At 62.1% G+C, this 115343-nt stretch carries 69 protein-coding genes (1 of these 69 running past the window's edge); 40 read left to right on the top strand and 29 right to left on the bottom strand.

Annotated elements, in window-relative coordinates; all coding sequences use genetic code 11:
- On the top strand, positions 1 to 322 hold the final stretch of the coding sequence (locus tag PRZ03_RS11295) for a GNAT family N-acetyltransferase (protein ID WP_273600387.1). Its footprint begins 455 nt before the window's first position; 322 of the gene's 777 nt are visible here — the last part of the coding sequence; the start codon falls outside the window, past its left edge; it ends in the stop codon at positions 320 to 322.
- A gap of 6 nt (positions 323 to 328) precedes the next feature.
- Here PRZ03_RS11295 and argC read toward each other — a convergent pair whose 3' ends face one another.
- The gene (gene argC / locus PRZ03_RS11290) at positions 329 to 1270 is read right to left on the bottom strand and encodes an N-acetyl-gamma-glutamyl-phosphate reductase (protein WP_273600386.1); all 942 of its coding nucleotides are present in this window, start codon (positions 1268 to 1270) and stop codon (positions 329 to 331) included.
- Positions 1271 to 1321: 51 nt separating this feature from the next.
- Here argC and PRZ03_RS11285 point away from each other — a divergent pair, with 51 nt between their 5' ends.
- The 5 genes from PRZ03_RS11285 to PRZ03_RS11265 all read left to right on the top strand — a co-directional run bounded on the left by PRZ03_RS11285 (position 1322) and on the right by PRZ03_RS11265 (position 8036).
- Positions 1322 to 1861, top strand: a complete 540-nt coding sequence (locus PRZ03_RS11285; protein ID WP_273600385.1) for an RBBP9/YdeN family alpha/beta hydrolase — start codon at positions 1322 to 1324, stop codon at positions 1859 to 1861.
- A 14-nt stretch (positions 1862 to 1875) separates the two neighbouring features.
- Positions 1876 to 2787 carry a ParB/RepB/Spo0J family partition protein gene (locus PRZ03_RS11280; protein WP_263532753.1) on the top strand — a complete coding sequence of 304 codons (912 nt, stop codon included), beginning with the start codon at positions 1876 to 1878 and terminating at the stop codon, positions 2785 to 2787.
- A 325-nt stretch (positions 2788 to 3112) separates the two neighbouring features.
- Positions 3113 to 5035: a PrkA family serine protein kinase gene (locus PRZ03_RS11275; protein ID WP_263532754.1), complete on the top strand. Its 1923-nt coding sequence runs from the start codon at positions 3113 to 3115 to the stop codon at positions 5033 to 5035.
- A gap of 79 nt (positions 5036 to 5114) precedes the next feature.
- Positions 5115 to 6395, top strand: coding sequence for a YeaH/YhbH family protein (locus tag PRZ03_RS11270; RefSeq protein WP_273600384.1), 1281 nt, complete (start codon positions 5115 to 5117; stop codon positions 6393 to 6395).
- A gap of 132 nt (positions 6396 to 6527) precedes the next feature.
- Entirely contained in the window at positions 6528 to 8036 is a 1509-nt protein-coding gene (locus tag PRZ03_RS11265) for a SpoVR family protein (RefSeq protein WP_273600545.1), read from the top strand.
- A gap of 11 nt (positions 8037 to 8047) precedes the next feature.
- On the opposite strand, the gene PRZ03_RS11260 is transcribed toward PRZ03_RS11265, so the two are convergent.
- Positions 8048 to 9460 (bottom strand): FAD-binding oxidoreductase, encoded by a 1413-nt coding sequence (locus PRZ03_RS11260; RefSeq protein WP_273600383.1) that lies wholly within the window; start codon positions 9458 to 9460, stop codon positions 8048 to 8050.
- 149 nt (positions 9461 to 9609) lie between these two features.
- On the opposite strand from PRZ03_RS11260, the gene PRZ03_RS11255 reads away from it, so the two are divergent.
- From PRZ03_RS11255 to PRZ03_RS11235, 5 genes are all read left to right on the top strand, one after another.
- Complete coding sequence (locus PRZ03_RS11255) at positions 9610 to 9867, top strand: hypothetical protein (protein WP_273600382.1); 258 nt, start codon at positions 9610 to 9612, stop codon at positions 9865 to 9867.
- A gap of 87 nt (positions 9868 to 9954) precedes the next feature.
- Complete coding sequence (locus PRZ03_RS11250) at positions 9955 to 10536, top strand: cob(I)yrinic acid a,c-diamide adenosyltransferase (protein WP_263532760.1); 582 nt, start codon at positions 9955 to 9957, stop codon at positions 10534 to 10536.
- A 91-nt stretch (positions 10537 to 10627) separates the two neighbouring features.
- Positions 10628 to 11029: a DUF3597 domain-containing protein gene (locus PRZ03_RS11245; RefSeq protein ID WP_273600381.1), complete on the top strand. Its 402-nt coding sequence runs from the start codon at positions 10628 to 10630 to the stop codon at positions 11027 to 11029.
- 125 nt (positions 11030 to 11154) lie between these two features.
- Entirely contained in the window at positions 11155 to 12294 is a 1140-nt protein-coding gene (locus PRZ03_RS11240; protein WP_273600380.1) for a hypothetical protein, read from the top strand.
- A 190-nt stretch (positions 12295 to 12484) separates the two neighbouring features.
- Complete coding sequence (locus PRZ03_RS11235) at positions 12485 to 12688, top strand: hypothetical protein (RefSeq protein ID WP_273600379.1); 204 nt, start codon at positions 12485 to 12487, stop codon at positions 12686 to 12688.
- Here the strand turns inward: PRZ03_RS11235 and PRZ03_RS11230 are convergent.
- The 6 genes from PRZ03_RS11230 to PRZ03_RS11205 form a co-directional block, all read right to left on the bottom strand.
- Positions 12685 to 12909 (bottom strand): hypothetical protein, encoded by a 225-nt coding sequence (locus PRZ03_RS11230; protein ID WP_263532764.1) that lies wholly within the window; start codon positions 12907 to 12909, stop codon positions 12685 to 12687. The two genes, PRZ03_RS11235 and PRZ03_RS11230, sit on opposite strands and share 4 nt — an antisense overlap.
- Before the next feature lie 50 nt (positions 12910 to 12959).
- Positions 12960 to 13406, bottom strand: coding sequence for a PIN domain-containing protein (locus tag PRZ03_RS11225; protein ID WP_273600378.1), 447 nt, complete (start codon positions 13404 to 13406; stop codon positions 12960 to 12962).
- The gene (locus PRZ03_RS11220; RefSeq protein WP_273600377.1) at positions 13406 to 13732 is read right to left on the bottom strand and encodes a hypothetical protein; all 327 of its coding nucleotides are present in this window, start codon (positions 13730 to 13732) and stop codon (positions 13406 to 13408) included. The genes PRZ03_RS11225 and PRZ03_RS11220 overlap by 1 nt, the downstream gene beginning before the upstream one ends.
- Before the next feature lie 282 nt (positions 13733 to 14014).
- Positions 14015 to 14533, bottom strand: coding sequence for a GNAT family N-acetyltransferase (locus tag PRZ03_RS11215; protein WP_263532767.1), 519 nt, complete (start codon positions 14531 to 14533; stop codon positions 14015 to 14017).
- A gap of 153 nt (positions 14534 to 14686) precedes the next feature.
- Entirely contained in the window at positions 14687 to 15361 is a 675-nt protein-coding gene (locus PRZ03_RS11210) for a 3'-5' exonuclease (protein ID WP_276595243.1), read from the bottom strand.
- Positions 15358 to 15681: a nucleotide pyrophosphohydrolase gene (locus tag PRZ03_RS11205; protein ID WP_263532768.1), complete on the bottom strand. Its 324-nt coding sequence runs from the start codon at positions 15679 to 15681 to the stop codon at positions 15358 to 15360. Before PRZ03_RS11205 ends, PRZ03_RS11210 begins: the two co-directional genes overlap by 4 nt.
- A 540-nt stretch (positions 15682 to 16221) precedes the next feature.
- Between PRZ03_RS11205 and PRZ03_RS11200 the strand changes: the two genes are divergently transcribed.
- Both PRZ03_RS11200 and PRZ03_RS11195 read left to right on the top strand, forming a co-directional pair.
- Entirely contained in the window at positions 16222 to 17367 is a 1146-nt protein-coding gene (locus PRZ03_RS11200) for an SGNH/GDSL hydrolase family protein (RefSeq protein WP_273600376.1), read from the top strand.
- 31 nt (positions 17368 to 17398) lie between these two features.
- Complete coding sequence (locus tag PRZ03_RS11195) at positions 17399 to 18067, top strand: OmpW/AlkL family protein (protein WP_263532770.1); 669 nt, start codon at positions 17399 to 17401, stop codon at positions 18065 to 18067.
- Positions 18068 to 18127: 60 nt separating this feature from the next.
- Here PRZ03_RS11195 and queE read toward each other — a convergent pair whose 3' ends face one another.
- From queE to PRZ03_RS11175, 4 genes are all read right to left on the bottom strand, one after another.
- Entirely contained in the window at positions 18128 to 18763 is a 636-nt protein-coding gene (gene queE, locus PRZ03_RS11190) for a 7-carboxy-7-deazaguanine synthase (RefSeq protein ID WP_273600375.1), read from the bottom strand.
- Positions 18764 to 18772: 9 nt separating this feature from the next.
- Positions 18773 to 19879 carry a 6-carboxytetrahydropterin synthase gene (locus tag PRZ03_RS11185; RefSeq protein ID WP_273600374.1) on the bottom strand — a complete coding sequence of 369 codons (1107 nt, stop codon included), beginning with the start codon at positions 19877 to 19879 and terminating at the stop codon, positions 18773 to 18775.
- A gap of 295 nt (positions 19880 to 20174) precedes the next feature.
- Positions 20175 to 20873 (bottom strand): class I SAM-dependent methyltransferase, encoded by a 699-nt coding sequence (locus PRZ03_RS11180; protein WP_273600373.1) that lies wholly within the window; start codon positions 20871 to 20873, stop codon positions 20175 to 20177.
- A 175-nt stretch (positions 20874 to 21048) separates the two neighbouring features.
- Positions 21049 to 23310 carry a helicase-related protein gene (locus PRZ03_RS11175; RefSeq protein ID WP_273600372.1) on the bottom strand — a complete coding sequence of 754 codons (2262 nt, stop codon included), beginning with the start codon at positions 23308 to 23310 and terminating at the stop codon, positions 21049 to 21051.
- A gap of 155 nt (positions 23311 to 23465) precedes the next feature.
- Here PRZ03_RS11175 and kefC point away from each other — a divergent pair, with 155 nt between their 5' ends.
- The 3 genes from kefC to PRZ03_RS11160 all read left to right on the top strand — a co-directional run bounded on the left by kefC (position 23466) and on the right by PRZ03_RS11160 (position 28235).
- Complete coding sequence (gene kefC / locus PRZ03_RS11170; protein ID WP_273600371.1) at positions 23466 to 25331, top strand: glutathione-regulated potassium-efflux system protein KefC; 1866 nt, start codon at positions 23466 to 23468, stop codon at positions 25329 to 25331.
- Between the two features lie 62 nt (positions 25332 to 25393).
- Positions 25394 to 26863: a DUF2868 domain-containing protein gene (locus PRZ03_RS11165; protein WP_273600370.1), complete on the top strand. Its 1470-nt coding sequence runs from the start codon at positions 25394 to 25396 to the stop codon at positions 26861 to 26863.
- Positions 26856 to 28235: a GTPase/DUF3482 domain-containing protein gene (locus PRZ03_RS11160; RefSeq protein ID WP_273600369.1), complete on the top strand. Its 1380-nt coding sequence runs from the start codon at positions 26856 to 26858 to the stop codon at positions 28233 to 28235. The genes PRZ03_RS11165 and PRZ03_RS11160 overlap by 8 nt, the downstream gene beginning before the upstream one ends.
- A gap of 4 nt (positions 28236 to 28239) precedes the next feature.
- Here PRZ03_RS11160 and PRZ03_RS11155 read toward each other — a convergent pair whose 3' ends face one another.
- Positions 28240 to 28827 (bottom strand): DUF2242 domain-containing protein, encoded by a 588-nt coding sequence (locus tag PRZ03_RS11155; protein WP_273600368.1) that lies wholly within the window; start codon positions 28825 to 28827, stop codon positions 28240 to 28242.
- Positions 28828 to 28941: 114 nt separating this feature from the next.
- On the opposite strand from PRZ03_RS11155, the gene PRZ03_RS11150 reads away from it, so the two are divergent.
- The 4 genes from PRZ03_RS11150 (at position 28942) to PRZ03_RS11135 (ending at position 32437) form a co-directional block, all read left to right on the top strand.
- Positions 28942 to 29700 (top strand): class II aldolase/adducin family protein, encoded by a 759-nt coding sequence (locus PRZ03_RS11150; protein ID WP_273600367.1) that lies wholly within the window; start codon positions 28942 to 28944, stop codon positions 29698 to 29700.
- Positions 29701 to 29776: 76 nt separating this feature from the next.
- Positions 29777 to 31615, top strand: a complete 1839-nt coding sequence (locus PRZ03_RS11145) for a DUF885 domain-containing protein (protein WP_273600366.1) — start codon at positions 29777 to 29779, stop codon at positions 31613 to 31615.
- Positions 31616 to 31683: 68 nt separating this feature from the next.
- Positions 31684 to 32070, top strand: coding sequence for a GNAT family N-acetyltransferase (locus tag PRZ03_RS11140; RefSeq protein ID WP_273600365.1), 387 nt, complete (start codon positions 31684 to 31686; stop codon positions 32068 to 32070).
- Between the two features lie 16 nt (positions 32071 to 32086).
- Positions 32087 to 32437, top strand: coding sequence for a DUF3147 family protein (locus tag PRZ03_RS11135; protein WP_263532782.1), 351 nt, complete (start codon positions 32087 to 32089; stop codon positions 32435 to 32437).
- On the opposite strand, the gene PRZ03_RS11130 is transcribed toward PRZ03_RS11135, so the two are convergent.
- Complete coding sequence (locus tag PRZ03_RS11130; RefSeq protein ID WP_273600364.1) at positions 32438 to 33763, bottom strand: M48 family metallopeptidase; 1326 nt, start codon at positions 33761 to 33763, stop codon at positions 32438 to 32440.
- Between the two features lie 287 nt (positions 33764 to 34050).
- On the opposite strand from PRZ03_RS11130, the gene PRZ03_RS11125 reads away from it, so the two are divergent.
- Positions 34051 to 34731, top strand: coding sequence for a DUF3313 family protein (locus PRZ03_RS11125; protein WP_273600363.1), 681 nt, complete (start codon positions 34051 to 34053; stop codon positions 34729 to 34731).
- Between the two features lie 32 nt (positions 34732 to 34763).
- Here PRZ03_RS11125 and gshA read toward each other — a convergent pair whose 3' ends face one another.
- The gene (gshA, locus tag PRZ03_RS11120; protein WP_273600362.1) at positions 34764 to 36338 is read right to left on the bottom strand and encodes a glutamate--cysteine ligase; all 1575 of its coding nucleotides are present in this window, start codon (positions 36336 to 36338) and stop codon (positions 34764 to 34766) included.
- 181 nt (positions 36339 to 36519) lie between these two features.
- On the opposite strand from gshA, the gene PRZ03_RS11115 reads away from it, so the two are divergent.
- From PRZ03_RS11115 to PRZ03_RS11065, 11 genes are all read left to right on the top strand, one after another.
- Entirely contained in the window at positions 36520 to 37779 is a 1260-nt protein-coding gene (locus PRZ03_RS11115; protein ID WP_263532965.1) for an acyl-CoA dehydrogenase family protein, read from the top strand.
- Between the two features lie 66 nt (positions 37780 to 37845).
- Positions 37846 to 39330: a sensor domain-containing diguanylate cyclase gene (locus tag PRZ03_RS11110; protein WP_273600361.1), complete on the top strand. Its 1485-nt coding sequence runs from the start codon at positions 37846 to 37848 to the stop codon at positions 39328 to 39330.
- 55 nt (positions 39331 to 39385) lie between these two features.
- On the top strand, positions 39386 to 39934 hold the full coding sequence (locus PRZ03_RS11105; protein WP_263532787.1) for an adenine phosphoribosyltransferase: 549 nt from the start codon (positions 39386 to 39388) through the stop codon (positions 39932 to 39934).
- Positions 39935 to 40012: 78 nt separating this feature from the next.
- Positions 40013 to 40201 (top strand): DUF2805 domain-containing protein, encoded by a 189-nt coding sequence (locus PRZ03_RS11100; protein WP_273600360.1) that lies wholly within the window; start codon positions 40013 to 40015, stop codon positions 40199 to 40201.
- A 332-nt stretch (positions 40202 to 40533) separates the two neighbouring features.
- Complete coding sequence (locus PRZ03_RS11095) at positions 40534 to 41871, top strand: TolC family outer membrane protein (protein WP_273600359.1); 1338 nt, start codon at positions 40534 to 40536, stop codon at positions 41869 to 41871.
- Entirely contained in the window at positions 41868 to 87383 is a 45516-nt protein-coding gene (locus PRZ03_RS11090) for a DUF4347 domain-containing protein (protein ID WP_273600358.1), read from the top strand. The genes PRZ03_RS11095 and PRZ03_RS11090 overlap by 4 nt, the downstream gene beginning before the upstream one ends.
- Before the next feature lie 120 nt (positions 87384 to 87503).
- Positions 87504 to 87830: a DUF3467 domain-containing protein gene (locus tag PRZ03_RS11085; protein WP_273600357.1), complete on the top strand. Its 327-nt coding sequence runs from the start codon at positions 87504 to 87506 to the stop codon at positions 87828 to 87830.
- An 81-nt stretch (positions 87831 to 87911) separates the two neighbouring features.
- Positions 87912 to 89765, top strand: a complete 1854-nt coding sequence (locus tag PRZ03_RS11080) for an HlyD family efflux transporter periplasmic adaptor subunit (protein ID WP_273600356.1) — start codon at positions 87912 to 87914, stop codon at positions 89763 to 89765.
- Between the two features lie 36 nt (positions 89766 to 89801).
- Positions 89802 to 91952, top strand: coding sequence for an HlyD family efflux transporter periplasmic adaptor subunit (locus PRZ03_RS11075; RefSeq protein ID WP_273600355.1), 2151 nt, complete (start codon positions 89802 to 89804; stop codon positions 91950 to 91952).
- Between the two features lie 49 nt (positions 91953 to 92001).
- The gene (locus tag PRZ03_RS11070) at positions 92002 to 93975 is read left to right on the top strand and encodes a preprotein translocase subunit SecA (protein ID WP_273600354.1); all 1974 of its coding nucleotides are present in this window, start codon (positions 92002 to 92004) and stop codon (positions 93973 to 93975) included.
- Between the two features lie 78 nt (positions 93976 to 94053).
- Positions 94054 to 94863 carry an efflux RND transporter periplasmic adaptor subunit gene (locus tag PRZ03_RS11065; RefSeq protein WP_273600353.1) on the top strand — a complete coding sequence of 270 codons (810 nt, stop codon included), beginning with the start codon at positions 94054 to 94056 and terminating at the stop codon, positions 94861 to 94863.
- 117 nt (positions 94864 to 94980) lie between these two features.
- Here the strand turns inward: PRZ03_RS11065 and mnmE are convergent, their stop codons facing one another.
- The 3 genes from mnmE to PRZ03_RS11050 all read right to left on the bottom strand — a co-directional run bounded on the left by mnmE (position 94981) and on the right by PRZ03_RS11050 (position 98900).
- Positions 94981 to 96357, bottom strand: coding sequence for a tRNA uridine-5-carboxymethylaminomethyl(34) synthesis GTPase MnmE (mnmE, locus tag PRZ03_RS11060; protein WP_273600352.1), 1377 nt, complete (start codon positions 96355 to 96357; stop codon positions 94981 to 94983).
- A gap of 316 nt (positions 96358 to 96673) precedes the next feature.
- Positions 96674 to 97312 carry a Crp/Fnr family transcriptional regulator gene (locus PRZ03_RS11055; RefSeq protein WP_263532793.1) on the bottom strand — a complete coding sequence of 213 codons (639 nt, stop codon included), beginning with the start codon at positions 97310 to 97312 and terminating at the stop codon, positions 96674 to 96676.
- 40 nt (positions 97313 to 97352) lie between these two features.
- A complete protein-coding gene (locus PRZ03_RS11050; RefSeq protein WP_263532794.1) occupies positions 97353 to 98900 on the bottom strand; it encodes a peptide MFS transporter in 1548 nt (515 codons plus the stop codon).
- A 273-nt stretch (positions 98901 to 99173) separates the two neighbouring features.
- Between PRZ03_RS11050 and PRZ03_RS11045 the strand changes: the two genes are divergently transcribed.
- The 5 genes from PRZ03_RS11045 (at position 99174) to PRZ03_RS11025 (ending at position 102683) form a co-directional block, all read left to right on the top strand.
- Positions 99174 to 99644 (top strand): MerR family transcriptional regulator, encoded by a 471-nt coding sequence (locus PRZ03_RS11045; protein WP_273600351.1) that lies wholly within the window; start codon positions 99174 to 99176, stop codon positions 99642 to 99644.
- Positions 99645 to 99690: 46 nt separating this feature from the next.
- Entirely contained in the window at positions 99691 to 100311 is a 621-nt protein-coding gene (locus tag PRZ03_RS11040) for a hypothetical protein (protein ID WP_273600350.1), read from the top strand.
- A gap of 76 nt (positions 100312 to 100387) precedes the next feature.
- On the top strand, positions 100388 to 101068 hold the full coding sequence (locus tag PRZ03_RS11035; protein WP_273600349.1) for a cation transporter: 681 nt from the start codon (positions 100388 to 100390) through the stop codon (positions 101066 to 101068).
- 46 nt (positions 101069 to 101114) lie between these two features.
- A complete protein-coding gene (locus tag PRZ03_RS11030; protein ID WP_263532798.1) occupies positions 101115 to 101858 on the top strand; it encodes a YoaK family protein in 744 nt (247 codons plus the stop codon).
- A gap of 66 nt (positions 101859 to 101924) precedes the next feature.
- Positions 101925 to 102683, top strand: coding sequence for a spermine/spermidine synthase domain-containing protein (locus PRZ03_RS11025; protein ID WP_273600348.1), 759 nt, complete (start codon positions 101925 to 101927; stop codon positions 102681 to 102683).
- Between the two features lie 118 nt (positions 102684 to 102801).
- On the opposite strand, the gene PRZ03_RS11020 is transcribed toward PRZ03_RS11025, so the two are convergent.
- From PRZ03_RS11020 to PRZ03_RS10970, 11 genes are all read right to left on the bottom strand, one after another.
- The gene (locus tag PRZ03_RS11020; protein ID WP_273600347.1) at positions 102802 to 103365 is read right to left on the bottom strand and encodes an NADPH-dependent FMN reductase; all 564 of its coding nucleotides are present in this window, start codon (positions 103363 to 103365) and stop codon (positions 102802 to 102804) included.
- Between the two features lie 75 nt (positions 103366 to 103440).
- Positions 103441 to 103755, bottom strand: coding sequence for a helix-hairpin-helix domain-containing protein (locus PRZ03_RS11015; RefSeq protein WP_273600346.1), 315 nt, complete (start codon positions 103753 to 103755; stop codon positions 103441 to 103443).
- A gap of 16 nt (positions 103756 to 103771) precedes the next feature.
- Positions 103772 to 104305 carry a GNAT family N-acetyltransferase gene (locus PRZ03_RS11010; RefSeq protein WP_273600345.1) on the bottom strand — a complete coding sequence of 178 codons (534 nt, stop codon included), beginning with the start codon at positions 104303 to 104305 and terminating at the stop codon, positions 103772 to 103774.
- Position 104306: 1 nt separating this feature from the next.
- Complete coding sequence (locus PRZ03_RS11005; protein WP_273600344.1) at positions 104307 to 104825, bottom strand: cupin domain-containing protein; 519 nt, start codon at positions 104823 to 104825, stop codon at positions 104307 to 104309.
- Between the two features lie 19 nt (positions 104826 to 104844).
- Positions 104845 to 105540, bottom strand: coding sequence for an orotidine-5'-phosphate decarboxylase (pyrF, locus tag PRZ03_RS11000; protein WP_273600343.1), 696 nt, complete (start codon positions 105538 to 105540; stop codon positions 104845 to 104847).
- A complete protein-coding gene (locus PRZ03_RS10995) occupies positions 105537 to 106013 on the bottom strand; it encodes a TIGR02594 family protein (RefSeq protein ID WP_273600342.1) in 477 nt (158 codons plus the stop codon). Before PRZ03_RS10995 ends, pyrF begins: the two co-directional genes overlap by 4 nt.
- Before the next feature lie 21 nt (positions 106014 to 106034).
- The gene (locus PRZ03_RS10990; RefSeq protein ID WP_273600341.1) at positions 106035 to 107453 is read right to left on the bottom strand and encodes a M16 family metallopeptidase; all 1419 of its coding nucleotides are present in this window, start codon (positions 107451 to 107453) and stop codon (positions 106035 to 106037) included.
- Positions 107454 to 107473: 20 nt separating this feature from the next.
- On the bottom strand, positions 107474 to 108853 hold the full coding sequence (locus PRZ03_RS10985; protein ID WP_273600340.1) for a M16 family metallopeptidase: 1380 nt from the start codon (positions 108851 to 108853) through the stop codon (positions 107474 to 107476).
- A 30-nt stretch (positions 108854 to 108883) separates the two neighbouring features.
- Positions 108884 to 111043 carry a prolyl oligopeptidase family serine peptidase gene (locus tag PRZ03_RS10980; RefSeq protein WP_273600339.1) on the bottom strand — a complete coding sequence of 720 codons (2160 nt, stop codon included), beginning with the start codon at positions 111041 to 111043 and terminating at the stop codon, positions 108884 to 108886.
- Positions 111044 to 111102: 59 nt separating this feature from the next.
- A complete protein-coding gene (locus PRZ03_RS10975) occupies positions 111103 to 111822 on the bottom strand; it encodes a class I SAM-dependent methyltransferase (protein ID WP_273600338.1) in 720 nt (239 codons plus the stop codon).
- Positions 111815 to 112249: a GFA family protein gene (locus tag PRZ03_RS10970; RefSeq protein ID WP_273600337.1), complete on the bottom strand. Its 435-nt coding sequence runs from the start codon at positions 112247 to 112249 to the stop codon at positions 111815 to 111817. The genes PRZ03_RS10975 and PRZ03_RS10970 overlap by 8 nt, the downstream gene beginning before the upstream one ends.
- A gap of 289 nt (positions 112250 to 112538) precedes the next feature.
- On the opposite strand from PRZ03_RS10970, the gene PRZ03_RS10965 reads away from it, so the two are divergent.
- The 3 genes from PRZ03_RS10965 to PRZ03_RS10955 all read left to right on the top strand — a co-directional run bounded on the left by PRZ03_RS10965 (position 112539) and on the right by PRZ03_RS10955 (position 114727).
- A complete protein-coding gene (locus tag PRZ03_RS10965; RefSeq protein ID WP_273600336.1) occupies positions 112539 to 113222 on the top strand; it encodes an EF-hand domain-containing protein in 684 nt (227 codons plus the stop codon).
- A 278-nt stretch (positions 113223 to 113500) separates the two neighbouring features.
- The gene (locus tag PRZ03_RS10960; protein ID WP_273600335.1) at positions 113501 to 113701 is read left to right on the top strand and encodes a hypothetical protein; all 201 of its coding nucleotides are present in this window, start codon (positions 113501 to 113503) and stop codon (positions 113699 to 113701) included.
- A gap of 153 nt (positions 113702 to 113854) precedes the next feature.
- Positions 113855 to 114727: a hypothetical protein gene (locus PRZ03_RS10955; RefSeq protein ID WP_273600334.1), complete on the top strand. Its 873-nt coding sequence runs from the start codon at positions 113855 to 113857 to the stop codon at positions 114725 to 114727.
- Positions 114728 to 115343: the final 616 nt, after the last annotated feature.

The raw sequence follows: 115343 nt of genomic DNA, 5'->3' as shown, positions 1-115343 counted from the left end.
GCAGGCGTCACCGGTGGCGTATCAAGGCTTTGCTTTGCGGTCCACAGAGGCCGGCGCCGAGTTGCTGGCCTGCGGCCAGTTCGCCCGCGAGGGCGGCATCGTCGGCTTGTTCGACATCTTCACGCCGCCGGCGCAGCGCGGCCGGGGCCATGCCCTGAATCTGTGCCGCCAGCTGCTGCAGATCGCCGCCGCCGAGGGGGCGCATGAAGCGTACCTGCAGGTCGGCTCAGATAACTTTGAAGCCCAGCGCGTCTATGCTCGGCTGGGCTTCAGCTTTGCCTACCGCTACCACTATCGCAGCGCGGCAGTTTCTAAGCCCTAGAAGGGCTTAAAGCCCCAGACCCTCATCGAGGCCCAGGTGCACATTCATAGACTGCACGGCGGCCCCGCTGGCGCCCTTGCCGAGGTTGTCCAGGCGGGCCATCACCAAGACCTGAGTGTCGGAGCCGAACACGAAGAGATCGACCCGGTTTGTGTCATTGCAAGCCTGCACATCAAAAAAGCCCGAGGCCAAGGTCGCAGCATCGCGCAGCGGCATCACGCGGATGAAGCGCTCGCCTTCGTAATGCGCGGCCAGTGCCTGCTGCACATCCTCAGCGCGCGCGCCCGCACGCAATTGGCTCAGATGCAGCGGCACGCTGACGCACAAGCCCTTGTAAAAGCTGCCGACAATAGGCATGAAGACAGGCGCGTTCTGCAGCCCGGTGTAGTTCATCATCTCGGGCAGATGCTTGTGCGCCAGGCCCAAGGCGTAAGGGCGCGGCGACTGCAGGGCCGCGTTGCCGCCCGCTTCGTACTCGGCGATCATGCTTTTGCCGCCGCCCGAGTAACCGGTTATGGATGTGGCAGAAACCAAGGCGGCCGGACTCAGCAGACCGGCATCCACCAGCGGACGCAGGGCCAGGATGAAGGCAGAGGCATGGCAGCCGGGGTTGGAGATCCGCTTGGCAGCGCGCAGCTTGTCGCGCTGGCCCTTGGCCAATTCAGGTAGGCCAAAAGCCCAGCCGGAGACCGTGCGGTGCGCGGTGCTGGCGTCGATCAAGCAGGTATTCGGGTTGCTGATCATCGCGGCTGCTTCACGTGAGGCGGCGTCGGGCAGGCATAGAAACGCCACATCGGCGGCATTGAGCAGGCGCGCTCGCTCGGCCGCATCCTTGCGCTTGTCCGCGTCGATGCGCAGCACTTCCACATCCTTGCGCGCCGCCAGATATTCATGAATACGCAGCCCCGTCGTACCCTCTTGTCCGTCCACAAAAACTGCGTAAGTCATGATCTCTCCAGCACAATCAAATTCAAAGAACCGAAATCTTAAGGCAAGCCGATGAAAGACCTGCAACGCGTCCTCCTACTCCCCGGATGGTTGAACTCCGACCCCGAACATTGGCAAAGCCTGTGGGAGCAAAAATTTGGCTACGAGCGAGTCGAGCAAGCCGATTGGGGCTGGCCGCGCCGTGGCGACTGGATGGCGCGCTTGGATGAGGTCTTGCTAGCCGATGCGCGGCCCGCCGTGCTGGTGGCCCACTCGCTAGGCTGCCAATTGGTAGCCAGTTGGGCGGAACACTCGCAGCTGACCGGGCGCGTGCACGGTGCACTTCTGGTCGCTCCGCCCGACACCGAAGCAGCCAACATGCCCTCGCAGCTTCACAACTGGAGACCGATTCGGCGCAGTCGCCTGCCCTTCCCCTCCATTGCCGTCATCAGCAGCGATGACCCTTTTTGTTCGCACGTGCGGGGCGCGCAGATGTCCGCTGATTGGGGTAGCCGCTTGGTCGAAGCAGGGGCTTGTGGTCACCTGAATACGGCATCAAAGCTTGGCGCCTGGCCCGTCGGCCAAGCCTTGCTGGCGGGCCTGCGCGAGTAAGGGACAATTGCCGCATGGCGACAAAAAAACTCAAAGGCCTCGGCCTCGGCTTGGAAGCACTCCTGGGCCCCACCGTCAGCGATTCAGACGCAGCAGCCGCCCGCGAAGGCGCCCCTAACGCCTTGCGGCTGGAGCAGATGCAGGCCGGCAAATACCAGCCGCGCACGCGCATGGATGAGGGCTCGCTGTACGAGCTGGCCGAGAGCATCAAGGCGCAAGGCATCATGCAGCCGATCTTGGTGCGGCCGATCAAGCCGCCCTCGGATTTGAGCGAAGTACGTTACGAAATCATTGCGGGCGAACGTCGCTTCCGGGCCGCCCAACTGGCTGGCTTGCGCGAAGTGCCGGTGCTGGTCAAAGCGGTGCCCGATGAAGCGGCCGCCGCGATGGCCTTGATCGAAAACATCCAGCGCGAAGACCTCAACCCGCTCGAAGAAGCGCAAGGCCTGCAGCGCCTGGTCAGCGAGTTCCATCTGACGCACGAACAGGCCGCCCAGGCAGTAGGCCGCTCGCGCAGCGCCGCCAGCAATCTTTTGCGCCTGCTGCAGCTGGTGGAACCGGTGCAGAACATGCTGATGGCCGGCGACATCGATATGGGCCATGCACGCGCGCTGCTGCCCTTGGACGGCGCCCACCAGATCACCTGTGCGACCGAGATCGCGGCCAAAAAGCTCAGCGTGCGCGAGGCCGAGAAAATGGTCGCACGCCAGGGTGTCGGCCGCCAAAGCACCTTGCTGCGCGCCAAAAACGACAAGAGCCGCGATCTGCTGCGGCTCGAAGAGGAACTGTCTGACCTGCTCACGGCAGTGGTTGAAGTGCGCGTCAAAAAGCGCACCAAGCGCGGCGAACAGGGTGAACTGTCGATTCAGTTTGCATCGCTCGACGAGCTGAACGGTCTGATCGACCGCTTGCGCGGCCCGCAGTAAAGCCTGCATTGGCAGCGACTTTTGGGGGTCAGGTCATGCCCCCCACGGCGGGCAAAATCAGCGTAGCATTGAGTCACGGTCTGGCCCTTGAAACGACTTGAAAGCACCCTAAGTACAAGCTTATTCTTGCTTAGCCAGCGGCACTCAAGTAGCAAGCTCTGATCAAGCTTGGCCAGCAAGAAATTTGCAGCAAAGAAATGCACGGAAAGCTCTGATGACGCCCCAGCACCCGCTGGCAGCAGCGGCCGGGACGCCATCAGAACTTCCCTGAAGTCCCCGAGCAAGCAGGTGCTCGGGGTTGGACGGGGCTTTACAGGAGCTCAGCATGGACGTGATCAGCAGTTTCACCGCTCGCTACGAGCGCACTCGCGTTGAAGAACTCTCGCTGGAGGACTACCTCGCCGAGTGCAAACGCAATCCCATCACCTACGCCACCGCGCCCGAGCGCATGCTCCAGGCCATCGGTGAGCCGCAGATGATTGACACCCGCAACGACACGCGGCTGTCGCGCCTGTTTGCCAACAAGACCATCAAGATCTACCCCGCATTTGCGGAGTTCTACGGGCTCGAAGAGGCGATTGAACAAGTCGTTAGCTACTTCCGCCATGCGGCCCAAGGTCTGGAGGAAAAGAAGCAAATTCTCTACCTGCTTGGGCCGGTCGGCGGCGGCAAAAGCTCGATCGCCGAGCGACTGAAACAGTTGATGGAGCAAGTGCCGTTTTATGCCTTGCAAGGCTCGCCGGTGAACGAATCGCCGCTGGGTCTGTTTGATGCGGCCGAGGACGGCCCGCTGCTGGAGCAGGAATACGGTATCCCGCGCCGCTATCTGAACCGCATCCTGAGCCCCTGGGCGGTCAAACGGCTGGAGGAATTCGGCGGCGATATCCGCCGCTTCAAGGTGGTCAAGCGCTACCCCAGCGTGCTCAAGCAGGTCGGCATCTCCAAGACCGAGCCGGGTGACGAGAACAACCAAGACATCTCCTCGCTGGTCGGCAAGGTCGATATCCGCAAGCTCGAGACCTTTTCGCAAGACGACCCGGATGCCTACAGCTACTCCGGTGGCCTGTGCTTGGCCAATCAAGGCTTGCTGGAATTTGTCGAAATGTTCAAGGCACCGATCAAGGTGCTGCACCCCTTGCTGACGGCCACGCAGGAAGGCAATTACAAAGGCACCGAAGGCTTCGGCGCCATCCCCTTTGACGGCATCGTGCTGGCCCACAGCAATGAGAGCGAGTGGAAGACCTTCCGCAATAACAAGAACAACGAAGCCTTCCTGGACCGCATCTATATCGTCAAGGTGCCGTACTGCTTACGCGTTAGCGAAGAGGTCAAGATCTACGAAAAGCTGATCCGCAGCTCCTCGCTGGTGTTCGCCAAATGCGCGCCGGGTACGCTGAAGATGATGAGCCAGTTCGCCATCCTGACCCGCCTGAAGGAGCCCGAAAACTCGTCCCTGTATTCGAAGATGCTGGTCTATGACGGCGAGAGCCTGAAGGACACCGACCCCAAGGCCAAGAGCTACCAGGAGTACCGCGACTACGCCGGCGTGGACGAAGGCATGAGCGGTATCTCGACCCGCTTCGCCTACAAGATTTTGTCCAAGGTCTTCAACTTCGATTCATCCGAGGTAGCGGCCAACCCGGTGCACCTGATGTATGTGCTGGAGCAGCAGATCGAGCGCGAGCAGTTCCCGACCGAGACCGAAACCAAGTACGTCGGTTTCATCAAAGAGAACCTGGCGCCGCGCTACGCCGAGTTCATCGGCAAGGAAATACAAACCGCTTATCTGGAAAGTTATAGCGAGTACGGGCAAAACATCTTCGACCGCTATGTCACCTACGCCGATTACTGGATTCAAGACCAGGAATACCGCGACACCGACACCGGCGAGGTGTTTGACCGCTCGGCACTGAACGCCGAGCTGGAGAAGATCGAGAAGCCCGCCGGCATCAGCAACCCGAAAGACTTCCGCAACGAGATCGTCAATTTCGTGCTGCGCGCACGGGCCAATAACGCAGGCAAGAACGCATCCTGGACCAGCTACGAGAAGTTGCGCACGGTGATCGAGAAGAAGATGTTCTCCAACACCGAGGAGTTGCTGCCCGTCATCAGCTTCAACGCCAAGGCCAGCGCCGACGAGGCCAAGAAGCATGAGAACTTCGTCCAGCGCATGGTCGACAAGGGCTACACGGCCAAACAGGTGCGGTTACTTTGCGAATGGTATTTGAGGGTTAGAAAGAGCTCCTGAAGGCTATTGAAGCTCCAGCGCCAGGTGAGTTGGACGCTATCCCTCACCTGGCCTTCGAATCACTGCCTGAGGACTACAGATGCTTCAACAAATCATCGACCGTCGCCTGTCGGGCAAGAACAAGTCGATAGGCAACCGGGAACGCTTTTTGCAGCGCCACAAGGAACAGGTGCGCGAAGCGGTGCGGCGGGCCGTTGATGGGCGCGGCATCCGCGATATGCAAAAAGGCGAGGACGTTCACATTCCGAAAAAGGACTTGAGCGAGCCAATCTTCGGCCACGGCGAAGGTGGCGTGCGCGAGGTGGTGCGGCCCGGCAATACCGAGCATGTCAAAGGTGACCGCGTCGCCAAGCCCAAGGGCGGCGGCCAAGGTCAAGGTGGCGGCCAGGCCAGCGACTCCGGCGAGGGCGACGACGACTTCGTCTTCCACCTCAGCCGCGAGGAGTTCATGCAGGTCTTTTTTGAAGACCTGGCTCTGCCCAATCTGGAGCGCACCCAGCTCGCCGATACGCCGGAATGGAAAACCCACCGGGCCGGCTACACCGGCGACGGCAACCCGACCAATCTGCACATCGTGCGCTCGATGCGCGGCGCTTTAGGGCGGCGCATCGCCTTGGGTACCGACAAGCGGCGCGAGCTGCTGGAGTTGGAAGAGCGCTTGGCCTTGCTCAAGCATGAAGACCCCGCTGACCGCGAAGTTCAGCGCATGCTGGCGGAGACCGAAGCGCGCATCCAACATCTGCGCCAGCGCCTCAAGGCCATCCCATTTCTTGACCCCATTGATCTGCGCTTTCGCAACCGGGTGCGCGTGCCGGTGCCAACCAGCCGTGCCGTGATGTTCTGCCTGATGGATGTATCAGGTTCGATGGACGAGGGCCGTAAGGACCTGTCCAAGCGCTTCTTCATCCTGCTTTATCTGTTCCTGACCCGGCATTACGAAAAGATCGACGTCGTTTTCATTCGCCACCACACGCAGGCGCAAGAAGTGGACGAGCAGAACTTCTTCCACGCCACCGAAACCGGCGGCACCGTGGTGTCCAGCGCCCTGGTGCTGATGGAAGAAATCATCCAAGCTCGCTACCCCCGCAGCGAATGGAATATCTACGGCGCGCAGGCCAGCGACGGCGACAACTGGCACCACGACAGCGGCCGCTGCCGCGAGCTTTTGGCCGACAAAATCTTGCCGATGTGCCGCTATTTCGCCTATGTGCAAGTGGCCGAACAGGAGCAAAACCTCTGGGACGAATACAGCAAACTCAGCCAGGAGGTGCGCCACTTCGCCATGCGCAAGGCCACCGAAGTGTCGCAAATCTACCCGGTCTTCCGCGATCTGTTCAAGAAGGAAAGCTCAGCTAAGTGAGTGCCTGCACTCACCCGCTACATCAAGGCATAAGGGGCTGACATGACCGACATCGAAAACCGCCGCCACCGCGCCATCGCCCCCAGCACCGATGACTACGGCGGGCGCCGCTGCAAGCCGGCCCTGAAGGAAATGAAGCCGGCCGGCCCACGCCCCGCCGGCCCGCTGCCCTCGCCCAGCGACTGGACCTTTGAGCTGATCGACGAGTACCACGATGTGATTCGCGCCACAGCCGAGCGCTACGGCTTGGACACCTACCCGAACCAGCTCGAGATCATCACCGCCGAGCAGATGATGGATGCCTACGCCTCGGTGGGCATGCCGGTCAATTACCGCCACTGGAGCTATGGCAAGGAGTTCATCGCCACCGAGCGCAACTACAAGCGCGGACAGATGGGCTTGGCCTATGAAATCGTCATCAACTCCGACCCCTGCATCGCCTACCTGATGGAAGAAAACACCATGGCCATGCAGGCCTTGGTGATTGCTCATGCCTGCTACGGGCACAACAGCTTCTTCAAGGGCAACTACCTGTTCCGCATGTGGACCGATGCCTCCAGCATCATCGACTACCTGGTCTATGCGAAAAACTTTGTGGCCGAATGCGAGCAGCGCCATGGCATCTCGCAGGTCGAGCAAATGCTGGACTCATGCCATGCGCTGATGTCTTACGGCGTCGACCGCTACCGCCGCCCCGCCAAGCTCTCATTGGCCCAAGAACGCACGCGCATGGCCGACCGCGAGGCCCATGCGCAGCAGCAGATCAACGACATCTGGCGCACCCTGCCCAAGCGCGCCGACGCGGCCGCCGAGGCCGCCACCGCCCTGCGCTTCCCCGACGAGCCGCAGGAAAACATCCTCTATTTCATCGAAAAGAGTGCGCCGCTGCTGGAGCCCTGGCAGCGCGAAATTGTGCGTATCGTGCGCAAGATCGCTCAGTATTTCTACCCCCAGCGCCAGACCCAGGTGATGAACGAGGGCTGGGCCACCTTCTGGCATCACCGCCTGCTCAACCAGATGTATGACGATGGCTACTTGAGCGACGGCATGATGATCGAATGGCTGAAGTCCCACACCAATGTGGTCGCGCAGCAGCCCATGGCCAATCTGAATCCCTATGCGCTGGGCTTTGCGATGTATACCGACATCAAGCGCATCTGCGAAAAGCCGACCGAAGAAGACCGGCGCTGGTTCCCCGACATCGCCGGCGGCGACTGGCTACCGACGATCGACCATGCGATGCGCAACTTCAAGGACGAGAGCTTTATAGGCCAATACCTGAGCCCGCACCTGATGCGTGAGTTCAGGCTGTTTTCCATCCTCGACGACGAGAAATTGTCCGAGTACGAAATCTCCGCCATTCATGACGAAGCCGGCTATCAGCATGTGCGCGAAGCCCTGTCCCGCCAATACGATCTGAGTACCCGCGAGCCCAATATCCAGGTCTGGAACGTCAATCTGCGCGGGGACCGCTCACTCACCCTGCGCCACACCCAGCATATGGGGCGCCCCCTGCACGACAGCGCGCAAGAAGTGCTCAAGCATGTGGCCCGGCTGTGGGGCTTTGGCGTTCAGCTGGAAAGCGTCGATGACAAGGGCGAGGTCAGCAAGCGCTGGAGCGTGGCGGCGCCGCCGGCATGAGGCTAGCCCCCTCAAACCGCAAAGATCTTGCCCGGATTCATGATGTTGCGCGGGTCCAGCGCCTGCTTGACGCTGCGCATCAAAGCGACAGCGCCCTCTCCCGCCTCGTCGACCAGAAAGCCCTGCTTGTGCAGGCCGACGCCGTGCTCACCACTGCAAGTGCCCTCTAGGCGTAGCGCTCGCGTCACCATTTGATGACTCAGCCGCTCGGCCGTTTCGCGCTCGGCGGGGATCAAAGGGTCAATCAGATAGGCCATATGGAAATTGCCGTCGCCAACATGGCCGACGATGAAATAAGCCAGGCCGGTCGCCTCGACCTCCGCCACCGAGGCATTGATGATCTCGGCCAGGCGCGAAATCGGCACGCAGATATCGGTCGTGACGCTGCGGCAACCGGGCTTGGTCTGCAGGCCCGACAGATAAGCGTGATGCCGGGCAGCCCAAAGCCGCGTGCGGGCCTCGGGCGTGGTTGCCCATTCAAAGTCCTCGCCGCCGAGATCACGCGCGATATCCTGCACCGTTTGCGCCTGCTCGGCCACACTGGCGGGGCTGCCGTGGAACTCCATCAAGAGCATGGGCAGTTCCTGCAGACCTAACTTGTCATGGGCATTGACCGCCCGGATCGCATGCGCATCAAGCAGTTCGCAACGCGCGATCGGCACGCCGAGCTGGATGATCTGTATGGCGGTCTGCACCGCCGCGTCAATGCTCGGGAAGAAGCATACGGCTGCCGACACCGCCTCGGGCAGCGGGTAGATACGCAGGGTCAACTCGGTGATCACGCCCAAGGTGCCTTCACTACCGACGAACAAGCGCGTCAAGTCATAGCCGGCGCTGCTCTTGCGAGCGCGCGTGCCGGTGCGGATTTGCTCGCCGCTAGCCGTCACCACGCTCAGCCCCAGTACGTTCTCGCGCATCGTGCCGTAGCGCACGGCGTTGGTTCCGCTGGCACGCGTTGCCGCCATGCCTCCCAGCGTCGCGTCAGCGCCGGGGTCAATCGGGAAGAACAGGCCGGCATGGCGCAGCTCGGCGTTGAGCTGGCTGCGGGTCACGCCGGCCTGCACGGTGACGGTCAGATCCTCGGCATGCACCTGCAAAATGCGCTGCATTCGCGACACATCCAGGCTGATGCCGCCTTGCACCGCCAGCAGATGGCCTTCCAAGGAACTGCCGGCGCCGTAGGGAATGACGGGCACAGCATGCTGATTCGCCAGCGCGACGACAAAAGCGACGTCCTCGGCCGACTCGGCGAACACCACCACATCGGGCGGCGGCACATCAAACGGTGATTCGTCCCGGCCATGCTGTTCGCGCATGGCCAGCGCGGTGTTGCAGCGTTCACCGAAGCGCTGCTGCAAGCCCAGCAACAAGGCTTGCGGGACTGGCCGTGGCTTCAAGAGATCAAGAGGCAAGGTTTCGAGCATGACAAGAGCTTTCAGCCGGCACGGTCGGCCGGCTCTAGAAACAAACAAACTGTCGACAGAGTAGCCCAGCTTTGACCCAAAGCGCTTGTCAATGAGTCGCCCGGGTGCGAGCATCAGGCATCACTGAAAAATCATTGGAGGTATTTGCTATGTTCGGAATTGATCTTGGCTGGTTGGCGTTGATCGTGGTCTTGCTGCTCGCCGTGGCCGGTGTGATGCGCTGGGATCTGCTGCGCGCCATCGGCCGCGACGCGCTCGACAAGTCGGCGCAGCCGCCGGCCAATCTGCCAGTCGGCAAGGCCGAAGCCGAATTCGGCAGCCCCCCGCGGGAGATGCACCATGCCGAGCAACATCAACACCCCAGCCACAACAAGCCCGAAATCCATCGTTCGGGCAAGCGCCACTGAACTGAATCTGCATAGCCCTGCGCTGCAGGAGGGCAGGCATTTCAGGCAAGATGCCGCCCATTCTTGAACTACATAGGCGCAGCAGCCATGGCCAACCGACTCTCACAAATAGCCACCCGCACCGGCGATGACGGCACAACCGGGCTTGGCGACGGCAGCCGCGTGCCCAAAGACCACTTGCGCGTGCAAGCGATGGGCGATGTGGATGAGCTGAACTCCAACCTCGGCGTGCTGCTGGCCGAGCCGCTGCCGGACGATGTGCGCGAGTTGCTGATCACCATCCAGCATGAGCTGTTCAACCTTGGCGGTGAGCTCTGCATGCCGGGTTACGAACTGCTGAAGATGGACGCGGTCTTGCGTCTGGATGAGGCCTTGGCCCATTACAACGCCGCCCTGCCGCGCCTGAAGGAGTTCATCCTGCCGGCCGGCACCCGCAGTGCGGCGATCTCGCATGTCTGCCGCACCGTAGCGCGCCGCGCCGAGCGCGCCGTGGTCACTCTGGCCGCGCAGGAAGCCATCAACGCCGCACCCCGCCAATACCTGAACCGCTTGTCTGACTTGTTATTCGTACTGGCCCGTGTGCTGAACCGCGCCAATCTGGACGGACTGGGTGGCGACGATGTCTACTGGCATAGCGAGCGGCTGCAGCGCCAGGACGCCGAGGCCTAAATCTTCAATTAGACTGACCCTGACAGTCATATTGCTGTCGCCGTGGAGGGCCAAACTGGCCCATCCACTCAAGCTCAGGGAGATGATTCAAATGGGAATGTTCAGCAATATCCTCAACAAACTCGGTTTTGGCGCCAAGCCGGCTGCAGCCGCCGAAGCACCGGCTGTCGCAGTGGAAGCAGCTGCAGCTGCTGCACCGACCGTGGTCGAAGCAGCACCGGTCGCCATTTCGGTGGTTGACGTGGTGGCGCAACTTGACGCTCTGGCGGCCGCGCATGCAGAAAAGCTCAACTGGAAGGTCTCGATCGTTGATCTGATGAAGTTGCTGGACCTGGACAGCAGCCTGGCCTCGCGCAAAGAGTTGGCCACCGAACTCGGCTGCCCGGCCGAAAAGATGAGCGACTCGGCTCAGATGAATATGTGGTTGCACAAGACCGTGCTGCAAAAGCTGGCCGACAACGGCGGCGATGTGCCGCTTGAGCTGCTGAGCTGATTTACTGTTGATCTGTTTTTTACTGGCTCAGCCTGTGAGCTAGTTGCCAGACAAACTCCGCTGCAAGGTCAGACGAAAGAGGTGTTCATCCCTTTCGCAGCTGGCCGGCAACCCCGGAGCACACCATGGCACAGATCACCGCAGCGGCAGTAGTTCTAGACAACACCAAGTTCGGATCGGCACAAAGCCCGGCCCAGTTAGAACTAGGCATCGAGCCAGCGGGACTTCAAGACGCCCGCGAACCCGGCGCCATGGTGCCGGCCACCCAAAGCGTGGGCTTTGCGCTCGGCTGGGACTTTGCCCATCATGGCCTGACCCCACCGGCGCTGCAGCTTTATGCCAGCTCGCCCTTGCGTCAGGGTTTTCAAGCCGGCAGCGCCACCTTCGGCCGCCGCACCTTGCGCGCCAATCGCCACACCCAGCAATGGCTGCTGCTGCGCACCCATGCTTGGTCGCGCGGACGCAGCTTCGAAGAAGTTCAGCTGACACCCAACTACCTGCAGCAGCTTGGGGTCAACTTCTGCCCCATCACCCGTCAGCCCTTGGATGCGCATCAAGGCAGCCGCCACCAGGCGCAGATCGACCGGGTGCGAGATGACGCAGGCTACGCCGCCGGCAATCTGGTGATGATGAGCCGGGCGGCCAATCTGGCCAAGGCTCAACATGGCTGGGCAGAGGCGGCCGAGGTAGCTCGCAGCGTCGAGGCAGGGCCTATCCACCGAATCGCAGGCTTAGGCGCTGCCGAATGGCAACGCGTGGCCTTGCTGTGCAGTTTTGTGACCGAGCTGCCACATGCGGAGGCGGCCGCCCTTCCCTTGCTGGTTTTGCCGCCCAACCGCCTGCGCTTATTCAACCCAATCCAGGCTTTGCAAGCGATGTTGACGCGCCAACTGGCCACGCCGGGCTGGAGCGCCCGCTTGGCACGCATCGAAGCGCTCTTACCCACCGAAGCTTGCAAGGCCGACTTCAATCGCTTTGTCTTGGCCCTGGCGCCGCGCGTGCTGGCGGTCAGCAATCTGCACCGCGAGCAAGACATCCGCTGGGCGCTTGAAGACGCCTGGCGGCAGCCCCTGCTGCTCAAGCGCTGGACCCGCTTTGCCCTGCAACTCAGCGCGGCTCAGGCCGAGGCCTTGCTGCAACGCGCTGCCGCCAAGCAGCTGGTCAATGCCGTCCATGTGCAGCACTTGACTCAACCCAACGCCATTGATGGTTGGGCCTTGGAGCGCGGTGGGTTTTGCGCTGCCAGCCAAAATCTTGAACATTGACTTGGTCTGCACGTCCCTCCACCTTGAATGCCGGAGGAGGACTACAGGGGTCAATTCACGACTGCATCATGCGCCACCAGCATAGTCCGCCTGCACCACCACGCTGACAGGGAGGAGGAACACCCGAAGTCTTGCAAAGGGGTGAATGAACAATGAACAAACACCTACTTTCTACTTTTTGGACTACCCCATGCAAAAGACTCTGCTCGCCCTGGCCCTCGCGGCTGCGGCCATCGCGCCGGCACAAGCGGCTTTGACAAGCGGCGACCTGGCTTTCACATCCTTCCATGCCGATGAAGACGGCTGGGCGATGGTGACCTTGTCGGCTTCGTGGCTCGCCGCCGCGCTGCCAAGTAAACAGGCCGTCAACGACAAGAAGCCTGCCGCGGCCTAGCCCGGCAGGCCCACGCTGAGTCGCTCCAGATCACCGAACTGATCTTGTAAAGCGACGTGATAGCCCAGCGCACCGAACCAATTGGCCCATTCTTGGGCCAATTTTTTTGTCGGCAGCCAAGGCCCGGTTTTATCGAGAATGACGCGGTTGGCGCGACGCTCGTAAAACACGACGCGCCACATACCGGTAGAGACCGAATGACTGAAACTGTTGTTGAGCATGGGGAGGCGGCAATGTAGCAGAGTAAGCCGTTACTTGCCTGCAAGTGCCGTCAAAGCAGGGCCAAAAACTCTTCCGTCCCCAGCACGCTGAAGGCCGGATGCTTCAACTGCTTCGCATAGCGCCCAAGACTGTTGCGCAACTTGGGGCAATCGCTGACGACATGCGCCAGGCTCGCTTCAGCGCTAAGGGCTGATCGAGCCAGCGTCAGCAAAGGCAGCGACCCCAACTCGGAGCTGGCGGGCATCTGGCCGTTCACCACCTCGGCATAGGGCAAAAAATCTGCCAACAATTCAAGCTGCTGCGCTTCGTCAAGCTTGAAAGCCGGAAAGGCCAGCGCCTGCATCAAAGCCTGTGCAGAGTCGGTCGCAACCAAAGCCTGACATTGCCCCGTTTGCCAAGCTCTGCGCAGCAGTTTGGCGTTCGCATCATTGAGCAGCAGCGCCCTCAAAACAACGGCGGTATCGAAAGCTACCCGCGGCGGCTGGGCAGGGCTCATTACTTGACCGCCTTGGCAAAGGCGCGACTCAGGCCCGCTTTCAAATCCGCTGTTGTAGCGGAAGTCTTGCGTCGTCCACCGCCTGCAACAGCTGGCAATGGTTTTGCAACCGATTTTTTGGAAGCTGCGGCTGCCTTGCCTGCTTTTTTGGCCGCCAGCGATATGGGCCGAGCCAGCGCCGACTCAATGGTTTTGGCGTCGATTTTGAGCTCCGCCAGCTTGGCCCTGAGCGCGTCGCCACGTTGAATCCGCACCGGTGTCAGGATGATTTGCCCGGCCTTGTTTTGGACCTCGAAGTACTGCACCGGCCCGAGTTCATCGGTCACGCTTTTGGGCAGGGTCAGCTGATTTTTTGAAGTGAGTTTGGCGAGCAATTTTCGTCTTTTCTCAAAGTAAGGATTCATTACTTTCGCAGTTCCTTGCGGTCTGCAAGTAAGAAAGCAATGAGTAAAAAAAGGCTTGGCAAGACCTGACCCTCAAGGAGAAATCGAGGGTTCAAGCGGGCTGGAAAGACACCGTAAAACAGGCCGAAAAAAAAGCCGCGGCACTCGGGCTCACGGCTTATTCGTGGCGGCCATCTTGCGATGGCTGCGCTGTTCAAGGTCGGTTCAGACCAGCGAACGCTGCAAGCGCAGCTCTTCCAGACGCGTACCGGCGACCTCGGTGGTCTTGGCGCTGCCCAACTCACGCTTGAAGCCGGCCAACTCAAAGAAGCGCAGCGCACGCTCGTTGCGCAGATAGGTCCACAAGGTGACCTTGGTGCAGCCCTCTTCTTGCAAGCCATCGCGTGCGGCGTCCCACAAGGCAAGGCCCACGCCTTTGTCCCAATGGATGGGGTTGGCATACATGGCCCAGATCTCGCCGGTGCTGGACGGTGTGCCCTTGTCGCGCGAACGGTCGAAGCCCACAAAGCCCATCAGCTCATTGTCGATATGGGCAACGATCACCTGGGGCTCGCACAGGTCGATCGCTTCACGCCAAAAAGCCTGGCGCTTTTGCACCGACAGTGCGTCCAGCGCGGCGTCGGGCAAAAGCCCTTTGTACGCGTCCTGCCAAGCGGCAACATGAATTTCTGCGATGCCTTTGGCATCACGCAGTGTGGCGGGGCGAACCTGAATACTCGACATACGGAAGCAACTTTGCTGGAACAAATACGAATCGGAAGGGCGGTATTTTGCTTGCCAAAACGGCTGACATCGGCGCTTGACAGCGCGATATTTTTGTAGCCCTGAGCCCCAAACCACGCCCAATCCACGCGTAAACAGCGCTCCAAGCGCCCGTCAATGCGTGGCCAAGGCTTGCACGCCTTGGCGTTTGACATAGTCTTGCACACTGCGTTTGAGCGCCGATTTATGCGCTCGTTGCAGCTGATTGAGCAGGCCATGCTCCACCGGCAACGAGCCCAATTCGCCTGCAAAGCGCTCGGCAATATCGTGCTGCATGCGCAGCAATAAATGAGCGGTTGTCATTGCATCGGCCAGGGCCCGGTGAGCTTGTCCTGAGTCCGGCAAGCCATGAAACTGCGCCAAAGTGCCCAGCCGACAGTTGGGCGCGTCGAGATAAAGCCTGCGCGCCAGCAAGACCGTGCAGGCAAAGCTCTCATGAGCGGGGTCGGGCATACAGCCTGCCCTGGCCATCTCCGCCTGCCAAAAGCCCCGGTCAAAGGCCGCGTTGTGCGCGACCAAGGGGCAGCCCTGGGTGAACAAGGCCAAGTCCTGCAAGACGCTTTCAGCGCTGGGTGCATCCGCCAGCATTTCATTGCTGATGCCAGTCAGCTCTTCAATGAAGGGCGGCACCCAAGCACCTGTTTGCATCAAGCTTTGATAGGCATCGACGATAAGTCCGCCGCGTACCAAGACCGCCGCGATCTCGGTTGCGCGGCCGCCTCCATTCGGTGACAAACCCGTGGTCTCAAAGTCGATCACCGCGATGGTTTGCACAGCGGCCTTGCTCATGAAGCACTGGCCACCGGATGTTTGATCGCATTGAGCAGCAACTTTCGTTCAAGCGCGGCGTTGATGTCGACTCCGGTGTGGTCGGCGATCTGCAGCAGGTAAAGCATCACATCGGCAATCTCTTCGCCCAGATGCTGATGCTTGGCCGGGTCGTTCTGAATCTCTTGAGACTGTTCAGGCGTCAGCCATTGAAAAATTTCCACCAGCTCGGCCGCCTCAACCACCATGGCCATGGCCAGATTTTTAGGCGTTTGGTAGGGCTGCCAATCGCGCTCGATGGCGAATTGGCGCAGCCGCTTTTGCAAGTCTTCGATATTCATGGGAGCTCAGTGTGGCATGAGCCCGAGTGAATTTGGGCCAACTGTGCAAGCGCAAAAAATGTTCACGCGTTTCTTATTCATAGCAATTCAATCTTTTAACTTAGTAGTCTTAGTAGAGCGGGCTTGTTTCTGTGGATAAGCCAAATTTATCTTGACGCCACAAGCACTTAGCTTGTTTCAAACCATGTGGGCGAAGCCCTCTTGCTGCTGTCGCTCAAACAGGAACAACTTTCAAAATTCAGCCCACCCTGTGGATAAGGTCTGGCTTGATCTTTTTTTATCCACAGCCTTGTTCATTGACAGCATCTGGTCGACCCGGTAGCTAGCCCCGCCAGGCCCAAACAAAGCCAACAGCTGCCCTGTCGCCGACGTGACAAGCTTTTCGAGCGGCTCCTCTAAATTGACGCAAATCCCGTGTATGAGAGCCACAGATGGGGATAAACCCCGGCGAGTAAGCGGGCACTAGTCGATAGAGTGAAGCAGCGCTGCAAGCCAGGATGGTTTGACAGCCAGGTGCAGAAATAAGCAGGAGACAACACCATGAAGAAGTTTCACATCACCCTTTTGTCACTCGCGAGCAGTTTGCTTGTCAGCGCTTGTGGCGGCGGCAGCAGTGCCGATACCACGCCTGCCGTGTCCATCACGGCGGTCAAGGTCTTCGGCGACAGCCTGGCTGACTCCGGCACCTTCGGGCTCAAGTTCACGGTGCAAAGCCCGGACAGCTTGATCTACCCCGAGCGCATTGCAGCGGCCTATGGCCAGACACTTTGCAATTTCTACACCTTTACCGGCGTGACCTTCGCCCCGAATCCCAAGGCCGGTTGCAGCAACTTCGCCATCGGCGGCGGTGTGATCAATTCAGCCAGCTTGGCCGCAGCCGACCCACGCCGCGTGCCGGTTCAATTGGCAACCGCAGCAGCCGTGGGCAGCTACAGCCCCACGGACCTGGTGGTGATCGACGGCGGCGGCAATGACGCTGCCGACCTGGTGGGCGCCTACCTCACGATCCCCAGAGACGGCGGCGCGGCCTATATGAAGCTGCTGGGTACCCTGCTGACGCCGGCACAGGTCGGCGCGATCATGAGCGGCGGTGCAAGCACCATTGCAGCGGGCGGCGCCACCTATATGCTGGCCCTGGCCGATCTCTTCCATGCATCGATCAAAGCCAATGTGTTGGACAAATCAGCGCAGCGCGTCGTGATTCTGAACATGCCCAGCATCACCAACACCCCACGCTTTCAGATGGTGTTAGACGGTATAGCGGCCGCTTCGGGCGGCGGCACAGCAGGTGCAACGGCACGCGCCCAGTCGGACGCTTTGTTCAGATCCTGGATGACGGCCTTCAACAAGCAGTTGGACAGCAAATATGCCGGTGAAAGCAAGGTGGCGATCGTTGACTTCTATTCCGGCTTCAATGATCAAGTGAACTTCCCCGCGCAGTTCAGCCTCAGCAATGTGAAGACGCCAGCTTGCCCAGCGACAGGCATGGGCGCTGATGGCTTGCCGACCTACACCTTCGAAACCTGCACGGCCAAGGCCTTGTCGGCTGCACCGCCTGCCGGCGTCAGCGGCGCCGATTGGTGGAAGAGTTATGCCTTCTCCGATGGTTTCCACCCCACGCCCTATGGCCATCAGTTGTTGGGTCAGCTGGTTTCCAAGGCCATCGCCATCAAGGGTTGGCTGTAAAGCGCGGCCGAGCATCAGGAGCATTCACACCATGAAAAAATATCTCTTCTCCCTGAGCGCGATCGCTGTCTTCGCAGCCGGCGCAGCACAAGCCCAAACAGTTGGCAGTTTCACAGTTCGACTCGGCGCCACGACGATCCGGCCGGCCGTCAGCAGCGGCGATCTGTCGGCACCCAGCCCCGCTGGCACCAAGGTTGATATCAACAATTCCAGCCAAGTCACCGGTGGCATTTTCTACATGTTGACCGAAAACATCGCCATCGATGTGCCCGTCGGCATTCCGTTCAAGCACGAAGTATTGGGCGCTGGTGCGATTGATGGCACGGGCAAGCTGTCTGATGTCAAGGCCTTGCCCATCACCGTCACGGCGCAATACCGATTCGGCGCCCCCACCAGCATGTTCCGGCCCTTTGTCGGCGCGGGTGTGACCTATGCGGTGTTCTCCGATACCAAGGCCACCTCTGTGCTCTCCGGCATTACCGGCGGCTTGCCGAGCAATCCGACCACCATGTCGATGAAGAACTCCTTCGGCCCGACCGTGCAACTGGGTCTGGACATGAAGCTCTTTGATCGCTGGTCGCTCAATGTTTCCGCCACCAAGGTGATGTTGAAAACGACCGGGTCCTTGTCCACCGGTCAGACCATCGAGGTTGAACTGAACCCGATGGCCTATTCATTTGGAGTTGGCTACACCTTCTAAGTGCTGCTCGTTCCAGGCTGAAGAAAGGGAGCCTTGGGCTCCCTTTTTCTATTCAGCTCATCAAGCAATGCCGATGACCTTGTGCATCTGCACCGAGAGACGCCACTGCGGGTGTGCCATGCAATAGGCGACCGCCTCGCGGGTGTGCTGGGCCTTCAGAATGCTGTCCATCGGTTGCAAGAAGAAATGCTGAAAGCCCATAGCTTCGAAGCGCTCGGGCCGCGCCAAGGGCTGTGGAAACACCAGTTTCAGCTCATGGCCATGCGTCAGGACCATCTCGGCATCGGCCTTGGGGCTGACGCAGATCCAGTCCAGGCCGGCCGGTGCGGGCTGGGTGCCATTGGTTTCCACCGCAATCTCGAAGCCGCGCGCATGCAGCGCGTCAATCAAGGCCGGGTCGATCTGCAACAAGGGCTCACCGCCGGTGCAGACGACATAGGGCTTGCCGGCTCCACCTGTCGGCCATTTGGAAGCAATTGAATCAGCCAGTTCTTCAGCAGTACTGAACTTGCCGCCGCCCTCGCCATCGGTACCGATGAAGTCGGTATCGCAAAACGTGCAGACCGCTGAAGTGCGATCTTCTTCCCTGCCGTTCCAAAGATTGCAACCGGCAAAGCGGCAGAACACCGAAGCACGACCGGCTTGAGCGCCCTCGCCTTGCAAGGTGTAGAACATTTCTTTCACTGCGTAAGTCATGCTGATCCTTCAGACCGGAATTACCGGCCCCTCAATATCCGCACTGACGATGGACCCGCAACCGCGCGTTTCATACATATCGACACGGTCCAATTGCGGCAGCACAGCCCGGCCCTTGGCCAGCACCCAGGCGGCCAGGCTGGCGGTGTCGCCATCGGGCAGATCGGCAATCTCGAACAGCGGCCGGTGATCAATCGCCTTGAAGATCGGATCGAACTGTGTCTTGACGTCACCAAAGTCAACCGTCCAACCCATCAGCTGATCTAACTCGGCACTCAGGTGCAAGCGCAGCGTGTAGGTGTGGCCGTGGATGCCGCGCAGCGGGTGCTCGGTGGGCGCGCGCTTGAGCTGGATGGCGCTGTCCAATGTCAGCTCCTTCCAGATGCGGTAATTCTTGCCGTCGAAGTTCGCGCCGCAGGAGCCCGTTTCATAGACCGTCAGCCATGAGAGCTCGGGCAGTTGGGGCTTCATACGTGCCCATAGCCAGGCCGAGATGACCTCGCTGGTCGGGTTGCCCAAGCCTTCGATCTCGTTCAGGCAGTGGTAGTTGAGCAGCATATGAAACGGCGCCCAGACTTCGTCTAAATGGTCGTAGTCAACGCTCAGATCTCGTTCGCCTAAATCCTGATTCGCATGGACGATGACTTCGAAGCCATGGCCGTGCATGCGACCGCACTTATGCCCCGGCGGCACATTGGGCAGTTGATGCGCCGCCTGGAAGCGATAGCGCCGCCAGACATGGGCCATGCCATCGGCGTCCAGATCGACGCCCGAATGTTGCGTGCTTTGAATACCGACCTGCTGAATACCGGGCACGCCGAACTCGGTCTCCAAGCGTTGCTTGATCCAGCGTGCGATGTTCTCGTCGGTTGGCTCGGCGATCGAATGGTTGAGCAGGGCGTGATCCAAGGGTGCAACGCAAGCTTCCAGGCGGCGGCGTAGCTCTTCCACCTCCGCACCTGGAAAAGGCGCCCAGTCGGGCGGCAGGTGGGCCCGGATGGTGGAGAAATAGCTGTGGCCGTGCAGGCCGCGACTGCGGTGGCCCTCGGGCAGCGCGGAGATCTGGCAAGCAGACTCGAAGCTGCAGGAGGCGGAGTAAATCGTTTGAGTGCGCATGAATATCGTGCCGGCCGGCGAGGCGGGCTGGTTTGAGCCTGAAAAGCAGCGCTCTGTATCTATCTCCTTATTGTAATTTTTATACTTGGTAGTCGTAGTGGTGCAGGCCTGTGTCTGTGGGTAAGTGCAGTTTTCTCAGTCGATTCAAGCACTTGGATGCGGCCAAACAATGTGGGCCAATGGGCCTGAACATTCGCATGGGCAGATAACAACTTTGCAAAACGAGATTGAGCTGTGGATAAGTCAGTAGTTGTTCAAATGCTATCCACAGCTTTGTGCACAGCGATTTTCAGGTCTAAAAGCCTTTGCGTCGATAGTGCAGCAGCCGGCCGCTATAGGCCGGCACGCCCAGGCCGGCAAGTGACTTGATGCTCTGCTCGGCCAGCGTGTAGCCCAGTGCTGCCATATGCTTGCTGAAGGCCGAGCGGTTGCCGCGGTTGGGGTCGACGATCATCACTTCGCTGGCGGGCAGCGCATGTTGGTTGATGAAGTCCGCCAGCGTGCCGGCCTCATCGCGCTCGTACAGCACATCGCTGCCCATGATCAGATCAAAACGGCCTTGCACCAGCGGCACGCGCAGCGTCAGCGCCTGGCCGGCGATCAGGGGCGCCCAGTTGCCATGGCAGTAGCGCAGCGGCGGCAGGTCGTTGAGGCGCAGGTTTTCCAGCATGAAGCTGGCGGCCATCGGATGGCAGTCGCTGGCGGTGACGAGGCTGCCGCGCCGGTGGCTGACCAGGCTGGCCAGCCCCAGGCCGCAGCCGATCTCCAGAATGCTTTCGTCCTTGACCATGGGCCGCTTGGCCATTGCCTCGGCCAGATGCAGGCCGGACGGCCATAGCAAGCCGAACAAGGGCCAGGCCGCCGAGGAAATGCCCAGCGCCTCGGCCTCGCCCAGCGGGTCGGCGAATTGCTGCTTGTCGAGCAGCGAGCGTATGGTCAGCGCGGCTGCGCCTTCAATGCTGATGCATTCCTGTTTGTACAGAAAACCGGGCATGACGATTCCCCTCACGGGTCACCAAGCGCGGTTTGAGCGCGCGCATGGTCTTTCAATCGGCGCAATGCAGCACGGGGATGGTCGGGTCAAACGCCTGAGTGGGCGATGACGGGAGGCAGGCACGGAGGCAAGACGGAGAGCCCTCAGTGTAGGGCCCGCCAGGCTTTGGCTTGCCTTATCTGCGCCCGCCGCGCGACTGCCACAGCGGCTTCTTGCCCTTCAAGTGCCGCTCAATCCCGTCGTTAAGCCGGCTGCGCAAATCGACTACATCCGCCACTTGGCCGAAAACACCAGGGAAGCGCAGATCCAGCCATAACCAAAGTGTGCAGGAACGCAAAGCTTGCTCCATGCGGTCGAGCCGGCTGTGTTCGTCCACTTCCTGCAGAAACCAAGGCGAGCCGGCCTTGCCGGTCATGGCATGGCGGTGCGTCCATTCGAGGAACTGCTGCACCTGTGCATCGGTGCGTGTGTCGACCGGCGCTTGGGCATAGATGAATCGCTGCTTCAGGCCAAGCGAGCCGGCGCTGCGGTCCAGCTCATCGGCCAGCTGCAGCATCTGTTCCAACTCGGCCACTTCGAAATGTGCATCGTCCAGGCGCAGCTGATCCATGAAGACGGTCAAGACCGCATGCAGCTTGTTGAGGCCCAGGCGGGTGGCGATGGTGTTGACATGCCACCAGTTCGGCGCCACGGCGGCCTTGAACTCGCGCGGGGCGCGCGGCGTCTTGGGCAGCAGCTCTTTGAGCGTACGCGCCGCTTTGACCTCGGCCTCGCGCAGCACGCCGACAAAGCCTTCGTCATGCATGCCATAACGCCCAGCCCGACCGGCAATCTGGTGCACCTCGGAGACGGTTAGATCACGGTCGCCCTGCCCGTCGAACTTGCTCATGGTGCTGAACAGCACGCGTCGAATCGGCAGATTCAAGCCCATTCCGATGGCATCGGTGGCGACCAAAACATGGCTGGCGCCTTGGGCAAAGCGTTCGGCCTCGCGGCGCCGCACCTCGGGCGGCAGCGCGCCATAGATGACCGAGACCGGATGGCCCTCGGCTGCGATCTGGTCGCGCAACATCAAGACCTCGCGGCGGCTGAAGGCCACCACCGCGTCGCCCTTCTTGAGTGCCGCGATGGACACCGGCGCGGGCAGCAGCTGCACCTCTTGCTTGCGCTCGAAATGGCGCACCGTGCAGCGCTCGCCGCACAGGCCCAAAAGGTTCTCGATCGCCGGCACCGCATAGGCCGAGCAAATGATGATCAGCTCATTGGCCGGCACCGCCACGATGGCCTGCGTCCAGGCCCAGCCGCGGTAGAGATCGAAGAGCATCTGTGCTTCGTCGATCACCGCCACGTCGATGGGCTTGGTGGTGTTGACCATTTCGATGGTGCTGGACACCACGCGGGCGGCTTCGGCCGGCACATTCTCTTCGCCGGTCAGCAGCGAGCAGGGCACGCCGCGGCCGACCAGGCGGTCGCGGCCTTCCAGCGCCAACAAGCGCAGCGGCGCCAGGTAGGCACCGTCGTGTGCTTGCGTTAGGCGTTCAAACGCCGCATGGGTCTTGCCGCTGTTCGGCGGGCCGACAAACAGGGTGACGGTGCGCTGCAGGCGGCGCGCGGCGTCAAAAGTGTCGGGATAGCCTTGAAAAGCCAGCTCGCTGTTCAGGCCGGCCAGGGTGTTGAGCTCGGCGACACGGTTCTCCCATCGGTCTTGGGCGCGCGTGCAGCCGGCTTTCAGCTCGGCAATGCCTTGCGGGGTCGCGCATTCGGCCTGCAGACGCGGCAGCAGCGAATCCATATGCTCGGCGTGGCCGGAGGCGCTGCGCGCGATCAAGCCCTCAATATGGGCCAGCAATTCGCTCGCATGCTCGAAGGCGGGCTGCGGGCCGATGGCGGCTTGCAGCGACGCCTGATCGCCGCTGCGGAAGAAATCCCAGATCGGGCCGGCATCGGCGCTGACCTTGAAGGCCACCGGCACCTGCCAGCCGGCATGCGAGAGCTTCAAGGCCTGTTTGCACAAGCGGCTCCAAGCCAGGCCACTGCGGCTCAAGCCGACGGCCTCCAGCTGGGCCGCGCGTTGCAACATCAGTGCGCGTACGCCCGGTGCGGTGCCGACGACATCGAGGTGCGCCAGGGCGACGCTCATCAAGTCGGGTGCGATCCAGCGGCTGGGCCGCGCGCCCGCGACGGCTTTTTGCAAGAGGATCAAACCTTGTTGATCGAGTTGTTCCTCGGCGCCTTCGGCATCGCTGAAATCGGCCGGCGTGCTGACTTGCGGCAGCTGGTAGGCGGCTTGGCGGATACGCAGCAATTCCTCGGGCCCGATCTCGGGCGGCAGGCGGCTCAGGTGGCGGGCAACCGGCAGGGCGGGGCCCTTGTTGGCGACGGGGGGCTTTGTTTGTTGTTTGTTTTCAATCACCCCGCGAGTTGAACACAGCTTCATGGCGACGGTGGGGCGGGCGCTGAACTCTGTTTTCCGCCACAAAATGGGGTCACAAAATGGGGTCAGGTTCATTTTTCCCCCTTTGTTCTGCGCCAAGGCGAGAAGAAAATGAACCTGACCCCATTTTCAAAAATCTCGCAAACTCAAGCCCCGTCATGGAACATCACTCTTGGTTGAACGCCCCCTTGGTCTATCTCGGCGCGGCCGTGGTGGCGGTGCCGCTGGCGCGGTTCTTGGGCCTGGGCTCCATTCTTGGCTATCTGGCGGCGGGCATCGTGATCGGGCCGGGCGTGTTGGGCTGGGTTAGCGACGCCGGGGCGATTCTCGAATTCGCCGAATTCGGTGTGGTGTTGATGATGTTCTTGGTCGGCTTGGAACTGGAGCCGCGCCGGCTGTGGGCGATGCGCAGGCCGATCTTTGTCTGGGGCAATGTGCAACTGCTGGGCTCGGCCGCCCTGATGTGTTTGGCGGCGGTCGCTTTGGGCGTGCCCTGGCGGGTCGCTCTGATGGCATCAATTGGCCTGGCAATGTCTTCGACCGCGGTGGCCATGGCGGTGCTGGGTGAACGCAATTTGGCGCCGACCAGCGCCGGCCAGGGCATCTTGAGCGTGGCCTTGCTGCAAGATATTGCGGCCATCCCGCTGCTGGCCTTGATCCCGCTACTAGCCATGGGCGGCGACAGCCACCCGCAGGGCAGCGCCTGGCTCAGCGCGGCCAAGGCGGTCGGCGTGATCGCCGCCATCGTGCTGGGCGGGCGCCTGCTCTTGCGCCCAGCGCTGCGCTGGATTGCCTGTAGCAAGACGCCTGAGATCTTCACCGCCGCAGCCCTGCTCTTGGTCGTGGCGACGGCGTCCTTGATGCAGGCGGTCGGCTTGTCGATGGCGCTCGGGGCCTTTCTGGCCGGCGTGCTCTTGGCCGAGAGCGAATACCGACATGAGCTGGAAACCGATATCGAGCCTTTCAAAGGGCTGTTGCTGGGTTTGTTCTTCATCGCCGTGGGCATGGGGCTGGACCTGAACGTGCTGCGCGAGCAGCCGCTGCTGATCGCGGCGTTGCTGACGGGCTTGTTGCTGATCAAGGCGGTGGTACTGCTCTTGATGGCCCGCTGGATGCCGCTGCCCTTGATGGAGCGGCCGGTGTTTGTGATCTTGCTGGCGCAGGGCGGCGAGTTCGGTTTTGTGGTGTTTCAAACCGCCACCCAGGCCGGCATTCTCAGCCCCGGCCAGTCTTCGACGCTGGTGGCTGCCGTGGCCTTGTCACTTTTGTGCACGCCTGCCCTGCTCTTGATCAGCCAGCGCTGGGTCGAGCCTTGGCTGGCCAAGCATTGCGCGCCCAAGCCGGCGCTCAAGGAGATCGATCAAGCGCAAGACGCGCCCATCATCATCGCGGGCTTTGGCCGCTACGGGCAGATCGTCGGCCGCCTGCTCTATGCCAAGGGCCTGCCCGCCACCGTGCTAGAGCATGACAGCGAGATGATAGAGACGGTGCGCAAGTTCGGCTGGCAGCCCTTTTATGGCGACGCGACCAGGCTGGACCTGCTGCGCACCGCCGGCGCGGCCAAGGCCCGCGTGCTGGTGCTGGCCATCGATGATGTGGCGCAGAGCCTGCAGCTGGCGGCGCTGGCGCGCGAACATTTCCCGCAGCTGCAAATCGTCGCACGTGCCCGCAATGTGCAGCATTACTACGGCCTGCGCGACCTGGGCGTTAGCTTGATCGAACGTGAAACGCTGGATGCAGCCTTGGCGAGTGCCAGCTCGGTGCTGGAGTTGATGGGTTTGTCGCCCGCCGATGCGCGAGATTCGGCGCAGCGCTTTCGTCGCCACAATGTGGCGCAGCTGGAGGAGCTTTACCCGCACCATCACGACCAGGCCCAGCTGATCGCCATGACCAAACAAGGCCGCCAGCAGTTGGAGGAGCAGTTTGCCCAGGAACGCGAAATGGCGCTGCAGCAAGGCGACAAGGGCTGGATCGCGCAGCCGCCGGTACAGGCGCAAGAGCCAGAACCTACACTGCCGCGCTGAGGCCCGGGCCAACAGGTTTGCTCGGTTCGCCCGGTTCAAGTGCTTCATATGGGGAGTGATGTTTGAGTTTGCCTAAAGACGCCGCAGCCGCAGCAAGTTTGACGCCGCCCGCTCAGCCCATGGGGCGGCTGGCGCGCTTGATCCAGTTCCAGGCCGTGCGCATCGCCGAGCAAACCCAGCAGCCGCTGGATGACGTGCAGGCGATGCGTGACGCCCACGCCGCCCATGCCGGCTATCCGGAGCGGCTCTTGGAGCGGGCCGCGCGCCTGGCCCCTCAGCTGGGCCTCGACAAGGAAATGGCCAGTGCGCGCGAGCGCCTGATCGTCGTGGGCCTGCTGGCGACACTTTTGGTCGGCCTGCTGTCTTATGGCCTGGTGCTCAGCGTCGTCGGGCATGACAGGCGCATCAACGCGATGGCGGCGCTGGTCGCCGTGCTTGGCCCGCATTTCTTCAGTCTCGCGCTGTGGCTGCTGGCCTTGTTGACTGGCGGCACAGGGGGCGGCTTGCTCAAGCGTTTATTGGCCTTGAGCACGCGCTTGCCGCTGCTGGGTCAGCCCAGCAGCCGCCTGCTTTTGCAAGCCACGCTGGACGTCTTGGCGCGTTCGCGCGGGCTGACGGTCTGGTTGTTCGGCTTGATGACGCATCTGATCTGGGCGCTGGCTTTTGTGCTGACCTTGCTGGGCCTGCTATTCGCCTTCTCGTTTTTGGCCTATCAGCTGACCTGGGAAACCACCATTCTTGACGGCGAGACCTTTGCCCGTTTTGCTCAGGCAACAGGCCGTTTACCGGCTTTGTTTGGCTTCGCTACCCCGGCGGTCGACCATTTGCTTGAGGGCAATGGGGACCACCGTGCCTGGGCGATCTGGTTGCTCGGCTGCACCTTGGTCTACGGCCTCGGCCTGCGTTTGCTGCTGGTGCTGCTCAGCGGCTTGCGCAGCGGGCAGCTTTTGGCCGGCCTGCAGTTGCAAGACGCGAGTGACCCTTATGTTCGGCGCTTGATCGAGCGCTTCGAGGCCATGCAAGCGGTGCAGCTGCTGGACGCCGAGTCACTTGCGGCTGGTGCAGGGTCAGCCGCAGCGGTGGCGGTGGCGGGCGCAGCGCACTCCGAGGGGGGGTTCCGACCTGGCCTGGCCATGATCGGCTTCGAGCTGCCCGACACGTTGGCCTGGCCACCACTGGCGAGCAGTGCGCCGACGCCGCTGCTGAGCGCCCGCAGTGACGGTAGCGTGGCCGATAAGCGCGCTTTGTTGGACAGCCTGCATCAGCTCGCTCCCGCGCGGCTGCTGCTGGTGTGCAACGCAGGCGCCAGCCCCGACCGCGCCACCGAGCGCTTTTTGCGTGCGGCCGCCGCGCAGGCCGGCGCCACGGCGGTGCTACTCGCCGGCGCGCTAGGGAATGAGGCCTCGGCACAGCGCTGGCGCGATTGGCTGGCACCGCTGCCCCTGCAGGCAGTCTTTGCCGACTGCGCGGCAGCCGCTGCCTGGGCAAACCTAGCCTCAGCTAACTCAGCAGGAGTGCAGACGCATGGCTAAGCCCATCAGCCTGGCCTTGGTAGGCCATACCAACGCCGGTAAGACGTCTTTGCTGCGGACCCTGACGCGCCGCGCCGACTTTGGCGAGGTCTCCAACCGGCCCGGCACCACCCGCCAGGTTGATGCATTGGCCTTGCGAGTGGATGGCCGCGATGCATTGCGCTTTCTGGACACGCCGGGGCTCGAAGACGCGCCCGCCCTGCTCGACTATGTGCAGCAGATGGACGCCGGCCTGAGCCATGAACAGCGTTTGCAGGCCTTTTTGCGCGGCCCGGCGGCCAAGGACGAGTTCGAGCAAGAGGCCAAGGTTTTGCGCTGCTTGCTTGAAGCCGATGCCGCACTGCTGGTGATAGACACCCGCGAGCTGCCGCTGCCCAAATTCGCCAGCGAGATCGAGCTCTTGATGTTGTGCGCCCGGCCGCTGATGCCGGTGCTGAACTTCGTTCGCCATGCCGAGGCGCAAGAGCCGGCCTGGCGCCGCCTGCTGGCCTCGCATGGCCTGCATGCCTGCCTGCACTTCGATGCGGTGGCGCCTTTTGTCGGCGCCGAACAGCATTTGTATGCCGATCTCGGCGCCTTGCTGCCCCAGCGGCGCGAGGCGCTGAACAAGGTCGCCGAGCACTTGCTGCGTGAGGCGAGTGCGCGCCGCGCGGCCAGCCTGCAGGTGCTGGCCGAGCTGCTGCTGAGCCTGGCCGCCTATCGCCAGCCTGTCTCTAAGGCCAGCCTGGCAGACGCGGGTCAAAAAGCAGCCTGCGTTGCGGCTTTTCAGGCGCAGATCCTGGCGCGCAGCCGCGCGGCCCAGAATCAGTTGCTGGGCCTCCATGGCTTCGGTCTGGGCAGCGCCGAGGCCGCCGAGCTGCCGGCCCTGAGCGGGCGCTGGGAGTCCGAGCTCTTCAACCCCGAGGTCTTGAAGACGGCGGGCAAGCAGCTGGGCGCGGGTGCAGCCATTGGCGGTGCGCTCGGCTTGGGGCTGGACGTGGCCCTGGCCGGTCTGTCCCTGGGTGCGGCTGCCACGGTGGGCGCTGCGCTGGGCGGTGTGGCCTCGCAAGGCTTTGGTGCGGTGGGCCGCAGCCTGAGCCAGAAACTACGCGGTATCGTCGAGCTGAGCTTGGAGGATCAGGCGCTGCTGCTGCTGGCTGCGCAAGGCCTGACCCTGTTGCAGGCCTTGGAGCGGCGCGGCCACGCGGCGCTGGAAGTCTTGCAAGTCAAGGTCGAGCTGTCCTTCAGCGCCGAGCAGGCAGCCGCGCTGCTGGCGGCCTTCGGCGTGGCCCGCGCCCACCCTGGCTGGGCGGCAGCTTCGCCATTGCCGCCCAGCGTTGCCGCTCGGTGGGCGCAGCAAGTGGCAGCCGTGGTCGATGGCTTGGGGCCTTGAGCCCCTATTTGTCCGCCGCTCGGTCGCCCAGCTGGCGCTGCATCAGCGCAAAGAAGCGGTCATAGAAAGCACCGGCAGGTATCGTCTCCGACGCCACCTTGACCAGCGAATCATCCGAGGACGACAGCGGCAGCGAGATCGAGCCGATCGCGCTGACGCCGATGCTGGATGAGTTGGGCGTCTTCTTCAGCGAGTAACGGTCTTGTTGGGCGGATACAAAGGCGGTGGTCAGCGCGTCGCCCTGGCCGTCCGGCACGCAGACCACATTGAAGCTGATCTCCACATGCACATCGCCCTCGGGCTGAAAGTGCTTGCGGCCGGTGATGCGGCCCTTCGGCGTGTCGGTGATCAGATAGCCTTGGCTGAGCAAAGCCCGGCGGGCGGCCTCGCAGGTTTCCTCGACGCGGCTATCAAACAGGCGCGAGAAGGTTTCATCCGCGTGGAAGTTCTCGTTTTGGTAGACCTGCGAATGGGCCGGCTTGTCGCCCTTGGTCGTGAACGGCGCACTGATGCCGCAGCCGGTCAGCAAACAGGCACAAGCAGCGCAGGTGAGAGCGCAGGCAGCTGCGGTGGAGGAAAAGGATCCAGTCATTGCAAAGAATCGGCCATGGAATCGGCATTATCCCGGCAAGGCGAAAACTCGGCCTCGAAGCGCTGCTGATCCGCGCACAATCGCCGAGGTACAAAAGCCTTGTGGAGACCACAGATGAACATCCCCTCGATCAGAGCCAAGGTCAGCGAACAAGAGTGGCAGCTGCGCTGTGACTTGGCGGCTTGCTACCGCTTGGTGGCGCATTACGGTTGGAGCGATTTGGTCTTCACCCACATCAGCGCGCGCCTGCCCGGCCCGGAGCATCACTTCTTGATCAATCCCTACGGCTTGATGTTCGACGAGATCACCGCCTCTAGCCTGGTCAAAGTGGATGAGGGCTGCAACAAGGTCATCGACAGCCCCTTCCCGGTCAACCCGGCGGGCTTTGTCATCCACAGCGCGGTGCATGAGGCGCGCGAGGATGTGCAATGCGTGTTGCACACGCATACCCGCGCCGGCGTGGCTGTCAGTGCGCAGGCGGCAGGCATCTTGCCCATCAGCCAGCAGTCGACCTTTGTGCTGGCCTCGCTGGCTTATCACGACTACCAGGGCGTGGCCTTTAGGCCGGAAGAGAAGCCTAGTCTGCAGGCCGATCTGGGGCGGGCCAACTTCCTGGTACTGCGCAACCACGGCTTGCTGACGGTAGGCCGCACGGTCGCCGATGCCTTCTTGGCTATGTATACCTTTGAGAGCGCCTGTCAGATCCAGATTGGCGCGCAGTCCGGCGGGACCGAGCTGACCCTGGTGGACCCGCAAATCGTCGCCGGAACGGCCCAGGCCTTCAAGGTGCAGACGGGTGGATTGGGCGGCAGCTTTGTCTGGCCGTCCTTGTTGCGCAAAGCCGAGCGGCTGGATCCGAGCTTTCGTACTTGAGGCGGGGAAGCGCGGCTGAGCTAGCATCGGCGCCTTTCGGAAGCTTTCCGCATCTTGGGCCTCAAGCCAGCATCATATGAAACGCCACCCTAGCTCACACTCGAAGGCCGCGGCCGCCGCACTTTTGATCCTGGCTCTCGGGAGCCCAGCGCAGTCGGCGCTCGCCTTGGAGGGCCAAGCCCAGCCGCCAGCCGCAGCGCAGGCCAAGGCTGCGGCCATGAATTTCGACGCCGAGGTCGATGCCTTTTTGGCGGCCTATTGGGCCATGTTTCCTGACGCGGCCGTCGCGGCCGGTCGCTATGCCGAGGCGGCCCGGCTGCCCGCGCCGACCGAGGCGCGCCGCCAGCAGCAGCTCAAGTTTGCCGAGCAATGGCTCACACGCCTGGCGCGCGTGGCTGCGGCCCCGGGTTTGACACCGGCCCAGGCCGGCGATCTGCTGCTGCTGGACAACCATCTGCGGGCTCTGCGCTGGAGTCTGACCGAGTTGCGCAGCGAGCGCTGGGATGCCAGCGAGTACAACGTCGCCGACCCCTTTGCCCAGCTGCTCAACAAGCCCGACTTTGCGCCGCTGCCCAAGCGCCTTCAATTGATAGACCAGCGCCTGCGCCAGGTGCCGGCCTATTACAAGGCGGCGCTGGCCAATCTGCATGAACCCAGCCCCGTGCATTTGCGACTGGCGATCGAGCAGAACAGCGGTGCGCTGAGTCTGTTTCGTGAGGACATCCCCAAGGCGATCAAGGAGGCGGCTCTCAAGCCCGCCGCGGCGGCGGAAATGGCTGGCCATAACGCCAAAGCGCAGCGGGCTGTAGAGGCCTATATCGCCGCCCTGGAGCAGATCGAGAAAAAACAGCAGGCCGATGGCAGCGGGCGCTCTTTCCGCCTGGGCAAAGCCTTGTTTGAACAGAAGTTCGACTATGAAATCCAGGCCAGCGTTGACGCGCCGACGCTGTTCCAGCGCGCCCTGGCCGAGAAGGAAACACTGCTGCAGCGCATGAGCGGCTATGCCGATGAGCTGTGGCCGCAGCTGTTTGCCAATGAGGCCGTGCCCGCCGACCGTCTGGACAAGATCGCTAGGGTCATCGACAAGCTGTCGAGCCGTCATGTCGCGCCGGAGCGCTTTGTCGAGGACATCAAGGCGCAAATTCCGGCGCTGGAGAAATGGGTGGTCGAGCATGATTTGCTGACGCTGGACCCGAGCCGGCCCCTGGTCGTGCGCGAGACGCCCAGCTATATGCGCGGCGTGGCCGGCGCTTCGATCAGCGCACCGGGCTTGATGGACCCCAAGGGCGTCACCTATTACAACGTTGACCCGCTGGACAAATACACGCCCGAGCAGGCCGAATCGTTTCTGCGCGAATACAACCATTGGGTGCTGCAGGTCTTGAACATCCATGAGGCGGTGCCGGGCCATTATGTGCAGCTGCTGTACTCCAACAAATCGCCTTCCAAGGTCAAGGCGCTGTTTGGCAACGGCGCCATGGTCGAGGGCTGGGCGGTCTATGCCGAGCGCATGATGATGGAAAGCGGCTGGGGCTCGGTGAACGGCAAGCCCAGCGCGGAGATGGGTCTGATGTATGCCAAGTGGAATTTACGCGTGGTCTCCAACGCCATCCTCGACTACAGCGTGCATGTGCTGGGCATGAGCGAGGCCGAGGCGATGAATCTCTTGCAGCGCGAGGCTTTCCAGTCCAATACCGAGGCGGCCGAAAAATGGCATCGTGCCCAGGTCAGCTCCACGCAGCTGAGCAGTTATTTCACCGGCTTTTCTGAAATCCTGGCCTTGCGCGAGCAGCTCAAGGCCAAGCAGGGCAAAGACTTCAAGCTCAAGGCCTTCCATGAGGAATTCCTGAGCCATGGCAGCGCCCCGGTGCGCATGGTGCAGCGCTTGATGTTGGAGAAGGCCCAAAAACAATGAGTAAAAATCCAGAGATGAATAACCACAAGTTGAATTTTCGTCCCGCCGTTCGGGCCGACATCCCCGCCATGTCAGCGATACGTCTGGCCGTGCGCGAAAACGTCTTGAACAACCCGGCGCGGGTGACGACGCAGATGTACGAGGACTATCTGGAGCGGCTCGGGCGCGGTTGGGTCTGCGAGCAGGACGGCGAAATCATCGGCTTTTCTTATGCCGAAATGGCCGATGGCTCAATCTGGGCCTTGTTCGTCCATCCCGAAAAGGAGGGCCTGGGAGCCGGAGCGCCCTTGCTGAAACTGGCGACCGAATGGTTGTTCAGCCAAGGGCATCAAACGGTGACGCTGGGCACGGCGGCCAATACCCGCGCCGACCGCTTTTATCTCGCTCAAGGCTGGACGCGCGGCGAAATGAAAGATGCTGTCGAGGTGTTTTACACCTTGCGCGCACCGAGCTAGGCAGGAGAGCAGCACGATGGGCTGGCTGATCATCAAATACCTGCTCAGCGCTGCGGCGGTGGTGGCGGTGTCGGAGTTCGCCAAACGCAGCGACAAGCTCGGCGGCTTGGTCGCCGCGCTGCCGCTGATCACGCTGCTGGCGCTGATCTGGCTGCAACTGGAGAAGCAGCCGATCGAGAAGATCGCCAACCATGCGCGCTACACCTTTTGGTATGTGATCCCGACGCTGCCGATGTTTCTGCTTTTCCCCTGCTTGCTGCCACGCCTGGGCTTTTGGCCCAGCTTGGGCCTCAGCATTGTCTTCACGGTGCTGTGTTTCGCTGCTTTTGCGTTGCTGATGCGTCGCTTCGGGATTGAATTGCTTTAATCAGGGCGTGCCCATCGCTTCCCGCCAGCGCATGGCGGCCAGGATGCGGGTGCGGGCGCTGGGGTGGTCGAAGAAGATGATTTCTTCCAGCGGGCCCGGATCGGGCTTGCGGTACTCCGCCAGCTTGAGCAGCACCTCGGACATGCCGTGCGGTTCGCGCGCCAGGTTGAGGCCGAAATAGTCGGCTTCCATCTCGGCGCTGCGGCTCATGCTGTTGATCAGCGGCGTGCCTAGAAACATGAATACCGACAGCAGCGCCACCAAGAGCGGCAAGCTGGCCACATCACTGACCCCGCCCAGGCCCCAGCGACCGCCGTGGCGCGCCAGGACCTTGTTCATCGCCCATTGAGTGAACAAAAAGCCGGCGAGCAGCAGCAGCGTTATTTCCGCCAAGGACTTGAGCACATGGTTGAGCACGTAATGCCCCAACTCATGGCCCATGACCGCGCGGATCTCGGCCTCCGAGCTGCGCCGCAACAGGTTGTCATTCAGGCGCACCGCCGCGCTGCCAAACAGGCCGGCCACGTTGGCGCTGACGCGGGTGGTCTGGCGTGAGGCATCGAACTCATAAATATTGTCGGCCGGCACGCTATTGGCGTGGGCCATGGTCAGCACGGCCGTCCTGATGGCGCCGTTTTCGACCGGCTTGTAGGTGTTGAATAGCGGCTCGATCAGGACAGGCCCGAGCAGTAGCATGAGGGCCAGCAGGCCGGTGGCAGTGAGCGTGCCCCACAGCCACCAGCGCTCGCCGGCGCGGCGAATCACCGCATAAAGCGTCGCGATGACCACGCCGCCCAGCAGCATGCTGACGGCCAAACCTATCAGTTGCTCGCCGAACCAGGGGCCTAAGGTCTGAGTGGCCATGCCGTAAGCATGTTCACGCACAAAGCTCTGGTAAATCGTCAGCGGCAGGGTCAGACCCCAGACCGCCAACATATAGACGGCGCCGTAAATGGCATCGCGCGCAAAAGCTTTGCGGCCGACTCGGTGGGCCCAGTCGCGCACACGCGCCGAGGCGCGCCCGCGCAGCATCAGGCCCGCAACAACGAGGCCGAGCAAAAAATTCCACAGCTGCAACCAATAGCCGCCCTCGAAATAGGCGTTGGAGCGCGCCACCGTCTCGGGCGGCAGGCGGTCCAAATAGGCTTGTGTCGCCGCCTCGGCTTCGCGTGGCAGGCTGTGTTGCCAGCCGGGCTCGACCTGCTTGATGGAAAAAACAGGCGTGCTCTTGGCGGCGTCGGGCGCAGCGTGTACGAGGCCGGTGTATGCCCAGAGCGTGAGGGAGAGCAGCGCAAAACACCCAAGACGGTGCAGACAAGATTTCATCGCACGATGCCAAACTGTGAAAGCTGCTGCGGGATGGAGATGCATGAGGGCGTTTCCTTGGCGTTCTTCTGGGCTTGAGAGATGGGTCGCGCCGCGATGGTAGGGCGCTGCGCGTGGCAGCGACAGAGGGTTTCCGGCAGGTGTTCCGCTCACCGATTCTGAGGCTGCGGCTACATGCGTCGGCGATCGGGATTAGGGTTGACACCAGTTCCGCCAACAGCGTCGAAAATTCACCGCTGCGTTAGACTTTCGCGGCCTGAATGTCATCACTTCAACGAGGAACTCCTATGAGCCGCAAACGTCCCCTGATCGCTGTTTTGTCCGCCGTATGTGTGGCCTTGTTGGCGGGATGCGCCAGCACCGGCAACAGCGGCATACAGGAATGGGATGGCCTGGTGCGCCGCCCGGATAGCCGGATCGACGCCGTCTTTGTGCGCCCGGATGCCGAGCTGACGTCCTTTCGCAGCGTGATGCTGGACCCGGTCCAGATCAGCTTCGCGCCTAACTTCGATCCCAATCAGGGCCGTCGCAGCTTGTCCGGTCGTCTCAACGCCGATGACCTCGCGGCCATCAAAGAGCGCCTGGCCGGCCTGTTTCATGAAACCTTCCGCGCTGAGTTGGCACGTGGCGGCTACACCCTGGTGGATGTGGCCGGCCCCGAAACCTTGCGTGTGACGCCGGCCATCGTCAATCTCTTCATCAGCGCGCCGGGCGACACCTCGGTCGGCCGTTCGCGGGTCTACACCACCGACTCCGGCCATATGACCGTGGTGCTGGAAGTGCGCGACTCGGTCACCGGTCAAGTCTTGGCGAGAGCCGTCGATGGCCGCAACGGTCGCTTCTCCGGCCAGTTGACTTGGACCAACCGGCAGACCAATATGGCCGATGCCCAGCATGCGATCACCATCTGGGCCGGTGCTCTGCGTCGAGGCATGGACGAAGTGAACGCCAAGGTCGCAGCGAAGTAAAACAGCTTCGCTGTGTGGCTGCTGCCGCTTCCCTAAACCCGAATCTGCTCGGCGGCCATGTACTGCTGCAGATAGGCGTCAAAGGGCAGCAGATCGGCGGCCTCGATCGCTTGCTGCGCGGCCACAGAGTCGCGCGCCTCGGCGGCAAACTTCTGCGCCATCGCTTCGCTATAGGGCAGGCCCAGCAGCAACTGGCGGGTTTGTTCGGACTGGTGGCGAATGAAGTCGACATAGCGGTTGTCGAACTTCTCCGCCATCGCCCGCAAGACGCGCGCCGACGGCGTGCTGTCGGGCTCGGCCAGCGTGCGGCGGGCGGCGGCGAGTGCCTCGGCATGGGCTTGGCCGCCCTGGGCCTGGTCCAGCAGCGCGGCAAAAGGCGCGCATTGATCAAGCAGCTCGGCACCCCATTCGCCCATCAAGCGGCTTCCGCCGGGAGCCGACGCGTCAAGCAGGCGCAGGCCCGGCTCGCGGCCGCGCTCGGCCACCAAGTGTTGGTTCTCGCCTAAAGCGGTGATCTCCGCCACGGTGTCGGCCGGGCTCTCGCTGCTCAGGCAATGCAGCAAAAAGACGTCCAGAAAGCGCGCGGTCTGTGCGTTGATGCCGACCGGCATAAAGGGGTCGAGGTCCATGCAGCGCACTTCTACATACTCGACACCGCGCTCTCGCAAGGCATGCAGCGGGCGCTCCCCACTGCGCACGACGCGCTTGGGGCGGATGGTGCCGTAGAACTCGTTCTCGATCTGCAGCAGGCTGGTGCTGAGCTGGTTGTAGTCACCGCCGGGGTTGCGCACGCCGATTGCCGCATAGGGCGGGTAAGGCCGGGTCAATGCTTCCTGCAGTGAGTCGGCATAACTGTTGAGGCAGTTATAGCTGACGGCCAGCGCCGATTGTGCGTCGCTTTGATAGCCCAGGCGTCCCATGCGCAGCGAGGTCGCGTAAGGCAGGTAAAGGCTGTGCTCGCCAAACCGCTGCAGCCGGTGTTCGCGCCCTTCGACAAAACTCGAACTCAGCGCCGGCGAGGCGCCAAAGAGATAGAGCAGTAAAAAGGAATGGCGGCGGAAGTTGCGGATCAGCGCGAAGTACTGCTCGCTGGTCACGCCGGGCATTGACCAGTTGTAGTGAATGCCAGAAATGGTTTGCATGCGCCGGCCATAGCGCTGGCCCAAGCCCATGCGGTAAATGCTTTTGGAGCGTCCGACATTGGACTTGCCGTAGCGCCCCAGCGGAATCGTCTCGTCGGTCGGCAGCTCGCAAGGCATCGAGCCGACCCAGAGCCGCTCTTCTTCCTGCGCCTGTGCGCAACAGCCCAACTCCTGCATCACCTTGTACACACCTTGATGCACCTCGGTCAGCTCGGCCAGGCAGGCCTCCACATCGCCGTGGACGCCGGTGATCAATTCAAGCTGCGACTCGCTGTAGTCGGTCGTGATGTGCGGGTGGGTCAGTGCCGCGCCGAGGGCGGCCGGGTGCGGGGTGAGTGCTAGCTGACCGTTGGGCCGGGCGCGCAGGCTTTCTTTCTCGATGCCGCGGCGAATGCCCTTCAGCGAGTCGGCCGTAGCGATGGCGCGTGCGTGGCTTTGACCAACGCCTGGTGTGTATTCGCTCATCCGTTTTCCGTCCAATTCAACAACAGCATTTTTCTATTTAGCCGCGCACGGTAACAGACGCGGGCTACACCTGTCTTGGGCGGGGCTGATCATTTTGCCAAGGCTTGCCGCCTCGGCGACAGTCTGTTGCCCATAAGGGGGCCAAACTCGGGCTCTGCCGCTTAAATCAGGATTCTTGATGATGAACTTCGACTACAGCCCCAAGGTGCAAGAGTTGCAAGCGCGCTTGCTGGCCTTTTTTGATGCGCATATCTACCCGAATGAGCGGCGCTTTTTTGCCGAGGTCGAGGCGAATCGGCGCGCCGGCAATGCTTGGATTCCGACCGCGCTGATTGAAGAGCTCAAGCCGCTGGCGCGTGCCGCCGGGCTGTGGAATCTGTTCTTGCCCAAGTCCAGCCGCGCGCCCGAGGGGCTGTCCAACCTCGAATACGCGCCGCTGTGCGAAATTATGGGGCGGGTCTCCTGGGCGCCCGAGGTCTTCAACTGCTCGGCGCCGGACACCGGCAATATGGAAACCATCGAGCGCTACGGCAGCGAGGCGCACAAAACTGCTTGGTTGGAGCCGCTGCTGCGTGGCGAGATGCGCTCGGCTTTCCTGATGACCGAGCCCGAGGTTGCGTCCAGCGACGCGACCAATATCCAATGCCGGATTGAGCGCGATGGTGATGACTATGTGATCAACGGGACCAAATGGTGGTCGTCCGGCGCCGGTGATCCGCGCTGCGCGGTCTATATCGTGATGGGCAAGACCAACCCTGAGGCCGGCCGGCATGAACAGCAGGCGATGGTCTTGGTGCCGGCCAATACGCCCGGCGTCACGGTGTTGCGGCCGCTCAGCGTGTTCGGCTATGACGACGCGCCGCATGGCCATATGGAGGTGCGGCTGACGAATGTGCGGGTGCCGGCCAGCAATATCTTGTTGGGCGAAGGGCGCGGCTTCGAAATTGCCCAAGGCCGCTTGGGCCCCGGTCGTATTCATCACTGCATGCGCAGCATTGGCGCGGCCGAGCGGGCGCTGCAGCTGATGTGTGAGCGCGCGATTGCGCGGGTCGCCTTTGGCAAGACCATCGCCCAGCAGACCGTCACTCAGGAGCGCATCGCCGAGGCGCGCTGCAGCATCGAGCAGGCGCGCCTGCTGACGCTGAAGGCCGCCTACATGATGGACACCGTCGGCAACAAGGGCGCCAAGGCCGAGATTGCGATGATCAAGATCGTCGCCCCGAATATGGCCTTGAAGGTGATCGATTGGGCCATACAGGTTTACGGCGGCATGGGTGTCAGCGACGACACGCCGCTGGCCATGATGTGGGCGCATCAGCGCACCCTGCGCCTGGCCGATGGTCCCGATGAAGTACACCGTAACTCGCTCGCCAAGCTGGAACTGGCTCGCTACAGAGCGTCGCCGGGCGAAGTCCATATGCCGGTGACCCGTGGTAGCTAAGGGTTAGTACTTCCCTCCTTTGGGGGTCATAGCCAGCGGCGCGGGGCTGCTTTAGGCTGCCGGCCCATGCCCCGACTGACGCCATTTTTCAAACGCTGCTTGCTAGGCTTGGCGGCCCTCATGGCCCTGGGCTTGCTGGGCGCGGCGTTTTGGCTGGGGCCGGCCAGGGCGCCTGGTTTGGCGTCCATCGCCCTGGGGTTTGCCGGCCTGACCCTGGTGCTCGGAGCGCTGGTGCTGCGCCATGCCTGGCAGGAAACCGCCGACGCCAAGCGCACGCTGGAAGAAGCGATCGAAGCATTGCCGGCCAGCGTTGAAATCTTTGATGAGAACGACCGTTTGGTTGCCTTCAACCGCCATTTAGTCGAGATCTACCCGCATATGGAGGCCGACTTCAAACGCGGCGCGCGCTTTGAGGATCTGGTTCGGACCTCGATCGCCTTGGGCGGTGTGCCCGCCGCCAAGGGCTGTGAAGAGGAATGGCTGGCGCAGCGCATGGCCGCCCGCGCCAAGGCTCGTTTTAACCCGACCGAGCCCCTGCTGCAGAACTTGCACGAAGACCGCTGGGTGCGCGTGCATGAGCGCCACACCCGCGCCGGCGGCGTGATCGGCGTGCGTATGGACGTCAGCGATCTTGTCCATGAGCAGCAGCGCCTGGCGGCCAGCAAGGCCCATTTGCAGGCCTTTGTGTTGACCACGCCGAATGGCGTGCTGACGCTGGATACCGAGGGGCATGTGCTGGCCTTGAACCCGGCGGCAGAGGCGCTGTTCGGTTTCGAGGCGAATGAGCTGAAGGGCAGCCATATTGATCTGCTGTTCGGCATCTGGATGGGGGCGCGCCTGAGTCTGGAGTCCTTGGTCGGTGGCTCGCAGGAATTGACCGCTCGGCGTCGCGATGGGCAAGAGTTGACCCTGCTTTTGAGCGTGGCCGAGGTCAAGACCAGTACCACGCACCGCTTTGTCTGCATCATCACCGACCTGAGCGAGCGCAAACGCCAGGAGGTGGCGCTGCAAGAAGCCAATGCGCAACTGGCCAAACAATCGGTCACCGATGGCCTGACCGGCGTGGGCAATCGGCGTTACTTTGACCAGCTGTTGCAACAGGAATGGCAGCGCAGCGTGCGGCATGGGCACTCTATGGCTTGCATCATGGTCGATATCGATCACTTCAAGCTTTACAACGACCGCTACGGCCATGTGGCTGGGGACGATTGCCTGATCCGGGTGGCCGAGCTCTTGCGCGCCTGCGCCGGGCGCAGTGGCGAGGCGGTCTGCCGTTATGGCGGCGAAGAGTTTGTTTTGCTGCTGGCTGACTGCGACTTGTCCGGCGCCATGGTGGTGGCGCAGCGCTGCCTGGACAGCATCCGGCTCGCCGCCATCGAGCATGATGCGTCGCCGCTGCGCCGCCGGCTCAGCCTGAGTCTGGGCGTGGCGGCCAGTGTTGCCGATGCACAGGGCGTCGCGGTGAGCCTGGTCGAGCGTGCCGATGCGGCGCTGTACGCGGCCAAGCAAGCGGGCCGTGCGCGCATCGTCAGCAGCGAATTGGCCGCCTGAACCCGCGCGGCTGGGCGTACCATCGCTCGCTTGAGCGACCACTCTTGAGCCAGCCATGACCCATCTCAGCGCGGCCGATTACATCCGCAGCCATATCCGTACCGTGCCCGACTGGCCCGTCGCCGGCGTGCAGTTCCGTGACATCACGCCGCTGCTGTCCAACCCGCGCGTGTTCCGGGTCTTGATCGACCAGTTTGTGCACCGCTATTTCGATGAGCGGCCCACCGCGATTGCCGGCCTGGACGCGCGCGGTTTCATCATCGGCTCGGTCTTGGCCTATGAGCTGGGGGTGGGCTTCATCCCGATCCGCAAAAAAGGCAAGCTGCCTTTCACCACGGTGGCGGAGAGTTATGAGCTGGAATATGGCAGCGCCACGGTGGAGATTCACGCCGATGCCGTCAAGCCGGGCGAGCGCATCGTGCTGATTGACGATCTGGTCGCCACCGGCGGCACCATGCTGGCCGGAGCGCGGCTGTTGCAGCGCCTGGGCGCGGAACTGATCGAATGTGGTGCCATCGTTGATCTGCCCGAGCTGGGTGGCTCGGCCAAGCTGCGCGCGGCGGGGTTGCCGCTGTTCAGCCTGCTGGACTTTGACGGGGCTTGAGCCCGTCGGCTCGACTGACCGACAATAGCAGCTATGGCCAAACCAATTCCCCGTCTTAGCCCCGATCAAATCAAGCGCGTGATCGCCACCGCGTTTGAGGACAAACCGCCTTATAACAAGGTGCTGCAAGAGCACGCTATCAGCGAAGGCGAGCTGATGCAGTTGATGAAACGTGAACTGACTTCGCCTGCCTATAAGCTCTGGGTCGCGCAAGGCAAGGGCGTCAAGAAGCCGACTGTGAAGTCGACCTTTCCGCACGGGCGCTGAGGCTGCCGTCAAGACGGGAGCGGCCTACCGCGGTCTTGGCCCCCGTCACCTCCCGCCCTCCAAGCGAGCGTCACGCTGATCTGTTACGCCGTGATGAAAACGCGCTCGGGCCTTGGTAGGCGTTTGTACTAACCCTTTAGTTAGGGGGTGTGCCGGTTCCCCTTGCCATATGTCAATACAATGCCCGAGTGGGTACGGTGAGGCTTTGGCTGATTGGGAGAGGCTTCGCACAAAAAGAATGACATGGGCATCGACAGATGAAGCGTAATTCTTTGGACCTGGTGCATAGCCAGTGTGTGGCCAACTGCTCACGCAGTCTGAACAAGCAGCGAATGAGGGGCCTCAAAACCGCTCCGCTTGGCATGATGGCCGCGGCATTGCTGGCATTGGCCGGTGGCGCCAGCGCTCAAACCCTGCTCGATAGTTACCGCTCGGCGCGTGTGTCTGACCCCCGCTACAAGGCCGTGGAGTTCAACACCCAGGCTGTCGGCACCTTGACCGATCAAGCATTTGCCGGGTTTTTGCCTTCGGCCAAGTTTGACCTGGAGCGCACCAGTACGCGCCAGAAGATCATCAGCAGCGAGAACCCGATTTTCGGTGCTGGCATGACCACCTTCCCCACCACCAATCAGACGCTGTCGATCACGCAACCGCTGTTCCGTGTGGATGTGTTGCGTCGCTTTGAGCAGGCGAAATCTTCTGTCAAACAAGCGGGTTATGTTTTGCTCGCGGCCGAGCAAGATCTGATGGTGCGAACGGCGGCCGCTTATTTGCTCGTCCTTGCCGCCAATGACGCGGTGGCTTTTGCCAAGGCGGAGCGCGAGGCCGTGGCCCGCGCACTGGAATTGGCGCAAGAAAAGCTCAAGATGGGCTTGGGCACCATCACCAATTTGCACGACGCAACCGCCCGCCATGCCTTGACGGTGGCGCGTGAGATCGAGGCGCGCAACAAGCTCGCTGACGCCAAGCAAGGCTTGCGCGAGATCACCGGTCAGCCGACCGAACAGTTGCAGACCTTGCGCGAAGATTTTGCCTTGACGCTGCCGGAGCCCGCCGAGGTGGAGCCCTGGTTGCAGATATCGGCCGAGCAAAACCTCAGCCTGCAAGCGCGCCGCGAAGGCGTGGAGATCGCCCGTCAAGAAATCGAGCGCCAGCGTGCTGGGCATTTCCCCAGCGTCAATATGGTCGTTTCGCAAAACCTCAAGGACAGCGGCAGCACCTTGTATGGCGGCGGCAGCAATGTGCGCACCACCGAGTTTGGCGTGCGTTTGACGGTGCCGATCTTTGAGGGGGGCTTGACCACCGCCGTCACCAAGGAAGCGGCGCTGCGGCATCAAAAATCTCAGGAAGAGCTGGAGCAGGAGCGGCGCGCCGTCGAGCGTCAGGCCCGCGCGGCCTTCGACAGCACGGTCAGCGGCACCACCTTGGTCAAGGCGCTGGGCCAGGCCGTGTTGGCGCAGCAAGGAGCGCTCGGGGCCAAGGAACAGGGCCAACGCTCGGGCTTGTTCACCTTGCTGCCGGTATTGGATGCTCAGCGAGACCTCTACGCCGCCAAGCGCGACCATGCGCAGGCCCGCTATGAATACCTGCTGAACCGGCTCAAGCTGGCGCAGGCCGCAGGCACTTTGTCCGAGCAGCATTTGAGTGAGGTGAGCGAAGCCTTGCAATGAGCAATACGCCCTTCAACAAGCGCACGCTGGTGAGCGCGGTAACGCAGGCCCTGAAGGCCCCGTTCCGCAGCAAATCAGCCCAGACCGCCCGGCGCAAGCCGGTGTTCGAGGCTCTGGAGCCGCGCGTCTTGTTGTCGGCCGAATTGCCGGTGATACCACCGCAGCAGCAACAGGACGCGTTTGCCTTGTCGGCGCCCTTGGAATTCGGCGCAGGGGCGGGCGAAGCGGCCGGCCATGTGATGGGCTCTTTGGCGCAGCAATTCCAGGCCGGACCCGATGCGGTGCAGGCGCCGCTGCGCTTTGTGGACGGCTGGGGCCAGGCCGAGCTTGACCAGAACACCGGCGGGCAAGGCCTGACCCTCGACTTTTCCGCCGTCACCGCCAAGCTGCGCTTTGAGATCGGCGTCGACGGCTCGGTCAGCGTTTCTGACGGTGTCAACCAAGCCCGCGCCGCCCATGTCGCCAAGCTGATCGGCGGCGCCGGGGACGACCTCTTCCATTTCAGTGGCGCTTTGCCCGCCGCTGGCCTGGAGATCGTGGCCGGGCGTGGCGCCGACACCCTGGACCTCTCGGCCCTGCGTCAAGACCTGCTCTACACCACCCATGCCGATGGCAGCCTCACGGTGACCGGCGGTGAGGCTGATGCCGCAGGCTTGGACACTTCCGCACCGCAGCTGCACATCAGCGGCCCGGTCGCACTGCTGCAAGGTCAGGGCGGCAACCGCTTTGTGGAAGAGCATGCGCCCATCATCGCCGGCACGCTGAGCCAGGGCCAGTTCTCTACCGAGGCCGCGCGTTTGTCGCTGGCGGCCTATGTGGCCACTCAGCCCGCGCCCAAGCAGATCGTCTTTGTCGACCCATCGCTGGCTAACTATCAAAGCCTGCTGAGCGATTTGTTCGGCGCCGGGCATGCCGCGTCACCCTCCCAAGCAGCCGAAGCGGTGGCGCAGTCCGCTGGAACGGCTGCACCTGTGAGTGCCGCGCCCTCAACGGCCGCCGCTCCGGCTGACACGCTGGTCGTCGTGCTGGACCCCAGCTGGGATGGCGTGCAACAGATCGGCCAATTGCTGGCCGCCTACCAGGGCCTCAGCGCCGTGCACGTGCTCAGCCACGGCAGCAGCGGCGCGCTGCGCCTGGGCAGCCGCACGCTGGACGGCAAGCGCCTCGACACCATGGCGGAGCGCCTGCGCGGCTGGCGCTCCGCCATGGCGCCCGGCGCCGATCTGCTGCTTTACGGCTGCGACGTTGCCGAAGGCGAAGCCGGCATCCAGTTCGTGCACAAGCTGGGCGATCTGGTCGGCGCCGATGTGGCGGCGTCCGATGACCTGACCGGGGCCAGCCGCTTGGGCGGCGATTGGCAACTGGAGTTGCAGACCGGCACGATTCAGGCGGCCTTTTTGCAGCCCGGATCTGTGGGACTTGGTAGTTATGACTTTGTGCTGTCAGACCCCTCCGTAGCGCCGATTCAGCCCAAGGTCCTGGTGTTTGTTGAAGACGGTCTGGAAGACTATCAAGGCCTGCTCGACTCGCTCTACGGCCCAGGCGCCAAGCCTGGCACGCAAGCCGACGGCAATACCGAAGTCATCCTGCTCGACAGCGGCGATGACGGTGTGCAGCAAATCACCGACATCCTCGCCCAAGCGGCCGATCATTCCATCAGCGCCGTTCATCTGCTGAGCCATGGCTCGGTGGCCTTGCTGGGCCTGGGTACCGCCGATCTGGACCGCGCCGGGCTCGACGCCTATGCCAGCCAGCTCGCCAGCTGGGACCGCGCGCTGTCCGACGATGCCGACATCCTGCTCTATGGCTGTCGCATCGGCGCCGGTGACCCGGGCGGCCAGTTCGTGCAAAAGCTGGCCCAGCTGACCCGAGCCGATGTGGCGGCCTCGATCAATGACACCGGCGCGGCCGCACGCGGCGGCGACTGGAATCTGGAGTTTGTGTTCGGGGATGTGCAGGCCAAAGGGCTGACGCCGCTGAGCAGCCAAGCCGACTACACCGGACTGCTTGTTGACAAAGTCGCACCCTCTAGCGGCGGCCTTATTGCCGCCGATCCCACCGGCAGCAAATTGACCGGCTCGGACAGAAATGACACCTTGGTCAGCGGCACTGGAATAGACGAGTTGCTTGGGAAGCTGGGTAATGACAGCTATCGATTCGCCAACGGATTCGGGCAAGACAAGCTGACCGACAGCGGTGGCATCGATACGCTGGATTTCACACGGATCACTGGCAGCGCTTTGACTTTTACGGTCGACGCAGATCTCAAGATTGAAGTCAAGGATGCTGCTGCCCCCGCCGCCAACACTGTCAAGAGCGCGAGCGGCGGCGGTATCGCCGGCATCGAATTCATCAAGAGTTCGACGGCGGCTGGCCGCAGCGATACCTTGGATCTCACCAGTTGGGCGGCCGCCGATAACGCCTTCATCACGATCAGGAAAAATGGCGATGTGATCGTCCGAAAGGGCTCGGCCACCGCCACAACGATGTTGACGCTGTCCAGCATCGAGAACATCTTGCTGGGGGCCGGCAATAACCGAGTCACCTTTGAAAAAGGCGCGACTCTGAAGGGCAAATTGACGGGCGGGGCTGGGGTGAACACCCTGGATCTGGGCGGCGCCACCCCGGACGCATTCTTCTCCAGCGCTTACGGTGCGGTAGCAGCAGTGGACCTGGCGGCCAAGAAGGCCTCGATGATCTACGGCGGCGCAGTAGATGGCATCACCGGGTTTGCCCATGTGATAGCCGGCGGCAAAGACGATGTGATCGTTGGGCTTGCCGCAGCGGCCTCGACCCTCAGCGGCGGCAAAGGCGATGACAAACTGACCGGCGGTTTGGCGGCCGACACCATCACCGGCGGCGCAGGTAATGACACCCTGACTGGCGCTGCCGGCAATGATGGCTTGACCGGAGGCGTGGGCGATGACCGTTATGTCTTTGCCGACGCTTGGGGCCAAGACACCGTCACCGAAACCGCAGCGGGGGGCAAGGACACGCTGGATTTGTCTGCCGTTACTCAAGGCTTGACGGTCAGCGTTGGGGCGAGTGCGGTTGAAGTCAGCGATGCAGCAGCAACCCCGAACAAGATCGACAGCGCAGACAACATCGAAGTCGTGTTGCTGGGTCAGGGCAGCAACAGAATTGCGGTCAAGGACACATGGGCGCAGGACCTGTTGATTGACGGACCGGCGCAGGCGATCAACACCTTGGATCTGGCCTTGATGACCTCGGCCATCACCATCACCCTGTCAGGGCCCGATGCCTTGCACCCAGCCGCTGCGAACAAGGTGGTGGTCAGCGATGGCAGCCACAAGCTGACTGTTTACAACGTCACGAACTTGACCGGCGGGCAGGGGGTGAATACCTATGTGCTGGACGATGCCAGCGCCTTCCTGCCGGGCACCCTGGACGCGAGCCGTGGCAAGAGTGTTTTTGACTACGCCAAGTTCAAAGACCATGTGGCCAGTTTCAATGCCACTGGAGTCGCTGTCACACGCAAGGCCGAACTGACGCTGACGCCTTTGAATACGGGCAACGCCGCCACCGCTGAAGAGTGGACGCTGCAGTTGCCGGCCGGCGCTACGGGTGGCAGCTACAAGCTGGCGATGGGTGGCGCCACGACCCAAGCTATCGCCTTTGATGCTGGTGCCGCCGTTATACAGGCGGCCCTTGCGGCGCTGAAGCTGCCGCTCGTCGCGGCACCTCAGGTCACGGCGGGCTCCGCCACTGGCCCATTCACCATCAAGTTCAATCTCGACCTTGAGCATCCGCGAGTGCCGCCGGCCATTGTGGCGGATGGTGAAGGTCTGTTGATGGCCGCTGCGGCGCCGACCATCACGGCCTCCACCATTGGCGGGCTCGATGTGGTGAGCATCTGGCATGAGGGCACCGCAGGTACCTTCAAGCTCGGCTCGACCTCATTCGGCCCGGCAGGCAGTACCGCCGATCTGGCCTGGAATATCTCGGCCAGCGCGCTCAAGACGGCCTTGGGCACTGCCGCCGATGTTGACGCCTATGTGCAGTCCGTCACCGGCAAGGGGACGAAGGCCGACCCTTGGAAGATTAGCTTCAAAGCAGCGGCGGCAACGCCGGTGGGCGGGACCGCGCCGCTGCCGCATTTCACCGTCGCAGCAACAACGGCAACGCCGGCTCATAGTCTGAAAAAGGCCCTGCCCGGCGTGGCCGGCACCACCAAGCTGTTGGTGGACAGCAGCCGCAATGTCACCAGCCTGTGGACCGACGCCAGCAGCGGCAGTTTCAAACTCCGTTTAGGGGGGGCAGGTGGGCAAGTGAGCACCGCTCTCAGCCTGACAGCGTCGGCCAACAATGTCGAAGATGCGCTCAAGGCCTTGAGCAATGGTGGCGCCGAGATTGTCAATGTGGCGGGCAGCGGCACGGCGCTGGACCCATGGCGGGTGTATACCAAGAGCGGCAGAACGGTTGAATTTGACACTGCCACTGCCGACCTGCTCAAAGCGCCCATCACTTTGAGCCGAACGACAGCCGGCGTGGCACCCCAAGCCACCAGCTATCGCCTCTACAGCAACGCAGTGAGCGGCAATTTCAAGTTAGCGCTGCAAGAGGGCAGCGCCACCCTCGTCGAGACGGGTGAGATTGCTTTTGATGCCAAGGCGCAGGACTTGGCTGCAGCACTGAAGGCCAAATTGGGGGCAGAACCCAATGTGCTGGTGATCGGCACAGGCTCGGTCGACGATCCCTGGGTGCTGAGCTTTTTGAAGCCTTACGCGGATGTCAAGCTCACGCTGCCGGCGGACGCCTCTGCTGGGCTGCGAATCGTCGGCGGTGCCGTGGAGATAGCGGCGGCCGATGACCTTGCTCAACATAAGTTCCGCAATCAGCAGACGATTACCTTAGACGAAAAAACCGAAGGCAGTTTGCGTCTGTCTTATGGCGGTGAACTGACGGCAGCCATTACGCTTGATGTAAACCCCGCGACAACCGCTCTGACGATTCAAGCGGAGTTGGCCAAGCTCAAGTCCATCAAGGGCAAGTTGACTGTCGCCGTGGCCTCCACGGTGTTAGCGGGCAAGCAGCAATGGAAGGTCACATTTTCGCCACTTGCCGGCGCACCCGCTGCCACGGCCGCGCAACCCCTGGTGTTTGGTCTGTTGCGGCTAGGCGCTGACAGCGGGCTGCGGGTCCATAGCAGCGCTTTGACCCTTGCCAGCGGCGGTGTCAGCGGCTTTGCAAAGCTGAGCCTGCCGGCGGCACCGGCGCTGGACAAGCTCACCATCAAGAGCGCTAGCCTGGTTTACGGCCCGGTGACCGAAGTTGACACGCGCACCGTCAGCGGCGCCAAGATCAGAGAACTGCTTGGCTCTGCAGATGAGGCCTTGGCAGGCCGCAGCGGCAATGACATCTTGACCGGCAATACGGGCAAGAACGAAATCAGCGGTTTGGCCGGCAATGACATTCTTGACGGCGCCGCCGGTGATGACAAGCTGATCGGTGGCGCCGGCGGTGACCGTTATTTGTTCAAGCCGGGCTTTGGCAAGGATGAGATTGCTGAGGTCAAACAGAGCGGCTCCTTGGGTGCAGCTCCGAACCAGAACATCATTGATTTCTCGGCGCTGGCCACCGGGGCAGCGTTGACCGGCAGTGCCGACACAGCTACCGGCATGACTCATGTGCTGAGCGGCGGCAGCTTGCAGTCGGGCGTGTTTGCCAAAGGTGCTAGCTATCAGCTCAGCACCGAGCAGGATGCGCTGAGCGGCGTCAATTTCTCAAACGGCAAGGTCACGGTCAAGGCCGGTAGCAGCACGCCGCTGGATGAAGTCACGACGCTTGAGCAAGGGCTGAAGTACATCCAGGAGATAGTCACCGGCAATCTCGACAACCGCTTTGTGTTCGGCAACGATTGGGGTTTGCTGAATATGCTGGGGGCCAATGAGCCCGATTTTCTGACCGGCTTCAAGAGCCGCAATCAGGAGCTGCGCATCGACACCAGCGCGACCGTCAATAACGGCAAGCAATTGGTGCTGGACTTCCGCGCTGTCGACAAAGAGTTGACTTTCGAGTTCGGCAAGAACAGTGCCGGCGGCACCAATCTGACGGTATGGCGCAGCGCCAAGATCTTGCCCAATCTGCCTGGCCCGAGCAAGATTTTCGACTTACTGGACGAGCGCGGCCGCTTCCTGGACCGCAACGGCAAGGCTTTGCCGCCCGATCCGGGCGAGCCGGCCAACACCATCATCTTGACGCTGAAGGAGAAGATGCAGGCGGTGCTGGGCGACCTGCTCACCGACACGATCGCAAGCTTCCTCGACAGCTTCATGCCGGGTGACCAGGACTTCAACAAAATCGTCTTCAGCGATGTGGGCGAGAACACGCTGGTCTTCGGTGGGCGGGATCAAAACACTTTCTCGTTTGCCGACGATGCCAAGTTCACCGGGCAATTGGTGGCCGGATCAGGGCTGAGAAATCCTAAGGAAGTCGCGCTCAATGTGGCCGCCTTGAGTGGCCTGATCACGCTGGATGTGCCGCCGCTACAGGTGGTCAACACGCTGAAGCTGGTCAATCAGAACCCGCTCACGGCCAATTTCGTCAATCTGGGCGGCACCTTCAATTTGGAGAACAAGTTCAGCAGTCTTGCGCCGCGCGCCGACGGCCTGAGCAGTGCGTCCCTGCAGGATATCCACAATGTGACGGTGGGCGCCGGGGCACAGTTGTTGATCGGCAGCAACCTCAATACCGGCTTGGGCTGGGCCAATGGGCGACCCAGTTTCGATGCCTCGAATATCGAGTTCGGCTCCGACACCTTCACCATCGAAGGCAGCTCGATCTTGCCGGAGGTACCAGGCAGCAATATCTTCTCGACGGTTGTGAACAAAGTCGTCGAAGCCACCGGCATTACCCAAGCATTGGGTGTGCACGTGATGGCCGGCATGACGGGCTCGGATACTTATAAATTCGACACCACCTTGTGGGGTGCCGCTGCGGTCATCGAGGTGCCGGACATCAGCATTGGCGGGGTGTCTGCACCAGAGTTCTACGACACGCTGGACTTCTCAGGGGTCAGCCAGGATCTTGACTTCTGGGTGTTAGAAGTCACCACCGCCAATCTGGGCTTTGTCACCAGCGCCTTCCAGGCGATGGAGGGCAAAGCGGGCGCCGATGGTGGCTTTACCCGACCCAGCAGCGTGATCGAGGTGGGCACCAATCTGGTGTTTGTGACCGACGGCGTGATCAGTCAGCTGGGCAATAAATTGCCGCCGGCCTGGTTGGGCGGCCTCAATATCGGCAAGCTCTGGGCCGCCTCGACGGTGTCGGATCTGCGGTCCATCGATCCCAATATCGACCTTGATCTGGCCGGCAATTTTGTGATCGCCAACGACATCGAGAACTTGGTCGGCGGCAGCGGCAAAAACACCGTCCACTTTGTCAATGGCGCGCGCTTGCAGGGCAGCATTGGGGGCGGCACCGTCGTGCTCGACTATGCCCCCTACTTCGCAGGCAGCAATGTGACACCGGCTGGCGGCAACAAGGGCGTGACGGTCGACTTCGGCGCCGGTGGCTACTGGGATATGTTTGCCCGCGCCCCTGGCGTGTTCGCGACGCTATTCGGGGATCTGGTGCCGCATGTCTGGAGCTTTGGCTCGGCGCAATCGGTGCTGGGCAATCGCTTGATGCCGGGCTTGAACGACTTCTTCGGCAGTTTGACCGGCCACAAGACCGGTGTTGCCGGCGGCGGTGACGTGGTCGGCACGGCCTATGACGACAACTTGAAGGGCAGTGGCGCCGACAACGCCTTTACCGGCGGTGGCGGCAGCGACACCATTGATGGCGGTCTTGGAGACGACACCTATATTTCCAGCAATGGCAGTGAGGCCGCTTCGATCGATATGAACAGCGGCCGGGTCTGGGCCGGCGGTTCGCGCAGCTATTTCTACACCACCCAGCAGGGCCAAGCCGCCAAACATGAGGTCCAGGTCGTCTCGCTGAACGGCGCAACGGGCGGAACATTCAGCCTGCAATTGGGCGCGCAAAAGACGGCCGAACTGGCCTTCGATATCAGCGCGGCCGATCTCGGCGAGGCCTTGAAGACCTTCTCGACCGGCACGACCGTGGTCACCGGCACCGGCAAGAAAGATGATCCCTGGTTGATCAACTTCCTGGATGCCGGCGAGGTGGGCGAACTGAGCAGCCTGTCCGCCAAACTCAGCGGTGGCAGCCTGTCGATCAGCACCCGCGTGCAAGGCGCAGTGGCGGTGGGCGAGGTGCAAAAGCTCTGGAACAACGCACTGAGCGGGAATTTCAGGATCAACTTGGGTGATCAGGCCACAGCGGGCCTGCAGTGGAACGCCAGTGCAGCCGACCTTAAAGCCAGCCTGGAGGCCTTGGAAGGCTTCGAAGGCAAGGTGGTAGAGGTCACAGGCAAGGGCACGGCTGCTGAGCCCTGGGTCATCAAGTTTGACAAGAGCCTGGGGGATTTGCCCCAGCTGGTCACGGCCGACACCGGCCTGCAAATCGCCCAGACCACGCTGGAGACAACAGACGGTGCGCGCCTGTCACTGGCCAAGCAGACCGTCACGGTCTCGCCCGCCGATCCCGCCACCGGCAGCTTGGGCGGCAGCTTCAAGCTCAGCCTCGGCGGGGTAGAGAGCGTCGCGATCCCCTATGACGCCAGCGCTCAGGAATTCAGAGCCGCAATTCTGCCCTTGATCAATGCGCCGGGGCAGGCTTGGTCCGGCTTGCGTTTCGTCGTTGAGAACGAAGCCGACGGTACTTGGTCGATTCAATTCAATGCCAGGGACAAAGGCGGTTGGATTGGGCGCAACAATCCAGACACCCGTTACACCGATGGTGTGGCGGTACCCGATTTCACGATCAACGCTAAGGCCATGGTCAATGGGTCCGTGGCGGTGGTGAACAATGAGCGGGGCGGCCGAAACGTCAACGAGACCATCAAGCTTTGGAACAACGCGGATGGCGGTACCTTCAAATTCGCGATTGGACTCACCGATAACTTTAGTGACCCGGACAGCTCCGCTGAACCTGTCAAACGCTCGGTGGCATTGCCATTCAACGCGAGTGCTCAACAAATCAAGGCCGCGCTGGAGAGCTCGAGTTTTGACTTCTTGGGCGAGTCCGTCATTGTCACTGTGACCGGCGAAGGCACGGAAAAAAACCCTTGGATCATCGTATTCACAGGCCCTGGCAGCTTGAATGTGCGTGATCTCACGGTCGAGGATAGCTTCAGTGACCCGTGGAGCGAACTCAAGGTCACCGCCAAGGGCAGCGCCACCGAGCAAGCCGTTCAAACCTTGATCAACCACGCAGTTGATGGTGACTTCAGCATCAGCGCAGGTGGCAAAACCAGCGCCGTCTTGGCCTTTGATGCGACGGCCGCCGATCTGCAGAAGGCGCTGAAAGATATTGACGTCGCGGTGACCGTCACAGGGGGCGGCAAGGACGGCAGGTCACGCACGCCTTGGACCATTACTTTTGATGGCAAAGGCGAGCAGGTGGCGCTGCTCATCAATGACTCCGGCCTGCAGCACACCAGCGCCGTCTCGGCGCTGAAGAACATTGAGAAGATTGGCGGCGGCAAAGGCAATGACCTGCTGATCGGCAGCGCCGGTGTGGTGATCGCGAACAACTGGGGCGACGATTTGTTGCTGACCCAGGACGGTGAGTTGGGGATTGATTTCAACGCGGTCACGACCCGGGTCTACACGGTCAAGCAGGTGCAGGCAGACGCCGCTCTCAAGGCCGCTTTTGACAATCTGTTGACGACGGCAAAAGCCGGCGTGACCGTGGATGAGATGGTGGCCAGCGAGACCGATACCTTCAAGGTATTTTTGGCCTTTGGCACGGACGCGAACGGCAAGACCGACACCAGTAAATTCAACCGCCTGACGGTGGTGGGCAGCTTCGATGGCTGGGAGCAGCGGATCAACAAGGTTGCGTCTGCGATTCCGAGCACGACGGCCGGTCCGGTGTTGGCGACACAGGCCGGGCTGGGTCTGACACCGGTCACGACCTTGCGCCAGGCGGACATCACTGCCTTGCGCAATGAAGCCGTTGGCCGCTGGCTGGCAGCAAGTGGCAACGACGCGCAGGTGGCCGCTTATCTCGACAGCCTGGTGTTCACGATTGCCGATCTGGACGGTTTGGCGCTGGCGCAGACCGGCAAAGGACGGATTCAGATCGATGCCGACGCGGCCGGCAACGGCTGGTTCGTTGACATCACGCCCGGCTCGGACAGTGAATTCAATATCGCAGGGCCCGGCAGCATGCTGCGCGCCGAAACGGGCAGCCAGGCTTTTGGCCGTTATGACCTGTTGTCGGTCTTGATGCATGAGATTGGCCACGCGCTGGGGCTGGCCCATGCGGGCAATGCCGAAGCCTTGATGAGCGAGCAATTGGCCGTCGGCAGCCGGACCTCCATCTCGGCAGCAGAAGTCGTCGGTATCGCCTTGGGTCATGCGACAGGTGGCCAGGCCTTGGCCGTGGCTGCCAATGATCAGGCCAAAATCATCGCCGGCCTGGGCCAGTTCAAGACCTGGGCCGCAGGCAGCATTGCGGGCAAGCTGAGTGAGGTTGCTGCGGCCGCCAATGCCCTGCCCTTTGTCAGCGAAACGCTCAGCGATGTATGGGGCTTGACGCCCGGTCAAATCGACGCCGCGCTGCAATCGACCGTGCTCAAACCGCTGCAGGACTTGTTTGCGTCCAAGGCCGAGGTCAGCCTCGCCGATATTCTGGCCTTGCCGGGTATGTCGGTTTCGGGTTCCGCCGAAGGCTTCAGCATCAGCGCTTCGATTCAGCTCAAGACTTACAGCAAGAGCGTGAATCTGGACTTCAGCGATGACAGCCTGGGCCAGCAAATCGGCTTGGCAGCAATGCCGGGTGCGACGCCTTCAAAGGCGGTGACCTTGGACGGCAAGGTCACGCTGAGCTTCACTTTTGGGCTCGACAAGAACGGCGACTTCACGGTGATCGATCCGCGCTTGGCCGCCCGGGTGGGCCTGAACTCGGCGGAGAAATTCCAACTCGCGGTACGTCTGGGCTCGCTGGGCATGGGCGTCGAGCAGGGCTCGATTCAGCTGGATGCTGGTGTGAGCTGGCTTACCGGTGGCGGCTTGCAGACGCTGCCGGGCGGAGTATTGGCCGGTGACTGGGGCGGTGCGGCGTTTGACCGAGACTCCAGTTACCGGGTCGATCTGCCCATGGCCTTGCGCGGGCAGGTGAATGGTCTGGCGCCTGAGTCGGGCCGCATCGCTGGCGCGCTTGGCCCCGGCGAGATGCTGCTCGGCAGCAAGCTGGCCGGCTTCTTCGGCAGCATTGCTCAGTATGTCAAGGGCCAAGGCCTGAGTGGGTCGATTGAGGGCAAGGGCGTCTCCTTGGACGCGGTGCTCAGTGGCATCGCCAAGGCTTTGGATGCGCTGACCAATGGCTCGGTCGGCAACACCAAGCTGCCCATCATCAACAAGTCGGTGTTGGAGCTGTTGGGCTCGACCGGCGGTGATGTGATCAAGGACATGCAGGGCGCGATCAAGGCGGTGCAGCTGGCCTTGTCCGATATGCAGTCCATGGAGCTGGACCTCAACTTCGCGCTGGCTTCGGCGCTCGGTTTGAACCTTGGGCTGGGTTCCAAAGCAAGCGTCAAGGCCGCCTTGCAAGCGCTGGCCAATGTCTCCTTCGGCCTGAGCGGGGAATCCAGTGATGAGCAACTGGCGCTTGCGCTTGCCGCCACTGATTCGCTTTACAGCGCGCTGGCGGCCGAGCGTGACCTGCTCGCTGCCTTTGACCGCATGGCTGTGCTGGGGCTGGCCGGCACGTCCAGCGATGAACAACTGGCCAAGGCGCTCTTGCCCTCCGTCGGCGGGGCCGCAGCGCTGTTCACGGCCTTGCAGGCCGATCGTGATGCCTTGCGTGGCAGCACGAGCTACTTGGGCTACAAAGCCGGCGTGAGTCGTTTGAGCCTGCTTGGCTTGGCCGGCGACAGCAGCGACGCACAAATTGCCGCCGCTTTCGACAATAGCGAAACCATTGCATTTGCCAAGTCCTTGAGGACGGCCGCGGCACAAAGCAATACAGACACCGACGCGCGCGACTTTGCCCGCAACTACCTGGCGGCGCGAGGTCTTTCCGAGAGCGCCAGCGACGCGCAAATAGCCACAGCCTTTGACAACACAAGCGAGCTGGCGCGGGCCAGGGCGGACCGAGACCTGGTGTTCGGCTTCGACGTCGCCTTGTTGGCCGCCTTGGGTCGTTTGGAAAGCCATGGTCTTGATGGCGAGGCCAGCGACGAATCGATTGCCACTGCGCTGGTCAATGCGGATAGCTTGGCGGCAGCCAAGGCTGACCGGAATTTGCTGCGCGACAGCAAGCTCAGCCTTGACGCAGCCCGCAGTGATCTGAGCGCCCGAGGCTTGGGCAGTGGATCAAGCAATTTGGTGCTTGCAAACACGGTGATCGCCGAACGCGCATTGCCGCTGGCGCAATTGAAGCTGGCGCGAGACCAAGTCGCCGCCTATGAGGCCGGGCGTATCGTCAGCCTGAACTACGCCGACTCGGCCTTGACGGTGCAGTTCCAGTTCGAGAAGCATTTGCTGCCCGATGCGCGCGTCAATTTCGCGCTGGACTTGCAAGATCTGGCCGGCCAAGACCCCGCCTTGAAGGCCCTGCTGGGCAGCGGCGGAGCACTCAGCGCGGCCGCCGGCGGCAGCCTGAGCGTGGATGCTTTTGCGCGCTTTGATCTGGGCATCACGGTCGACCTGGGCGATATTTTTTCTCCCACGATCTATCTGCTCGACAACAGCGGCATCACGCTTGGACTGGCCGCTGTTGGCGATGATCTGGACCTGAGCATCGGTGTCGACTTCGGCGGCGCGCTGCCGGCCCTCAAGCTCTCTGCCATAGACGGTAGCGCACAAGTCAGTCTGCAGGCGCATCTTGGCCTGGACGCTGCATCCGATGGCAGTGGCCGTTATCAAATCAGCAAGCTGAAGAAGAGTGATTTCGACTTCTCGGTGGCCGGCGCGGTGGCGGTCGATCTGCCGCTGTTCTTCCCGACCGCGACCGTGCCCATGGGCGGCAGCACGCAAGACCGTGACGGCGACGGCTATGGCGACAATTTGCTGCATATCGGCACCGGCCTGAGTTCGGACGGTGGCTTTACCGGCATGCAATTCGTGCTGCCCGACTTCGCCTCGTCCTTCGACCTCTTCGCCATCCTCAATAACCCCCAGAACCTGCTGACCGGCCTGGAGGGCATGTTCGGCTTCAAGGACAACTTGGCCGGCATGTTCCAGGACCTCGGCTTGCCGATGGTGGGCAATGCCTTGAAGGACGCGACCAGCTTCATCGACACCTTGAAGGTCGATTTGCTCGGCAACAAGGTCGGCCTGAACTACAGCGACGGTTTGGGCAAGACGCTGCAGGATGGCAATAAAGAGGGCAAGTCCACCATCGATCTGATCCGCGATGCCTTGTTCGACAAGCTCGGACCCGGCTTTGATGGCAAGGGCCCCAACCTCTTGATGATCGAGAGTCTGGATGCTAACGGTCAATATCAATACACCCAGCTGACCTCGGCCGACCAGGTTCAATTGACGGCCGACGCCAAGCATGTGCAGTTCAACGTCGTCTTCAAGGGCACCATTTTCCGCAAGGAAATGCCGGTGGACTTTGGCGTCGCGCTGCCCGGCATCGAGCTGGCCATGGATGCCAAGGTGCTGCTGGACTTCTCCTATGTGTTCGCGCTGGGCTTGGGTATCGACAAAGGCGGGGTCTATGTTGATACCTCGGGCTCGGCCGCTGGTGACGCCGAATTCAAGCTGAGCCTGACCGCCAGCCTGGTGAATCCGCCGGCCGGCAAGGCGGCGCTGGATGCGACGCTGGGCTTCTTGCAACTGCAGGTCAAGGACTTCCTCTCGGACGGCGGGCTGGTGGACGGCAAGTGGGGCAGCTTTGCAGCCGATCATGAGGCCAGCGCCCTGACGGCCAGCTTCAGCATTGATCTGGTGGATGCGGGTGGTGACGGCAAGTGGGAAGTGATGAAGGCCGAGAAGGTCGACGTCAATATGAATCTGACGGCCAAGGCCGATGTCGACCTGGAAGCGCTGGTCAGCATCCCGGCCATCGCAGGCCTGCAGTTCCCGCAGCTGCACACGGTATTCCATTACAGCCAGACCTTTGCCGATGTGACCATTGGCACCGGCATGAACAAGGCCACCTTTGGCGGCGCGCCGGTGATCTCGTTCGAGAACGTGCAGCTGGATTTGGGTCAATTCATCAGCGAATTCATCCGGCCCTTGATCGGCAAGGTGCGCGATGCGCTGAAGCCGCTGGACCCAGTGGTGGAGCTGCTGACCACGCCTATCCCCTTGCTGACGGCGCTGGGTGCCAAGCCGAATGAGGCCAATCTGCTCGGCCTGGGCAGCATGGTGATGGGCCAGACCAAGTACGCGCCGGTGGCCAAGGCGGTCAAGGCGATTGCCGATGTGCTGGCCTTCATCAAAACGGTGGATGAATTCGTCGACGCCAACCCCGGCCCGATTCTGATCAGCTTCGGCACCTTCGAGGTCGGCGGCGATATGCGCACACCGGGCGCGGCCAAGAATTCCACTCCAGTGGTCAGCGCGCCGCCCAGCAAGCCGACCGAAACCTCGAACCAGAAGGCCAATAACGTCACCAAGAAGATAGGCACCACCGACGGCGCCTTCCGCTTCCCGCTGCTGACCGACCCGACGCAGGCCTTCGGGCTCTTGACCGGCAAGGACGTGACGCTGTTCATTTATGACCTGCCCAAGCTGGAGCTGGAGTTTGAATACATCAAGTCCTTCCCGATCTTCCCGGGGCTGAATGCGCGCTTCGGCGGCGCGGTGAAGGCATCGACCAACTTCAGTTTTGGCTTTGATACCCACGGCATCAATGAGTGGCGCAAGGGCTGGGATCTGAGCACCTCGGACGGTGATGGTCTGGACTTCGACTTCGGCCACGCCTATTTGGCCGCCAATGGCTTCTTCCTTGATGACCATATCGTCGGCGGCGTGGACATGCCCGAGGTGACGCTGTCGGCCAGCATCTTTGCCGGCGCCTCGCTGGGCTTGGGCGGCTTGGTGGAAGCCGGGGTCGACGGCAATATCACGATGAATATCTCGTTCGATCTGAACGACAACCCGGCGGTCGGCCCGGACCCAAATCACCCCTGGCATTTCCAGCAGGCGGGCGAGGAATGGGGCGACGGCAAGCTGCGTTTCGGTGAAATCATCAACCGCTTGGAAGACGGGCCGCTGTGCCTGTTCGACATGAAGGGCGCGCTGACCATAGGCTTGGATGCCTTCTTGTGGATAGGCATTGATGCGGGTTTCTTCAAGATCACCATCTTCGACGAGACCTTCAGCCTCTTCCACGCCACGCTGTTCGACTTCAATCTGGTTTGCCACGGCCATACGCCGCCCACCTTGGTGGACCAAAGCAAGGTCACGAACAGCAATGTGATCTATCGCCCGGCGGACCCAGCCAAGGGCGTCAATGAGGTCTATTACAAGACCGTCAGCGATGGGGTGTTGACGCTCAATATGGGCAATCGCGCCGGCCAGCGTGGTTCCGAATGGGGCGAGGACGGGGACGAGAAGTTCACCATCGGTCGCGAATTGGCGGCCGACGGCGTGACCGAGGTCACCACGGTCAAATACCTGAACTACACCGAGCGCTATGTGGGCGTGACCAAGGTGGTCGGCAACGGGGGATTGGGCGATGACGAGCTGATGGTCGAGAAGGGCGTGCTGGCCGCGATCGAGTTCCATGGCGGCGCCGGCAAGGACAGCTTCACCCAGCGCGGTGCCGGTGCGGTGCGCGTGTTCGGCGATGACGATGACGACATTCTGATCGGCGGCGGCGCGGCCGATGAGATCCATGGCGGCAGCGGTAACGACAAGATTGACGGCGGCGCCGGCAATGACATCCTTTTCGGCGATGCCGGAGATGATTTCATTGTTGGTGGCGATGGCAATGACCTGATCTACGGCGGCGACGAGTCCGATGACGTGGCCGCCAAGCATGGCGATCGCATCATTGGCGGCGCCGGCAATGATGAGATCTTTGCCGGGGCGGGCCAAGACCTGGTCAGTGGCGGTGAGGGCAATGACTGGCTCGATGGCGGCAGCGGCAATGACCGCCTGCAAGGCGAAGCGGGCGATGACGTCATCTTGGGCGGTGCGGGTGACGACTTGATCATCGGCGGCCTGGGCGCCGATGTGCTCTTGGGCGGCTCGGGCGACGACACCTTCAAATGGGCCGGCGTCAACAAAGACCTCAAAGGTATCGAGCTGGGTTCGGACGGCATCGATGCCTTCGTCAGCGGCGACGAAGGCAATGACGGCCTGAGTCTTTCCACCAGCGACGGCGCCGACACGGTGCAACTGCAGTCCTTCACCAACGCCAGCACCAGCATCAGCAAGACGCGCCCGGTCAGTGGCGCCGTGGAGACGCTAACGCGCAGCGCAGCCGGTGTCACGAGTGCCATCACGATTGGCTCGCAGACGTCCACCTTGACCGGCACCAGCCTGGAGTATTTGTCTATCGACTTGCTGGCCGGCGCCGACACCTTGATCGTCGGCGATTTGCAGCCCAGTGGCGTCAGCAAGATCACGACCGATCTCGGGGTGGCCTCGGGCGAGCTGACCGAGACGCGGTCGGTCCAGAAAACCGACGCCGCTGCTAACCCGCTATTCCTCGATGCGAGCGGCAATCAAACCACCGTGCAGGCCGGCAACCGACCTGACTATGTGATGGTGGCCGCACGCGGCGCCGACGGCAGCACGCGCCTGTTTGCTGGCGTGGTGGCGGGCAGCAGCAGCGAGCGAATCGAGCAGAAGTCGGTGCTGACCCCAACCGGCAATGTGGCGGCCGGCGATATCTGGCGGGTCACGCTCGGTGGCGTCGCTGCACCGTTCGAGACGGTGGCGCAGGCAGGTGACACGCTGGCCAGCATCGCCGGGCGCTTGGCGGCCATGATCAATGCCAGTGCGGACTACAGCGCTGTGCTGGTGGATGTGCTGACCAATGGCGGCACGGCGCAGGGCATAGAGATCAAGCGTCGCGTCGGGGGGCTCGCCTTTGATGCGGCAACCAGTGCTTTTGCGCCCGACGGTAAAAACGCGGCCTCCGGGTCCTGGGCGGTGAGCGAGACGCCTTTTGAGCAGCGTCTGCTGACGGCGGTGGTCAATTTGGGCCTGGACGCCGATCAGAACGGCGTGGTGGCCACCAGCGAGCAAGTGAAGGCCGGTGATGTCTGGACGCTGACCTTGGGCGGCGGGGACTACAAGTACACCAGCAAGACGGGAGATACGCTGAGCGGCGTCGCAGCGAGCTTGCGGGACCAAATCAACGCCCGCAATGAGGCGTCGGCCGGCATCATGGTGGCCAATCGCCTGGCTGGCGGAGTGTCCTACAAGGCCGAGTTGAGCAATGACCTGCTGACGGTCAGCAACTGGCAGCAGCGCACTTTCAATTTGACAGGCAATGCCGCGCCGGTGGCAGGTGATAGCTGGTCGATCAAGCTGGATGACGCAACTTTCAGCTACACGGTACTCGAAGGTGACACCCTGGAAGTGATCGCCGCCGGCCTGGCCGCCAGCATCGATGCCCATGCGGCCTTCCAAGCGACCCAGGTCGGCAACGATCTTGTGATCGTGCGCGTCGGCGCGCTGCCGGACTTCACCGCCTCGGTGGGCCGCAGCTATCTGGTGCCCGAGACCACACAGGTCAAGGTCAGCAATCTGGACAGCGACGGCCTGCCGAAGAATGACGCCGAGGCCGACCGGGTCTTCATCTACGGCAATGCCAATCTTGACGATTGGTTCACGGTTACCACCAGCAGTGAAGTCGACCGCGCCGGCCACAGTTTTGACACCCTCAGCGCGACCCGCAAGATCTCGGGCAATAGCAGCTATTTGCTCAGCTACGACTTCAAGAACGCCAAGCGTGGCACGGTGAGCGGGCCGCTGGACAGCTTGACGATTTATGCGGATTCGGCGGATGCACTGTCCGGCCTTGGCGGCAATGACGTCTTGGATGCCAGTGCCGTCGTGCGTGACCTGGCCGCTTTGACGCTGGTCGGTGGTGCCGGCAATGACCGCCTGATCGGCTCCGACTTCAACGATGTCTTGAACAGCGGCCTGGGCAATGATGAAGTCACCGGCGGGCCCGGGGTCGACCGGTTCCTGGATGCGGGCGGCAATGACACCTTGATCGAACAGCGCGACTGGGATATGTCGCTGTTCGGCAATTATTTCGTCGTCGGCCGCATCGTTGGCGATGCTGGCGGCGACTTTTACAAGACCGATGGGTCCAAGGGCAACCCCTTCAACGTCGACTTCCTCGGCGACCCAGACCCCCAAATGCCGGGGCTTCGTGACAGCGGCGATCATTACCGTGCTGCGCGCGCCCAGACCGGTACCGAGACCGCCATCCCCTTGGAGATCGAATCGCTGCTGGAGGGCGGGCGCAGCCTGTTCGAGAACGCCCGCCTGAGTGGCGGCGACAGCAACAATCTGCTGGTGGTCGGCGATCTGGACGGCACTGTTTTCACGCCAGGATCGGCTCTGGGTGAGACCCTCAATGTCACGCCTTGGACAGGCAGCGCGACGTTGGACAATCGCACGGCACGTCTGGGCGGCAGCAGCCTGTCCGAGTACTACATCGTCAACCTCACGGGCCGCAGCGGCGGCATGGTGACCATTGCCGACTCCGGCGGTACCGAGGGTTATGACGAGCTCTATGTGTTCGGCACCCAGGGTGATGACAAGGTCTACATCAACCGGGCCGGTGCCGAGCTGGGCAGCCTGGTGCTGGGTGATCGTTTCGATCCGGCCAAGCCCTTCAATGCCGAGGTGACCAGCAGCGTGCCCAATAGCGCCGGTGTGCGCGACAAGGCCTTCCTGACGGTTACCAACCGCAATTCGACGGCGCCGGTGACGATGAGCTTGTTGAGCGGCAGCGGTGCGGTGCTGAGCACCAGCGACGGCAGCGGCGGCGCTCGGCTGCGCCTGACCGGTGCCGTGGCGGTGGGTTCGGTCTGGACCGTGGCGATCAATGGCCAGAGCTTCAGCTACACCGCCAAGTTGAAGGATCAATTGCTGGATGTGGCGCGCGGCCTGCAGAACGCCATCCGCAGCCCTAACCCGCTGCGCGATACGGTCTTGTTTGGCGGCCTTGAGCGCATGACTCTGCGCACCTTGGACGGCAATGACACCATCCTGGTCGATGACACCGCCGTCGTCAGCGTGATCGAAATGGGCCGCGGCGATGACAGCATCGCCATCGGCACCGTGCCGCAGATTCCGGACGAGGGCAATCGGAACATCGAGTACCCCGATGGTGTGCCGGTCGCTGACACCCAGAACATGAGCAATGGCAATAGCTTTGAGCTCTATGTGTTCGGTAACACGCAGGACGATAAGTTCGAGGTCAATCACAACACGGCTTCGCTGTTCCTGGCCGGCGGTGACCATGACGACACCTTCATCATCAACACCTTCCTGGTGCTGAAGAAAAACCCGAACAAGCCCGACGAAATCAGCAACCTGACGACCTTGTTCGGCGGCAAGGGATCGAACCGCTACGAGTACCTGCAGAACGCGCCGGTGTTCATCAATGGCGGTTACGGCACCGACACCCTGGTCATCAATGGCACGCCGATCGCTGACCAGTTTGTAATCACCGATCACTATGTGTCCGGCGCGGGCCGCATCGTCTACTTCTCTTTCATCGAGCGTCTTGAGATCAACGGCGGCGGCGGCAAGGATGAGTTCTTCGTCCTGAGCACGCCGGCCGACCTGGAAATCACTATCCGCGGCGGCAGCAATGACGACATCATTCATCTGGGGGGCGAGGCGCCCGCTCAGGTGTTTGACCCGCCGGCCTTCAAATATCAGCCACCACCGATCGTGGTGCAAGACCCTGCCGTCATGGTCGAGTCGATCAAGGTGCTGCCCGCACAAACGCGCCAAATGCGACTCAATTGGTGGGACACCGTCTGGGGCAGCGATGCCTCGATTGCGGCCTGGGCGCGCAGCCGGGCGATTGATGAGCTGCAGGCCTGGTACGAGGCCGAGCGCCGCAAGGACCCGACCTTCCGTCTGATCAGCCACGACAGTCTGCAAAACGTCATCGAACAGATGATTGTGAGCAGCGTCCAGAAGTACAACAGCCGCTTCTACTGGGGCTGGTGGGATCCGGTGGTGGACATCACCTACGCCCTGCCTGAAATCCGCTATGGCGTGAGCCTGCCAGTCTTGCCCGAGGCGCGCCTGATCACGCCCGATGTGATCGAAGTAGACCCGCCCACCTTCGCGCTCAAGTCAAGCCCGAACTACACGGTGGCCAATATCTTGGGGCGCCTGGTGATAGACGGCGGCACCGAGAATGAGACCAGCGGTGATCTGATCTATGTGCATAACGAGGACGGCACGGTCAGCAGCGGCTCGTTGGGCCGCGAGACGATTCAGATCAGGGACGGCGAGCGCATTCAAGCCTTTGACGGCAGTGGCCGCGCCTTGTTCGACGGCGGCACGGTCACGCGCGAAGCGACGCGCAGCACCATCAATCTGAGCGGCACGGTGCTGGCCGGCCAGGTGTACACCGTGCTGCTCGACGCGGACAGCAACGAGGTCAATGGCTATAGCCATAGCTTCGGCCCCTACACCGCCACGGCGCTGGACACGCTGGAAACGGTGGCTCGCCAACTGGCCAATCGCATCAACGCCAGTGCCCAGTACGCGGCCGAGGCCTCCGGCAGCAAGCTGATCATCAGCGGCAAGAGCGGCGCTGACGCCATCAAACGTCTGGCCAGCACCGTGGCCGAAGCCTTGCTGCCCAAAGCGGGCACCGTGACGGAAGCTAACGGCAAAACCCGCTGGACGGTGACGCTCAGCGGTGACGTCAGCACGCAGGACTTCTGGGGTCTGCTCATCACGGACGGTGGCTCGGCAACGACCAAGGCCTTCAACTACTGGGTGGCTGCGGGCCAGACCTCGCTGGAAACGGTGGCGCGCTTCCTGGCCAAGGCGATCGATGACGATGTCAATCTGGTCGCCGTTGCCTCGGGCAATAGCATCATCATCACCCGCGTTTCGGGCGGCGCCATCGGGGCGGTGCAACTGCAGCATGCCTTGGCCCATGGCCGCATTCCGGTCAAGGTGACCGAGTATCGCCAGCGCTATGACGCCACCGGCCAGCCGGTGTCACGCGACTACCTGAGCCTGCAAGGCCTGGGCTTGAGAGGTGGCACCGCGATTGATGGCACGGTCTTTGCCGGCGTGCTGATACAGAACGTCGAGAACATGGATATCCGCCTGGGCTTTGACGGCGCGGGTGACAACAAGTCCGACACCTTCACCTTCCAGGCCACGGTCGGCGGAAACACCACCTTGGTGGCCGGCGGCGGCAATGACACGATCAATGTGCAGGCCGTCAATGGCGAAACGCGCATCCTCGGCGGCTCGGGCAATGACACTGTCAATGTGACGGACAGCAAGCAGCGCGTGCAGTTCATCGAGGACAAGCTGATCACCGAGGGTGACCGCAGCATCAAAGATGAAATCAAGACCGTGCTGTATGACGAGCTTGACCCGCAGCTCAAGCAGTTGGTGGACAACTCGCCGATGGTGTTCCGCAAGGTCGGCAGCCAAGTCATCAAGGTGCCTATCGTCCAGAAGAACGGTGCCGAGGTTTGGGTCAATGTGGCCAAGCTGGACCCGCTGACCGGACAAATCGTGTTGGTGGACTTCCATGAAGAGGTCAAGACCAGCATGGGCGATGTGAGCGTCAGCAAGGGGGCGGGCAATCAATGGTCGCTGCTCTTCCCCGCTGCCGGCGGTTTGGGCCTGGGTGACTTGACGGTCAATTCACAAGGCCTGGCCGGTGTGAACGTCAGCAGCGGCGCCGACAAGACCATCAAGCAGGTTTACCAAAGTGCCAGCGACGGCAGCTTCACCCTGACGATCAACGGGACCACCACCGCCGCGATCCCTTACAAAGCCACGGCCGCACAGGTGCAGGCGGCGATCGAAGCGGCCAATGTCATCCCGGCACAGGCGGGCTTGAAGGCGGAGTTCTTCAATGTCGGCCGCCCCATTGGCCGGCTGAGCGATGTCAATTTCAACGCGGCGCCGAGCTTCACGACCCGGGTCGACAATGTGAACTTCCTGGCCACCGGCGGCGTGTTCCCGCAATGGCCGGGCGGCGCTGCCGACTATTTCGGCGTGCGCTTGACCGGCTCTATCTTCATCCCGGTCACCGGCACCTACAGCTTCGCTACCACCAGCGATGATGGCTCGGTCCTCTATCTGGACGGCCTGCAGATTCTCGACAACGACGGCTTGCACGCCGATGCGACGCGGGTCAGTGTGCAGCGCGCCAATCTGCAGGCCGGCGTGCACAGTTTCGAAATCCGCATGTTCGAGAACGGCGGGATCGCGACGCTGCTGGCCAATTGGACCGGGCCGGGCCTGAGCGATCAGCTGATCCCAAGCTCGGCCTTCCGCTCTGGCGTCAACGTCACCGGCTCGGGGACGGCGGCCAGCCCATGGGTGATCAACTTCTCGTCCGATCCCGGCACCGTGACGGCCGACTCGCGCAACCTGAAATTGGCCAATGTCGGCGCTACCCGCGAAGTTCAGCGCATCTCGACCACGGCCAATACGGGCAAGTTCTCGCTGCTCTTCCGCGGTGAGGAAACCAGCCTGATCCCCTACAACGCCTCGGCCGAGACCTTGAAGGCGGCGCTGGAGGCCTTGAGTTCCATAGGCAAGGTCACGGTGACCGGCAATGGTCGCTTGAGCAGCAGCCCGAACGATGGCAACTCTGCCTGGGAAATCACTTTCATTGAGCCCTCCTTCGAAAACCTGCCGCAGTTGCTGGCCGGCCCGACCGGGGAGATCGATCTGCGCATCTCGACGCTGCAGAATGCGCAGGCCGCCCAGACCTTGTCGAACACGGCGCTGGGTGGCAGCTTCACGCTCAACTACCAGGGCTACACGACCGCGCCTATCGCCTTCAATGCGACTGCCGCGCAGGTCGAGGCAGCGCTGGAGGCCATCCGGGCCGGCGAGAAGCTCTATCTCGACAGCTATGGGCACCGCACCGTTGACAGCGGCAATGGCAACGCCGCCCGGCCATCGATCATCCCGGTTTACGACAGCGTGTTTGTGCCCTTGCGCAAGCCCACGGCCAACAGCCCGCTGTCGAGCAGCTTCGCCGGCTTCTTTGACCAGCTGATCATCAATGACAGCGGCAATACCAATGCCATCAGCGCGCATTTGACAGCCGACAGTTTGACGGGCTTCTCGCCCGCCGGCCGACCCATGACGTATTACGGCCTGGAGCATGTGCAAGTCACCCTGGGCCAGGGCGCCGACAATTTCTTCATCGACAACAGCGCCGGCAATGCCGCCACGCTCGATGCCGGCGGCGGCAACGACGTGATCAATATTGCCGCGCTGTCCGGCAGCGGCGTGATCACCACCGTCACCCAGGGCCGATTGGCCGCCAACGAGGTGCAAGAGATCACGGTCGGCGACGCCGTCGGTGGTCAATTCCGGCTCGACTTTGGCGGCGAAAAGACCGCCCTGCTGGCTCACAACATCTCGGCTGCGAGCCTGAAGGCCGCGCTGGAGGCCTTGACTGCCATAGGCAGCGTCGATGTGCAGGGCAATGGCAGCACCGCCGCGCCATGGCGTGTCACTTTCATCGCGCCCGGTTTCAGCGATCTGCCGCAGCTGCTGATCGATGCCGCCAGCAACAGCCTGGTGATGGCCGGCCGTTTGACGGTTGTGCGTGAGAACGAAGGTCGAGCCGCCAGTGCCGGCAAGCCGGCATTGCAGGAAGTGCAGGCCATCTATGCCGATGCCAGCAGCGGGAATTTCCGCCTCAGCTACAACGGTCAAAGCACGGCTTTGCTGAGTTACAAGGCCAGCGCAGCGCAGCTCAAGGCGGCGCTGCAGCAATTGGCCGGCGTCGGCGTGATTGAAGTGACGGGCAGCGGCGCTGTCGACAACCCTTGGCGTGTCAGCTTCGCGGCCGGCACCGGCCGGCCCTTGCTGGTGGCGCAGGGCGAGGTCGATTTCCGCAGCGCCGCTGCGGTCGCGACCCGCACTATGGTGGACGGTCGCGCGGCGGTCAACGAGCAGCAAGAGTTGGTGATTACCGCGTCCAGCGGCAGCTTCACCTTGAGCTATGACGGTCGCACGACCGCAGCGATTGCGCATAACGCCTCGGCAGCGGCTGTGAAGAGTGCCATCGAGGCTTTGGGCGGCGTGCAAGTGACAGTGAGCGGCCAGGGCAGCGTCGCTTCGCCCTGGTTGATCACCTTCATCAATACCGGCATCGCTAATGTGGCCGACGTGGCGCCTTTGCTGGTGGATGCCAGCGGCCTGGCCGCACCGCTGAGCGCCATCACCCGCGTCATGGGCGGCGCGGGCAGTGATGTCATCAATGTCGGCAGCCATCTGACCGTGCTGGGCGATGCCAGGGGCACGCTCAATCTGATCAATGGCCAATTGCAGATTTACGGCAATGGCAAGGGTCAAGATCTGGCCGGCGAGCGTGACGTCGTCAACCTCGACGACGGCGGCGAAAGCGCCAATTCTTCGGGCTGGCTGAGCGACACGTTGGTCTCGGGCCTGAGCCCGTTTGGCATTGAATACCGGGAGTTGGAACAGCTCAGCATCTGGTTGGGCCAGGCCAATAACAGCTTTGAAGTGCGCTCCACGGCCGCCGGCACCTGGGTGTTGGTCAGCAGTCATGGCGGCAATGACAGCTTCAGCCTTGGCGCGGCCAGTGGCGACGCCTTGGTGGGCTTGATTCGCAGCCGCATCGATCTGGATGCCGGCACCGGCACAGACAATCTCTTGATCAATAACGCGGCCGCTACTGCGAACCAAAGCGGATCGCTGAGCCAGAACAGCTTTGCCGGCTTCGGCATGGGCGGTGCCGGCTTGTTCTACAAGGCTTTTGAGACGCTCAATCTGCGCCTGGGCAGCGGCAATGATCGCCTGGCCGTCAGCGACACCCATGCCGGTGTCACCACGGTGAACCTGGGTGCCGGCAATGACCAGCTCAGCTTGCGCGGCAACACGGGCCTGGCGAGCTTCGACGGCGGCGAGGGCGTTGATGATTTCGCCATCGGCTTCTACGCCGACGGCAGCACCCAGACCTTTGAAAACCACATCGGCGCCTTGCTGACCCTGCGCGGACAGGGCGGCGGCGACAAGTACCGAATTGCCCTGGCCGGCACGGGCAGCAGCGTCATCACCGTCGATGACAGCCCGCCAACCGGTGATGTCAGTGTCAATGCCTTGGAGGTGTTCGGCACCGACGGCAATGACACCTTCTTCTTCCGCCGTACGGCGCTGATGGCCGTACGTGCCGATGGCACGGGCGTCAGCGAGCGACTCAACTATGCCGGCCTGAATGGCGATCTGACCGTCTATGGCCGCAATGGCGATGACAGTTTTGTGCTGGACGACAACAGCATCCTGACCACGGTCTATGGTGGCTCGGGCAATGACAGCTTCCAGGTCGGGCAGCTGTTCCAGTCGCCGCGCGACCTTTTGGCAGGCTTGTTGCCAGCAGATGTCATTGAGACCACCCAAACGACCTTGGGCTATCTGAGCAACGGCGTCAGCGTGCCGACTTCGCTCTTTGGCGGGGATGGCGACGATAGTTTTGTGATTTACCGCAACAAAGCCAATTTGTTGATGTACGGCGAAAACGACAACGACACCTTCCGGGTGCGCAGCTTTGTCGCCGTCAATGCCAAGGATCCGAAAGCGCCTATCGCCAGCATCAATGGCGGCCAAGGCGCCGACTTCATCAGCTACACCATCAACTCGCCGGTGCAGATCGAAGGAGGCGATGGTTTTGACACGCTGACCATCGTCGGCACCGAATATGGCGACGATTTTGTCGTCAGCGACCGTGGCGTTTTCGGTGCCGGTCTGTTTGTTGGTTATGCCGGTATCGAAAAAATCATTGTCGATGCGCTGGAAGGCAATGACCATTTCTACGTCACCGCCACTAACCCGGATGTGGTGGTGGAATTGGTCGGCGGCCGTGGCAGTGACACCTTTGATGTGGGCGGCAGCGCTGGCGGCTTGCCCGTGGCCGTGGTGGCCAACGACGGGCGTGGCCACAGTGGCTGGATCGAGATGTCCTCCGGCAACCAGTACGTGCCCGATGTGTCGGTCAATGTGCTGGATGGCGACAGCGCCGGTGTGCTGATCAGCGCGCCCAGCCTCTTGCGCGTGTTTGAGAACGTGGGCGGCGCCGGCACCTTGATGCTGGCCAGCTACACCGTCGTGCTGACCCGGCCACCGCAGGAGACGGTTTACGTGACTGCCGCCCAGCAAAAGCAGCGCGAGGCCGAGTTGCGGGCCGGTGGCCAAGGCCTGGCCTTGTCCAGCAGCTTGGGTGGCCCGGCGTTCGAGAACGGCCTGACCTTGGTGTTTGACATCAATAACTGGTTCTTGCCACAGACGGTGTATGTCACGGCACCCAATGACGCGCTGGCCGAAGGCTCGCGCGTGATCAATATCCAGCACAGCGTGCGCCAAGGTGCTGCAGCCAACGACGGCGGCGCCTATGACTTGCTCAACGTGGCTTCGGTGGCGGCTGAAATCGTTGATGACGATATGGCGGCCGTGTTGGTGGCGCGCTCATCGGAGCCGATGTGGGTGTCGGAGTCTGGTGAGCTGATGGCCAGCTACGACGTGCTGCTGACGCGCGCGCCCAGCGGGCCGGTGCGCATCAATATGGCCGAGATCGGTGGCGCCGCTCAGCTTCAGCTCGACAAGACCGAGTTGACCTTCACGGCGGCCGACCCTAGCAGCGCCGACTATTGGAACAAGCCACAGCGCGTGACCGTGCGGGCGGTGAATGACAGCCTGATTGAAGGCGTGCATTTCGCCCGCATCGGCAACACGCTCAATGCCCAAGACCAGGCGGCCTTCCTGAACCTCAAGCTCAGCGACGCGGTGGCCGGCTTGCGTGCTCAGGTCTTGGCCGATTTGGCCGCCAACTTCACCGTTTCGCCGCTCACAGGCACCAGTGTGACCGTGAGCCGCAGCGAGCTTGAAGGCGGCGGCTTCAGCGCGGCGGCGCTGAGCGGATTGAGCTTGACGGCTTCGACCCCGGCGCCTGACTACTTCAATGGCAGCGCGAGCCTGTCCCTGACATTCGCAGGCACCGCGAAAGCCGGCGCATCTTGGCGCGTGGTCATCGACGGCAGGCCTTATCTCTACACTTTCACGACCGACCTCAGCCCTAGCGCAGACAGCATCGCCGCTGATTTGGCCCAGCAGATCAACGGCCGTGGTTTCAGCGCCACGGCCTCGGGCGCTGTGCTCATGCTCAGCAAGACAGGCGGCGGAGATTTCAGCCTCAGGCCGGATCAATCTTCCAGCGACACGCCGGTGGGCAGCAGCCGAACCGGTACCGCCGCGAGCGCGCATTACTCAAGCGTGACCTTCAATCTGGGCGGCAATTTGAGCGACGCCGTGGCCCTGGGCCGCGCTTTTGAATTCAGTTTGGCCGGCAAGACCTATTCCTGGGTGGCGGGTGCGGGAGCTTCGGCCAAGGGTGCGCGCGTGGCTGCGGTCGATGTGACGATTGCCGATGACGACTGGCTCGATGTCATCGTCAAGCAGTCGAATGGTTCTACCGATGTGGTGGAGCCGACCGACACCGCCGTTGTCGGCACCGGCAGCTACGGCGGCACCCAAGCCAATGGCGCCAAGCTCAATATTGTCGGCAGCAACCTGGTTTCTGCATCCATCGCCGTGCGTCAATTGGGCGACGCCGACACGCCACCGGCCGGCCGCTATGCCGTGCTCAAGAGCAGCACGGGTCTGGTGTTGGGCCTGAGTGGCACGGTGGCGGCGAATCAGGAATGGAAGATAACGCTTAACCTGAGCGGTGGAGCAACACTGAACTTCACTTACATCAGCACAAGCGCCAGCTTGCTCGATGTTGCAACGGGCTTGAAGAACTTGATCGCGGCGTCTGCCGGCCTGAGCGCGACAGCGGTAGAGGTGACTCAAATCAAGGCCAGCTTTGGTTCACCGGTGGTGTATTCCGGCAAGAGCAACCATACGCTGCAAGATGCCCAGACTCTGGACTTCGCCAGCTGGGCGCAGTCCGGCAATACCGAGTTCACCGATGGCGGCACCACAACGCCTCATCTGACGGTCAAGGGTGTGGGCAAGGGCGCGGTTGACTATTACAGCTTCAGTGTCACCGGCGCGATGTTGACCGACGGTGGAGGCAAAGTGACCGCCACCTTCGACATCGACCATGGTTTCAGCAAGGGCGACAAGCAGGTCTGGAGTTCCAAACTCAGCCTCTACAAGTGGGACGCTACAAGCAAGGAGTTCGTGTTGCAGGGCGCCGGCAATGGCTGGTCTTCGCCCGGCACCGGTGGCGGTGGCAGCGACACCTGGTTCGATGATTACCTCAGCAGAGATCTGAGCTCAGAAGGCCTTTACGTGGTGGCGGTGTCTAACCGCATGACTTGGCTCAACAAGGGCTCGGCCGGCGTACCCAAGGGCGTGGACTACGACCTGCAAATCTCGCTCCAGCAGCGCCAGGTTGACAGATTCATTTTCGCCAGCGAACCGCTCAGCGAAACTGCGGACAGCAGCAGTGCTGCCGGCCAGAATATCGACGACAAGAGTCACTGGTTTACCTTCTTCAACCCGAGTATCGGTAACCAGGGCCAGCCTGGCACTACTGGCACGGCGCTGGACTCCAGCACGCCCTATGTGATCATCAAGGGTACCGGCGACGGCAAGCTCGATACCTATGAGATCAAGGTCACAGCGCAGATGCTGCAGCGCGACGGCGGCAGTTTTACCGGCAGCTCCGACAGCCACACTTACTACAGCCAGGCCACGCTGGCTCTGACTGGCTCCGCCCACGTGAACGATGTGTGGACGCTGACTATTGGTAAAAAGAGTTACGCGGTCACCGTGCAGAGCGGCAACACGATGGCCGACATCGCCAGCCGACTGGCCGTCAAGGTGGCTGCTGACAAACCAGGCGCCGCCGGCTACACGGTGGACGGCACGACCAATGCCGGCATGCTGACGATTACCGATGCCGAAGGCTTCTGGTTCACGCTGACGCAGCAGGTCGCACAGGCCGCAGTGGTGGTCAAGACTGCCACGCCCGCCATAGGCTCGGCTGGCACAGCGCCGAGCTTCTCTTCGGCCCTTGTCAACCTGGGCGGCACTGTCAGCGCCGGGCAAGATTGGCTGCTTGCACTCACAGGCACCGTGGCCGGCACAGTTCATTACACCTGGACGGGTAGCGAGACCCTGAGCGGCAGCGAGACCGCGCTGCAATACATCGCCGCGCAGCTGCGCACGCAAATCGCGGCGCTGAGCGGCTACACGGCCGGCGGTACCGGCAGCGATGTGAGGATCTCACGCAGCACCGGCAGCTTCGGCCTGAGCATCGAGATCAGCGGGGACACCAGCCAGGGCAGCGCCACGCTGAGTGGCACACCGGTCAACGTCGGCACGGCACGCTGGACATCGGCCGATGTGGCGTTCACAGGCGCGCCGGGTGGAGCCGAGGTCTGGAGCGTCATCATCGCCCTGCCCGACAACAAGGATGGTCTGAGCGCAGCACGCACCTTCAGCTGGCCGGCCACCCCGAACGCCACCGCCGCTACGCTGGACGACATCGGCACCGGTCTGAAAGACCTGATCAATGCCGACATGGCCCTGCACGCCAAGTTGCTTGCCACCTGGAACAGCGTGACCCAGATGCTGGAACTGCGCAATAGCAGCAGCGCTGGCCGCGAGGACGGCTTCACGGTGAGCTCCAGCATCGTGGCGGCCAACGCGGGTACCGCCACAGAAGGTACGACCGGGCTTGTCGTTCATGGCATCACAGTGGACGCCGCGCTGGGCACCATCTCTGCGGGCCACACCTGGCGGCTGCTGCTGATCGACACCAGCTCGGGCGCGGCGGTGGTGACCACGGTAACTGCGTCTGGCAGCAGCGCGACGGACCTGGCAAGCAAGCTTGCGGCAGCCTTGAAGCTGGCCTCGGCGGCCAGTGCCTTCACGATCACGACAGCGGGTGCGAACATCGTCGTTCTCAACGCGGCCAACAAGGCTTTCACGCTGGCCCTGAGCCCTGCGCAGGACGTCACCTCGCAGGCCGTCACGCTGACAGGCTCGGAAGCGGCAGCGGCGGCCGAAGCCGGCAAGATCTGGGCAGTGACTCTGACTGATGCGACCGGCACGCTGGCCACCGCCGTGCACGAGCGCAAGAGCAGCGAGACCTTGGCTGACGTGGCGGCTGCACTCACCGCCAAGCTCAGCGCCACGGGCTTCAGCTTCACCAGCCGTGGCGACAGCATCGTGGCGATCAGTGCCAGCGGCGCCACGTTTGACCTCGTGGCCTCCGCGCAAGGCGCTGTGACAAGCACCACGGCCGCGCACACCCTCACGCTCAGCGGCTCGGTCAGCAAGCAGCAACTGTGGCAGCTGAACCTGCGCAACAGCAGCAACGCCGTGCTGCATTCCATCGCCTATGTGGCCAGCGACTTGAACAGCCTGGCCGATATCGTCGACCAGTGGGTTCTCAGCATCAACGGCTTCGATGCCAGCGAAGGCTTTGCCGCCTATCGCAGCGGCGACAGCGTCGTCATCAGCGGCTCGGCGGCCTTCAGCGCCGAACTGGCTCCGGTTGGCGTGGTGACGCTTGGCTCTTCAGTGGCCGTCACCGACAATTACAGCGCTACCTTCACCGTGGTGGCCGATGATTCGCCGACGGCCGGCACGGTTTGGGCGGTGCGCGTTACCGAAGGCGGTGACAAGACCACGCCGCTGGCCCACTACACCTGGCTGGGCACGGAGGACCTGACGACGACGCCTATGACTGCTGCCGCCTATATCGCCGCGCAGCTGCAGTCCCAACTGGGCAACACCTTCTCAGTAGATGCGTCGGCGACGCCGTCCCATACCTACACGTCTTCAGCCACCCTGGCTGTCGTCACCGTCACCAGCACCTACGGCGCGAGCGGCGCTGCGGCCACGCCGTTCAACTTCGCTTCAGACCAAGGTGCGCTCAGCGGCACGACGCCATTCAGCAGCGCCGTCACCTTGAGCGGCCCGGTGACTGAAGGATCGGTCTGGACGCTCGCCGTCACGCAGGGCGGTACGGTCACAACGAAGAGTTATGTGGCGACCGCTGCCGATGCGGCGCTGGCCACCAACGCGGCGAAGCTTAATGCTGTCGCCTTGGGCCTGCAGGCAGAACTCAGCACCTTCAGTGTTGTTGTGCGGGGCGCCCGCCTGACCGTGACTGACAGCAGCGCGATCTCGCTCAGCTATGTGGGTCTGCAGGGCGCGAGCGATCTGGCCGTTAGCACGCAGCGCCTGGCCGGCAGCGCCATCAGCACTGCCAGCCGAGTGTCGGTCAGCGCGGACAAAGCTCTCGCGGTCAGCGCCGTCAAAGGCGTAGACAGCATCGCCAATTTGGCCACCACGCTCAATGGCACGCTGGGCAGCGCTTACGTGGCCAGCTCCGCCGCCGGCAACTTCTTTGTCACCGACTTGGACACCACGGCAGGCTTCGTTCTCGCGCAGACGGACGAGACGACCCTGGCCAGCAATGGCGTGACGCTGGACACGGCCACACACCAGAGCGTGGCAGGCGAGGTCTGGAAGATTGCAAAGATAGACGGCGTCGACACCAGCGCGTCCAGCCACACCACCGCCGTCAACCCGGAGACCATGGACGTGGTGGCGGCCGACTTGGCCGGCCAACTCGATACGGCCCTGGGTTCGAGCTATGCGGTGCTCAATATCGGTGGGCAAATCGTCATCATCCGCATCGGCAGCACGACACCGGTGCTTGATCTGACCGGCGCCTATACCGCTGCTCCGATTGATGGCAAAGCCGTGCAAGGACTGTCGACCGCGCTGTTGAACTGGGGCCAAAAGATCAGCCTCGACCCGGCCCACAGCTACGCTACCGCGGGCGACAAGTGGACCTTGAGCGTCGGTGGCACAGCCTACGACTACACGGTCCTGGCCACGGCCAACAACCTCAGCGAGGTGCTGGCCCATTACGTTACCGCATTGGGTGCGACCTTGAGCGGCACCGACCTGCTGCTGAGCAAGGCGGACGGCAGCGAAGTCACCATCGGCCAGACCGCCGAGAACCGCGTGGCCTCGCAATTCAGCGGCACGCCGACCACCGACAGCCGGACGCACTACAGCGACGCCACGGTCACGCTCGACGCCACCCAAGCGCCGAATGCCGGCGAAACCTGGAAGATCACGGTCGGCGGCCAGACCTTCAGCGTCATCGCCGACAGCGACCCAACGCTGACCGAAGTGGCGAAGCAATTGGTCAACGCCATCAATGCGGACAGTGCTCACCGCTTCACCGCCTCGCGCGCGACCGACACGACCGACATCGTCATCCGCCCGCACGCGGACGCCTGGTTCACTGGCTTCACGGTCGAGAAGCCGCAGGCTGGCAACGGCTCGGTGCAGGCCTTCCTTGACATTGACAACGCCAGCTATGGTCGCGGCAGCAAGTCTGTACAGCTGCCCACGCAGGTACTGAACCCGCTGACCGGCCGTTATGAAACGGTCTGGCTGACGCGCACTTTTGACTTCACGGCAACGCCTTATTTGACCTTGGTGGCGGTGGAAAAGGACGGCGTGACGCCGCAATTCCTGACCAAAGACGGCCTCAAGAGCAGCTACCGCATCGACAAGAGCAGCGCCGGCTTGATCCGCGACGCCGGTAGTTTGAGCGCTTCAGACCCGTTCATGAACCTGAGCTTCATGGCGGCCGGCACCTACCGTATCGTGGTCGGCTCGTGGATCGACTTTGATGACAACGGCTATTTTGCGGACGAGTTCGAGGCCGGGGTTTTCGCCGGCACGTCTTACCAGCTCAATGTGTCGATGCAGCAGCATCAAACCAACCCGAAGGCGGTGGACCTGCTGGGCAAGACCATCACGGTGATGGAGGGTGCTGGCCGGGGCGATAGCGCCACCATCATTGCCTATGACGCCAAAGAAAATGTCTACACCCTGGACAAGGTTTTGGCCTCGTCGCTGGATGCCAGCAGCAAGCTGCAGTTCAGCTACAGCATGGATTCGGTCGCTGACTACGTCAAGAAGACCGACAGCTATACCGTCGCGCTGAGCAAAGATCCTGGCGGCGACCGGGTCGTCAATGTGGTGCCCAAGGCCAATCAAACGTACAACAGCAAGTTGGCGTTTGACCCAGACAGCAATTTCGGCCAGAACACTGCCGTGCAGGTGCAGGTCGCTACGCCGCAAGCTCTGTTCACCATGGGCGGCACCGCGGTGGCCGGCGAGACCTGGGAGCTGACCTTGAATGTCAATGACCACCTGGAGGTCATTGCAAGCTATGTGGTGCTGGCAGGCGACGGCATGAACGAGATCGCCTTTGGCCTCCATGCCGATATGGTCAAGGCCGGTGGTTTCTTGCAACAGACCGGCCACGAAAAATTCAAGGCCACTTTGCTCGGCTCAAGCATCAGGCTTGACACCTACACAAACAGTACCGCTGGTGCGGCAGCATCCTTTATCGCCGGCTATCAGATTCGACCGGCCACCCAGGCGACGGCCCATATCGTCGCCAACTCGGTGCTGGAGTTGGGCGGCGACGCCGTGGCCGGCCAGGTCTGGCGCATGACGCTGGGCAGTGCCGTCTATAGCTACACCTTGCGGGCCGGCGAGAACTTGATTGATGTCGCGCGGGCACTGAAACAGCAAGTGGTCGATCCCGCTTTCAGCATCACGGTGCGCAACCGGGTGTTGAGCATTCAACGCGTCGACGGCGCGACTTTCACCTTGAGCTTGACGCCGGGTGCCTCCGGCGCCGTGCGCCAGCAAAACAGCAGCACGCTCAGCCTGGGCGGGCAAGCCAGCGTGGGCGAGCTCTGGCTGCTGAAGCTGGATGCCAGCACCACAGTCAGCCACACCGTTCTGTTCGGTGAGGATATGGCGGCTGTGGCCCGAGCCTTGGTCCAAGCCGTGGTCGACTTGCATGGCAATTTCAAGGCTTCGGTGCGTGGCCTGGTCGTCACCATCGAGCATGCCGACAACTTGGCTGTCGCCGCGAGCTTGGCTATCAGCATGTCGGGCCAGCTGGCCAGCACGGGTCTGATCACGGTGACGCCGCAGTTGCTGTTCACAGGCGGCGCGAGCGGCACCTGGAAGACGGAGCAGACGGTCACGGTGTATGGCATCGATGACCATGTGGCCGACGGCGGCGATATGAAGATCATCGTCTCGCTCGACCAGCAACGCGTCAACACCATACGCGGCCCGCTGGTCATCAACGGTGGTCAGCGTGAAAGCTCCGAGCGGGCCCTGAATGATCCGCTGCTCTTGCCCGGCGAAACCAATTTCCTGGTCAAGGACGGCGACATCAGCAGCGCTGCGTCGCTGGGCGGGCAAGCCTTGTTGACCGATCTGAATGCCAGCTATATCGATGCGCTGCGCGGCCAGATGCCCGGCTTTGACCCGCGGATCAATGCCAACAATTACGTCTTCTCGATCCTGGATGCGACAACGCACCAGTTGATCGGAACTTACTTTGCCGACAGCCTGATTGGTACCGCGCTGAGCATCAAGCGCGAAGACGGCACGGCCTTCAGCCTGGGCAATGCGCCCGGCACGACGCAGACGCTGGCGCAGGTGACTTTCACCCGCCTTGCTGGTGCAGGGGTCTATAGCGTCATTCTGGACGGCGTGAGTTTCGAATATGCAGCCTCGGCCAATGAAACCTTGACCGAAGCCTTGCGTGCTCTGGCCAGCAAGATTGACGCCTCCAGCCTGTATTACGCCGCCGTGCGTTACGAGACGGTCATGTTCACCAAGGACTGGGCAGTGCCGGGCGGCGCGGGCATGGTGGGCTCGGCCTATTTCTTCGTGCCCTTCAATGCCAACCTCTATGTGGCGGAAGCGGAACAAGTCGATGTGCTGAACATCCGCAATGCCAACAGCCCGGCCAATGATGTGGGCTGGCTGACGCAGGACCGCATCTATGGCCTGGGCATGGGGCCAGACACCATGATTGGCGGCCTCAGCCTGCAAGGCGGCATCAACTACCGCGGCATCGAGTCACTCAATATCGAGCTGGGCTTGGGCAACGACATCTTCAATGTGCTGTCAACGCATGCCGGCAGTACGACGATTCTGGGTGGCAAAGGCCATGATGTGTTCAACATCGAGTCTTTGTCTGGCCACACCTTGATCGACGGCGGCGAGGGCAACGACAGCTTCCATGTCAGTGGTGCGACTCACCGCGTCAATCAGATCTCGGGCCTCTTGTCGGTGCTGGGCGGCGAAGGCAGCGACAGCCTGGATGTGGATGACAGCGCCAATAGCGGCAAGACCACCGGCCTGTTGACCGAAAACTCGCTGAGCGGCCTGGGCATGCCGTCCACCACCGAGCAGCAAGTCATCAGCGTGCGGGCGGTGTCCGGTCAGTTCACGCTGGGCGTGCGGGGCGAAGTGATGCGCGGCAGCGATGCGGTTGCTTTGCAAGGCGAATTGGTACTGGATTACGGTATCTCTGCGGCGGATCTGGCGACCCAATTGAATGGCCTGTTCGGCGTCAGCAGCGGCGTGCAAGTCGACAAGGTCGGCGACAGCTACACGGTCACTTTCGGTGGCGATCTGGCCGGGCAAGACCTGCCCCTGCTGTTCTGGAAGCAAGGCTCGGGCGCCATCAACAGTTTGGTGGCGGCGCCCAATGCCAGTGTGGATGTGCGGGTCAGCGCTCGGCGCAATGGCAGCTTGAGCCCAAGTTTCGCCAACAATGTGCAGACCCTGATGCTGAGTGCGGGCGTCAGCGGCAGCTTCCGTTTGAAGCTGCTCGGCCAGTGGACGGATGCGATCGCGGTGACGGTGACTGAGGCGCAATTCTTGGCACTGCTGCAGCCTATTCTTGATCCGGCCAATGCCGATCCGAGCTTGCCGCATACGCAAAACGTCGCGCTCAGCAAGCATGGCGATACCTGGGTCATCACATTCCAAGGTGCGCAGGCAAAAGCCGCTATCGAGGCGATCGATGTCAGCCTTTTGAATGGCCAAGCGCAACTGGCAACGAGGCAGGACGGTATTCATTACGAAGGCCTGGAAACGCTGACCTTGAACCTTGGCTCCGGCGCCGACACGCTGCACATCACCGGCACTTCCGCCCTGACGACCATCAACGGTAATGCCGGCGATGACGTCTTCAATATCGGCATGGACGCCGCGCTGCCAAGCAGCCGTGACAGCCTGGATCAGATTCGCAGCAATTTGTGGCTAAACGCAGGCAGCGGGCACAACGCGCTGAATATCAGCGATTTCGGTAGCGCAGTGGCCGACGGCAGCGTACGTCTAAGCGACTCAGCCTTGCTTGGCCTGGCGCCCGCCGACATTCATTACAGCGCCGTTGGCGGCAGTTTTGGGCGCGGTATCAGCATCTGGGCCGGCACGGGCAACGATGTGTTTGCCCTTGACAGCCTTCGCGCCGACGACGTCACCACCCTCTACGGCAATGCCGGCGACGACAGGGTGACGATTGCTGATCTCGGCAGCAGCGCGCAGACCCGTCTGCTGGTGGTGCACGGTGACCAAGGCAATGATGTGCTGGATGCCTCTCGGGTGAGTGACCGCAATATGGTCATCGTACTCTTGGGTGACGAGGGTGTGGAACGTTATGCCGGCCCACTCAAGAGCTTTGCCGCGCTGCGGGCAGTTGGTTCGCTCAATATCACCCAGGGTGGCAATGACACCTTGCTGGGCGGCGCCGGGCGGAATGTGCTGATTGGCGGCTTTGCGAATGACAGCCTGACTGCGCAAGATAGCGACGATGTGCTGGTTGGTGACAATGCGGAGTTGGTCTATGGCCCGGCCGTCAGCGTCGAAACCCATTTCGAGCTGAACGTGGGCTCCGGCGGCGGCTTTGTGCTGGCTTATGGTCAGGAGCGCGTTCACTTGGCCTGGAATGCCGATGCGGCTGCGATTCAGGCGGCGCTGGAGGGCCTGGCTGGCATTGGCGCGGGGCATGTGCAAGTCAGCGCCGTGGCTGGCGCACCTGGGGCACCTGGGGCTTGGGCGGTCGTGTTGCTTGACCCGATGTTGGCCGGCGAGTTGCGTGTGCTGCAAAGCAGCGGCGAGCTGTCGGGTGGGTTGCTGAAGCTGGGCGTCCACTCTGGCGTTTTCGTCTTGACCGACGGTTTCGACTTCGCTGTCCTTGACTGGGATTCGACAGCTGGCGAGATTCAGCGTGCGCTGGAGAAGTTCAGCCATATCGGCGTGGGCAAGGTGCGCGTCAGCGAAGCGATCGGGCTCGATGCAAACTGGCTGATCGACTTGTTCGGCTTGGACCAAGCCGTGGCCTTGGAACTGGGCTTGGATGCCGGTGCGGACTTGCAACGCGGCACATCGCGCTTGTCGGTGTCTAGCCAGGCTGGTGCTTACCAATTGGGTGATGGCCATCAGCAGGTCACTTTGGCCGCTAACGCCACCGCTGCGCAGATCCAGCAAGCGCTGGAGTCCTTGACAAGCGTCGGCGCCGGGCAGGTGCAAGTTACTGGCTCGGCAGCGACAGGCTGGTTGCTGACCTGGCTGAATGCGGCCGGATTGGGCCATGTGACGGCTGGGCATGGCGCGGACGGCAGCCCTGGTTTGCTGCGCAGCATCAAGACCATTGACACAGTGGCGATGGCAGCTGGACAGGGGGCGGACCACTTGATCGCCGGTGCCGGCCGCAATGTGGTGCTGGGTGGGCTGGGCAATGATTCCGTTCAAGCCGGTGCGGGCGCTGACATTGTTTTTGGGGATAACGGACAAATCAGCTGGAACCGCGACGGCGTGATGACAGGCTTTGCATCGACCGAGACGGCACTTGGCGGCAACGATGATCTGCGGCTTGGCGATGGTGACAATATTGGCGTCGGGGGCTTCGGAGCCGACGAAATCACGGCCGGCAACGGGCATGATCTGCTCTTGGGTGACAGTGGTGAGGCGATCTATTTCGACGGTCTTGCGGCTTTGCGCCAGGTCAAGAGCACAGGCCCAGCCGAAGGCGGTGATGACCATATCAACGCCGGCAATGGTGACAATATTGTCTTGGCCGGTTTTGGCAATGACCTCGTACTGAGTGGTCTGGGTGCCGATCTGGTCTTGGGAGATAACGGTCAAATTGATTGGGTATTCCCTGGCGTTTTTGCGACGATAGAGTCCACCTCGCTGAGCCTGGGTGGCAATGACGATTTGCGTTTGGGAGAAGGCGACAACATCGTCATTGGCGGCGCCGGCCACGACAGCATCATCACCGGTGCAGGCACTGATATTGCCGTCGGTGACAACGGTGTTCTCGAATACACCGCCGGCGTGTTGACCACAATGCGCAGCAGTGATGCCTCCGACGCCAGCTGCGGCAATGACGAGCTGAACCTTGGTGATGGCCGCAATTTTGTAATCGCCGGCGGTGGCAATGACCGCGTCACAGCCGGTGCCGGCAATGATCTGGTACTGGGCGATCACGGCATCATGCGTTGGGCAGCGGGCGGTCAAATTGAAAGCGTTGAGTCAACGCTGGCTGCGCTGGGCGGTGACGATGTGCTGAGCTTGGGAGAAGGCGATAACCTGGGCCTGGGCGGCTTTGGTGCCGACCAGATCGCTGCGGGCAACGGCAACAATGTCTTGCTCGGCGATAGCGGAGCCGCTTCTTATTTCAACGGCTTGGCTGTGCTGCGCCAAGTCAAGAGTTTGACCGGCAGCATAGGCAGCTTGGGCGGTGACGACCGAATCTCCGCCGGCAATGGCCGAAATTTCATCGTCGGCGGTAGCGGCAATGACCGCATTGTCACCGGCAACGGCAGCGACGTGGTGCTGGGAGATAACGGCCAAATTGATTGGTCTGCGCCAGGTGTCTTGGCGGGTATTCAGTCAAGCGAAATCGATCGAGGCGGCGACGACACGATCTTGGCTGGCGCAGGCGACAAGACCATCGTTGCTGGCATTGGTCGCGACAGCGTTAGCGTCGGCGCCGGTAAGCATGTGGTGATCGGCGACAATGGCCAGATCGACTACAACGCAGCTGGCTTGGCGACTCGTTACGCTTCGACCGACGAGACAGGCGCCACTGGCGACGCCGACAGCATCATGCTTGGCGATGGCGACAACATCGTGCTGGCCGGCATGGGCGGCGACACCATCCTGACGGGCAATGGCCGGGACGTCATCCTCGGCGACAACGGCTTCGTTCAACTGAATGCAGCCGGCACGGCGCTGCTGCAGATCGCTTCCACCCTGCTGAGCCTGGGTGGAGACGACAGCATCGCGTCCGGCGCAGGCGACAAGACCGTCGTCGCCGGATTCGGCAAGGACACCGTCAGCGCGCGCAACGGCCAACATGCGGTGATCGGCGACAACGGCCAGATCGACTACAACGCAGCCGGCCTGGCGACGCGTTACGCGACGACGGATGAGACCGCTACTACCGGTGATGCGGACAATATCCAGCTCGGCGATGGCGACAACATCGTGCTCGGTGGCATGGGTGGCGACAGCATCCGCAGCGCCAATGGCCGCGACGTCATCCTCGGCGATAACGGCTTCATCCAGCTGAATGCAGCCGGCACGGCGCTGCTGCAGATCGCTTCGACCTTGCTGAGCCTGGGTGGAGACGACCGCATCGCATCCGGCGCAGGCGACAAGACCGTCGTCGCCGGATTCGGCAAGGACACCGTCAGCGCGGGCAACGGCCAACACGCGGTGATCGGCGACAACGGCCAGATCGACTACAACGCAGCCGGGTTGGCGACGCGCTACGCGACGACCGATGACGCAGCCGCCACCGGCGACGCCGACGGCATCCAACTCGGCGATGGTGACAACATCGTGCTGGCCGGCATGGGTGGCGACACCGTCCGCAGCGGCACTGGTCGCGATGTCATCCTGGGTGACAACGGCTTCATCCAATTGAATGCAGCCGGCACGGCGCTGCTGCAGATTGTTTCCACCGTGCTGAGCCTGGGCGGTGACGACAGCATCACGACCGGCACAGGCGACAAGACCGTCGTCGCCGGATTCGGCAAGGACACCGTCAGTGCGGGCAACGGCCAACATGCGGTGATCGGCGACAACGGCCAGATCGACTACAACGCAGCTGGGTTGGCGACTCGTTACGCTTCGACCGACGAGACAGGCGCCACTGGCGACGCCGACAGCATCATGCTTGGCGATGGCGACAACATCGTGCTGGCCGGCATGGGCGGCGACACCATCCTGACGGGCAATGGCCGGGACGTCATCCTCGGCGACAACGGCTTCGTTCAACTGAATGCAGCCGGAACGGCGCTGCTGCAGATCGCTTCGACCCTGCTGAGCCTGGGTGGAGACGACCGCATCGCGTCCGGCGTAGGCGACAAGACCGTCGTCGCCGGCTTTGGCAAGGACACCGTCAGTGCTGGCAACGGCCAACACGTGGTGATCGGCGACAACGGCCAGATCGACTACAACGATGCTGGCCTGGCGACGCGCTACGCGACGACCGATGACGCAGCCGCCACCGGCGATGCCGACAGCATCCAGCTCGGCGATGGTGACAACATCGTGCTGGCCGGCATGGGCAGCGACAGCATCCTGACAGGCAATGGCCGCGATGTCATCCTGAGCGATAACGGCTTCATTCAACTGAATGCCGCTGGCACAGCGCTGCTGCAGATCGCGTCGACCTTGCTGAGCCTGGGTGGTGATGACAGCATCACGACGGGCGCAAGCGACAAGACGGTCATCGCCGGTTTCGGCAAGGACACCCTCAGCGCCGGCGCAGGCCAACATGTTGTGATTGGTGACAACGGCCAAATCGACTACAACGCAGACGGTCTGGCGACGCGTTACTCGACGACGGATGAGACAGCCGCCACCGGCGACGCTGACAGCATCACGCTTGGTGATGGCGACAACATCGTGCTGGCCGGCATGGGCGGCGACAGCATCCGCAGCGGCAGTGGCCGCGACGTCATTCTGGGTGACAACGGCATCGTTCAACTGAATGCAGCTAGCACAGCGCTGCTGCAGATCGCCTCTACGCTGCTGAGCCTGGGCGGTGATGACAGCATCACGACCGGCACAGGCGACAAGACTGTCGTCGCCGGCTTTGGCAAGGACACCGTCAGTGCTGGCAACGGCCAACACGTGGTGATCGGCGACAACGGCCAGATCGACTACAACGCAGCTGGGTTGGCGACTCGTTACGCTTCGACCGACGAGACAGCAGCTACCGGCGACGCTGACAGCATCCAACTCGGCGATGGTGACAACATCGTGCTGGCCGGCATGGGCGGCGACACCGTCCGCAGCGGCAATGGCCGCGACGTCGTCCTCGGCGACAACGGCTTCATTCAATTGAATGCCGCTGGCACAGCGCTGCTGCAGATCGCCTCGACACTGCTGAGCCTGGGCGGTGATGACAGCATCACGACCGGCACAGGCGACAAGACGGTCATCGCCGGTTTCGGGAAGGACACCGTCAGTGCGGGCAACGGCCAACATGCGGTGATCGGCGACAACGGCCAGATCGACTACAACGCAGCTGGGTTGGCGACGCGCTACGCGACGACCGATGACGCAGCCGCCACCGGCGACGCCGACAGCATCCAACTCGGCGATGGTGACAACATCGTGCTGGCCGGCATGGGCGGTGACAGCGTCCGCACGGGCAATGGCCGCGATGTAATCCTGAGCGACAACGGGCTCATCCAGCTCCATGCAGCCGGCACGGAGCTGCTGCAGATCGCCTCGACGCTGCTGAGCCTGGGCGGTGATGACAGCATCACGACCGGCGCGGGCGACAAGACCGTGATCGCCGGTATCGGCAAGGACACCGTCAGCGCGGGCAACGGCCAACACGCGGTGATCGGCGACAACGGCCAGATCGACTACAACGCAGCTGGGTTGGCGACTCGTTACGCTTCGACCGACGAGACCGCAGCTACGGGCAACGCTGACAGCATCACGCTTGGCGATGGCGACAACATCATCATCGGCGGCATGGGCGGCGACAGCATCCGCAGCGGCAATGGCCGCGACGTCATCTTGGCTGATAACGGCTTCATTCAACTGAATGCAGCCGGCACGGCGCTGCTGCAGATCGCTTCGACCTTGCTGAGCCTGGGCGGTGATGACAGCATCACGACGGGCGCAGGCGACAAGACGGTCATCGCCGGTTTCGGCAAAGACACTATCAACGCCGGTGCCGGTCAACACGCCGTCATCGGCGACAACGGCCAGATCGATTACAACGCAGCCGGTCTGGCGAATCGTTATGCGACGACGGATGAGACCGCTACAACCGGCGACGCTGACAGCATCCAGCTCGGCGATGGTGACAAGATCGTGCTGGCCGGCATGGGCGGCGACAGCGTCCGCACGGGCAATGGCCGCGATGTAATCCTGAGCGACAACGGCTTCATCCAGCTCCATGCAGCCGGCACGGCGCTGCTCCAGATCGCTTCGACCCTGCTGAGCCTGGGCGGTGATGACAGCATCACGACGGGCACAGGCGATAAGACGGTCGTCGCCGGCTTTGGCAAGGACATTGTCAGTGCTGGCAACGGCCAACACGTGGTGATCGGCGACAACGGCCAGATCGACTACAACGCAGCTGGGTTGGCGACGCGCTACGCGACGACGGAAGAGACAGCAGCTACCGGCGACGCCGACAACATTACGCTTGGCGATGGCGACAACATCGTGCTTGGTGGCATGGGTGGCGACGCCATCCGCAGCGGCAGTGGCCGCGACGTCATTCTGGGTGACAACGGCATCGTTCAACTGAATGCAGCCGGAACGGCGCTGCTGCAGATCGCTTCGGTGCTGCTGAGTCTGGGCGGTGATGACAGCATCACGACCGGCACAGGCGACAAGACTGTCGTCGCCGGCTTTGGCAAGGACACCGTCAGTGCTGGCAACGGCCAACACGTGGTGATCGGCGACAACGGCCAGATCGACTACAACGCTGCTGGCCTGGCGACGCGCTACGCGACGACGGATGAGACAGCCGCCACCGGCGACGCTGACAGCATCACGCTTGGTGATGGCGACAACATCATCATCGGCGGCATGGGCGGCGACAGCATCCGCAGCGGCAATGGCCGCGATGCCATCCTGGGCGACAACGGCTTCATCCAACTGAATGAAGCCGGCACGGCGCTGCAGCAGATTGCCTCGATGCTGCTGAGCCTGGGCGGGGACGACAGCATCACGACGGGCGCAGGCGACAAGACCGTCATCGCCGGTTTCGGCAAAGACACCATCATCGCCGGCGCCGGCCAACACGCCGTCATCGGCGATAACGGCCAAATTGATTACAACGTCGCCGGCTTGGCAAACCGTTATCAAAGCAGTGATCGGTCTGCCACAACAGGCGACGCCGATGTCATCACTTTGGGTGATGGTGACAATATCGTCTTGGCTGGGCTCGGCGGTGACCGCGTCAGCACGGGCCGTGGTCAGGACACCGTCTTGGGCGACAACGGCATCATCCAATTGAATGATGCGGGCACCGCGTTCACGCAGATTCGCTCGACCTTGGCTGAACCGGGGGCGAGCGTACAAATCGCCGCCGCGCCGAATGAGGCGGGAGGCCTATCCGCGCACCATGCCGGCGGGCATTTGGATGTCCCTGCCGTCGCCAATGGCGGTGGCGACAGCATCGTGATGGGCGATGGCGACAAGCTCGTGATTGGTGGCGCCGGTGCTGATCAGGTGGTGGCGGGCAAGGGCCAGCATGTGGTGTTTGGTGACAACGGGCAGATCGACTACAACCGGGCCGGTCTGGCGATTCGCTACCGCACCGGCGATACCGAGGCCAGTTCGGGTGGCTCGGACTCGATCCTGACCGGCGATGGCGACAACATCATTCTGGCGGGTGTCGGCGGTGATGTGGTCACGACCGGCGCCGGGCGCGATGTGATTTTGGGAGACAACGGCTTCATCACGCTTGATGAGAGCGGCCTGATGTTGCTCGAAATAGCAAGCCAACTGGTCTTGGACGGCAGTGCCGGGGGCTTTGACTTGACCGGTGGAGCCGATGTAATTCGGGCCGGGGATGGGGACAATATCGTCATCGGTGGCTTTGGCTCGGACGTGATCGAGACCGGCTCCGGCAAAGACCTGGCCTTTGGCGACAACAGCGCCATCGTCTTTGCGGGCGGAATGGCCACCAGATTGCGCAGCACCGACACCGACCGGGCCACCACCGGTGATGACCGAATGGATCTGGGCGATGGCGATAACGTCGCAGTCGCCGGCGCCGGCAACGATTCGGTGACGACCGGCAATGGCACCGATCTGGTCTTGGGCGACGGCGGCGAAGTGATCTTCGACGCCCAAGGCGCTCTTCTGATGATCGTCAGCGGCGACCCGGCCCTTGGTGGCAATGACAGCCTGTTCTTGGGCGATGGCGACGATATCGGCATCGGCGGTGCCGGCGATGACAAATTGTCTGGGATGGGTGGCAAAGACATCCTGTTTGGCGACGGCGGACGGGTCAGCTATTCGGACGGTGGCAAGCGTGTGCAAATCTTGTCCATAGACCTGCTCTTCGGCGGTAGCGATGACTTGGACGGCGGCAGCGGTTTGGACATCTTGGTCGCTGGCCCCGGGCGCGATGTGATGCACGGCTCGCCAGCCGAAGACCTGCTGTTTGGCGGAAATGCCTCGGTGAAGTTGCTGGACGGTTTGGCTCAGCAGGTGGAGTCGGACTTGGCGATGGCCGCAAGTGGCAGCGGTAGTGCCAAGGCGAGCAGGGATGCTAGCCAACCGTCTCAGCGTGCATCTGGCTCTTCGTCTGAGCAAGGGGTAGCAGCAACTGCCTTGGCCGAGTTTGACCTGCCTGGCACGGCCAGCTTCTTGAGTGCCTCGGTCTTCCAGCGCTTGTTCCACAGCGATTTTGTAGGCCGCAATAGCAGCGCCTCAGCCGAGGAAGCCATGCTGCAGGAGCAGGTGGAGGAGAGTGAGCAGTCCGATCAGCAGGCCAATGAGCAAGCTATTGGCAGGCGGAACTCGCATACATCTGTGGCCGAAGCGCCAGGCGTATCGTCGCGGCCAGCTGAAGAGAGCCGCGAAGCGGCAGAGATGCTGGAAGGCGCAGCCGAGCCGAGTGCGAGTACACAAGAGCGCGGCGAAGCCCATAGTGCCGACCCGGCCGCTGAGCACCTCAACCAGGAAGCCGATTTGGCCTCCGGGACCGCCCTATTGGCAGGGGTGATCGTGGCAAGCAATCGGCGTTGGCTTGATCGTGATGCCATGTTGGCCAAAACGGCGGACGCCCAGTCGGCTTCGAATCGTGCTGCGTTGGACGCGCTGACCGAAAAATGGATGGCCAAATCTTCGGCCCAGCCCCGTTTTCCCAAGCAAGAAAAGCAAGCCCGGGCAAGCACTGCAAGCCCAGCAAAAATCGAGTGGTAGCATCGCGGCGGCCTCAAAAGTGAATGGCGTGAATGCGCCAAGCCAGAGTCGCCGAGAGCGTTTTTTGGTGCTCGCTGTGAGCAAGTATTTGATGAAGAACCAGCTTAACCGGACCGTGTAATGAGCAAAAACTCCAGCAGCAATAGCAACAATGTGGAAGCCTCAGAGGCCCTGCAAACGCCCCGCGTCGAGGCCTCGCCAAAGGTGGTGTGGGATGACTCCAAGATGCAAACCTCCTACGCCAATGTTTGCAATGTCTTAGGCACGCGTGAAGAGATCATGTTGTTGTTCGGGGCCAATCAAGCGTGGCAAGGCGGCCAAAAGGAAGTCACGGTCTTGTTGTCCGATCGCATCGTGCTCAACCCCTTTGCCGCCAAGCGCCTGTTCACCCTGCTCGGCCAGGGCTTGAAAGAATACGAGAGCCGCTACGGCGAGTTGAAGGTCTGAGCAAGCACGGCATGGCCTTGGCGCGCTCGTTTCAGGGCGCGCTTACCTTCTTTGCTAGTTGACCTTGGACTCTGAAAGCTCGTGAATACGCTCAGCCGCATGGAGCTTGCCGGCTCCGGTGCCACCTTGCCAGTCTGGGCAAATTTGACACAAACCGCTGACCCAGCGCTCTACTTTGGCGCATGGTTGGCTTATCTGTGCGAGACCACACCGGGGGTTGTCAGTGCCGTCTTAGTGCTTGGCGCTCCGGATGTGGGGCCTTTCGCTCCTTTGGTGTTCTGGCCCGAGCCTCAGGGCGGCGCGCCCCGATTGGCCGAGGTGGCCGAGCAGGCCTTGGCAAGCCGCCGGGCGAGCGTCAGCGACCTGGCCGACTCAAGCAATAGCGGGCTGGCCGTGCCCATAGAGCTGGACGCTTACTTGCACGGCGTTGTGGCGCTTGAGCTGAAGGTCGATGCCCGTCAGCCCAAGCTAGAGCAAACCAGCCAGGCCTTGCTGCGTTTGCAATGGGGCTTGGCTTGGGTCACTGCCTATTTGCGCAGCCAATACAGCGATGAATCCCGCAGCACCGAACAGCGCCTGATGGCCTTGCTGGATCAGTTGGCCGCCGTGCTGGAAGAAGATCGCTACGAGGCCGCCTGCCGCAGCCTCGTCACCGAATTGGCGACCCGGCTTGATTGCGACCGCGTCAGCTTGGGTGTGGTCAGAGGCGGGCATGCGCAGGCAGTGGCGCTTTCGCACAGTGCGCAAACGTCTAAGCGCAGCAATTTGATCCAGGCAGTCGGCGCCGCGATGGATGAAGCCATTGATCAGAAGGCGGTGATTCGCGTCCCTATGCTTGCCGGCGATGAGATCGTGGTGGACCGTGAACATCAGCATCTGGCTCAAGAGCATGGCAACGGCAGTGTGTTGACGGTGCCCTTGACGGGCGGTGAGGACTTCAGCGGAGCATTGACTTTTGAGCGCCCCGCTAAGCTGCCATTTGAGCAGCATGAGATTGAGCTGTGCCAGGCGGTGGCGGCGGTGTCCGGCCGTATTCTGGCGATCAAGAAGCTCAATGATCGAGGCTTCCTGCTGCGTGGCTGGGACGGCCTGAAGCTCCAACTGCGGCGCGTGTTGGGGCCTCGGTACGTCAAGCGCAAGCTGGTGTTGATCGTGCTGATGCTGGCTGGGTTTTTCTTCAGCTTTGCCAAGGCAGATTACAAGGTCAGCGCACCGGCCACACTGGAGGGGGCGATCCGGCGCTCGGTGGCGGCCCCCTTTGATGGCTTCGTGGCCAGCGCGCAAGCGCGTGCCGGAGATGTGGCGCGCTCGGGTGCTGTACTGGCCACCCTGGATGAACGCGACTTGCGTCTGGAGCGGCTCAAATGGGCTAGCCAGGAGGCGCAATATCTCAAGCAACATCAAGAGGCCGTGGCCAACCGTGACCGCGCCAAGGCGCAGATTGTGCAGGCGCTGTACGAACAGGCGCGCGCGCAAGTCAGCCTGCTCGATGAGCAACTGTCACGCGCGGCCGTGAAGGCGCCTTTCGACGGCGTCATCGTCAAAGGCGACCTGTCGCAGTCCCTCGGCGCGGCGGTGCGGCGCGGCGAGGTCTTGTTCGAGATCACACCGCTGGATGCCTACCGCGTCATCGTCGAGATCGATGAGCGCGACATTGCGGACATTGCGGTCGGTCAAAAAGGGCGGCTGCTGTTGTCTGCGATCGCCGATCAGCCGCTGGCCTTCACGGTGTCCAACGTCACCTCGGTGACCACGGCGCGTGAAGGTCGCAATTATTTTCGGGTCGAAGGGCTGATGGACGGCGCCGGGGAGCGCTTGCGTCCTGGCATGGAGGGTGTCGGCAAGATCGAGATTGAAAGCCGCCATCTGATCTGGATCTGGACTCACCGCTTGGTGAATTGGGCCCGTTTGATGCTCTGGAACTACCTGCCGTGAACAAGGCGTGTCTGGGTGGACGGCGTGAGTGAGTCAATGTTCAGCGCCTCCTGGTACCGGGTGGCGGAGGTGCGGCCCCGCCTGCGTAGCCATGCCGTGATCCATCGCCATGTGTACCGTGGTTCGGTCTGGTATGTGCTGCAGGATAGATCGAGCGGGCGTTTTCACCGGTTTTCGCCGGAAGCCAATTTGGTCATCGGCTTGATGGACGGCAAGCGCAGCTTGCGCGAGATTTGGACGCTGGCCTGCTCGCGCCTGGGCGACGATGCGCCCACGCAGGACGAAGTCATCCAGGTGCTGGCTTCGCTGCATCGGGCCGACGTGCTGCAGACCGACGCCTCGCCCGATATCACCGAACTGCATGATCGCAAGCTCAAGCAAGAGCGCATGAAGCTCAAGCAGTATGTGATGAATCCGCTGGCCTTGCGCGTGCCCTTGCTGGATCCGGAGCGCTTTTTGCGTGCTTTGAACCCTTGGGTCGGCGGCCTGTTCGGTTGGGTCGGCGCCTTGATTTGGTTGACGGTGGTGGTCTGGGCCTTGGCTCTGGGTGCCAGCCACTGGGATGAGTTAAGCCGAGGCATCAGCGACCGTCTGTTGGCGGCTGACAATCTGCTGCTGATCGGCATGGTGTTCCCTGTGGCCAAGATCGTGCATGAATTTGGCCATGCATTCGCCGTCAAGGCACGCGGCGGCGAAGTGCATGAGATGGGCATCATGCTCTTGGTCTTCATGCCCGTGCCCTATGTCGATGCTTCGGCCTCGCTGGCCTTCAGGAGCAAAAAAGCCCGTATGTTGGTGGGCGCGGCCGGCATGCTGAGCGAGGTGTTTCTGGCGGCTTTGGCCATGTTTGTCTGGGCCAATGTGGAGCCGGGTTTGGTGCGTGCGATGGCTTACAACGTCTTGATCGTGGCCGGCGTCTCTACCCTGGTGTTCAATGCCAACCCGCTCTTGCGCTTTGACGGCTATTACATCTTGTCGGATGCGCTGGAGATTCCCAATCTCGGGCAGCGCGCCAACAATTACCTGGGCTATTTGGTGAAGCGCTATGCCTTCGGCGTCAAGTCGGCGCGGGCCGCGCAAGCGGCGGCGGGAGAGCGGGCTTGGTTTGTGTTTTATGCGATTGCGTCTTTTGTTTATCGCATGATTGTGATGGTGGGCATTGCCTTGCTGGTCGCGCAGCAATATTTCATCGTCGGCGTATTGCTGGCCTTGTGGTCGCTCTACACCAGCTTGATTCAGCCGATTGCCAAACATCTGGCCTATCTCAGCAGCTCTGGCGAGTTGCAGGGCCATCGGCGCCAGGCGCTGCTGACCACGGGCCTGCTGCTAGCGGCGGTGATCGCGGTGCTGGGTTGGTGGCCGGCCCCTTCCTGGACACGCACCGAAGGCGTGGCCGTGGTGCCGCAAAACGCGCAGGTCCGGGCCGGCGCGGACGGCTTCATCAAGCGGGTGGTCGCGCAGCCTAACTCACAAGTTAAACAGGGCGAATTGTTGGTCATCACGGAGGACCCGGAGCTGCAGGCCAAGGTCGCGGTGTTGGAAGCGCAGCTCAAAGAACAGTACGCCCGCTTAGATGCTGCCGGCGCCGAACGAGTGCAGACCAACATCATCAAGGACGAGATTCATCACATCAGCCTGCGCTTGGCCAATGCCCGCGCGCATGCCAAGGAGCTGGAGATGCGCAGCCCCGTGGACGGCATTTTTGTGATGCCTGAAGTGACCGATATGCCGGGTCGATTTGTCCGCCGAGGGGACGTGATCGCCTACACGGTGGACTATGCGCGGCTGGCGGTGCAAGTTGTGGTGCCCCAGGGCGAAGTGGATTTGGTGCGTCAGATGACGCGCAGGGTGGAGCTGCGCCGGGTCGAACGGGTGGAAGAAGTGTTGCCGGCCTTGGTGCGCCGAGTTGTGCCGGCTGCCACCAACCAGTTGCCCAATATGGCACTCAGCGCACAGGGCGGCGGTGAGCTGTCTTTGGATGCGACGGCCGCGCACGAGTCGGGTCGCGCTGCCGAACCCAAGGCCTCGAACTCGCTGTTCATATTTGAATTGGAGACCCCTCCGAGCCAGCGCCCCATGGCGATTGGCAGTCGCATTTACGTCAAGTTTGAACGCCAAGCCGAGCCCTTGGCTGCGCAGTGGTACCGGGCCTTGCGTGGTGTCTTGCTGAAGCGCTTCAGTGTTTAAGTCGACGCTGAAAAATTTTCTTGAGCAGGGGGCGCAGCAGAGCTCTCCTTTGTCTTTAGATCGCCCACCGTACCCGGAGCGGCTCGACGTTTTGCCGGAGGGCTGGCTGGAAGAATCGGGCGAGCGCTTGGTCGGTGGCCTGAGGCGAAAGCTCGCTGCCGAGCGGGCTTTGCGCAGCAATATCGTAGCCCGGGTGCGCGCCTGCGAAGCAGACGTGGCCGGCCTGGAATTGCCTGACTTGCCAGCCGCAGCCCGTGAGTTGGGACGCATTTTGAGGCGTGATGGCTACCGGCCTGCCGCCGTTGCAAAAGCCTTTGCCTTGATCAGCCGCGCGGCCGAACTGACGCTTGGAAAACGTCACTTTGATGTGCAATTGTTGGGCGGCTGGGTTTTGCTGCAAGGCATGGTGGCCGAGATGGAAACCGGAGAAGGCAAAACCTTGACCGCCACTTTGCCGGCCTGTACCGCCGCGCTGGCGGGTGTGCCGGTGCATGTGATCACGGTCAATGACTACCTCGTGAGCCGCGATGCCGAGGAAATGCGGCCGGTCTATGAGGCGCTGGGACTGTCTGTGGGCGTGGCCACCGAAGAGCAAGAACCGCCGCAGCGCCAGGCCGCTTACGCCTGTCATGTGGTCTATGCGTCCAACAAGACGATTGTGTTTGACTACCTGCGGGATCGCCTGGTGCTTGCTGGCAGCGCCAGTGCCTTGCGCTTGCGACTGGAGCGCCTCTCGGGCCAGCAGTCGCGCCTCAAACGCTTGCTGTTGCGGGGCCTGAGCTTTGCCATCGTCGACGAAGCCGACAGTGTGCTGGTGGACGAAGCGCGCACGCCCTTGATCATTTCCGCGCCGGCCGATGCCGGCGACGAGGAGCAAGTGGCCGTGCTGGGCATCAAATTGGCGCAGCAGTTGATCAAGGACCACGATTTCAAGGTGCAGCTGAGTGAGCGCAGGCTTGCCTTGACCGATGCCGGTCGTGCCCATGTGGAAGAGCTGTGCGCGCCGCTGGGCGGACTATGGACCGGGGCGCTGCGGCGCGAAGAATTGCTCACGCAGGCCCTGTCGGCCTTGCATCTGTTTCATTTGGATGAGCATTACCTGGTGCGTGAAGACAAGATTCAAATCGTCGACGAGTACACCGGTCGCGTGATGGCAGACCGAAGCTGGGAGCGCGGCCTGCATCAGCTGATTGAGGCTAAGGAAGGCTGCACCATCACGGCCCAGAAAGAGCCACTCGCGCGCATCAGCTATCAGCGCTTTTTTCGCCGCTATCTGCATTTGGCCGGCATGACGGGCACGGCCAAAGAGGTCTCCACAGAGTTGGGCTTTGTCTATGACCTGCCGGTCGTCAAACTGCCGACTAACCGGCCGAGCCGACGCATATTGCTGACTGAGCAGGTCTATGGCGATGCAGCGCAAAAGTGGCGGCGTATCGTGGCGCGCGTGGCCGAGATTCATGCTTTGGGGCGCCCGGTCTTGCTGGGCACTCATTCGGTAGCAGCCTCCGAGCGAGCCAGCCAGCTGCTGCAACAGATGGGCTTGGCGCATCGCGTGCTCAATGCCAAGCAAGATGGAGAAGAAGCGGCGATCGTCGCGGTCGCCGGTCAAGCCGCCTGCATTACTATCGCCACGAATATGGCCGGTCGCGGGACTGACATCAAGTTGGCTGCCGATGTGGCGGCCTTGGGTGGTTTGCATGTCATCTTGTCCGAGCGGCATGACTCCAAACGTATAGACCGCCAACTTGCCGGCCGGTGCGCGCGGCAAGGTGACCCCGGCTACTTCGAGACCATTCTTTCTTTGGAGGACTCCATCATGGCGGCGTTTGGAACGAGGTCCACGCGAGCCTTGGCGGCCTTGATGGCGCTCATGCCTGATTCTGCGGCGGCAGGTCTGGGTTCTGCGGCTATCCGTTGGTCGCAACGGCGCACCGAGCGTGCGCACTCACGGGTGCGCAAAGGCCTGCTGAAGCAGGACTTGCATACCAGCCGTTTGCTGGCTTTTGCGGGGCGACCTGAATGATGGGCATGTTTGCGCAGAGCCCGAAAATGTCCGCAGTTCCATCAATTCCTGAAATTCCCTAAGTTCCCGACGAGTCCCATGAAATCAATGAAACACCCCCTGATTGCTTGCCTAAGCCTGCTCTTGTCGGCTGCCGCTGGGGCGCAACCGCGTGCTGCGCCCTCCGCGCCTACACCCATTAATTTGCCCGCTGCCGATGCCCTTTCTGGCGCTTTGGGCGGACGCAGTGCCGGCGGCTCGGACTGTTTGATCGAGCCTTCCGTCTTGGTCAATGTGGGCAGCCCGGTGGATGGTGTGCTGAAGGCGGTCAATGCAGACCGGGGCGATTCAGTCAGCAAGGGGCAACTGCTTGCTCAGTTGCAATCTGGCGTTGAAGCTGCGGCAGTTTCTTTGTCGCAAGCGCGTATTGAGTTCGGCAAGCGCAAGACGGAACGCAACGAGGCCTTGTTTCTCAAGCAACTGATTTCGGCGCAAGAGAAAGACGAGATGGAAACCGAAACCCGAATTCATGAAGAGGAACTCAAGCGGGATGAGGAGAATCTCAAGCTGCGATCCATCGTCAGCCCCATCAACGGCGTGGTGGTGGAGCGCAAACTGGTGGCAGGTGACTTGATTCGCGCAGAGAAGTCGGTGGTGTTCAAGCTGGCCCAGCTTGATCCTCTGAATGTCGAGGTGGTCGTGCCTGCCGAGCAATTTGGGTCGATACGCGTGGGCATGATGGGCCGTGTCAGCCTCGCCTTAGGTGGCGGCACGCAGCCTGCCCGTGTTGTGGTGGTGGACCGCCTGATTGATGCGGCCAGCGGCACTTTCGGCGTACGTTTGCAATTGCCCAATCCTGGCTACCGCATCCCGGCCGGGAGCCGTTGCAGCGTGCGCTTCAAGGCGTGATGGAGCGGCTGCGCAGGTCTAAGCCCTGCTAGTCAGTGAGGTCGGAGCTGCTACGCAGGTCCAACCCCAAGCTAGTCAGAGGTGCCGGAGCTGCTCCGCAGGTCCAGCACCTAGCCATTATTTTCCTATACAGAACTTGCTGAAAATTTCCCCGAGCAGTTCATCGGCGGAGAAGTTGCCGGTGATTTCGCCGAGTGCGCCGTGTGAAAGGCGCAACTCTTCGGCGAGCAGATCCAGCGCCGGTGGCTCCTGGTGGGCGACGCTCAGAGCCAGGGCCAAATGCTCGCGCGTGCGCTTGAGGGCCTGTACATGGCGTTCGCGGGCGATGAACAAGCCTTCCGGCGTGGCGTGCCAGCCGACTTGTTGCAGCAGGCGCTGGCGCAGCTCGGGCAGGCCGGCACCCGACTTGGTCGACAGCAGCAGCGCAGCCTCGGGCAGGCCGGCCACCACGGCCGCATCGGCCTTGTTGAAGACCTGCAAGATGCGCTCGGCTGGCACGTCGCCCAAGCGGGCCGAGATCAGTTTGTCTTCGGCTTCGTAGTCGGCCTGGCCGACGCGGGTCAGGTCGTGCATGAAGAGCAGCACGTCTGCGTCGGCGATTGCCTCCCAGCTGCGCGCCACGCCTATGCGCTCGACTTCGTCCTCGGTGTCGCGCAGGCCGGCGGTGTCGCTGATGTGCAGCGGCACGCCTTCGATCTGAATCGTCTGGCTGACCTTGTCGCGCGTGGTGCCGGGGATCGCTGTGACGATGGCCAGCTCGGCGCCGGCCAGGGCGTTTAAAAGCGAGCTTTTGCCCACATTGGGCTGGCCGGCCAGCACCACCTTGATGCCTTCGCGCAAAAGCGCGCCTTGCTGCGTGCGGTCCAGCACGGCTGCTAACTTGTTCTGCAAGCGGGCCAAGCGGCCCAGCGCGTCGGCCTGCTGCAGGAAGTCGATCTCTTCCTCGGGGAAGTCCAGCGTCGCCTCTACCAGCATGCGCAGCTTGATCAATTCATCGCGCAGCTCGCTGACTTCTTTGGACAGCGCGCCGGCCAAGGCGCGGCCGGCGCTGCGGGCCGCCGCCTCGGTGCTGGCGTCGATCAAGTCGCTGACGGCCTCGGCCTGCGCGAGGTCGAGCTTGCCGTTCAAGAACGCGCGTTGGGTGAACTCACCGGGCTCGGCCAAGCGAATACCCATGGCAGCTCCCGCCTCCATGCAGCGCGCCAGCAGCAGCTGCAAGACCACAGGCCCGCCATGCGCCTGCAGCTCCAGCACATGCTCACCGGTGTAGGAATGAGGTGCAGGGAACAGGAGTGCCAGACCCTGGTCGATGGCAACGCCGTAGCCGTCGAGAAAAGGCAGATAGCTCGCCTCGCGTGGCCGCAACTGGCGCGCGCAGATGGCGTCAATCAGCGGGCTCAGGTCTTGCGCGGAGGAGACGCGCACGATGCCGACCGCTCCACGTCCGGGGGCGGTGGCGATGGCGGCGATGGGGGCTTGGCGGGAGGACAGCATGCGAGGATTCTCGCTGATGCTACTTAGATATGAACCGGCGCCGGGCCGTCCCAAACCGGTTCAGCGCCCCCTCGAGGGGCAGCGTCGGTAGTCCGACGCGTGGGGGCACTATGTTTGGCGCGGGGGAGGCCGGAGCAAGCACTCGCATGAGTCTTGTTCGCTGGCCCAGTTCGCACACCGGTTAGAAGACCACCGGCTGAGAAGCTCTGCCCCGCATGACGCGATTTGAGTCCTTTGCGCCGGAAAAAAATAGCCCCCCAGATGGGGGGACTGTTGCAGCGATGTGATTTATTCCTCGCCAATGGCGTGGCAAATATTACCAACGGATCGGCAGGGCGCGCAGGCGCTGGTAGCGGCCGTTGGCAATGCGCGTTAGGTAGCCACCTTGCTCCAGATCCTTGACCAGCTTGGAGACCATCTCGCGCGAACAGCCCAGGCGATGGGCCATCGCTTGATGCGTCAGCATGATGTCGTCGCCGGCGGTCGAGGAACTTTCCAGCAAGGCGCGCAAGCGCCCGTAGACATCATTCAGCGCCAGTTGCTTGGTCGACAGCGTGGCGGCGCGAGCGCGGCGGATCACCTTGGTCAAGAGCTCGAAGGCGAACTCCGGATGGGCGGCGATATGGGCCAAGAGGCTGGCGCGCGTCAGCATCACGCAGCGCGAGGCCTCTTCGGTGATGACGCTGGCCGAGCGCAGCCCGCCGTCCAAACTCATTTCGCCGACGTACTCGCCGCTACCGTAGATGCCATAGGTTACTTCGCGGCCGCGTGCATCGCAGCCATAGACCCGCAGGCTGCCCGAGAGCACCAGGTACAGGCTATCGCCCTGCGAGCCTTCTTCGATCAAGACCGCTCCGCGGCCATAGTTGCGAACCAGGCCGCGCGCGGCCAGTTGCCGCAGACTGGGCGGCAAAGCGGCGATATCTAAATCGGTAACGGAAGCTTCTGAGTGCATACCCGCAATTATCAGCGCCTCGCGTTACCGCTGACCTAACTCAATGCACACCGTGCATTTTCTTTTTCATCCAAGGTGTCAACAACATCAGCACCAGGCCGGCGCCGGCTGGGATGAGGGTGAAGATCAGGAAGAAGGTCGACATCGAGTAAGTGGCCGAGATGTAGTCGATATAGGCGCCGGTTTTACCGGCGATGAAGTTGGCGATCGCCGAGTTAAGGAACCAGACACCAAACATCAGACCCAGCAACCGCGCCGGAGCCAGCTTGGAGATATAGGACAGGCCCACCGGCGACAGGCACAGCTCGCCCATGGTGTGCAGCAAATAAGCCAGCGACAAGAACATCATGCTGACCTGCGCCGTTTTGGCGCCCGGTGGGATGCCAGATGCGCCGTAAGACAAGACCGCAAAGCCCAAACCCAGCAAGACCAGACCGACGCCGAACTTGATCGGGCCGCTCGGGTTCCAATGCTTCTCCCACATCTTGGAGAACATGGGTGCCAAGATCACCAGGAAGAAGGAGTTCAGCACGCCGAACCAGGTCGCGGGCACTTCGGATTGGTCGAGCGAAAATTCGCGCGCCAGCATCCAGATGATCAAGCCCCAAATCGCCGCAAAGGCCAGCGCCAAGAGCACGATGGGCAGCGGGCTGCGCTTGCCGGTGCCGCGGTGCAATTGCACCAGCAGCCAGGTCAGGATGGCCGCCGGGATCACCGTCATCAGTGTGTTGACGATCTTGAAGATCAAGCCGCTGGTGCCGACCAGATTGCGGTCGGTGTAGTCGGCGGCAAAAATCGTCATCGAGCCGCCGGCCTGCTCAAATGCGAACCAGAAGAAGATGGTGAAAAAAGCCAGCACAAAGATGGCCTTGAGCCGATCGGCTACGACGTTAGCGGGCAGATTTTCTTCTGCGTCGGCCTGTGCGGCAGCAGACTTCTCGCCCTTGACCGGCGGCGCGCCAATGTCGCCAAACAGCGATTGGCTGAAGTAGAACTGCAAAGCGCCCAGGATCATGAAGATGCCGGCCAGGCCGAAGCCATAGTTCCAGGAGATCTTCTCGCCGATATAGCCGCACAGCAGGATGCCGAAGAAGGCCCCGGCGTTGACGCCCATATAGAACAGCGTGTAGCCGCCGTCACGGCTGCCTTCGTTGTCCTTGCCGTAGAGCTGACCGACGATGGCCGAGATGTTCGGCTTGAACAGGCCGGTGCCGGCAATCACCAAGGCCAGGCCTAGGTAAAAACTCGGGATGGTCTCCATGAACAAGGAGATATGGCCGGCCGCAATGATGAAGCCGCCCAGCACGACCGCGCGGCGCGTGCCGAGGAATTTATCGGCTACGTAGCCGCCCAGAATCGGCGTGAAGTAGACCAGCATGGTGTACCAGCCATACAGCGAGGTCGCATCGGCGCGGCTCCAGCCCCAGCCGCCCTTGGCGGTCTCGGAGATCAAGAACAGCACCAGCAGGCCGCGCATGCCGTAGTAGGAGAAACGCTCCCACATCTCGGTAAAGAACAGCACGAATAGGCTGTCGGGGTGGCCGAGGATGGTGTGGCCCCCTGCGGCTTGAATTTTGTTGTTGTTCAAACGACTCTCCGTTCATGGTCTGAGTGGTGAAGGTCCTCGCGGCTCCCTCGTGAACCGTGCCGGCCCCTTATCGACGGCTTGTTAGATGTCGCCTCGGTGCCCACAAAGGACGGGCCGCCCAGAGATCATCTCGGCGGCAGCGGCGCGTATTGTCACCGCTGCCAGCCCTTGGTTTGGGCAGGCATAACCCCAGTCTTTGCAGGCAAAGCGGCTCAATTCCCTGTAGCTACTTCATGGATTAGGCTATGCTCCGTGTCGGAGGTCATAGTCATCATGCGTATCGGAGCCTTGAGCCGCGCCACCGGCGTCGACATCGAAACCATTCGTTTTTACGAGAAGAGCGGCCTGCTGCCTGGCCCGGCGCGCAGCGAGAACGGGTACCGCGATTACGCGCACGCTCATTTGGAGCGTTTGGCCTTTATTCGCCATGGCCGTGCCTTGGACATGTCGCTGGTCGATATTGGCTTGCTCCTGGCCAGTCTGAACAGCCGCGATGCGGCCTTGCTGAGCGGGGTGGATGCGCTGGTCGATGCGCAACTTGCGCGCGTGCGCGCAAGGTTGGCCAGCATGCGGGCGCTGGAGCAGCAGTTGGTGGCGCTGAAGAGCCGCTGCGACGGCCGCCATGAGCAGCATGGCGCGCAGGGCTGCGGCATCCTGGAAGAGCTGGTGGCGGCCGCCCATGGCGAGGCCTGCGCCTGCCATGTCGATGGTGCGGCAGTAGGCCCGGCGTCAGCCAAGCGCTAGCTTGAAGCGTTAGGCCATGCTGATGAAGCGCGCAGGAGTGCAAACCATGTTCAAGGCCAGTCTCGTGTTGGCAGCCGCCCTGATGGGCGGCAATGCCATGGCCGCTGAGGTCTGGAAATGCCAGGTCGGCGATCAAATCAAATATTCGGATCGCCCTTGCCAGGCTGCGGGCGAGGCGCTGCCGGCGCGCAGCTTGCAGGGCAATGTGGTGGACGCGGCCGTCAAGCCGCCGCCGGCGCAAGCCGCCAGTGGGGCCGCGGCCGGCCCGCTTGTGGATGCTCGCCCGCCCGCCAATGTCTGCCCCGGCGAGCTTGAAATCAGCGCGATGGAAACCCGCGCCAGTTCAATCAGCCTGAGCCCCGAGGCCAAGGCTTTTATGCAAGACGAGGTTCGGCGTGCGCGCCAATGTCGCAAAGGCCAGGGCCGCTACATTGCCGCCGACTGGGACATCAGCCGCCAGGCCCAAGCGGCGCAAAGCAGCTCCAGCGGCGCACAGGACGCTCGCCGCCGCGCCGAAGATATGCACAGCGCCGCCGACCCCGGCGAGGGTGATCGCATCTCCAGCATGCGCGAACAAGAGCGCGCCCAGCGCGAGGCGCAGCGCCGCCAGGATCAGCGCTTGCAGAACCAGGCGCCTCGCCCGCCGGCATCGATCCCCGGGCGCTGAGGCGAAATTCGGCTTGACCCTGGTGTGGCTCCAGGCTTTCCAATAACCGTATTGATACTTGGAAAGCCCCATACCCATGTCCGCCCACTGCTGCAACCATGACGCGCCGGCCGCGTCCGCCATCACCAACTTGCCGCGCTACCGCCGCGTGCTGTGGATCGCCTTGATCGTCAATGCGGCGATGTTTGTGGTCGAGTTGGCGGCGGGCGGCAGCAGCGGCTCGCTGGCGCTGATTGCCGATGCGGTGGACTTTGGTGCCGATGCGCTGAACTATGGCGTCACTTTGGCGGTGCTATCGGCCGCTCTCGCCTGGCGTGCCCGTGCGGCCATGCTGAAGGCCGTCAGCATGATTGCTTTTGGCGGCTTTGTGCTGGCCAAGGCGGTCTGGAACCTCAGCCACGGCCTGACACCCGACGCCCCCACCATGGGCATGGTCGGGTTGCTGGCGCTGGCGGCCAATTTGGGGGTGGCCTGGCTGCTCTATGCCTTTCGCGATGGCGACTCGAATATGCGCAGCGTCTGGCTTTGCACCCGCAATGACGCGATCGGCAACCTCGCCGTGATGGCGGCCGCCTTGGGCGTCTTTGGCACCGGCAGCGCCTGGCCCGATTTGCTGGTGGCGGCCATCATGGCGACGCTGGCCTTGCGGGCGGGCTGGCAGGTCTTGGGGCAGGCGCGGGCCGAGTTGCGCGCCCCCTCCCCTCATCATCACCCCCATGCACATCAGCATGCGGGGCATGACGGTCACGGCCATTGAGAGCCTGAGCAAACAGGAAATGAAGCGAGTGGCATGATGGTGCCCTATGGCGATTCAATATCTGCAGCGCTTGACAGGGCAAGACCGAACCCTGCTGGCCAACCGCCAACTGGGCGGCATGCTGGCCTTCATTGCCGGCGCGATCAATGCGGGCGGGTTTTTGGCGGTGCAGCGCTACACCTCGCACATGACCGGCATCGTGTCCTCCATCGCCGATGACCTGGCCACCGGCGGCTTTGCCTTGGCCTTGGCCGGTTTTGCGGCCTTGCTGTCCTTCATCGCCGGTGCTGCCTGCACCGCCATCCTGATCAACTGGGCGCACCGCCGCCAGATGCACAGCAAATATGCCCTGGCCTTGCTGTTGGAGGCCGGCTTGCTGCTCTTGTTCGGCTTGGTGGGCGCCAATCTGCGTTCGCTGGAGCATTTGCTGATTCCTACCGCCGTGCTTTTGCTCTGCTTCATCATGGGCTTGCAAAACGCAACCGTGACCAAGATCTCTCATGCCGAAATCCGCACCACCCATATGACCGGCGTGATCACCGATCTGGGGCTGGAACTCGGTCGGCTGATCTACTGGAACCGCACCCAGCAGCGCAATAGCGTGCTCACCGTGCGCGCCAACCACGACAAGCTGATGATCCATCTGGTGATCCTGAGCCTGTTTTTTGTCGGCGGGCTCGCGGGTGCGCTGGCCTTCAAGCACTTCGGCTTCTCGGCCACGATTCCGCTCGCCTTGCTGCTGATCGTGATTGCCGCACCGGCGCTGTTGCTGGACTGGCGACGCGGCTGACTTGGCCCGCCGCCCTACTGCTTATCTTTCTGCTTGCCTGCCCTCTCGCCTCTCCCAAAGACCCCAATGCCCGAATCAGCCGACCTTGCCCAGCACCTGAAACCCTTTGTCTACGAGACGTTGAACACCAAAGCGCTGCATTTCTCGATCTGTGAGATCCAAAGCCGGATGCAGACGCTGCGCCCGCATGCGCTGGACCTCGACTACACCCGCACCATGGCCGCCTTCCTGCTGTTCAGCCCCGCGCCGGACATGCTGGCGATGATTGGCTTGGGCGGCGGCTCGATGGCCAAGTTCTGCCATCGCTTCCTGCCGGCTACGCGCATCAAGGTGATCGAGATCAACCCACATGTGATCGCGCTGCGCGAGCAGTTCTGCGTCCCGCCGGACGACGGGCGTTTCAAGGTGCGGCGCGGCGACGGCGCCGACTTCGTACGCTTCCCGCCTTACCGCCTGGACATGCTGCTGGTTGATGGCTTCGACTACGACGGCCAGCCGCCCGCACTGTGTTCGCAGCGCTTTTATGACGACTGCTATGACGCGCTGCAGCCCAATGGCTTGGTGGTCATCAATCTGCACGCTGCACATGTCGACTTTGACGTCCATGTGGCGCGTATCCGCCGCACATTTGGCGCCGAAGTTTTGCTGGTCGCCGATGCCGACGGCAGCAACACCATCGTCTTTGCCTGCAAGGGCTCGCTGGCCCAACGCTTCAAACCCGCCAGCTCGCGCCGGCCCGAGCATCTGGATGCCGACACCAGGGCCGATTTGATGCCGGCCTTTGTGGCAGTGGCGCGGGACATGGAGCGCCGCCCGAGGGCTTAGTCAGTCAGCCAGTCGCTCAGTTCTTCAGTCGGCCGACTCGCTCAGCTGAAACACAGGGCCTTAGCGGGTTCAGCGGCCGAGCCGTAGGCAGAGCCATGAGCCAGTGCCAAAGCGCAGTTCAAGCACCGCCCGTGCGCCGCGCTGCGGCCATCGCCAACAGAATGCCCTGAATTCTCAAGCTGATTTCGGGCGAAGCGCAGATGGCCTCCTCGGTGACAAGGGCGCCCAGCAGGGGCAAGGTCTGCGAGGCTTCCTGAAGAAGATGGGCGGACATGGTGCGCAAAATCTCGGCCAAGGCCGCCTGGGCAATATGCGCGCGCGGCGAGGTGTTGACGATGGCGACCGGCTTGCCCACAAAGCCTTGGTCACTGACCAGCCAGTCCAAGGCATTCTTCATGGCGCCGGAGATGCCATGGGCGTATTCCGGGCTGGCGATCAAAAGCGCATTGGCTTGGCCCACCGCCACTTGGAACTCGCGCACGCTCAGCGGCGGGCAGAGTTCAAGGTCTGGATTGAAAAGCGCAAGTTCTCCAAGACCGGCGAACACCTGGACCTGCACAGGCGCCGGGGCGAGGCGCGCGGCCGCACGGCAAAAAGCCGAATTGATCGAAGCAGCACGCAGGCTGCCGGAGATGGCGAGGATTTTCATGGCTTCGGTATTGCGCTCGACCTTGTGGCTCAACTCAGCGCTGTTTGATCAGCCTAGATCTTCTCAGACGCTCAAACATCAAGCCCGGCCAGGCGCTCGACCTAATAACTAAATTGAGCGGCTGGCGGGGCTGGCGAGCTGCATCAGCTTGTGCTTGCGCTCTTGCGTGAAGTCCCACCAGGGCTTTGCTGCTTCGCCGGATACAAAGCGCGTGACCGAGATGAACACGTCGATCACGCAGGGATCATGGAGCTGCCCAGTGATTTCGCACAGCGCCGCATACATCTCGAAAGGGCATCTACCCATCAACTGTTCAGGGGCTTGGATACCGAGCAATTCCAAATCGGCCGCACCGGCCTTGCCGATATTGGGTAGGTCGGTCAGACGGAGCACACGGCTTCTTTCAACCTTGCTGGGATTCATGCTGGCCCGCTTCCGTTCAATCAAATCTTCGCTGATTCTTGCAGCTATTGACCATGAGCAACTCGTCGGGCTCGGCCTCGAATTCAATCACCTGCTCAGGGCTCGCCGGCTCAAATCCGAGGCTGGCAAGCAGCGCCCGGGACCGGAAGTTGGCGCTTTTCAACACCGCAGCAAACAAACTAACGCCGTAATTCAGCGCCAGTTCATCCATGACGGCGGTGACCGCACAGCGGCCTATGCCCCGGCGCCAAAAGCGGCTGTTCAATTCATAGGCGATCAAGGCACTGCCAGAGGGCAGCACCGTCGCCTGGACATAGCCCGCCAATTCCCCGCTGGGCAAGCGCAGCACCCAATTCAGCCAGGCTTCTTGTCCATCCTCGGAAGCGCGCCGCTCTAGCCTTTTGTAGCGCTCGGCCAGCCACTCGACGGACGGTGGCGGCACGTTCTCGAACTCATAGATCGCGGCGTCGCTCAGCACGCTGAACATCTCCATCGCATGCGCCGCGACTTGGGGCTCCAGCGTGCACAGCGCCGTGCTGCGGGTTCTCATACTAGGACCTGCCGGCTGGATCAGAAGCCGCGCTGGCCTCAAAGCACCGGCTCTGAAACGGCGGTAAAGCATGCAGCGCCGAGCCATAGAGGTGGAGATGAAAGGTGGCCTGCTCTCCAAGAACGGAGGTGGCGTGAATCTCGCTTGGCCGCATCAATAGAAGCTGCCCAGCGCCAACGCTGACCGAATCGACGGCAACCACTTGCCGGGAATCCTTGACCACGCGCTGGAACCTTGTGTTGATCTCACAGCCCCGAATTCCAACAATGACGGCCCAAGTTTTGTGTTCATGCGGCTGGCTTGTCACGCCTGGACCATCCGAGACAAGATAGATTGACGGCCCGCCCTTGGAACTAACAGCCAATTTGTGCAGCAACTCCTGCCCTGGCCCGGCCTCTTGCAAACCCAGCTGACCGAAGTCGAGTCCGCGACAAAGCTTCAGCAAGTCCTCCGCCACTGATTGCAAGTCGGCAAGGCTGAGTTCGACGCGAGAGTCGAAGCGCCGCTCAAGCTGCGTCACGAATCCTTGCAGTGCAGCCTCAATCATGGGCGAACTGCGCTACGGCTTCGGCGAATGCTCGCCGTGGATCAAGTGCCTTGGTGATGGCGCGGCCCACAACGATGTGTGTGGCTCCAGCAAGCGCGGCGGCTCGCGGATCTGCCGTGCGAGCCTGATCGCTTGAGCTTGATGCACTCTTTAACTGCACGCCCGGCGTGAGGACCAGCATGCCAGAAGGCAGCACGCCGCGAAGCATTTCAGCCTCTTGAGCCGATGCCACCACGCCGTGGCAAGCACAGTCGGCGGCCAGGTGAGCCAGACGCAAGACTTGCGCTTGCACCGATGGTTCTAAACCAATCTCTGGCAGATCCCTGTCGCAGAGACTGGTTATCACCGTCAGGGCCACAATCCTCAGCCCTGGGAACGGCAAGGCCGCCTCGACCGCCGCGCGCAGCACGGCCGACCCCGCCGAGGCATGCACACTGACCATGCTGACACCTAACTTCCCCGCCGCAGTGACTGCACCTGCGACCGAATTGGGGATCTCGTGCAGCTTCAAGTCGAGGAAGACCTGCTTACCGCTGTCGACAAGTTCGCGGACAACTTCAGGCCCGGCCTCGGTCAGCAATTGCAGACCGACCTTGTAGCTACGCGCAGCGGCGCCCAGCTCGGTCACAAGCGCAAGCGCTTCACAGCTGGACTCGAAATCGAGGGCGACGATGACATGCTCAGTCATGGCGAGACCTGGTGTTGAGGGCCGGCTTTTACCGCTGCATTGGGCCAGCGGTAGCCCAGCACGCATTCAACCGGATATGAGTTTTCACACACGCTATCGAGTTGGTTTCCACCGTATAAGTAGACGCGCTCGTCTACGGTCCGCAGGTAGAAGCCTACATGGCCCTTCCAGCTTTCCGGCGACTCTCGCCAGAGCACGGCAATACAGCCCGGCCTGGGTTCGCTCAAGGGCTCGCCCCAGGCCAGCCAGGAGCGCGCCAAGGCCTGGCCGGTGCCCGTGATCCCAACTTGAGCAAAGACCCAATTGGCGAAGGATGAGCACCACGAGGCCTTGTCGTCATACCAAGGCGTCGTCGTGCAGCGGTGGTAGAGCCCAATGCGTGGGTGGCTCATTCCCGGCGCCAGCGTCCTGACGCCGGCCTCTGCCCTTGCGATGGGCAGCCAAGGCGGAGTTGGCATATTGAGTTGAGCCATTGGACAGGCAGCGCAGCGGACCTACTTGCTGCTCTTGAACTCCCCAAACCCCTTCAGCTGCTCGGCCACAGCCTTGTCGCCCACGACGACCAGCGACTGCGTCTCGGGCGAGAAGTACTTCTTGCCAATCTCACGTACCTGCTCGGCGCTAACTTTTTGAATCAGCGGCACAAACTGGCCCAGGAATTCGGCCGGCAATCCGACCAGCCAGTTGTTGGCGAGCGTCTGTGCCACTGCGCCCTGCAGCTGCGTGGTCAGCAGATAGCTGCCGGCCACATAGCGCTTGTTCATCGCCAGCTCCTCGGCCGGCACCAACTCGGTGCCGATGCGGCGGTACTCATTGACGAACTCCTGCAGCGAGGCGCCGGTCACCTCATTGCGCACATCGGCGCCGCCTGAAATGGCGCCGCCAACGCGGTAGGAGCGCGCCCCGGCGTTGGCGCCATAGGTATAGCCCTTTTCTTCGCGCAGATTCTGGTTGATGCGGCTGGAAAAGCCGCTGCCCAGAATGGTGCTGGTCAGGCGCAGCGGCACTTGGTCGGCACCATTCGCAGGCGCACCGGGGCGGCCCAGGCGCACGGTCGACTGCACGCTGTCAGGGCGCTCCAACAAGATGTGCTGTGGCTTGGCGCTCAGCGGTGCGGCGGCGATCTCGGCCGGCGCTGGTCCTTGCGCCTTCCAGTCCCCAAAAGCGGCCTGTGCCAGCTTCATGCCCTCGGCTGCCGTGATGCGGCCGGTGATGACTAGCAGCGCGCGGTCCGGGCGGAAGCGTTTCGCATGCTCCGCGCGCAAGACTTCTGCCGTGGTGGCTTCAATCGACTCGGCCGTCTCCTGGCTGCGGCCATAGGGGTGCTCGCCATAGATCGCCTGGTTCAAGGCCTTGCTGGCCCGAAAACCCGGCTGCGCACTGGCGACCTTGAGCGCTTGCAGCGCGTTGGCCTTGGCCAGCGCCACCTCGCCCTCAGGGAAAGACGGGCTGCGGGTCACTTCGGCCAGCAGCTTCATCATGCCTTCGGCGTGTGAGGTGAGCGCGTAGGCGGTCAGCGTTAGCCCGTCGTTAGCAGGCGCGGCCGCCACACCACCACCCATGCCTTGGGCGGCCTCGGCAATGGCGCGTGAGTCGCGCTGGGCCGTGCCTTCGTTCAGCAGGCCAGCCAGCAGCTTGGCCTGGCCGGGCGTGGCGGCCGCATCGGCGCCGAAGCCGGCGCCGCGCAGGGCCAACACATAGTCCACGCGCGGCAGACCCTGGCGCGGCAAGACCCAGACCTCGAGCCCATTGGCCAGCGTTTTCTTGCTGATCTGCGGCACCTGGATCGCTTTGTCCTGGCCATACTTGGGCAGCTCGGCCGGCATCTTGATGGCCTCGGCAGCGACTGCGATCAAAGGCGTGGCCAGCATGGCAGCCAACACGATCTTGTTCAAAAGAAATTGGTTTTTCATGATGTTTGTCTCCCTCTTGTTCAAGGCTTGGCAGTGGCTTCAGCAGGAGCGGCCAACATCGCCACCGGCTTGCGGTCAATCACCGAGCGGTTGGCGACGGTCAGATAGGTCTTGGCCACGCGCTGCACATCGGCCGAAGTGACGGCCTCAATCCAGCCCGGAATCTGGTTGACGACATTGGCGTCGCCCCACAGCGTTTGCAGCTTGGCCAAGGTGTCGGCGCGACTCAAAAAGCTTTCCAGGCCGTTGTACCAATCGGCCAGCAAGCGGGTCTTGATCCGCTTCAGCGTCGCGTCATCAACGCCGTTTTTGACGACCTTGGCGATTTCTTCGTCCATCGCGGCCAGCAAGACATCGGCCGTGGTGGTCGGCTTGTAGAGCGCAAACACGGTGAAGATGGTCGGGCCGTCGTATTCCCACACGCTGGTCAGGCCGTAAAGCGACTCGACATTCAAGGCCAACTCACGCCCCTTGACCAGGCCCTGGTAGAAGCGCGAGGCGTCGCCGCCGGCCAGCAACTCGCCCAGCACCGCGAAGGCGGGCTGGTCTTTGCTGCCGCGCTCCGGCATCTTCCAGGCCGCTGCAATTGCCGGCACCTGCGCCAGCTTGTCGCTTTGCTGCAGGCGCTTCTCGGCGGTGTTCAGGCCTTCGCTGAAGTCGCTCGGCGCCGGTGTGGGGCGCTTTGGAATCGCGCCGAAATACTGCTGGGCCAGCGCAAAACCCTTGGCCGGCGTGATGTCGCCCGAGATCGCCAGCACCGCGTTGTTCGGGCCGTAATAGTCGCGGTGGAAGGCGCGCACATCGTCCAGGCTGGCATTCTCCAAGTCCTTGAAGCTGCCGTAGCCGTCGTGATTGTTTTCCCATTTCTCGAAGGCCAGGCCGCCGATGTCTATCCACATAAAACCGCCATAGGGCTGGTTCTGCACATTGACGCGGATCTCTTCCTTCACCACATCTTGCTGGTTCTTCAGCGTCGCGGCATTGAAGTCCAGCGTCTTCATGCGGTCGGCTTCCAGCCACAGGATGGACTCCAGCGCCGAGGCCGGCGCGGTCTCGATGTAGTTGGTGAAGTCGGCGCGGGTCGAGCCATTGTTATTGCCGCCGCCGCCGGTGATGACTTTGTCGAACACGCCCTTGGGTGCGGTCGGCGTGCCCTGGAACATCAGGTGCTCGAACAAATGGGCGAAGCCGGTGCGGTCCTTGGGTTCGAGGCGCATGCCGACCTTGTAGACCACGCTGACGCCGACGGTCGGCGAGCTGTGGTCGGGCGAGACCAGCACGGTCAGGCCGTTAGGCAGCTGCTTGCTGTGCACCGGCACCTGCCAGCTGTCGGCGGCTTGCGCCGAGAAAGACAGCGCAAGGCCGGCGAACAAGAGGCTGAATGAATGCTTTTTATACATGGGCTTTTCTCTCAGGGTTGGCCTTGGCAATCAAGGTTGCGTGACGGGCATTTTGAAGGTGTTGGCGATAAAGGACAGCATATCTGCGCGCTCCTCGATGATCTTGGAGGTCGGCTTGCCGGCGCCGTGGCCGGCTTGCGTCTCGATCCGGATCAACTTGGGCGCGGCACCGGTGTCCGCCGCCTGCAGCGCCGCCGCGTACTTGAAACTGTGCGCCGGCACGACGCGGTCGTCATGGTCGCCGGTGGTCACCAGCACGGCCGGGTACTTAACAGCTGCGCCGGACTTGATGGTGTGCAGCGGTGAGTAAGCCAGCAGCGCCTTGAACTCATCGGCCTTATCGCTGGAGCCATAGTCCGGCTCCCAGGCCCAGCCGATGGTGAACTTCTGGTAGCGCAACATGTCCATCACGCCGACCTGTGGCACGGCCGCGCCGAACAGATCGGGCCGCTGGTTGACCACCGCGCCGACCAACAAGCCGCCGTTTGAGCCGCCGTTGATGGCCAGTTTGCTAGGGTTGGTGTACTTGTTGGCGACAAGCCATTCGCCGGCGGCGATGAAGTCGTCGAACACGTTTTGCTTCTTCAGCTTGGTGCCGGCCTCATGCCAGGCCGAGCCGTACTCGCCGCCGCCGCGGATGGCGGCCAGCACATAGACGCCGCCCATCTTCATCCAGGTCGCGGCCGTAATGCCGTAACTCGGCGTCATCGGCACATTGAAGCCGCCGTAGCCGTAGAGCAGGGTCGGGTTGTTGCCGTCCAGCACCAGGCCCTTTTTGTGGGCAATGAAGATGGGTACCTTGCTGCCGTCCTTGCTGGTGACAAAGGCGCGCTGCGTCTCGAACTGCTCGGCTTCAAAGGCTGTCTGCGGGCGCTTGAACAGCGTCGCCTTGTTGGCCGCCACGTCAAAGCGATAGGTCTCGGTCGGCGTCGTCAGGCTGGTGTAGCTGAAGAAGGTTTCCTTGTCCGACGTGCGGCCGGCAAAGCCGCTTGCGGTGCCAACGCCGGGCAGCTTGACCTCACCTTGGAGCTTGCCCTTCATGTCATGGATGCGCACCACGGTCGATGCGTCGCGCAGATAGCTCAGGAGCAGGCGGCCGCCCACCGCCGAGGCGCCCGTCATCGCGTCCGCGCCCTCGGCCACCAGGGTCTTCCACGGCTGCTTGCGCGAGGCCTGCAAGTCGATGGCGACCAGGCGTCCACGCGGTGCGTCCTTGTCGGTCTTGACGATCAAGGTATTGCCGTTCAAGGCCACCGGCACATATTGAGCGTCAAAAGCCAGGCTGATCGCCTTGGGCTCGCCGCCCGCATAACTGCCCTTGACCAGGGGCAGCAGCATCAGGCCGTTCTTCTCGCCGCCCTTCCAGACCGTGATGAACACGGCCTTGCCGTCGTCCGAGACCTCGGCGCCGAAGCCCCATTCCTTCTCGCTTGGATTGCTGGCGACCAGCTGATCCTCCGATTGCGGCGTGCCGAGGCGGTGGTAATAGAGCTTCTGGAAATAGTTGGCGCCGGTCAGCGCCGCGCCCTCGGCCGGCTCGTCATAGCGCGAGTAGAAAAAGCCCTTGCCGTCCGGCGTCCAAGCCGCACCCGAGAACTTCACCCAGTCCAGCTTGTCGGCCAGGTCACGACCTGTCGTCAGGTCACGCACCTTCCAGGTCTGCCAATCGGAGCCGGCCGCGGCGACGCCGTAGGCCAAGAGCTTGCCGTCGCGCGAGGCGGCATAACCGCCTAATGCTGCGGTGCCGTCTTTGCTCAGCGTATTCGGGTCGAGCGCAATTTCGGGCGTGTCGCTCGGCGACTTGGCGGTGTAGAGCACCGCCTGCTGTTGCAGGCCGTTGTTGCGGGTCCAGAAATAGCGGCCGCCTTCCTTGAAGGGGATGCCGAATTTTTCAAAGTTGTAGAGATCTGTATAGAGCTTGCGCACCGGCAGGCGCTGCGGCATCGCGGCCAGATAGGCGTCGGTGACCAGGTTTTGCGACTTGACCCAGGCCTTGGTTTGCTCGCTGTTGTCGTCTTCCAGCCAGCGGTAGGGGTCGGCGACCGGGGTGCCGTGATAGGTGTCGGTTTGCTCGACCTTGGTGGTGACGGGGTAGGTCGGGGCGCTTTGGGCCTGTGCCTGGTTCAGCGCCAAAAATGTCAAAACGGCTAGTGTCAAGGCCTTGTGGGCCACTGTCTTCTTCTTCATCATCGTCATCGTCCTCGTGGGTAGTTCTAACTATCTGTCTGACAGTCTGTCTTGTTGATTGTCTAAGCCGTGGCGCTGACCGGCTTTTGCGCCAGCATGCACCACAAAAAGGATTGGCCAAACAAGCCGCTGTCGCGGGCGTGAGTCCGCATCTGGCGCAAGCTGTGAATTCTGAAGGATGGGCCCCAGAGATCTCGGAGCGCGGCCTCGGTATAGCCGAGCCCGCCACCCAAGGTCTTGCCCTCAAGCACCTGCTGGTCGGACAAGCCGCTGCCGCCTTCTGGCCTGAAGCACACCAGTCCAAAGTGGCCGCCCGGCTTCAAGGCCGCCCAGACCAACTGGACATAGGCTTCTCGTTGCTGGGGTGCGAGGTGATGAAAGCAACCAGAGTCGTAAACGAGCTCATAAGTTGCGGGCGCAATGTTCAAGTCAAAGACCGAGCTGTGGCGCAGATCTACGCTGACGCCTGCCTCGCTGGCTCGCTGCGTCGCCCATGTGATGGCTGCTTGGGAATAGTCGACGCCAAGGACTTCAAAGCCGACCCTGGCCAACAAGACCGCGTTGCGTCCGTTGCCGCAGCCGATATCCAGCGCCGCGCCGCGCTTGAGCGCTGAGTCACTGTTGACCCATTCGGCCAAGTTCTCGTCCGGCGCTGTGCCGAAGAAGGGAGGCGTCTTCTTTGAGCGGTCCGCATAGAAGTCGTCCCACCAGTCGCCTTGGCGGTCTGACTGGTGCGGGTCGTTTGGGCTGAACTCTTTGCCTGGGGAGGGCGTGTTAGACATCGATGCGCTCGAAGCCGGACGCTCCGCCAAACTTTGGCAAGTCGTCGTGACAAAAAGACCAATCGGCTTTGTCACTGAAGAAGTAGTGGCCGCTAGGCTTGGAGGTCAGCGGCGTGGAGAGAATGCCGGCCGGTACGCCCAGAATGCCGGGAAGCCGCTTGTCCTCGGTGAACACATGGGTGCCGCACTGCTTGCAAAAATGACGCAGGCCATTTTCGCTGGCTGCGAATTGCTGCAAATTCGTCGCACCGGAGATAACCGTTGCTTCGCGCGGCAGGCTCAACCAAGTCGTGAACGCCGCGCCGCTGAGTCGCCGGCATTGCTGGCAATGGTAGTGAATGACGCTTTTTGGCTTTGCCTCGCAATGCAGACTGACAGCGCCGCAATAGCAGCTTGCGAGCAAGTCTGAGGTTTCGGTGGCGGTCATGTGGGCGAGAAATTGAGTGGCTATGGCTGAAAAGCGCGCTGTGTTCGGGCTGCCGCATTCTGGCAAGCAAGAGCTCATATGACGAAAGGCACGGGTCACTATTTGCCCCAAAACAGTGCCGATTGCGGGTTTCCTCGGGGTCTTTGTGTTGTGCAAGGTAAAGATGGGCAAGTTCAAGAGGTGTCAGGTCGAAAACAAGTTCAGAAGCTGGCTTCGATTCGATTCAGCACGAAAGAGTCGACAGACAGGCCACCAACTCCTTGACGTTCGATAGCAAAGGACCACCGTCATGAATGCAAGCATTAGCTCGATTGCCGTTTCCGCCAATGCCCGCGCTGCAGCGCCGCCGCGCCTTCCTCCCAAGGCCGAGGACGTGTTCAAACAAATTGACAGCGAAGGCAAGGGTTCCGTGACTGCGTCAGACGCGGCCGCCTACTTGGTGAAGATCTCGCCCGAAGGTGCGCGCAAGGCGGACGCTGCCGATTCTTCTGCTGCTTCAAAGCTCAAGCAAGACATCGAGCAGGAGCTCGGCAAGGCCGATGCAGACGGCAATGGCCAACTGAGCCAGGCCGAGTTCAAGCAAGCGCTGGCGCAAGGGCCGGCAGGCGGTGGGCCAGCTGAAGCAAACGGAGATAAAGCCGCAGGCGCTGCTGCTGGCCCAAGCAAAGGTGCGGGCCGACCACAAGGGCCGCCGCCAGGCGCGGGTGGCGCTGGCGGAGGGGGCGCAAAGGCCGGCGGTGCGAGCGAGGCCGGCAGCTCGAGCAGTGCATCAACCAACTACGAAAAAGAAGATGCCAACCGAGACGGCAAGGTCACCGAGCCCGAGCGCCAGGCCTATGAGGTTCAGCATCCGAAGCAAGCGGTTGCTGAGGCGGCACAAAGTGTGAAGACCGCGACGGCCGCGTCTTCTGTTCGGGCTGCGAGCGATCTGGCGCTGCAGCGGTATCAAGAAGTGGCGGCTAGCGTCGAGTGAAGAAGAGGGGCTAGGGATAGCCCAGCGTGGGCATTGGCATCGACGGCAGTGAAGCGCCTATTGCCGATCCGGTCCGTTTCGGTTGACTTGGTCTTCCCGCACGATGCCGGGTCTCGGCCCGGCGGCCGACCCACTTCTCTTGTCTCGCCAAGAGAAGTGGGCAAGAGAAGGCGACCCTGCCGCATGGCCCTGCGGGTCCGCTCAGTGCTCAAATTTGCCGGGCCGCGCCCAACTCACTGCGCTACGCTCCGTTCAGACAAGGGGCGCGAAGTCAGTTCTTGAAGTCGCTGCGCGACGCCCGGCAAATTCTGCGCTCTTCGCCCATGCAGAAGGGGGTGAACTTCAAAGAACTCGGCTCGCTGTGCATCGCCTTGATTGGTGCTGCGCTGCGCGCAAGCACCTCGCAAGTCAATGCTTTTAGGGCGAGTCTTGCCATTAAATTTGAGGCTCCCGAATTCCAGGTTATCCGCTTAGAATAAAAGTAAGCAATGCACCCGAATTTGCCATTAGGCTTCGGGCAAAAGAAACGTCTAAAGGCTGGTGAGCCTTTAGATTTTAGACCTGACCCCGGCCTTTTCTTTAAGACCTGAAAAAACACTGTTGCTTTGCTAACTATTGAATATATAAGAGTTATGGACGAATCAACAATAAACGCACTTGCCTCAAATCCTTGGGTAACTCTAGGTGGATTCATTATTGGCGCTTTGGGTTTGGTGCTTGCGATTGTTTTTTATGCGAAATCTAAAAAAGACCGCCTCCCTTTTTATGAGGTATCCACTAGCACCCTTATCGATGGTGTCGACAAAGCCTTGGATGGTCTGCAACTTTACTACAAAGAACAATTGCAGAGCAGGATTACCGTAACAAAGATAGTCTTATGGAATGACGGGAGGGAGACCATAGACAAAAATGATTTGGCCGAACTCGATCCCGTCAGGGTTTCTTGCTCATCAGGCACAGATATTCTTGATATTCAAGTAACTCAAATTAGCTCTGTCGCAAACGCAGTTAGAATCGGCGAATCATCAGAATTTAATAAACAAAAATACTATCCAATTATTTTCGAGTACTTGGACCATAATGACTATTTTGTAATCCAAATTGTTCACAATGGAGATGAGTGTCAGAGGTTTTCCGTGGACGGGAAGATTAAGGGGGTTTTAAAAATTGAACGGGCTGCCAACTCGGTCTTTGAATCACGGCTGATGCAGTATCTTCGGTATATGCCATTTATGCCCCATGCCGAGATTCTGCTAGCAAGTCGAAAGGTTATGAAAAATGCTGTGACTACGGCCTATTTTTTACTATTTGCAATTGGTGTTTGGACGCTTAGTCACGGTGTGAATGGTTGGTATGTATGGGCAGGAACAGCACTTAGCTTCCTTTCAGCAATAATATTTTATTATGGATTCGGTCGGATCGCACCAGTGAATATATCTAGTTCAATATCCGAGCGCCTCCAAATGGGTTCGAGGACAGGTCTCGTAAATAATGGCAAGTCCTGATCCTCAAGCCATCGACTTAATATGTGCATGCGCGCAGCGCAGCACTCTTTGAGGCGACGCGCAGCGAGCCGAGTTCTTCGGAGTTCCCCTTCTGCATGGGCGAAGAGCGCAGGATTTGGCGGGCGTCGCGCAGCGACTTCAAGAACTGACTTCGCGCCCCCTGTCTGAGCGTAGCGGCCGTTAGGGCGCGAAGTGAGTTGGGCGCGGCCCGGCAAATTTGAGCATCTGAGCGGACCCGAAGGGCCATGCGGCAGGGTCGCCTTCTCTTGCCCTCTTCTCTTGGCGAGACAAGAGAAGAGGGTCGGCCGCCGGGACGAAACCCCGGCATCGTGGCGAGAGCGCAATTTAAGAGAAGCCGATCAGCACCAGCATCTCTGCTTGGTAGTCGGACCTGCAAAATTCGTTTTGCCGAAGCAAGCAACTGAAGCAGTTCCTGGTGAGGCTTGCCGTTATGGTGCGAATTGATGTCGCCAAGCCTTCTGGTGTGCCATCAGGCCGCCCAGCAGCGCCATTGCACCCACCATCAAGCCCGCCCATAGGGCGAACAAGACCAAAGAAATGTGCCTTAGGCCGCCAGCCTGCAATTGGCGCCACAGCGCCCGCATCAACCAACGGA

This window comes from Roseateles albus (assembly GCF_028595345.1).
In the GTDB taxonomy this organism is placed as follows: Bacteria; Pseudomonadota; Gammaproteobacteria; order Burkholderiales; family Burkholderiaceae_C; genus Paucibacter_A; species Paucibacter_A albus.
The sequence above is the reverse complement of the archived record's forward strand: the minus strand, read 5'-3'. Positions and strand labels throughout refer to the sequence as shown.

Coding starts and splice junctions, on each gene's coding strand:
- kefC (WP_273600371.1), top strand. CDS start 23,466: ATGGAACATCACTCTTGGTTGAACGCCCCCTTGGTCTATCTCGGCGCG.
- PRZ03_RS11175 (WP_273600372.1), bottom strand. CDS start 23,310: ATGAAGCTGTGTTCAACTCGCGGGGTGATTGAAAACAAACAACAAACA.
- PRZ03_RS11145 (WP_273600366.1), top strand. CDS start 29,777: ATGAAACGCCACCCTAGCTCACACTCGAAGGCCGCGGCCGCCGCACTT.
- PRZ03_RS11255 (WP_273600382.1), top strand. CDS start 9,610: ATGTTCGGAATTGATCTTGGCTGGTTGGCGTTGATCGTGGTCTTGCTG.
- PRZ03_RS11090 (WP_273600358.1), top strand. CDS start 41,868: ATGAGCAATACGCCCTTCAACAAGCGCACGCTGGTGAGCGCGGTAACG.
- PRZ03_RS11130 (WP_273600364.1), bottom strand. CDS start 33,763: ATGAAATCTTGTCTGCACCGTCTTGGGTGTTTTGCGCTGCTCTCCCTC.
- PRZ03_RS11065 (WP_273600353.1), top strand. CDS start 94,054: ATGAAATCAATGAAACACCCCCTGATTGCTTGCCTAAGCCTGCTCTTG.
- PRZ03_RS11215 (WP_263532767.1), bottom strand. CDS start 14,533: ATGTCGAGTATTCAGGTTCGCCCCGCCACACTGCGTGATGCCAAAGGC.
- PRZ03_RS11095 (WP_273600359.1), top strand. CDS start 40,534: ATGAGGGGCCTCAAAACCGCTCCGCTTGGCATGATGGCCGCGGCATTG.
- pyrF (WP_273600343.1), bottom strand. CDS start 105,540: ATGACTGAGCATGTCATCGTCGCCCTCGATTTCGAGTCCAGCTGTGAA.
- argC (WP_273600386.1), bottom strand. CDS start 1,270: ATGACTTACGCAGTTTTTGTGGACGGACAAGAGGGTACGACGGGGCTG.
- PRZ03_RS11015 (WP_273600346.1), bottom strand. CDS start 103,755: ATGAATCCCAGCAAGGTTGAAAGAAGCCGTGTGCTCCGTCTGACCGAC.
- PRZ03_RS11055 (WP_263532793.1), bottom strand. CDS start 97,312: ATGCACTCAGAAGCTTCCGTTACCGATTTAGATATCGCCGCTTTGCCG.
- gshA (WP_273600362.1), bottom strand. CDS start 36,338: ATGAGCGAATACACACCAGGCGTTGGTCAAAGCCACGCACGCGCCATC.
- PRZ03_RS10975 (WP_273600338.1), bottom strand. CDS start 111,822: ATGTCTAACACGCCCTCCCCAGGCAAAGAGTTCAGCCCAAACGACCCG.
- PRZ03_RS11075 (WP_273600355.1), top strand. CDS start 89,802: ATGTTCAGCGCCTCCTGGTACCGGGTGGCGGAGGTGCGGCCCCGCCTG.
- PRZ03_RS11135 (WP_263532782.1), top strand. CDS start 32,087: ATGGGCTGGCTGATCATCAAATACCTGCTCAGCGCTGCGGCGGTGGTG.
- PRZ03_RS11105 (WP_263532787.1), top strand. CDS start 39,386: ATGACCCATCTCAGCGCGGCCGATTACATCCGCAGCCATATCCGTACC.
- PRZ03_RS11205 (WP_263532768.1), bottom strand. CDS start 15,681: ATGAATATCGAAGACTTGCAAAAGCGGCTGCGCCAATTCGCCATCGAG.
- PRZ03_RS11235 (WP_273600379.1), top strand. CDS start 12,485: ATGCAAAAGACTCTGCTCGCCCTGGCCCTCGCGGCTGCGGCCATCGCG.
- PRZ03_RS10955 (WP_273600334.1), top strand. CDS start 113,855: ATGGACGAATCAACAATAAACGCACTTGCCTCAAATCCTTGGGTAACT.
- queE (WP_273600375.1), bottom strand. CDS start 18,763: ATGACTTACGCAGTGAAAGAAATGTTCTACACCTTGCAAGGCGAGGGC.
- PRZ03_RS11240 (WP_273600380.1), top strand. CDS start 11,155: ATGGCACAGATCACCGCAGCGGCAGTAGTTCTAGACAACACCAAGTTC.
- PRZ03_RS10985 (WP_273600340.1), bottom strand. CDS start 108,853: ATGTATAAAAAGCATTCATTCAGCCTCTTGTTCGCCGGCCTTGCGCTG.
- PRZ03_RS11280 (WP_263532753.1), top strand. CDS start 1,876: ATGGCGACAAAAAAACTCAAAGGCCTCGGCCTCGGCTTGGAAGCACTC.
- mnmE (WP_273600352.1), bottom strand. CDS start 96,357: ATGCTGTCCTCCCGCCAAGCCCCCATCGCCGCCATCGCCACCGCCCCC.
- PRZ03_RS11155 (WP_273600368.1), bottom strand. CDS start 28,827: ATGACTGGATCCTTTTCCTCCACCGCAGCTGCCTGCGCTCTCACCTGC.
- PRZ03_RS11040 (WP_273600350.1), top strand. CDS start 99,691: ATGTTCAAGGCCAGTCTCGTGTTGGCAGCCGCCCTGATGGGCGGCAAT.
- PRZ03_RS11210 (WP_276595243.1), bottom strand. CDS start 15,361: ATGAGCAAGGCCGCTGTGCAAACCATCGCGGTGATCGACTTTGAGACC.
- PRZ03_RS11200 (WP_273600376.1), top strand. CDS start 16,222: ATGAAGAAGTTTCACATCACCCTTTTGTCACTCGCGAGCAGTTTGCTT.
- PRZ03_RS11045 (WP_273600351.1), top strand. CDS start 99,174: ATGCGTATCGGAGCCTTGAGCCGCGCCACCGGCGTCGACATCGAAACC.
- PRZ03_RS11285 (WP_273600385.1), top strand. CDS start 1,322: ATGAAAGACCTGCAACGCGTCCTCCTACTCCCCGGATGGTTGAACTCC.
- PRZ03_RS11250 (WP_263532760.1), top strand. CDS start 9,955: ATGGCCAACCGACTCTCACAAATAGCCACCCGCACCGGCGATGACGGC.
- PRZ03_RS11180 (WP_273600373.1), bottom strand. CDS start 20,873: ATGCCCGGTTTTCTGTACAAACAGGAATGCATCAGCATTGAAGGCGCA.
- PRZ03_RS11260 (WP_273600383.1), bottom strand. CDS start 9,460: ATGCTCGAAACCTTGCCTCTTGATCTCTTGAAGCCACGGCCAGTCCCG.
- PRZ03_RS11185 (WP_273600374.1), bottom strand. CDS start 19,879: ATGCGCACTCAAACGATTTACTCCGCCTCCTGCAGCTTCGAGTCTGCT.
- PRZ03_RS11125 (WP_273600363.1), top strand. CDS start 34,051: ATGAGCCGCAAACGTCCCCTGATCGCTGTTTTGTCCGCCGTATGTGTG.
- PRZ03_RS11230 (WP_263532764.1), bottom strand. CDS start 12,909: ATGCTCAACAACAGTTTCAGTCATTCGGTCTCTACCGGTATGTGGCGC.
- PRZ03_RS11115 (WP_263532965.1), top strand. CDS start 36,520: ATGAACTTCGACTACAGCCCCAAGGTGCAAGAGTTGCAAGCGCGCTTG.
- PRZ03_RS10980 (WP_273600339.1), bottom strand. CDS start 111,043: ATGATGAAGAAGAAGACAGTGGCCCACAAGGCCTTGACACTAGCCGTT.
- PRZ03_RS11030 (WP_263532798.1), top strand. CDS start 101,115: ATGGCGATTCAATATCTGCAGCGCTTGACAGGGCAAGACCGAACCCTG.
- PRZ03_RS11150 (WP_273600367.1), top strand. CDS start 28,942: ATGAACATCCCCTCGATCAGAGCCAAGGTCAGCGAACAAGAGTGGCAG.
- PRZ03_RS11245 (WP_273600381.1), top strand. CDS start 10,628: ATGGGAATGTTCAGCAATATCCTCAACAAACTCGGTTTTGGCGCCAAG.
- PRZ03_RS11160 (WP_273600369.1), top strand. CDS start 26,856: ATGGCTAAGCCCATCAGCCTGGCCTTGGTAGGCCATACCAACGCCGGT.
- PRZ03_RS10965 (WP_273600336.1), top strand. CDS start 112,539: ATGAATGCAAGCATTAGCTCGATTGCCGTTTCCGCCAATGCCCGCGCT.
- PRZ03_RS11110 (WP_273600361.1), top strand. CDS start 37,846: ATGCCCCGACTGACGCCATTTTTCAAACGCTGCTTGCTAGGCTTGGCG.
- PRZ03_RS11275 (WP_263532754.1), top strand. CDS start 3,113: ATGGACGTGATCAGCAGTTTCACCGCTCGCTACGAGCGCACTCGCGTT.
- PRZ03_RS10995 (WP_273600342.1), bottom strand. CDS start 106,013: ATGGCTCAACTCAATATGCCAACTCCGCCTTGGCTGCCCATCGCAAGG.
- PRZ03_RS11140 (WP_273600365.1), top strand. CDS start 31,684: ATGTCAGCGATACGTCTGGCCGTGCGCGAAAACGTCTTGAACAACCCG.
- PRZ03_RS11195 (WP_263532770.1), top strand. CDS start 17,399: ATGAAAAAATATCTCTTCTCCCTGAGCGCGATCGCTGTCTTCGCAGCC.
- PRZ03_RS11025 (WP_273600348.1), top strand. CDS start 101,925: ATGCCCGAATCAGCCGACCTTGCCCAGCACCTGAAACCCTTTGTCTAC.
- PRZ03_RS11035 (WP_273600349.1), top strand. CDS start 100,388: ATGTCCGCCCACTGCTGCAACCATGACGCGCCGGCCGCGTCCGCCATC.
- PRZ03_RS10970 (WP_273600337.1), bottom strand. CDS start 112,249: ATGACCGCCACCGAAACCTCAGACTTGCTCGCAAGCTGCTATTGCGGC.
- PRZ03_RS11085 (WP_273600357.1), top strand. CDS start 87,504: ATGAGCAAAAACTCCAGCAGCAATAGCAACAATGTGGAAGCCTCAGAG.
- PRZ03_RS11225 (WP_273600378.1), bottom strand. CDS start 13,406: ATGAGCCCTGCCCAGCCGCCGCGGGTAGCTTTCGATACCGCCGTTGTT.
- PRZ03_RS10990 (WP_273600341.1), bottom strand. CDS start 107,453: ATGAAAAACCAATTTCTTTTGAACAAGATCGTGTTGGCTGCCATGCTG.
- PRZ03_RS11010 (WP_273600345.1), bottom strand. CDS start 104,305: ATGAGAACCCGCAGCACGGCGCTGTGCACGCTGGAGCCCCAAGTCGCG.
- PRZ03_RS11265 (WP_273600545.1), top strand. CDS start 6,528: ATGAAGCCGGCCGGCCCACGCCCCGCCGGCCCGCTGCCCTCGCCCAGC.
- PRZ03_RS11270 (WP_273600384.1), top strand. CDS start 5,115: ATGCTTCAACAAATCATCGACCGTCGCCTGTCGGGCAAGAACAAGTCG.